A 115,343-nucleotide genomic window follows, 5' to 3' on the forward strand; every position below is an offset into this window, starting at 1 on the left:
CAGAACTAGCGGTGGAAATCCGGCAAATAGAAGCTTCTGGAACAGTGTCTGATTTGACTCATCAGCTTGCCGCAGAGCAGGAGCATGCGAAGCACCTTGCAAAAAAATGGGCGGCCATTCAGCTTGTCCGCACCGTCATACGAGAAAAATTGAATGAGCATAAAGAAACAAGGCTGCCTGCATTGCTTCAAACAGCCTCTAGTTTTATTCAACCGTTAACAAATGATCGTTATGAAGCGATTTTATTTTCACCTGAAGATGACTTGCTCATGGTGAAAAGAATGGATGGACGAATATTCCGTCCTGAGGAGCTTTCACAGGCAACGTGTGAACAGATCTATCTGGCGATTCGTTTTGCACTTGCTTTGTCTCATCAGCAAGATTGTCAGCTTCCGTTTATGATGGATGACAGCTTTGTTCATTTCGATCACGTTCGTCTAGGCAGAGTGCTGGAGATGATGGACGAGCTCACACGCTTTGAAACACAGCTGTTTTATTTCACCTGTCATGAGCATATGAAGCAAGCAGCAGAAGATGGACAGGTTACGAGTTTAGTTGTTGAATGATTGACAAATAATGACTTATGTTATACTTATATGAGCAGAAACATGGAAGGAGCTTTTATTGAATGGCTAAAGGGATCATGACCTATGATGTCGGCGAACAAGTTGACCTGCATTTATTAATTAAATCATCTACTAAAGGGATTGCGAGTAATGGCAAACCATTTTTAACGTTAATTCTTCAAGATCAAAGTGGAGATATTGAGGCGAAACTATGGGATGCGAAGCAGAATGATGAACAAACCTATGCCGCACAAACCATTGTGAAGGTAGTAGGCGATATTCATCATTATCGCGGGAGGAATCAGCTGAAACTTAGGAATATACGCCCTGTTGCTGAAAATGAGCAAATTCGAATCGATGATTTTCTCGAAACAGCTCCTATTCCAAAACATGATATGATGGATACGATTATGCAATATATCTTTGATATGAAAAACCCTAATATACAGCGTGTCACAAGACATTTGCTGAAAAAATATGGACAGGAATTCGCTGACTATCCAGCAGCGACAAAAAACCATCACGAATTTGTCTCTGGTCTTGCTTATCACGTGGTGTCTATGCTGCATTTGGCTAAATCAATTGTGGATCTATATCCATCACTAGATCGAGATCTTTTATATTCAGGCATCATTCTTCATGATTTAGGAAAAGTCAAAGAGCTTTCAGGCCCAGTCTCAACCACCTATACGGTGGAAGGCAATTTAATTGGTCATATTTCGATTATGGTGACAGAAATTGCGAAAGCTGCTGAAGAGCTTGGCATTGATTCAGAAGAAATTCTGATTCTACAGCACTTAGTACTAAGTCATCACGGCAAAGGAGAGTGGGGCAGCCCGAAACCACCAATGGTGAAGGAAGCCGAAATTCTCCACTATATTGATAATTTAGATGCGAAGATGAATATGATGGATCGTGCGCTTGAGCATGTGAAGCCAGGAGAATATACAGAACGTATTTTTGCGCTAGAGAATCGTTCATTTTATAAACCAACCTTTCACGAATAACCATGTCAAAACGTCCGCTTATGCGGGCGTTTTTTTCATAACTTGTCTTCTTCTCGCATAAGCATGTAACACAAAGGAAGAGAGCTGTTCTGAAAAAAAGGAGGCGATGAAAAAATGTTGTTTTTTCCATGGTGGGTGTATGCATGTATCATTGGCATTATTTTCTGTGCGTATAAATTAATGACAACGGCCAAAGAGGAGCAAGAGATTGATCAATCCTTTATTGAAAAGGAAGGAGAAATTTTTATCGAGCGAATGGAGCAAGAAAGAGAGCGCAGACGACAGGGGCAGCAAATGAAAAGATCCCAAGATACGGCGGCACAAGAAGATCACTCGATTGCTTAATCAGGTGATATAAAAATCCCTCTGCCCGATCACGGCAGAGGGGTTTTTTGTGATTATTGGTTTTGTTGTGGTTGTTGATTTTGTGCGGGTTGTTGAGACTTTTCTTTGAATGTGTTTTCAAGTTCTTTATCTTTTACTTTCACATCGGCATCTTTCACCAATTTGTTTAAGATCGTTTGGATTTCATTTGTGTCTGCTTGTTTTTGATTAAGTAGTTCTTTTTTCAAGTCTGCTTTCATGTCATCGTATTTACCGCGTTCTTCGGTCTTTTTAATGATATGGTAGCCGAATTGTGATTTCACTGGTTTGCTGATTTCATTCACTTTTAGTTTGAATGCAGCTTTACTGAAGTTCTCGTCCATTTGACCTTCTTTTGCGAACCAGCCTACATCGCCGCCTTGTGCAGCTGAAGCGGTATCAGTTGAATATTCAGACACAACAGCATCCCATTTTTCACCTTTATCTAATTTCTTTTCCACTTCGTCAGCTGTTTTCTTATCAGCTACTAAAATGTGGCTTGCGCGGATTTTCCCTTTTAGGTCATCGTAATACGCTTTTACTTCTTTATCAGTGATTTTGATGTTAGCTTTGGCAGCCTTTTGAGTCAGCAGCTCATATTTCACTTGATCTTTGATGTAATCTTTTCCGAATTCATCTTGAAGTTGTTTTAAACGATCTTCACCAAGTGTCTTTTTATATTCTTCCATTTTCTTATCAATTTCTTTATCAGATACTTTGTATTTGTCAGCAAGAACCTTTTGTTGAACAAGTAGATTTAAAGCATCTCCACCTGCTTGTTTCTTAAGAGTCGTATAAAGCTCTTCTTTTGTGACATCTCCTGATTTTGTTGTTGCGATGACATCTTTATCACCGCTACTGCATGCGCCAAGAGTTAAAACACTAACTGCTGTTACAGCTGCTAAAGCCATTTTTTTCATTCAAAAAACACTCCTAATCTTTCCAATTTATTTATCATTGCTTGTATCATAACATATTGTGACACGCTGTAAAAAGAAATGCAAATGGGAGGGCATTCGTCTAGTCAAAAATTTGCGCGCTACATACACATATAGTGATCACAAAAAGGAGGCTGAATTATATGGGAGCAGGATATTCTAATGGGTTTGCTTTATTGGTCGTGCTATTCATTTTGCTGATCATCGTTGGTGCAGCATATCTTTATTAATTAAATCGCTGTGACAGAAAGGAGCCGTCCTGCCATGCGTGCGGGCGGTTCTTTTTTCAAACGATGACAGGTGCCTAAACGTTTTCAATTTTATAGCATACACTGAGCTTAGAACAGAGGAAGAACTGGCAGGAGGTGTTTTTTACATGGGAGGAGAAGTCTTCGCTGGCGGTTTTGCACTAGTCGTCGTGTTATTCATCTTATTGATCATTATCGGTGCATCTTGGATTTGCTAATTAATGAATATACACAAAAAGCTGCCCTCAAACTGGCAGCTTTTGCTTTGATCTTAAATAGATATGGTAATTTCAACAAATGATGAGATCAGTAAGATCAGTATCGATACATTGATAAAGCGAAACACCTTATCTTGCCGTTCTTCAGGAATCTCTCTGACAAGGCATAATGTATTAGTAAGCCTGTTTATTGAATACACAATAAACGCGGCAAAGACGATGAAGTAAAATAAAACTATCGGAGATCCCCCCTCTCTATGCTATTCCCATACTACATTACCAAATTTTTTATGAAAAAGATAGAAGTTGGCTTTAAAAACCTCATGATGAGGATGTTTGGTCAACTAAAATATCAAACTCGTCTTGGGCTTGATCGATGATGCAGGATTTAGGTGCTTTGAGCAGTTTCCATGCAAATAAAAAGTCAGGCAAACAATAGCCTGCATGAATACTTGCGATGATGATAAAATAGTGTGCATACATTGGAAACGCCACACCTAACACAAAGTAAACCGGTGAAATCACACAAAATGGACTGAGAAGTGAATAAAGCATGATGTTCTTTGGTACACGCTGCCAGCAATTGCGTTTAAATAGCGTCATTTTTTTCTTGTTTTTCATCACTGGGATCAAGTGAACCACACGGTGGACAAGCAATGTCACAAGTAAAAGCATCGCAAAAAGCGGTGCGTTGTGACTGCTTAGTCTCGTTTCAGGATGAGTCAGTTGAAAACATAAAAAAGCCGTAATGAAAAAAAGTATAGCAAGACTTATGGCTGAAATCAGCAGTCTTGTATAACCATAATCCTTTTCAAGATTAATGGTTTTCCAACAATTCATTTTTCATCCTTCCAATCTTAAAAAACTAATTGAATATCTCAAGATAATTTACTCTTCCTGAGGATAAAAATCAATGGTTTTCATGAAAAAAAATAAAATGTTGTGTTCACATGGAATAAAGAGAGGAAACTTTGGATTTTTCAAGAAAAAAAGACAGAAGAGGGAGGTTCGTCTCTTTCGTCAATGAGTAATTTCGGCTAGAATAGAAAGACTAAGAGAAAGAGGGAACGTACATGAGTATTGAGGAACGAATGAGCCAGCTCGAATATTATATGGAACTTTTGCTGACGGCGACCGATATGAGCCGTTATCCATATTATGCATTATTGATCAGGCAGCGGGTATCGAAAGAAGAGGCGCAGGAAATTGAGCGTATTTGTGCTGAGCTTTCAGAGGAAATGGACAAGCAAAAAGCACAAGGCTACGTCATGTTTGACGATATGCTTGCGCTTTTTGCAGGACAGCTAATTGAAAAGCTGGATGTGCATGAGACGATATTTGCATTGCATGATCAAGGGCTGTTTCAGCCGTTAATGAATGAATTTATAAAGATCATTAAACAATTTGATTTGCTTTAGCCGCTTTTTCTGCTGCATCAGCTGAGTCTTCAAGTTCCTCAGACTTTTTCGTGACTTTTCCTCGCTCATTCAAAAAGTCCTTCTCAATGTTTGAAAACGATTTCTCAAAAATCTCCATGAAGTCCTCACCATAGATGTTTCGAATAATACTCATCATTTCTAAAATCTCAGGGAACTTTCCGTAAATGTCATGAAGCGGCTGTGCGCCTTTGACAATACCAGTTCTTGCCGGGTCATAATCTTCGAGTAGTTTATGGAATGTCTCTTCGCCTTTTGGCGTTAGCTCAATATACGTATTGCGTTTATCGTTTAACTTTTTAGAAAATTTTAAAAATCCTCGTTCCTCGAGTTTCTTGGAGAAGTTAAACGCGGTTGATACGTGCATGACGCCAAACTTTGCAATTTCTGATATTGAAGCTCCTTTTAATTGATACGCAATCCACAAAATATGATGTTCATTGATATTTAGGTTATACGGTTTGATCCACTGCTGCCAGTCCTTTTCAATGGATTTCCAAAGAGCTTTGCTCAATTGGGCCATTCTTTGACTGAATAAAAGTGCTTCTTTTACATCGAAAGGCTGTTCCGAATGATTCATCCATTTCACCTACTTCTCTTTTTCTTGTAATTCTATTATGCCAATAAAATAAAGATTAATAAAGCTGAAAATTCAAGAATTTTTAAAACTCATGAAAAACATTGACAAAATAACCTTTTTTCAACAAAAAAAGTGCGGGATACGCACCCCGCACACTTTTGTAAACGAATATTTTTTCTTGAGTATATTAGTTTTGTAAGGTTTTCTCCAGTTGCTTGAGCTTTTCCTCAATTTCCTGAATTTCCTTTTGCAAATCCTGCTGATGAGGCTTGATTTCTTCACGCCATTGCTGAATCGATGTTTGTAATTCAGTTCCGACTTCTTTAATGACCTCTGCGCTTTCTTTTGCTGTTTCAACAATTTGCTCTTTTAAAGCTTGTCCATCTCTTTTTAATCTTGTCAGCGTATCTTCGAATTTGTCATAGCCGTCTTTCATCTTTCCGCGCACATCTCTGCCAGAAGAGGGAGTCGTCAGGAGCACTGCCGCACCTCCGAGGAGACCGCCTACAACTAATCCTGTTAATAAAGAACGTCCACTAGCCATTCAAATCACCTCTAGTCAAATTTTACACATTCGCATGTTCTCTCTGAGCTGACGATCAGCTTCATTGAACTTCCATACATAGCTTGCTTTATTTTAGCATACTTTTGAAGAAAAGGGAGGGGAGAAGGTTGTCTGTCTTTCTGTTCGTTTTTACGTGTATCGGTGTCGTTTTTACAGGTGGTTCTATTCATTATGCAAGACAGCTGGGGTATGCAGGGTCTTATCCGCCAAAACATGTATTAAAGCAAAAAGCACTTGTGTGTGCGGCAGGTGCAGGAATTTCGCTCCTCATTTTGCTGCTGACCCTTTTTCTTTTATAAAAGTATGAAAAAAACCTCTTCATCTATTATGAAGAGGTTCGATTATTTGTTAAGCAACTTCTATCATTCTTGCACGTCTGAGAATGGACTGAGCAATTGGGAAGACAAATACCATGGCAATGGTATTAATCACGGCTGCTGGCAGGACGACGCCTACAAGAAGTGCCGGTAATGCAGCTGGCAGTCCAGTGATCAGTAATGCGGCAGATAGGAAAATCACGCCGGATACGATGGTTCCAATCGCAGTTAACACAGCGGTTAGCACTACTTTGTTCTTTATCTTCATGCAAGATAAGAAAAGGGCTAAGAAGATAAAGGCTGTTACTGGTTTATCAATCATATTCGGAATTTGTCCGCCTGGGAAACCTGTTGTTAATGCAGAAATGGCGCCTGTTACGAGGGCAATAACCACTACATGCTGTACCTTTGGGAAAAGGATGATGCTTAAAAACATCATAACCAGCATCATATCAGGTTTCATTCCGAAAAAGATGGGCGGGAAAATCGTATGCAAAACAGCTCCCATTGCTGCAAGCAATGACATAATGACTAATTCTTTTGTTTTCATTTCTATGCTCTCCTCTGCTAAGCTCTTAGAACTCTCCAATAATATGGCTCATCATTTATTGCAAGAGTCATCACTTTATATTTCTCGTTATTATAACAAATTTATTTCTCTATAGAAAAGCTTTTTTACTCATTTTCTTGCTGGAACTTTTTCATAAAGTCCGCAAGCTTTTGGCAGTCTTCAATCGATACCGCATTGTAAATAGATGCTCTGCATCCACCGACAGAACGGTGGCCGGCAAGTCCAACCATTTGTTCCTGCTTTGCTTTCTCTACAAAGGAAGCAGTGAGCGCATCATCACGAAGGGTAAATGTGACATTCATATGCGAACGGCTGTCAGTGCGTGCGTGTCCTTTGTAAAAACCGCCGCTTTGATCAATTGTGTCATAGAGAATGCCTGCTTTTTGTTCATTGCGTTTTTCCGCTGCTTCTACGCCGCCAGCCTGTTTAACATGCTCAAGGACAAGAGACAGCATATAAATCGCAAAAGTCGGTGGTGTGTGATAAAGAGAGCCAGCTTTTGCGTGTGTTGAATATTTTAATATTTTCGGTGTGCTGCTTTTCTCTTTTTCTAATAAACGTTTGCGCGCGATCACAATCGTGATACCAGAAGGCCCTAAGTTTTTTTGTGCCCCAGCATAAATGAGATCAAATTGAGAAACATCGATTTTTTTGCTGAGAATATCACTAGACATATCCGCAATGAGTGGTAATGATGTACCAGGGAACGTTTTCCACTGAGTGCCGAAGATCGTATTGTTTGATGTGATGTGTAAGTAAGCGCCATCTGTTAAACCGGAGGCATCTACTTCTGGAATATACGAGTAGTTGTCGTCTTCACTTGAAGCAAACACAGATGTTTCACCAAACCCTTTTGCTTCTGATAATGCTTTTTCTGACCAAGCGCCTGTTTGAATGAAATGAGCCGTTTCGTCTTCATGTAAGAAGTTCATAGGAATCATCGCAAATTGAAGGCTAGCTCCGCCCTGTAAAAAGAGGACTTCGTAATCTTCAGGAATGTCCATCAGTTCCACCAACAGTGCTTTTGCTTTATTGTGGACTTCTTCATATTCACCGCTGCGATGAGACAGCTCCATCACAGACATTCCAGTTTGTTTAAAATCAACAAGTTCTTCCTGTGCCTTTTCAAGCACTTCTAGCGGCAGTGCCGCCGGACCAGCATTAAAATTCGTCGTTCGCTTCATCACAATCTCTCCCTATTTCTCGCGTTAATGGATCAAAAGATAAAACCATCCTATCACAAATTTGAAGCAATTGGACAAAAAATTTGAATCGTTTTAAATATCTTACTATTAAGAAATGAAGGGGATAAAAAGGGGTGGAAATGAGAAAAACCTCATCTATTAAGATGAGGTAAGGCGCGTGTGGATGGCAGAAGAAATCTCTTTTAAATCCTCTGACGTGTATTGATCTTGATGTGATTTCCATACGGCACCAAAGCCATCGCCTTTGCCGTAGCGCGGAATGATATGCATATGGTAATGGAACACAGATTGTCCGGCTTTTTCGCCGTTGTTGTTTAAAAGGTTTAATCCAATGGGTTCAAATTCCTGTTTGATGGCTCTTGCAATTTTCGGAATCGCTTGGAAGTAGTGATTAGACACTTCTGGTGTCATTTCGTAGATGTTTTCTTTATGTATTTTTGGGATTACAAGGGTATGCCCTTTTGTTACTTGGCTAATATCTAGAAAAGCCAATACATGCTCGTCTTCATATACTTTTGCACATGGAATGTCTCCATCAATGATCTTGCAAAAAATACAATCGCTCACGTCATGTCACTCCTCATTCATTTTCCTTCATCGTATCACAAAAATGAGCAAAAAAGAAAACAGGACAAGCGAACTCCTTTGGTCGCTCATCCTGCTCCTGCAGAAGAAATGCTGATGCTTTCATTCGATATGCCTTTTGAATTCTCTATTTACTGAAATAAAGAATTCATATGCCTGCTATTTCTGCCGTAAACACCTCATTTGACGTTTTGGTTTGTCGTATACATATTGTATAGGACACAAAAATCAAGAATCAGTGAAGCAAAACAGAAGCTAAGGTTTTTAGATGAAAAACCAACTTGTCATGCGGTTCTTTGCCTTTAACAAACACCTCATTTACTTATTGGTCATCAAGTTCATTTCTTCTACATACATTATGATGACCAAGATGCCTATTTTTTATTCTTGACTTGTCTATAGGTAAACATTTCAAATTACCTTTCGTTTTTGTTACTATAAAGGAAAAACGAAAGAAAGGAACGAATTCATGTCCCTTCTCACTGTAAAAGATGTAACGGGTGGATATACGAAGAATCCCGTTCTAAAAAATATCTCATTTGAATTAGAAAGAAATCAAATCGTCGGTCTCATCGGCTTAAACGGGGCGGGGAAAAGCACAACCATTCGCCATATCATCGGACTCATGAAACCGCATAAAGGTGTTATTGAATTGAATGGACGAACCCTTCAAGATGATCAAGAGGCGTATCGTTCGCAATTTACGTTTATTCCAGAAACACCTGTATTATATGAAGAATTAACTTTAAAAGAGCATTTAGAGCTGACAGCGATGGCTTACGGACTGTCAAAGGAACAATTAGATGAGCGTCTGCCGTCATTGCTGAAAGAATTTCGAATGGAGAAACGTTTGAAGTGGTTCCCTGCTCATTTTTCAAAAGGAATGAAGCAGAAAGTCATGATTATGTGTGCGTTTCTTGTTGAACCGGAACTGTATATCATCGATGAACCGTTCTTAGGGCTTGATCCTCTTGCGATTAATGCACTGCTTGAACGGATGAATGCTGCAAAGAAAAACGGCGCTAGTGTCCTGATGTCAACGCATATCTTGGCGACAGCTGAACGCTATTGTGATTCCTTTATTATTTTGCACGAAGGGGAAATTAGAGCGAAAGGAACACTGACAGAGCTGAGAGAACAGTTCAATATGAGAGATGCGACACTCGATGATCTTTATTTGGAATTAACAAAGGAAGAAAGCTATGAGTAAAACGACGCAAAGCATTTGGAAATCCCGGTTAGCGGAACACATACAAGATACAAGAAAATATTTAAAATACATGTTCAATGATCATCTTGTCATTGTGCTCATTTTTTTCCTTGCAGGCGGAGCGAGCTGGTATAGTAACTGGCTCAAACAAATTCCAGCTCATTTTCCTTCCTACTGGGTCATGGCAGTTGTTTTCTCATTGGTGCTGACAAGCTCTTACGTGCGGACGTTAATCAAAGAAGCAGATCTCGTGTTTTTGCTTCCTTTGGAAGGGAAGATGGAGCCTTATTTAAAACAAGCTTTTAACTTTAGCTTCATTTCTCAGCTGTTTCCTCTCATTGCCGTATCTATTGTTGCACTTCCGCTTTATTCGGCGGTGTCTTCAGGCGGCATCAAGATGTATGTGCTTATATTGGCGCAAATGATTTTGATTAAGGGTCTGAATACAGCGATTCAATGGAGAATGACGTATTTTCAAGGAAAACAGATGAGATGGCTTGATGCAGTCCTTCGTTTTCTATTGAATATGATTTTAATCTATACCGTTTTACAGGCATCTTATGCAATCGCAATCGTTTTTTATCTCATCTATGGTGTCTATCTCGTTTACTTAACCAATGCAGTCAAAAAGCAGCCTTTTCAATGGGAATTGCATATTTCTGACGAATTAAAACGAAAACAGCGTTTTTATCGTTTGGCCAATTTATTTACAGATGTGCCTCATTTAAAGAAACAGGTGAAAAGAAGAGCTTATATGGACTGGCTTTTACAGTTTGTTCCGTATGACCAGCGTAAAACTTTTTCTTATATGTATGTGAGGGCGTTTGTACGCTCAAATGACTATTTTGGTCTCGTTTTTAGATTAACGGCCGTGTTTGTCCTGATTATTTTGTATACAGGTGCAGCAGGCTGGGTGGGCGCGCTGCTTGTCTTGTTCACCGTGTTCATCACAGGTGTCCAGCTTGTGCCGTTAACGAAGCACTTTGCCCATCTTTCATTACAGGCACTTTATCCTGTTGCTCAGCAAGAAAAGGATCGGAGCTTTTTTGTTCTCGTCCGTAACGTGCTCATCATCCAATCGATATTGCTGAGCTGTTCAGTACTACCGGCAGGAGGATGGCAGGGAAGTGGACTTGCCCTTCTGATTTCACTGGCATTTGTGCTTGTCCTCTTCAAGCCTTACGTACTCAGTCGATTAAAAAAGATGCGATAAGCAGAGATATGTTTCTGAAAGCGGGCGTATGATGACATCAAGGAGGGGACCGGATGAATGCAGCTGAACGGGAGTTATATGAAGAAGCCATTCTTTTTCAAACGCGTTTTTTAAGAAAACCTTCAAAGATCGAACGGTTTTCAAAAGGAGTTCAGCAGCAGGTGAACCGCCGAATCCCTGCCAGGTTTCATCAAGTCATCACAAGTGCGGTCAAAACAATGGTTGAATCCACCGTATCAGGATCTCACTTCACTTCATTTTCAGTCATTGATGAGCAATTATCCATCATTGAGCGAAATGAACTGGCAAAGGAGAAAGTGAAGTACTATCAAAAAGCAGCTACGATCGAAGGAATTGGAACAGGTGCAGGTGGTATTTTGCTCGGTATGGCAGACTTTCCGCTGTTGCTTAGCATCAAGATGAAATGTCTTTATGAACTGGCATGTATTTATGGCTTTGATTTGTCTCAAAAAGAGGAAAGACTCTTTTTGCTCTGTATATTTCAACTCGCCTTTTCTGGTAGTACACATCGTCAAAAAATGATGAGCATCATTGATGATTGGGAAACGAGCCGTGAGAAAATGGATTGGTACAGCTTTCAGCAGGAGTATCGAGATTACATTGACCTAGTGAAGCTGTTTCAATTAATGCCGATTGTCGGAGCCGCTGTTGGCGGTGTGGCAAATCATCATCTGACAGGACAGCTCGGAGATGTCGCTCGTCATGTGTTTCACTTACGGGTGTTGAAAGAAATGAAATAGAAAAGCCGCTGTTTGCCAGCGGCTTTTTTTATTCATCGTAGGAAAGGACAGCACGGGCGAGTACCTTTGCTGCGATAGGCATTGCTTTTTCGTTGATATCAAACTTCGGGTGGTGATGGGGATACGCGTCTTCGCTGTTTTCAGGCATAGCGCCTGTGTAAAAGAAGGTACCAGGGACATGCTGAAGGTAGTAAGCAAAATCTTCTCCGCCCATTTGGGTTTCCGCTTCTTTTACTTCTGTGACACCATCTGTTTGTTTTGCGATGTCAGCAATATATTCAGTTGGCTTTGGATGATTTTTGACAGCAGGATATCCTCTCACATATTCATATGTGTAGCCGGCATCATGCATGTCGCACACCCCTTTTACGACCTGTTCAATTTCTCGTTCGATGGTGTGTCGTGCACTTTCTTCAAAGGACCGTGCAGTACCAGTCAAAACTGCAGAATCTGCAATGACGTTAAAAGCATTCTCTGCTACAAAACCTCCAACAGATACAACAGCAGAATCAACTGGATTGACTTTACGGGCAACGACTTGCTGCAAGTTTGTGACGATTTGTGAACCGATAAGTACAGCATCTTTCGTTAAGTGAGGCTGGGCGCCGTGTCCGCCTTTCCCCTGAACTCGGATAGAGAAGCGGTCGGCAGCTGCCATAAAGTTTCCGCTTTTATAAAGAACCGTGCCACAAGGCTCTGGAGACCAAAGATGCGTCCCGAATATGACATCGACATCGTCTAAGCAGCCATCTTCGATCATTGGTTTTGCACCGCCTGGCGCATATTCTTCCGCATGCTGATGAATGAGGACGATTTTCCCTTTTAATTGATCACGGTGCTCATTCAAAATTTTCGCTAAGACAAGTAGTGTCGCTGTGTGTCCATCGTGCCCGCAGGCATGCATCACACCGGGCTTTGTCGATTTGTAAGGCACTTCCTTTTCATCATGGATAGGAAGTGCATCGAAATCAGCCCTGAGGGCAATCGTCGGCCCCGAAGAAGCTCCTTCGATAAAGGCGAGTACACCATGGCCGCCCACCTGTGTACGTGTTGGTATATGTAATCTGTCATAGTAGCTGGCGATGAAAGCGGCTGTTTCTTCTTCCTGGAAAGAAAGTTCAGGATTCATGTGGAGATGGCGTCTAATTTCAACCATTTCCTCATAATGTTCATCAAGACGTTCATTGATGCTTTTTTGTAAAGTGGATATTGTCATTGATTTGAAAACCTCCTTCATGCTCTTTTACTGATTGTATGGTAATTGTTAGAATCTTTCAACAGAAGAGAATGTCGTATGCGCATCAAAAGGTCATTTTACATAAAAGTCGAAGGTGCTATGAAGCGGAGAAAGGGAGGAATTGTATTGGGGAGCTGTCCAAATTGTTCAAAAGCGTTTTCTTTCGTTGAAAAGTTTCATTTATCACATACGAAAATGATGATGTGTCCAAGCTGTCGGCATCAAATCAAAGAAACCTTTGTATCAAAAATGATTTTTTTCATGATCTGTTTGATTCCGCTATTGGTGATGCTCATTCAATTGAAAGGGGCTTCACCTATGCTGAAGTGGCCGATCTTATTAGGATGGATCCTATTGAATTTCTATGTACTTCAGCCGATCATTCATCGGTACGAGCTGACATCACGACGATAAAATGAAGAGCCCAGCGATTGGGCTTTTTTTCATAAAAAAAGGAAGTGCTGAAAGCAGCACTTCCTTAATTGTCTGTAACGGCATGATAGGATGTGAGATAAGCAGGACGAGAGAAGATGGAGCCAGTATCATCGTTTGGCTGAAAGAATGCTTCTGATTCTTGAAAGTCTTCAAATAAGTCCTCTGATTCCCAGAGTGTCATAATCAAATACACTTCTTCATCTTTTTTCGGTCTTAAAACACGAAGAGCCTGGAAGCCCCGCTGATGTTCTGAAATGTTCGTCTTCTTCTGAAAAGTAGATTCAAACAGTGCTCTGCTTTCAAGCTTCACAGGGATATGATTCAAGGTGACGAAGCCAGGTTGGACTAGCTCACCTTTCGCATAAATCACATCATAGGCATGAGGGGCTTTAAAAACAGTCTCGCCCTCCGTCTCATGGAAAAGAGCTGCTTGTTCTTTTCCGACCATATAAAGCAGATTTTCCTGATCGTGTTTCTTTGCGATTTTATGCAAGAAATCTGCTGTTCCATAGGTTATATAGACATTCATCTAAACCGCCTCCCGCTTGATAGTATAACAAAAGAATGATATATAATTCTTTGGTAGTCAATCCATAAAACATATTATGAAGCAATACATCCCATACTATCCGTATAAAGGAATGAGGTGACCTAATTTGAAGAAAAAGAAGATAATCATTCCATTAGTCATTGCAGGAAGTACAATCGTACTCTCATTTATTGGCTATCTGACCATTTTATTTTTAGGACATTATGTCATAGATGAAAAGAAGCTTGTATTTCACGCTTCATCCCAAATCATTGATCGGAATGGAAAAGAACTCACAAGTATGTATTCAGAAAACCGGGACCCTGTGTCAATAAAGGATGTACCTGATAAAGTAGCAAAAGCCTTTGTGTCTGTCGAGGACAAGCGGTTTTATGAGCATCATGGAATTGATGCGCAGTCAATTTCAAGGGCGGTTTATCGAGATATATTAGCAGGTGGAAAGGTAGAGGGCGGCAGTACAATTACTCAGCAGCTCGCAAAAAATATTTTTCTCACAAATGACAAAACCTTTCTGCGAAAAACAAAAGAAGTCATCATTGCAATTAATTTAGAAAGAGATTATTCAAAGGATAAGCTGCTCGAAATGTATTTGAATCAGCTTTACTTCGGTCATGGCGTCTACGGTATCCAAGCAGCAGCCAATTATTACTTTAGTAAAGATGTGAAAGATTTAACGGTCAGCGAAGGGGCTACACTCGCTGCGATGCCAAAGGCGCCGTCTACTTACTCGCCTGTTTTACACCCTGATAAAAATAAACAAAGACGGGACACGATTCTTAACTTAATGAATGAGCAAGGATATTTATCATCAACAGAAACAGTAGAAGCAAAAGGGAGAACACTAGGCATTCATTTAAAAAAGAAATCAGAAACGCCTTGGGTCGATAGCTATGTCGATCTTATCATTAAGGAAGCAGAATCAGAGTATGCCATTTCACATGAACAATTGCTTCAAGGTGGTTATACCATAACAGTTCCGATTGATATGAATCTGCAAAAGGTCACCTACGATGCGATGAAAAACAACCGTTATTTCCCGGGAAAAAGCGGTTCTCCTGAAAGCAGTGCCATCTTTATTGATAATGAGTCAGGCGGAGTAAAAGCAGCAATTGGAGGACGAGAATATCAAGCGAGGGGCTATAACAGGGTGACCGCTGTTAGACAGCCTGGATCTGTTTTCAAGCCGATCGCGGTATATGGACCTGCGCTACAGGAGAAAAAATTTCGACCTTATTCCCTGCTTGAAGACGAAGAAAAAAGCTATGACGGTTATTCACCAAAGAATTACGATGGACAGTATGAAGGCAAGGTCACGATGGTGGAGGCCCTCATGAAAAGTAAGAATACAGCAGCGGTGTGGACATTAAGCCAGCTTGGTATTGATACTTCGAAAACATATCTCGAGAAAATGGGAATCAATATTTCGGATCAAGGACTTGCGATAGCCCTTGGCGGTTTAGAAAAAGGGGTTTCTCCACTTCAAATCGCGGGAGCTTTCCACACATTTGCAAACGAAGGCGTATATCAAAAGCCTTTCTTCATTCAGAAAATCACCAATGATGAAGGAGAAACGGTAGAGAAAAATCGTAGTAAGCCAGAACGAGTGTTTAGCGTGCAGAATGCTTGGAATATGACAAGAATGCTGCAGCAAGTCGTCAAAGGCGGAACAGCCCAGAGCGGTTCATATGCTGGAGATTTAGCAGGTAAAACAGGCACGACCACATATTCAGGTGTGAAGGGTGCAACAAAAGATGCTTGGTTTGCCGGCTATACGCCAAGTACAACGGGTGCGATTTGGATGGGGTATGACAAAGCCGATAACAGTCACTATTTAACTGGCGGAAGTCAATACCCAGTGCAGCTGTTTAAGGATATTTTAACGGCAGCCCAAATAACGAATGAAACGTTTAAAAAACCAGAGGGGATTAAAGAACTTCAAGCACCAATTCATTTAGAAGGACTTTCTGGATTTGAAGCCCGCTATGTGTTTAAAATCAAAGGATTGTTTACATTAGAGCTGTCTTGGGACAAGCAGGAGGATAAACGCGTTGAATACCGTATTTATGAAAAGAGGAATGGAAACGAGACGCTGATCGATTCAGTGACAGGCGTAGGCAGCTACACAATGCCGTATGCCAATGTGTTTTCAGATGCGGAGTATAAGGTGGTTCCATATAATACCCAAACGCAAGAAGAAGGAGAAGGCAGTCCATATGTCAAGCCAGAGGCTTTTGGACGTTAATATTCGGCGATTTTTTGAACAATGAGCCGGTTTAGTATACCGTGCCTTGAAAAAGCGGTATAGTAAAAGCAGTGTTTGAGCCTTATACAAAGAGAGTGTAAGGCGAAAGGTGGAATGAAAGGTAATGGGAAAAACGAAGGCTTTTAATGACACGTTCTTAAAGGCGTGCAAAGGGGAAAAAACAGACCATGTACCAGTTTGGTATATGAGGCAGGCAGGACGCTCACAGCCTGAATATCGTGCCCTTAAAGAAAAGTACGGGCTATTTGAAATTACGCATCAGCCAGAGCTATGTGCTTATGTAACACGACTTCCTGTAGAACAATATGGTGTAGATGCCGCGATTTTATATAAAGATATTATGACCCCGCTACCAGCTATTGGAGTGGACGTTGAAATTAAAAATGGCATTGGACCTGTCATTGATTCACCGATTCGGACAAAAGCAGATATCGAACGTCTTGGGGAACTTCATCCTGAAGAAGACCTGCCATATGTGCTTGACACCATTCAGCTTTTAACGAAGGAGCAGCTGAATGTACCGCTCATCGGTTTTGCTGGTGCACCATTTACGATGGCTAGCTATATGATTGAAGGCGGTCCATCTAAAAACTATCATAAAACAAAAGCGCTCATGTACAGTGAGCCTGAGACATGGATGCTGCTCATGAACAAATTAGCTGATATGACGATCACGTACATACGCGCGCAGGTAAAAGCAGGGGTCAGTGCGTTTCAAATCTTCGACTCATGGGTGGGCGCTTTAAATGCAGCAGACTACCGGACATTCATTAAACCTGTCATGCAGCGAATTTTCACAGAGTTGAAGAGTGAAAATGTACCAATGATCATGTACGGAGTTGGTGCAAGCCATCTCGTGAAAGATTGGCATGACCTGCCGCTAGACGTCGTTGGACTTGATTGGCGTATGAGTGTAGACGAAGCGCGAAAAGAAGGGCTCACAAAAACGTTACAAGGAAATCTTGATCCAACGATCTTACTTTCTCCTTGGGAAGTCATTGAAGAAAGAGCAAAAGACATATTAGATCAAGGGATGAAATCAGATCACTTCATCTTTAACCTAGGTCATGGGGTATTTCCAGATGTTTCACCAGATACGTTAAAGAAGCTGACCGATTTTATTCACGACTATTCAGCTACACATAAAAAATCATCCATCTAAACTATTTCAATTGATCTGAAGGAGTGTTGGTTGTGGAGAAAAAGAAAATGGGGCTTCTTGTCATGGCATATGGCACCCCATATAAAGAAGAAGACATTGAGCGTTATTATACACATATTCGTAGAGGCAGAAAGCCGGAGCCGGAAATGCTGCAAGATTTAAAGGATCGCTACAAGGCAATCGGCGGTATTTCTCCTTTATCAAAAATTACAGAGCAGCAGGCACATGGTTTGTGTGATCACTTGAATGACATTCAAGACGACATTGAATTTCATGTGTACATTGGCTTAAAACATATCGAGCCTTTCATAGAGGATGCAGTTGCTGACATGCACAAGGACGGCATGACAGAAGCTGTGAGTATCGTTTTAGCGCCGCATTTCTCTACCTTTAGTGTGAAATCATATAACAAACGTGCACAAGATGAGGCAGACAAGCTTGGCAATCTACAGATTACGTCTGTTGAAAGCTGGTACGATGAGCCGAAGTTTGTGGACTATTGGGTGAAGCAAGTGAAGGATACGTATGCATCAATGAGTCAAGAGGAAAGAGATTCCGCGGTACTTATTGTGTCTGCACACAGCCTTCCTGAAAAAATTATTGCAGCAGGAGATCCATATCCTGATCAGCTCGCACAATCTGCCAAAATGATTGCAGAAGGTGCGGGAATTGAACACTATGAAATTGGCTGGCAAAGTGAAGGCAATACGCCGGATCCATGGCTTGGACCAGACGTACAAGACTTAACGCGGGACTTATTTGAACAAAAAGGCTATCAAACATTCGTGTATGTGCCTGTTGGTTTTGTCGCTGATCATCTTGAAGTGTTATACGACAACGATTATGAATGTAAAGTCGTCACAGATGAAATTGGTGCAGCCTACTATCGTCCAGAAATGCCAAATGCGAAACCAGCATTTATTGATGCTCTGGCAACAGTCGTATTAAAGAAGCTTGACGAAAGCAAGTAATCATATAAAAGAAGGCGATCCTATGCATGACAATCAAAAACACCTTGTCATCATTGGCGGTGGCATCACTGGTTTAGCCGCCGCCTTCTATTTGGAAAAGGAAGTCGAAGAAAAAGGTCTTCCGATTCAAATATCACTTATTGAAGCGAGCCCTAGGCTAGGTGGAAAAATACAAACATTATATAAAGACGGCTACATCATTGAACGTGGACCTGATTCATTTTTAGAAAGAAAGGTCAGTGGGCCGCAGCTTGCAAAGGATGTCGGTCTGTCCGATCAGCTCGTCAATAATGAAACTGGGCAAGCGTATGTACTGGTCAATGAAAAGCTTCACCCGATGCCAAAAGGTGCTGTTATGGGCATTCCAACTCAAATCAGCCCATTTATTACAACTGGTCTTTTTTCAGTTGCGGGAAAAGCAAGAGCGGCGATGGATTTCGTGTTGCCAAAAAGCAAGCAGACCGAAGATCAGTCGCTTGGTGAATTTTTTAGAAGACGTGTGGGTGATGAGGTCGTTGAGAATTTAATTGAACCGCTTCTATCAGGCATTTATGCAGGGGATATTGACCGCCTGAGCTTAATGTCCACCTTCCCGCAATTTTATCAAACAGAACAGCAGCATCGCAGTTTGATTCTTGGGATGAAAAAATCACAGCAGCATGCGAAAGCGCAGCAGGTGACTGCGAAAAAACAAGGACAGTTCCAAACGATCAATCAAGGGTTGCAGTCGCTTGTGGAAGCAGTAGAAAGTAAGCTCAAGCTGACAAAGGTGTATAAAGGGACAAAAGTAAAACAGATTGAAAAAACGGATGGAGGCTATGGTGTGCAATTAGACAGCGGTCAAACGCTTTTTGCCGATTCAGCCATTGTCACGACGCCGCATCAATCGATTTATTCCATGTTTCCTAAAGAAGCAGGGCTAGAGTATTTGCATGACATGACCTCTACTTCTGTTGCAACAGTAGCACTCGGTTTTAAAGAAGAGGATGTTCATAATGAATATGACGGCACTGGTTTTGTTATCTCAAGAAACAGTGATTTCTCTATTACGGCCTGTACGTGGACAAACAAAAAGTGGCCGCATACCGCTCCGAAAGGAAAAACGCTATTGCGTGCGTATGTCGGAAAAGCTGGTGACGAATCGATTGTCGAGCAGTCAGACAGTCAAATCGTCAGCATCGTGCTAGAAGATTTAAAGAAAATCATGGATATTAAAGCAGATCCAGAATTGACGACAGTGACTCGCTGGAAGACAAGTATGCCGCAATATCACGTCGGTCATCAGAAAGCTATTTCGAACATGCGAGAAACGTTTAAGCAATCATATCCTGGTGTTTATATCACAGGTGCTGCTTTTGAAGGTGTTGGAATCCCTGATTGTATTGATCAAGGAAAAGCCGCCATCTCAGAGGCTGTATCGTATCTATTTTCATAAAAAACAACTCCCTTTTCTGTCATGGAAAGGGAGTTTTTCATGTTCGAATCATTCAAAAAGAGTTGGGAATCATAAATGTGAACAAAGTTGTTGCATCTGGGGAAAAGGATATGGTATATTACTTTCTGTACTTAATGACCAAAACGTTCAAATAGTCATTTCGGGAGTGAGATCATGAGTGTTGATAGGAGACAAATGATTTTAGATGGTGCGACGAAAGCATTTACTCAATTCGGGTATAAAGCGACCACAATGGACCTTGTGGCAAAGCTTGCCAACGTCGGAAAAGGAACCATTTATACATTTTTCAAAAACAAAGAAGAGTTGTTTGATGAAATTTTCACATCCCTTTTACTAGAGATGAGGAAAATTGCGGATGAGGCAATTGATGAGAAGAATAGTTTCTCTGAAAACCTTCACTTAGCACTCTTTGCAATTTTAGAATTTCGAAAAAACCACCAGCTCACAATTAAGATTTTTCAGGAAAATGCAGAGCTTGGCACGTCAGCGGTCAAGGAAATGATCGAAAAAATGGAGCAGATGATCATTCGCTATATCAAAATGAAAGTGCAAGAAGCGATGGATAAAGGCGACATTAAGCCTTGTGATCCTGAATTGACTGCATTTGTGATGGTGAAACTATATATTGCACTGATTTTTGATTGGGAAAAGCGATACGAGCCTTTAACAAAAGAAGAGGTAGCCGAATCGCTGGAGCTTTATGTCTTAAAAGGACTATCTGCAACAACATAATTTTTTTGAGTTCAAATGACCAAATTTTATATTTAGTCATTCATCTATGGGAGGAAAACAGCAATGAATTTAATTCGGAATCAATGGAAGGACATTGTAACGAGCAAAAAACTACTGATCCCGATTTTAGCTGTCTTATTTATTCCGCTGATTTACAGTGGTGTATTTTTAAAAGCATACTGGGACCCTTATGGTACAGTTGATCAATTGCCTGTAGCGGTTGTCAACTTGGATGAAGGCAGTCATTATGACGGGAAAACCCTTCAAGTCGGCGATGATTTAGTAAAGGAATTAAAGAAAAACGATAATTTCAAATGGAACTTTGTCGATAGTCATGAAAAGGCTATAAAAGGATTAAATAACGAGGACTATTACCTCGTGGTGGAAATACCAAAGAATTTCTCGAAAAATGCAAGTACAGTGCTAGATAAACATCCGAAAAAATCGAATCTGAAATATTATACGAATCCAGGCGCCAACTATGCGGCGTCACAAATTGCGAATAATGCCATTATCAAATTAAAAGATTCGGTTTCAAAAGAAGTCACAAAAAATTACGCCGAGGTCATCTTTGATAACTTCAAAACGATTGCAAAAGGATTAGATCAAGCAAGCGATGGCGCGAAGAAAATTGATGACGGAACAAAAAGCGCAAAAGATGGCAGTACGAAATTAAAAGACAACTTAGCCAAATTGGCTGAAGGTACGTTAACCTATAGCGAAGGTGTTCATCAGTTCGCAGGGAAAATGGGTGAACTGAACACAGGCATACAGTCTCTAGACAGTGGGCTTGGTCAGCTCCTAACAGGCTATCAAACCATTGATCAGAAATTTGGAGAGCTTGGTACAGGAATTGATACATTAACCGAAGGATTAAACACAAGCCGAGAAGGACATCAGCAGCTCGCTTCTAAAATGCCGCAATTCACAGCAGGCATTGAGCAGCTAAACAACAAAGCCCAATCCTTTTCGGAAAAAATTGCAGCAGTAGAAAAAGTCTTGTCGTCACCAGAATTAGCGAATTTAGAGAAGATGGCGCCTAAACTCGATCAGGTGAAAGAAGACGCAAAAACGTTCAGTACAAAACTTGCTTCATTAAAAGAAGCACTATCAAATCGAGATGCTAAAGTAAAAAGCATTATCCAAAACAGCTCTATGACAGATGAAGAGAAAAAGGCGGCAATGGATCAGCTGAACAGTCTGCCTAAAATCGAACTGCCTGATCTGTCTGGACTCGAACAAAGCTTAGCGGCCTTGCAGGAACTGCCTGATGCAAGTGAGGTTCAACAAGCAGTTGCATCTGCAAAAGCGCAGCTGCAGCAAATCAAACAGCTGCCAGAGAAAACAGAACAGCTGTACACATCTACAGTTGCGATACAAAATGCGATCGACCAAATGACGTCTGGTACGAATAAATTGTATCAAGGTGCACTGAAGCTTCAAACAGGTCAAGGCCAATTACAAGATGGCCTGCAAACAGCAAATGGAAAGCTTGATACAGCGAAAAGCGGTGCGGATAAGCTTGCGAATGGATCAAGCCAGCTGAGCGCAGCGTTAAATAAGCTGGAAAGTGGTTCAACAAATATCCAAAGCAATACATCTAAGCTTGCCGAAGGCTCAAAATCGCTTGATAAAGGATTGGGAGATTTAAAAAGCGGTACAGGTAAGCTGTCCAATAAATTGAAAAGCGCTGCAGATGATACAGGTGAAATTGATGCGGGGCAAGACAATTACAATATGATTGCTAGCCCAGTTAAAACAGAAAATGATACAGCGAAGAAGATTGATAATTATGGAACAGGGCTCACGCCTTATATTTTATCCATGGGACTCTTTGTTGGGGCTCTAATGCTCACCGTCGTATTCCCAATGAAAGACCCTGCTGGCCGCCCTAGAAATGCGTTTGAATGGTTTGTCAGCAAATATAGCGTGCTTCTACTTGTGGGTATCCTTCAAGCAGTCATTGCAAGTACGATGCTCATCTTTGGGCTTGGTCTTGAGGTGGAAAGCCTCTGGCGCTTCTATCTCTTTGCGATCGTCGTCAGTCTGACATTCTTAGCGATTATTCAGCTGCTAGCAACAACAATGGGGAACCCAGGACGCTTCATTGCCGTCATTATCTTAGTTCTTCAGCTCGCAGCAAGTGCTGGTACATTCCCGCTTGAGCTTGTGCCGAAGTTCTTCCAAGTCATTCATAGTCTGCTTCCAATGACGTATACAATCAATGGATTTAGAACGATCATTGCAAGCGGTGATGACAGCTATTTATGGCACCAAGCAGCGATTCTCGGTACAGTTGCGATCATCATGATGGCGGCAACAACTGCATACTTTGCTTGGAACGTAAGAAAAATGAAACAAGACGAAGCTTAATCAATGAATCCTTTCTCTTGATAGAGGAAGGATTTTTGATTTGAAATTAGACATCTTGAACCCGAAGCGATATATTTTAATGGAAGGAATTGCTTTCACACAAAGGAGGAAATGCCGAATGACTACTGAAGTAAACGAAACCGTTCAGCTAATTCAAAAGCTCGTATCGATCCCAAGTCCGTCAGGGAATACAGAAAAGGTGATCGGCTTTGTTGAACGCTTTTTACAAGATGTAAATATTGAGACAAAACGAAATCGTAAGGGCGGCTTAATTGCTACTATTAAAGGAACTGATGACAAGGAACACCGCATGCTGACAGCACATGTCGATACGCTCGGTGCAATGGTAAAGGAAATTAAATCAAATGGACGGCTTCGTCTTGCACTCATTGGAGGCTTTCAATATAACTCAATTGAAGGCGAATATTGTGAAATTGAAACAGCAACAGGTCATACATACACAGGTACTATTCTTATGCATCAAACGTCCGTTCATGTCTATGCGGATGCTGGAAAAGCAAAACGAAACCAAGAAAATATGGAGATTCGTCTCGATGAAAAGGTGAAAAATGCAGACGATGTCAAAGCACTTGGGATTCAAGTAGGGGACTTTATCTCATTTGATCCTAGAGTGGAAGTGACGTCATCAGGTTTTATTAAATCAAGACACCTTGATGACAAGGCAAGTGTAGCGCTTTTGCTACGACTCATCCACCGCATTCAAAAGGAAAATATCACACTGCCGCATACGACGCACTTCTTAATTTCCAATAATGAAGAGATTGGCTACGGCGGTAACTCCAATATTCCAGAAGAAACGGTGGAATATCTTGCTGTCGATATGGGAGCGATCGGCGATGGTCAATCAACAGATGAATACAGCGTGTCTATTTGTGTGAAGGACTCAAGCGGTCCTTATCATTATGGATTACGCAAGCATTTAGCTGCATTAGCAGAAGAGAACAACATAGATTACCGTTTAGATATTTACCCTTATTACGGCTCTGATGCATCAGCAGCGATTCGAGCAGGGCATGATATCATTCATGGACTGATTGGTCCAGGGATCGATTCCTCGCATGCTTTTGAACGAACGCATGAAGATTCCCTTGTCCATACAGCGAATCTTCTTTATCACTACGTGCAATCATCCTTAATCACAGTATAAAAAAAGAACCCCATTTATCGGGGTTCTTTTTCATTAGCTTGAAAGCTGTGTCGGTTCAGGTACATCTTGTCCAGTCATCACGCGATGTCCTTTTTCAGGGTCATATTGCCCTTCCCATTTAGACATCACAACAGCTGCAAGTGCATTTCCTGTTAAGTTAACAACTGTTCGCGCCATATCCATGATACGATCCACACCTGCAATAAATGCAAGACCTTCAGCAGGAACACCAATCGTTCCTAATGTGGCGAGTAATACAACAAAGGACGTACCAGGAACGGCAGCCATTCCTTTAGATGTCACCATCAGCACAAGAACAAGTGTGAGCTGCTGGACGATCGTGAGGTCAATGCCGTATACCTGTGCAAGGAAAAGCGCAGCAATCGCTTGATACAAGACGGAGCCGTCCAGGTTAAACGTATAACCGATTGGGATAACAAAAGAAACAATTCCCTTCGGACATCCAATGCGCTCCATTTTATCCATGACTCTTGGTAAAACTGTTTCAGAGCTTGATGTACTAAAGGCAAGAAGCATTTCGTCTTTCATGTAAGCAAGAAATCTGAAAATATTGACGCCAATCATCTTTCCAATAATTCCGAATACAACGATAAGGAAGAGAGCGAGCGCAAAATAAACAAGACCTACAAGCTTACCTAATGAAATAAGAGATTCAAGACCAAATTTTGATACAGTCACGCCAATGAGTGCGAAGACACCAAATGGTGCAGCTTTCATCACAACATTGACGACATGGAACATGGCGTGTGATACACCTTCAAAGAAGGCGAGCACTGGTTTGCCGCGTTCACCAATGGCAGAAACGCCAAGAGCAAATAGCACAGTGAAGAAAATAATCGCAAGCAAATCACCTTCCGCCAATGATTGGAAGAAGTTCGTTGGAACGATATGAAGGAACGTATCAGCAACTGATTTGCTGCTTTGCTCTTTTTCCGTTTCAACATACTGGCTAATATCTTGTTTTTCCGTATTTCCAAAGTCAACGCCTGCACCAGGTTGAACAAAGTTAGCAAGCACAAGACCAAGGATAATCGCAAATGTTGTGATAATTTCAAAATAAAGAATGGTTCTAAAACCAAGCTTCCCTACCTTTTTACCATCACCGGCACCTGCAACTCCTAAAATTAAGCTAGATACGACAATTGGTATAACAATCATCTTAATGAGTCTTAAGAAGAAGTCTCCAATTGGTTTTAAATAAGTCTCAACGCCTGGGTTACCGAAAAAGATTGCCCCAACAACGACACCGAGAATAAGACCGATTAGGATTTGTGTCGCTAATCCAAATTTTAATTTTTTCATAGATTTCCTCCCTAGCATATTCATTAAAGGAATATTCCCATCATATTAAGTTTTAATATATGAAATAAAGTATAACTAAAATTAAAGAGGTTCGTCCACGATTAAATTATATTAAGAAAATACAAAATTGTTTGAAAAAATGAACATTTAGAACCTCCTTTATTGATTCAAGTCAATAAAAAGTGCCTTCGGAACTAAAACTCATCAGATGAAAATACTAAAAAACCCTTTTAGGACAAGGGTTTTACCTTTTTACCTATTTTTCAGAAAAAATAAAAAGCACTTTTGACTCCAACTGACGACGGAGGAAAAAAGTGCTTTTTAATTCAATTTATTACCTTATTTAAGATAACTTACTTGTGAGCATTCCTCACATTCATTACCGTAACACTCGTGTTGTTCCATTAAATCATTTCCACATTTTGTGCATTTTTTTGAAGGCAAATTTCTAAAAAATTCTGTGATTTTTCCTAGCATTTGTCATCCTCCAATACGTTTTGTTGCTATTATTGTATTATAACAGATTAATAATTGTCAATCTGTTTTGTAACAATAGGCAAGAAGAATGCTTTTTTTATGAAAAATGGGTATATTGTAAGAAGGGGATTTTTAGAAAAGGAGGGAAAAATGACGATGAAATTAACTGTCATTGGATGCTACGGAGGATTCCCGGCCGCTGGTGAAGCGACGTCAGGGTATCTTTTTGAATCAGATGGCTTTCGTCTACTTGTAGACTGCGGAAGCGGTGTTCTTTCCAAACTGCAGCAATACATAGATATAGAAGAACTAGATGCTGTTCTCCTTTCTCATTATCACCACGATCATATTGCAGATATCGGACCACTCCAATATGCGAAGCTAGTGGGATATCATTTAGGAAAAAGCAGCGGTCCGCTTCCGATCTATGGACATACAGGTAATCAAGAAGCATTTGGGCGGCTTGCGGATGATGTACATACTAAGGCAAAGGCTTATCAGCCAGAAGAGGGTATTCAAATTGGTCCATTTCAAATTGATTTTTTGAAAACGGTTCATCCGGCAGAATGCTATGCGATGAGAATTCAGGCGGGGGATGCTGTGGTGGTGTATACAGCAGACTCAAGTTATCAGGAGGCATTTATCCCATTTAGCAAGGATGCAGATCTACTGATTGCTGAAAGCAATTTTTACGCTGGACAGGATGGATCGAGTGCAGGACATATGAATAGTACAGAGGTGGGCAAGCTTGCAAAGGAAGCAAATGTTGGAGAATTGATCATCACCCACCTGCCCCATTTTGGTCGTCATAAAGACCTAGTCAATGAAGCACAGGCGTTATATACTGGCAATATACAGCTTGCCCATTCAGGGCTTAGATGGAACAAGGAAGGAAGATAGAGATGCTGTTTATCGATAACGAACAACATTATGATCCAATGATTAATTTGGCAATTGAAGAATATTGCTTAAAATATTTAGACCCAGAAGAAACGTACTTGCTGTTCTATATTAACCAGCCGTCGATTATTATAGGAAAGAACCAAAATACAATAGAAGAAATCAACACGAAGTATGTGGAAGACAACGGCATCAAAGTTGTCCGCCGCCTGTCCGGTGGTGGCGCAGTTTACCATGACAAAGGAAACTTAAACTTCAGCTTTATCACAAAAGACGATGGGGACAGCTTCCATAATTTTAAAAAGTTTACGGAGCCAGTCATCCAAGCGCTTGAAAAGCTAGGCGTCAAAGCTGAATTAAGTGGCAGAAATGACATCATGGCAGAAGGTCGAAAAATTTCTGGAAATGCCCAGTTCGCAACACGAGGACGTATTTTCAGCCATGGCACGCTGCTATTTGATTCAGAAATTGAACATGTTGTTTCGGCTTTAAATGTGAAAAAAGAAAAGATTGAATCAAAAGGCATTAAATCCATTAGGAGCAGGGTTGCCAATATTAGTGAATTAATGGATCAAAAGATGACAACAGAAGAATTTAGAAAAATTCTGTTAAGCTACATTTTCGATACGAATGGGGATGTTCCTCAATATCAGTTGACTGAGAAGGATTGGGAAAAGATTCACGAGATTTCCCGGGATCGATATCAAAAATGGGAATGGAACTACGGCCGTTCACCGAAATTTAATTTACAGCATTCTAAAAGATTCTCAGCAGGCTCCATTGATCTTCGATTAGAAGTGAAAAAAGGGATGATCCAGGACTGCAAGATCTTTGGTGATTTCTTCGGTGTAGGGGATATTGCTGATATTGAAAAAAGACTCATTGGGCAACAATATGATCGCAAAACGATCAGCGACGTATTAGAAGATATGGACATGCGCCACTACTTCGGCAATGTATCAAAAGAGGATTTTCTTGATTTGATTTATTAAGAGGGACAAGCACGGCTAGAGATAGCGGTGCTTTTTTGATTGAAAGAATTGAAAGCGATTTACATTTGATCTTGTGGATTTTTTCGATTGTCTATTATAATAGAAAGGAGGAATGTTTGGCCATAAAATGAATGGTTATTCATTCATTGATGACATGTAAGGGGTGGGAGAATGGATTTGATCAAAAATCTAGAGCAGACGGCGATGACGAAAGGAGAAGATATCGCACTGATCTTTGAAGGAAATCAGTGGACCTATCGAGAGCTCATGACAAGTATCGAGCGCTTTGCAGATGGATTAGTGGGCGAAGGATTTCAAGCCGGGGATCATATCGCGCTTATTTTAGGAAATTCACCGCATTTTGTCATTTCTTTTTTTGGTGCTTTAAAAGCCGGGCTTGTCGTAGTACCAATCAATCCAACATACACGCCTAGTGAAATTGGCTATATGCTGATTACAGGTGATGTAAAAGGCATTGTTGCCCCTGAACAACTGCTACCAGTGTACGAGCAAGTGTATGAACAGCTTCCGTCTATTGAACGGGTGATTATTTGTGCAGAAATTGAATCTGCGTGCAGATCAAGTTTTAAGGAAGTATCAGATCAACTTGTCTTCTTTGGAAAGCTTGTGTCTGGTCATTCGAAAGAGAACGTGCATCCATCTATTCATCAGGACGATACGGCAGTTATTTTATTTACATCTGGCACGACAGGAAAACCAAAGGGTGCGATGCTGACTCATTTCAACCTGTATTCAAATGCCAGAGACGTTGCTGAGTACCTATCCATTGATGAAAAGGACAAGGTGATCGCCGCATTGCCGATGTTCCACGTATTTTGTTTAACGGTTTGTATGAATGCACCATTGATTCATGGCGCGACCATCTATGTCCTGCCGCATTTCAGCCCATCAGAGCTTTTGCGTATGATGGAAAAAGAGAAGCCAACGTTATTTGTTGGTGTTCCAACTATGTATAACTATTTGTACCGCCAGGAAGGGCATGAGAAAGCAATGTCCTCTGTGAGGATTTGTATATCAGGCGGTGCCTCAATGCCTGTTGCTTTACTTCACGGTTTTGAGAAAAAATTTGGTGTCACGGTGCTGGAGGGTTACGGATTATCAGAGGCTTCCCCAGTAACTGCATTCAATCCTCTTGATGGAAAAAGAAAACCCGGTTCAGTCGGGACCGACATTATGAATGTGAAGAATAAGATTGTGAATGAACTGGGAGAAGAAGTCGGTCCAAATGAAGTCGGAGAGCTCATAGCAAAAGGACCCAACATTATGAAAGGCTATTATCAAATGCCAGAAGATACTGAAGCTGCACTAAGAGACGGATGGCTGTACACCGGTGATTTAGCAAGAAGAGATGAAGAAGGATACATTTATATTGTCGATCGGAAAAAGGATATGATTCTTGTTGGCGGTTATAATGTGTATCCAAGAGAAGTAGAAGAAGTGCTTTATCAACATGAAGCTGTAGCAGAAGCCGTTGTCATCGGTGTGCCAGATCCGAACACCGGAGAGGCTGTCGTCTGTTACATTTCCCCCAAGAAACATGCTCACATCGATCAAGAAGACATCATCACACATTGTTCACGCTTTTTAGCGAAATATAAGCAGCCCCAAACGATCCATTTCATAGATGATATTCCAAAGAACACAACAGGTAAAATTTTAAGAAGAGCACTAAAGGAAAAGTATCAAGCAGAGGAAAGTAAATAAGAAAAGGGGGTCTCTTATGAAGAGACTCCCTTAGTGTGCTAAGGTTCTATCACGCTGATAAGAAGACAAAGGGATAAAATAAAATTTCAGCCCTTTAGAATGGCTTCTTTTAACTGTTTCTGAAAAGAATTAGACTGTTTTTGATTCAGCTCATAATAAGTCCCATCTACTAAAAAAACGACCTGTGAACGGTTTGTCCAAAGCTGAAAGGTGGTGCCGTTTGTTCGGCCGTACATCACCTTGGCGATATAATTTGGTTTCTTTAAATTTTTCTTGAGATGATTGCTTGTTTGTTTGCCTTTGTTTAATTCTTCTATTAAGTCTTCTGCTGTGTCCTTATCATCTATTTCATAAGAAGTGGACTCGTTTTCAGATGAAAGGAGCAATTTTTCAGCTCGATTCTCATCAAAGATTTCGCTCGTCCGGCTGAATACATAAAAGAAGGTAATAAGTAAAAGTCCAAAGATCACAACTCCTGCAAGGATTTTCTTCATTTCGATCCTCCAACTCTCTATTTTATATGTAGCATCTCCGATTTTCGAGTAGCATAATCATTTTTTTCGTGAAAGCTTTTTCAGATAGGGCATGCTATGATGGAGCCACATGAGACAGGTTCTAAACAAAATAATGGATGATTAGAATAGAGAGAGGGATGGAAAGGAGGCTGACCTGTGCGAGTACGTAAATGGGTAGCTCTTGCAACGGTAGCATACATATTGTACGGTCTTTTTATTTATTCTTATTTGTTTCTATTTGGGGATGCAGCGGTTCCTGATAGTGTAAAAGGAACAAGTGCAGATCCGCATACCTTTATGACAAGCCATGAGCTTGTCATCAGCGAGAATTTCTCGAGATTACGTAACTTGCTATTTTTCATGACAATTCCATTAGATTGGTATGTCTTTTTTCTTCTGCTCATTTCAGGGTTTTCACGAAAATTAGAAGAATGGAGCCTGGCAGCAGCTCGTTTCACATTTTTAAGTAAACTTGTATATGTGTTTGTGCTATCGCTTTTGACAATGCTGATCTCACTTCCCATTAAGTGGATTGGTTATCAGCTGTCTTTGCACTACGGAGTATCTGCTCAAAGTACGGCAAGCTGGTTGAAAGATCAAATTCTAGATTTCTGGATTCAATATCCGCTTCTTGCTCTATGTGCAATTGTATTCTTTTGGCTTATTCAAAAAAGAAGAAAGCGCTGGTGGCTGTATGCCTGGTGTTTGACAGTTCCATTCACGCTATTTCTCTTCTTTATACAGCCGGTCGTCATTGATCCGTTATATAACAATTTTTATCCACTAAAGGATCAAGCTCTTGAGAACAAGATCTTAACACTTGCAGACAAAGCTCATATCCCGGCAGGTCATGTATATGAGGTCAATATGTCTGAGAAAACGAACACGATGAATGCTTATGTCACAGGAATTGGTGAAAATAAGCGTATTGTGTTATGGGATACGACACTGCAAAAGCTGAAAGATCGCGAAATTTTATTTATCATGGCACATGAAATGGGACATTACGTCATGAAGCATGTCTATATAGGATTAGCAGGATATCTAGTACTGTCACTTGCGGGATTTTTTGCGATCGACCGTCTCTATTTTTATTTCTATCGTAAAGGAGCAGTTCTATTTCGGCTGAGGGAGCCGCGCGACATCGCTGCTCTTCCGATTCTTCTCATGATTGTATCGATGCTGTCATTTGCAGCATCACCTTTTACAAATGCAGTTTCAAGACATCAAGAACGTGCAGCTGATGAGTATGCGCTAAACCTGACAAAAGACGGAAAGGCAGGGGTGACGTCTTTTCAAAAGCTTGCAAAATCAGGGCTGTCTCAGGTGAATCCGCCACTTTTAGTGAAGGTCTTCCGCTACGGGCACCCAACTATGATGGAGAGAATCATGGAAATGGAAAAAGCAGCGGAAAAAGAGGAAACGTCGAGGAAGCAATAAATAAAAAAATCCGGCTGTATTAGCCGGATTTTATTTATTGTTTAGTTAGAAGCCGCTTGAACGTTGATTAACCCTTTTCCGTAATAGAAGGAGTTACCAAGCGGTGTTGCTGTGTTTTCTAAGCGCTGGCGAACCTGAGAAGTTGATAGATTCGGGTACTTAGAAAGGATAAGCGCTGCTGCTCCTGCTACATGAGGAGACGCCATAGACGTTCCAGTATAAGATGTGTATCCACTGCTTGGTACTGTACTTAAAATAGAAGTACCAGGTGCAGAAACATCTAATTCAGGACCTGCGCTAGAAGACGAATTTCTGACATTGTTGCTGTTTACATTGGCAACGGCAATGGTAGAATCATATTTTGCTGGATAGCCAACTGTACTAGTAGAACCAGTGGAACCTGAGTTACCTGCAGCCGCCACAACAACGACTCCGCGGTTATTCGCTGTATCAACGGCATTTTTAAGCGCTGTTGAACCATTTGGTCCGCCTAAGCTCATGTTGATGACATCCATATTATTGGCTACTGCCCATTCAATACCGCTAATGATCCAGCTATATTGTCCGTCGCCATAGCGGTCTAATACTTTAACAGCATATAGGGAAGCACTTGGAGCGACCCCAAGAACACCAATTGTGTTATCAAGGGCAGCAATGGTTCCGGCTACGTGAGTTCCATGTGATTGAAAGTCTTGGGTGGCATTTGGCTCTGAAGGGACGAAGCTGGCACCGCCTGCAACATTTAAGTCAGGGTGTGCAGCGTGGATGCCCGTATCAAGGACAGCTACTTTGACATTAGCCCCTTTATAACCTTGAGCGTGTACAGCTGGAGCTTTGATTTGAGGGATTCCATAAGGGACGGTTTGTGCATATGCTTCTGCTTTGTGGTCTTCTTCTACGTAAGCAATGCTAGGGTCATGTTCAAGTTTTTTTGCGGCTTGTTCGGACATCTTTACTTGTGCGGCATTAATGAGACGATATTGCTTTTCTAGTTTTCCACCATTTTGAGTGACGGCTTGTTTCTTAGAGCTGTTTGTAGTGGCAGAGGCTTTAAAGCCAACAATATAGCTCTTTTCACTATCTGACTTTGAGACCGTCTCGGCATTTGCCATGGAGCCTCCAAACCCTGCTGAAAACAGAAGAGGGACAGCCAATAAAACACTTGTCATCACATTTTTCTTTTTCACGCACAATCCACATCCCTTTTTTCTTATTTCAGAATAATCATCCGTAGTCTATAAGAATGATCCGTTTGACTATTCTGTATATTCAGTTTAAGGGAAGTAGGCAAATAAGAGTAGACCCGAATTTTTGTGAAAGTCCTAGCGAAAATTGGGGAATTAAGTCACTTGGAAATGATGGTAAAATATGTTTATACTACTATTTCAGCGGCTATCTATTAAAAAGGAAATGTGCTTTTTTTCTTATGATCCATTTTCGGAGAAATATTCGATACCCGAAAAGCCTTAAAATAGGTAGAAACGTCTAGCATCTATTTCGAATTTCGATATAAAAAAATACTATTTTATCATTGTTTTTGTCATTTAAAAAGAACCTGTTTACATAACAGGTTCTTTAAGTAGGAGAGGATTGAGTTAAATGGCTGACCACGTTGTAATCAAGCACCTTCCATTTACCATCTTTCCATTCCACATAATTTAAGCAAGCATTGACGAGCCTCGTGTTCTCAAGACCAAGATGTTCATCCGCTAAGGTGGTGAGTAAAGCATGGATGGCAGCGCCGTGTGCCACGATCAGGACTTGTTGATTCGGATAGGCTGCTCTAACTTTCTCAATGCCTTCTACCATTCGATCTTGAATCGCTTCAAGCGGCTCCATATTTGGATACTGTTTATCTGGAAAAAGCTTTTGGCGCTCCTCAAATGACATGCCTTCAGCATCGCCATAATCACGCTCAATGAAATCATCCATGATGACAAGAGGCGCATCTATATGTTTTAAAATCAAGTGTGCTGTTTCTTTTGCCCTTGTGAGTGGACTGGAAATGACAACATCCCAATGGGCATCCTTCAAATAAAGACCCGTTTGTTCAGCCTGCCATTTACCAGTATCATTTAAAGGGATATCTGTTCGTCCTTGAATTCGTTTCGCTGCATTCCAATCTGTTTCCCCGTGCCTGACTAGGCAAATTGTTGTCAATCAAATCCCGCCTTTTCTATCTTTTCTTCTATTATACTAAAGCAGAAGAAAAAAGACTGGATTAGCGATTTGTGAGACTTGTTAAGGATTCGACTGAGCTGGCAACTTGAGAAACCGTTTGTTTGACTTCCTTCAATTCGTTCAGGAAGGTTTGAAGGTCTATTTCAATTTTTCCATTTTGATTTTTGCTTAAGTTCATGCTGCTGACGATATCATCGAAGAGCGAATTGATTTGAGTCATTTTTTCTTTACTATCTGTCACGAGTAAATTCACGTCCCCAATGTGCTGAGACACAATGGAGATTTGTGAATTGGTATTGTTGACGAGTTCAGATACGGTTGAAACCGTTTTCTTTGTGTCCTCTGATAATTTACGAACCTCGTTTGCGACGACAGCAAAGCCTTTTCCGTGTTCGCCTGCTCGTGCAGATTCGATGGAAGCATTTAAAGATAACAAGTTCGTCTGCTCTGCAATGCCTGTGACAATCCCAAAGATTTGTTCAATCTGTTTGGCGATTTCTTCTAAACGCTTAATTTCTGTTTCAATCTTTGTCATGCTGCCATCAATTTGGTTCATTTGTGTTTGTTGAATCTCTAATTCTTTTTTACCGCCAATCGATTTTTCCTCGACCTGTGCTGAAATTTGCGTGCCAGCTTGCGACATGTCTGCCATCTCATCAGATTTTGATACAAGCTTGTCCACGGCATTTGTTGTGTTTGAGAAGAGAGAAGCAAGTGAATTTGATGTTTCTGTGATTTTTGTATGGAGCTCCTGCTGCTGCTGTTCTGCTTCATCACGAATTTTAGAATATTCATTTTGGAATGTATCAAGGACAAGCTGCTGCTCTAAATTTAAGATTTTTGTCGTCGCTTTGACTGCTGTCTGATATTCTTTGAAATCTTGGATATGCTGAGCAAATAAATCCATAATTGATAGCAGAAGGTCCTGGAATGCAGCCATATACCACTTAGGCTGGAGGCCAATCCGTAAATGAACTTGCGCAATTTTAATTCGTTTTGCCACATAGGCTTCATCAACCACACCTGCAAACATTTCACTAATATGAATGCGGAGTGTTTTTTTCAAACGGTCGACAGAACTATTATCTTGAATGATATGCATCAAGGAAGATTCGACTTCTAAATTTTTATAAAATTTATCAACGATACGTGCAATATCCTCCTGAACAATTGGATTGAGCTGTTTTAAAATAAATAGGTCATGCTGCGTCAGATCTATCATTTTAATTTGTTTCGCGATATCCGTATTGTCAGAAAAGTTGATACGTTTTATCCCATCATCCTGCTGTGTGAAAAAAGCAGTGTTTTTTCTTTTCGTCTCTTTTTTAAATAACAATGTTTTTGTCCCCCTATAATCATCACAAATTATCAGACTTTATATTATCTATCGGATAATATTGGATTTTTTAAAGGGGATCAGTAAAATTTTACTGTTCTTTATAAGACCTTTTTAGTGGTTTCTTTGCTGGGCCTTCTACTACCTCTCCAGTAATGGAGAAACGTGAACCGTGACACGGGCAATCCCAAGTGCGGTCGCTATTATTCCAAGCGACTTCACAGCCTAGGTGAGTACACGTTGTATCGACAAGAAAGATATTCCCATCCTCTGATTTAAAGGCGCCGCATTTTTTATGCTCATACGATACAATGCCGCCTTCACCTGGCTTTAAATCATCAATGGTTTGATCGGTTCGTTTTAATTTACCACTGATCAGCTTGGCAGCGACATTGCTGTTTTCTTTAACGAAATCTTTGACGAAAGAATCAGAAACAGGTCTTGATGGCGTAAAAATGGATTCGTATGGATTCGATTTTCCTTCAATCAAATCACCGATAAGAGTAGCTGCCGCGTGGCTTGTCGTCATGCCCCATTTTCTAAAACCGGTCGCAACGAAGATATTTTGATGGTGCTTGGTTAGGCGGCCAATGTAAGGGATTTGATCCATTGTGACCATATCGTGTGTCGACCAGCGATACAGCACCTCTTCAATTCCAAGGGTAGCGTCTCCAAACCTTTCTAGTCCTTCATAGTGAGCAGATTCATCCCCGCCTTGTCCAGTTTTATGACCTTCTCCTCCGATGAGAACGACTTCCTCACCATGCCATTCTGTCGTTCTTAAAGAATGAGCAGGCTGGTCGATCCCTAAGTACATTCCATCTGGGAGCGGCTTCGTTGTTTTGGCTGCTACCACATAAGATTGCTCTGGGTGAATGCGCGTGAAATAAAGTCCCTTTCCATCATAAAAAGGAAAGTGCGAACAGGATATGATATAGCGGCCTGTCAGGTGATGGTCGTCTTTTGTGACGACAGCAGGGCGGTTTCCTTCTTTTACGTCAACAGCAGTTGTCTGTTCATAAATACGTACACCACGCTCTAGGAGCTGGTCAATGAGTGCATTGAGATAATGAAGGGGATGGAACTGTGCCTGCTGCGTCATTGCTAGGGCAGCCTTGATGTCAGCATCAAAAGGAAGCGCTGTTTTCCATCCCCGATCAATCCCAAGCTGTTTGTAGGCATCTAATTCCTTTTTTAATTTTTTTACACCGCTTTCTTCCTTTGTATAAAGGTACGCATCCTTGACTTCTAGCTGACAATCGATGTCGTACTTTTGGACGCGAGCTTGAATTAGCTCTTTTGCTTTCTCATTTGCTTCTACATACAAACGGGCTTTGGGCATACCAATTTGCTGGATCAGCTCATGGTAGTAAACATCGTGCTGTGAGGTAATCTTAGCTGTCGTATGTCCGGTCGTACCTTGCAGCAGTTGATCAGCATCAATGATGATGACATCCAGCCCGCGTTCTGTCATTTCAAACGCGGTAGCGATACCGGTAATACCACCGCCAACAATGATGACATCTGCTGTGAGATCCTCATCTACTGTAGGAAAAAAATGCTTTTGACTATCCGCTATCCATAACGATTTTGCCTGTTCCAATCCTTTATGTTCTTGCTCCATACTGTCGCCTCCAGTTAGTGACTTGTTGTGTATAATTTTTCCACAATGAAGAAAATCATACATTTGAAAGGAAACTAGTCTGGCATACATAAAAAAATAGCCAACACATAAAAATAAACAAGATAAAAGGAAGGAGTGGTCAGACGTGTCAACAAAGCAGCCGAAGAAAACATTGCCGCCTCAGCATCAAAGTGAGCGTCCAGGTCTTGAATATAAAATGAATCCAAGGCCTGTTTTTGATCGAGAGATGCCGGATAAAAAATTAGCAGGGAAAACAGCCATTGTGACAGGTGGGGACAGCGGGATCGGAAGAGCAGTCTCGGTCTTATTTGCGAAGGAAGGCGCCAATGTCGCCATTGTTTACTTGAGTGAGCACCGTGATGCAGAGGAAACGAAGGACTATATTGAAAAGGCGGGAGGCCGCGCCATTTTAATTGCAGGTGATTTAGGAGATGAGTCGTTTTCAAACGAGGTTGTCAAAAAAACGAAGGATGCATTCGGTTCCATTGATATTTTGGTGAACAACGCCGGGGAACAGCATCCGCAAAAAAGCATTGAACAGATTACCTCACATCAGCTTCTTCGAACATTTCAAACGAATATTTTTGCCATGTTTTACTTAACAAAAGCGGTACTTCCTCATTTAAAAAAAGGAAGCAGTATCATTAATACCGCATCTGTCACAGCCTATAAAGGTCATGAAACCTTAATTGACTATTCATCTACAAAAGGGGCAGTCGTGACATTTACGAGATCATTATCTTTATCGCTCATTAAGCAAGGGATTAGAGTAAACGGGGTAGCTCCGGGACCCATTTGGACACCGCTCATTCCATCGACCTTTACGGAAAAGGAAGTCTCTGAATTTGGCGGAGATGTTCCAATGGAGCGTCCTGGTGAGCCAGTAGAGCTTGCGCCGAGCTATTTATTTTTAGCGAGCGAAGACTCCTCTTATATAAATGGACAAATCCTGCATGTCAATGGCGGAACCATTTTAAATGGATAAACAAAAAACTTGCGGTAAAGAGACGAGTTGCTGCCCTCTTTGCCGCAAGTAAAATCATCATGATTAATGTAAGCAGTGTTCTGCATATTGAGCTGACAGGTCGTTGAATCGTTTTTCATCACGCTGATCCAGTGCCTTATCAATCTCTTCTCTAAGGAAGGTTAAGCGCTGTTTATAAAGCGCCTCATCTAAAACCATTTGAATATAGATGTCTAAAATCGTCACGCCGTTTTCTTCGGTTTTTTGGGTGTTGCGGGACTTCATGAGCTCAGCATACGTTTTTTTCTCTTTCATAAAGAATCCCCCCGATGCCTTTTTTATAGTATATGGATTGGCGAAGAAAAAATCAACAAGAATTTATAATTTTTAGACAATTTATTTTTGAGCGAAATCGACACCTCTTGTCCAATCGACACGATGTGATATATCTTAAAAAAGGCTTTTCGATAGATCGAATGGACTAAATAATACGATAAAAAAATGATTTTTAATAAATTTTGAAAAAATCCTGTCGTTTCTTATATGTTGGTGATAGATTAATAGTATCTAAAATAACCAAAAATTAACACAGGAGGAAATGAAGTGTCAGGAATTAGTGAAACACCTTTAGATTCATACGTCATTAATCAAACAACAATGGCGATCCTTCCGGTTGAAGAAGGAAAAAGAGTATATTCAAAAGTCATAGAAAGAGAGACAAGCTTTTACGTTGAATTAAAACCTCTGCAAATTATTGAACGCAGCTGCCGATTCTTCGGCTCAAGCTATGCAGGCAGAAAAGCGGGAACATATGAAGTAACAGGAATATCCCACAAGCCTCCCATTGTGATTGACTCATCCAATCATCTGTATTTCTTCCCAACCTATTCATCCAACCGTCCTCAGTGCGGCTGGATCTCCCACAAATACATTCATACCTTCCAGGAATCATCCCTCGGAGACACGGTGGTCATCTTTACAAATGAGCAAACCGTCAAACTCGATGTCTCATATAAGTCATTTGAGAGTCAGGTGCACAGAACAGCGTATCTCCGAACGAAATTTCAAGATCGCCTTGATGGTGGTCTTCCTAAAAAACAAGAATTTATGCTGTATCCAAAGGAACAACAGCTCAACCTTGTATACGATTTTATATTAAGGGAGCTTCGGAACAGATATTAACTAAAACCAGCGGCAGCCCAGCCGCTGGACTCCTTATGTTTAGCATATCGTCTTACTTTCTCGAAGAAAAAAACATTGATAATTATATAACAAATTATATAACAAATTATATAACAAATTATATAATTTAAGTACAACGTATAAAATTTTATATAATGAGCGACAGAAAAGGGGATATGATGATGACTTATGATGAACTAGATACACCGGCGCTATTAATTGATAAACAGGTGATGATGGAGAATCTAGCTGCTATGCAGCAATATGCGGACCGTCAGCAAGTCAAACTGCGTCCTCATACGAAAACACATAAAACACCTAGTCTTGCGAAGGTGCAGGAGGAGATGGGCGCATCTGGCTTAACTGTAGCGAAAGTAGGGGAAGCAGAAGTGATGGCGGCGCATGGGCTAACAGATATCTTTATCGCCAATCAAATTGTAGGTGAGACAAAGCTGAAGCGAATTCGAAAGCTGGCAGAGTCGATACACATTTCATTTGGAATAGATTGTGTAGAGCATGTGCATCAAATTGAAGATGTCTTTCGTGGAGCAGAGAAAAAAGCGGAGGTTTTAATTGAGATAGAGGTTGGAGAAGAGAGGTCTGGTGTCATTGAAGAGAGTGATTTCCGTCAAATCTTGCAGGCGATAAAAACATGTGAGTTCGTTCATTTAAAAGGGATTTTTTCTCATGATGGTCATACATACAAGGCGGAAAGTAAAGCGCATTGTCAGACATTATATGAAGACGCTGTGAATCGAACGCTTCGATTTGCACAGATTGCAAAAGAATCAGGCATGCTGCTAGAGGTAGTGAGCATAGGTTCAACACCACCGTTCTTATTTCAATTTGATATTCCAAAGGGAGTGACCGAAATCCGCCCAGGCACATACATCTTCATGGATGCCTCTCAGTCCAATGTGATCGGCACTTTTTCACATTGTGCAGCAGCCGTCCTGACGACAGTCATTAGTAAGCCAACAAATACTCGTGTCATTACAGATGTTGGAGCCAAAGGGCTCACGGCTCAAACCCGTACAAAAGGGCTGACGAAAACAAAGGGACTAGGCAAGGTAAAAGACTTTGATGATGTATTTGTTTCCAGTGTATTTGATGAGCATGCCATCATTTATCACGAAGGCTTCCGTCAGACTGTCCAGATCGGTGAGAAGGTGCAAATCATTCCAAATCATATTTGTCCCGCTGTCAATCTTCATGAAAAAGCCTATCTCATCCAAGATGGTGAAGTAGTCGAAGAGCTTGACATTGCTTGTAAAGGTAAACTTCAATAAATCAACAGGACAAGGCGACTTCGTTGGGGCATCATTATGATGACACGACAACATCCACCATGCACATGAATTTGTTGAAACCAAATCCATATATCCAGTCGTCTATTGAGTGTGTATCGGTAGACTGTCCACCAAATGACAGAGAAATGTGGATCCTTAGACGTATTTTCAAGCAATTATTCATAAATCACAGAAGTGACACGAGCCGTCTGTTACAATAAAAGAAATCATTTCTTGCAAAGTGTTCGTATGTGGTAAAGGCTCCTCCTATTTTGACCGATATGAACGAATGGGAATAAGAAATGGAGGCTCTGTATGAAAAAACAATCGCAATTGCTGCTGCTATTCACCTTGATAGTGACCTTACTAGCAGCCTGTCAGCAAGCAGGTCAATCGCCTTCAAAACAAGACACAAAAGAAGCTGCGTATGAACAATGGGTTCAGCGTTATATGGATGAGTTAAATGAAGCTTATGAAAACATGACCGACCAATTTATTTCAGATGGACAGGGAAAGATCCAAGTAAATAAAAAATTGAAAAAGGCGACGAAAGCCTTTGATCGTGTGATTCAAAAGGGGCTTGCTCATCAAGAAATTCCAGCCGCTTATCAAAAGGCAGATGAACAATTAAAGACAGGTCTTCATTCATTTGAAAAAGGAATTGGTCAGGTGGAGCAGCTATTAAAGCGCCCAGATCAAGAAAAGCTGTTTATTTCCGCTACTCATCATCTACAAGATGGATTGCAGAGGGCAGCTGCATTTATTGAAGAAGTCGGCCGCATTCAGCAATCAACGTAAAAAGCTTGGAAGGCGGACTTCCAGGCTTTTTTTACATATAAAGTATTTGCTTTAAGCGGCGCACACCTTCTTGAATCATGTTTTCGTCCGTACAGGCGAAGCCTAGCAGTAATCCCTTTCGATTGCTCTCAAAACAATAAGGACTTAATGGATAAATGCCAATGCCTGCTGCTTTTGCTGCCTCAATACTGCCTTTTTCGTCAAAGTCTGGCGCTCCTTCTAAAAAGACATGAAGACCCGTATCTGTTCCATAAATATGAAAGTGCTTGTCAAATTGTTGTGTTAAAAGGGCATCCATCATGGCAGCCTGTCTTTTTTTATATAGCTGTCTCATTCGCCTGACATATCGCGTGAATTCTCCTTCTCTGAAAAAAGAGGCGAGTGTGATCTGTTCCATAATGGGCAGCTGTCTTTGAATGAGTGATTGCAAGGAAGCGATTTCTTTTATGACCGCTTTGGAGCCGATAATGGCAGCAAGGCGGATGCCGGGTGCCAGCACTTTGGAGAAGCTTAAGATATAAATCACATGGCCTGATGCTTCTGAAAATAAGGAAGGAAGCGGTCCGCCATGATAACGATAATCTCCATCAAAATCATCTTCCAGTATATAAGACTGATGACTGACAGCAAATTTTAGCAGTTGCTGCCTTCTGCTCACACTCATACATACACCGGTTGGACGCTGATGGGAGGGCGTCACCGCAATCAGCTTTGTTCTTCGTGGTAATGTATTCACCATAATTCCTTCGTCATCGACGGGCGCGGGATAAATGTTCATTTCACGATGCATAAAGGAAAGCCTTGCTCCAGGAAAGCCTGGATCTTCAACAGCTACTGTATCGCCTTTTTTAAGCAATACCTGTGAAATCAAATCAATGGCTTGCTGCGTGCCACCTGTTAACACGATTTGATCCTCCTCTACATCAATGCCGCGTTCTACAGATAAGTATTGGCGTATTTCTGAACGTACTTCCCATAGGCCATGCGGGGAGGAATAGCCCCAATCTTTCATCTCTAATCGCTGTAATGCTTTTGTGAGCGAGCGTTTCCATATGTTTTGGAAATGTTCATCGATGGCTGGTTCCTGATGACGAAAATCAATATCAAGCTTCTCATGAAATTGATTGGCCGACAGCCAGTGGTTCATTTGTTTCTCCGCCTCTTGAAAGTGTGGTCTTACCAGAAGAGGAAAAGGCGGCTCACCTTGATGGGGAGCGGAGGCCGCATAGTGGTCACTCGAAATGACCTTCGTACCGCCTCTTCTAGATGTGCTGACATATCCTCTTGCCAGCAGTTCATCATAAGCAAGCTGTATAGTTGATCTTGATACATTGAGCTCCTGTGCTAATACGCGTGTCGGTGTTAACTGATCATGAGGATGCAGTTTTTTGGAATGAATTTGTTGAATGATCCCAGTCACGATTTGCTGCCAGAGCGGTGTAGTACTTGAGCGGTCTAAATAAATATACATCGGACACCTTCTCTCATTGTCACATATAACATGATGATGACACGGAAATATGGAGTGGTCAATAGCATCATTTTTGGATATAGAAAGTAAGCCAAAAGGTGTGTACACTGTTCTCATATGCTTATGACTAGAGGAGAGAGTGAAATGATCCCTGCAGCTAAAGAAGAAACCGCACACCTATCCATCATTCCATTTATATTCGTTTTATTTGGTCTTTTTATGATTACAACCGCAGTGAATCTGCAGGTGCCCCTTTATACGTTGTATGCCGAACAAGCAGGGTACGGAAAGGCGGCGACAGCCCTTGTATTTGCTGCATATGTCTTCGGACTGATTCCAGTTTTACTTTTTCTTGGCGGGATATCTGACCGGGCTGGACGCAAACCGGTTTTATTGGTCGCACTTAGTTTTTCGTTATGTGCTACCTTATTGATGATCGTACATCCTACCATTCAGATGCTCTTTTTGGCGCGGCTGCTGCAAGGGGTGGGGCTTGGCCTGAGTGTTGGCACATGCACTGCTTATTTGATTGCTTTATATCCAGAAAAATCAAGCTGGATTCCAACTTTTATTGCGTTATGCAGTTCGGTTGGCTTTGGGGGCGGTGCTCTTTTTACGGCACTTCTTTCTTTTCAGTATGTGACGCTTGCGCCGCTTAGTTATTGGATTGTGATGGGCTTTTTAATCCTAACGATCGTGGGTGTCTTTTTTTTCGTTCCGCCTGTACAAGGAGATGCAGATAAACCGATGATGAACATGCCAACATTTCCAAAAGGAACAATGCCAGCGAATGCAGCGATTGCTGTCGCGTGGTCAGTGTGCGGCCTTGTGATTTCGGTTTTGCCAGCACAGCTTAAATTGAATGGATATGAATTATGGTTAGGACCGGCACTGTTTTTGATTAATATGGCAGGTGTCCTGATGCAGCCTTTTGTTCGCAAAATGAATAGCACAGCAGCGCTCCTTGCCGGATTTATCTGTCTTCCATGTGGATACGGTCTCTTGCTATTTGGAGCAAATAGTGGATCCATCATTCTTGTGCTTGCCGGAACGATGCTTGCGGGTACTGCCTGCTATGGATTTACTTATTTAGGCGGTCTTCAGCTTATTGTCGAGCGGGGAAAAAAGGAGGCAGCTAGAGCCGTTGCCGGGTTTTATTTGTTTGCCTATTTAGGTCTGGGTCTTCCAAGTGTTTTTGTCGGGCTCTTCGCTGATCTGTTCGGAACTCAGATGGTGTTAACCGTCTTTTTCTTGGTCGTTTTGGCAGCTTGTCTCATCCTTTTGATGTCAAGTGTCAGACAGAAACAAAAGTGAGGAGTCTTGCTTTCTCTTTTGTCTTCCATTCGTTTAAAATAAAGGCATGAGAGGGGAAGATGACATGAAAAAAGTGCAGCTGGACGGCGCGTCGTGCAGGTCGCAAGAAGAGCTTCATGACCAACTAAAAAAAGTTTTACACCTTCCTGACTACTACGGGAAAAATCTCGATGCCCTATGGGACTGTTTGACAGGAGAAGTAAATCTGCCAGTAGAGCTGACATGGGTGAATTTTGACACGAGCAAGGACGCTCTTGGCGAGTATGCAGAAAGCGTAAAGCAGTTATTTCAAGAAGCAGAAGAGGAATTGAAGGGACAATTTCAAGTGAGTTTTCAATAATGGTGAAAAAGCAGCCGACATTAGAGGCTGCTTTTTTCTGAATTTTCTCCTGCGATGATATGGATGTAGACAATGCTAATTATACGGAATCATTTAAAAAGAACACTACCGGCAGATTAAAAGATTGAGTTATCTGAGTTTTAAATTTTTTTAATTGTGGATTCATAAAAATATGTTGCGTGCAGGAAACTTTCGTTAAAATATGTTATAGTGGAACCTACATTGATAGACTAAGATAGAGTGAGGGTTCGGAAAGGATGAAGGAGAAAACAAGATCAAAAAGAAGGCTGAGACCTTGGGTGAAAGTCGTGCTGTTTATCATGGCATTTGTCATGGTGATGGCAATATCTGTGACAGGATATGCTTACTATAAAATTTCAAAAGCGTCGAATAAGGCGCAAGTGTCATTAGAAAGAGGAGACACCTCGCAAAAGCGTGTGAAAGCTTTTGATCCAGGAAAGGACAGCTTCTCGGTCCTGCTGCTTGGAATTGACAGCCGTCCAGGTGAAACGGTAGACGAAGCAAGAAGTGATGCGGTCTTACTGGCGGCTGTGAACCGAACAGAGAAAACCATCAAGCTCCTCAGTATTCCTCGTGATTCTTATGTAGATATTCCGGGAAGAGGATATGATAAAATCGCCCACGCCCATGCGTTTGGGAGTGCAGATTTGTCAGTCAAAACGGTCGAAAACCTGTTGAACATTCCTGTAGACTATGTGATTTCAGGGAACTTTAAGGCGTTTCAAGACATTGTAGATGAGCTAAACGGAATTGACGTAACGATTGAAGATGAAGGTATCGCAAAACAAATGGAAAAGGATTCAAAAGGGAAAGTTCATGTGCAAACAGGAACACATACGTTAAATGGTGAAGAAGCATTAGCCTTTGTGAGAACAAGAAAGGCAGACAGTGACCTTATGCGCGGGAAGCGCCAAATGGAAGCACTTCAAGCCATCTTTGAAAAATCTAAATCCATTTCTTCGATCCCATCCTATGACAACATCATTGATACACTTGGTGACAATGTTTCAACCAATCTGTCCATGAAGCAGTTTATCGGTCTTTTCCCGTTATTGAGCTCATTGACATCAGTAGATACCATTCAGCTAAAGGGCCATGATTATCAGCCTGGGAATGTGTATTACTTTGAGTTAGATGGCGCTGGATTAGAAGAAGTGAGAACAGAGCTGAGAGAACAGCTTGAATTATCATAAATAAGAAGGAGCCTGCCGCTGTGGCAGGCTTTTTGCTTTGAATGGGGAAGCGCGACAATGAAGCCAATTCAATTCGCTTGATGAAGAAAATACCGAGTCAGTAGTTCCTCTACCCGGTGACGTATACGTGGATTAAAGTATTTATGTTTTTCTTCATAGCCATCCATGATAAATAGATACGTTGTAAATCCTTCATCGTGTTCGATTTGCTGTACCTTCATTTTTTCTTTACGTAAATGCTGCTTTAGTTCATAAAGTGCTTTCTGGGCTTCCTTTAAGGCGGAGGTCACAAGCTGAATGTATGGTTCATTTAGTTTAAATGTTTGATGTTGTTTTAAGTGAGTCAAATCACGATTGAGGATGGAGACGACCATTGGAAGAAAGATGGCCTGTTCCATCATCTGAAGCTGTATTCTTGATAGTCTCGTCATGTCCAAGCCTGCTTTCTTTCTTGATAGAACACATGTTCTTATTTATTATACCGAATGAGTCAAATAATCTCAAGGGGGGGGATTCATTTGTATATTTTTATGTTTTCCATGTAAAATGAAAAGTAGACAAACCTTGAAGGAGTCAAACAAGTTGACATCATTTCTTTCCCTATTTACTCACGAAAATATCACATCATTTTTTGAGAGCTACAAGGCCTTTGGACCGATTGTGGCCATATTGCTCCCTTTAATAGAAGCATTTCTTCCGTTTTTACCACTCGTTGCGTTTGCTGTAGCGAATGCAAATGCATTCGGCCTTTGGGAAGGATTTTTATTGACCTGGATTGGTGCAAGTGCAGGGTCTATTCTTGTCTTTTTACTGATCAGAAAATTTGGACAGATGAGAATGCTCAACTTTATCAGCAGGCATCCTTCCATTAAAAAATTGATGCTTTGGGTGGAGAAGCGGGGATTTGGTCCATTATTTATTTTACTTTGCTTTCCTTTCACACCCTCTGCTGCCGTCAATGTTGTAGCAGGTTTATCAAGAATTAGCTTTTGGCAATTCTCATTAGCTACTTTATCTGGTAAGTGTGTCATGCTTTTTATCATTAGTTTTATTGGTTATGACCTCTCTGCTTTAGTTAAGAATCCGTTAAGAAGTATTTTTGCGGTTCTAGTTATTGCAGTATTATGGTATGTTGGAAAGAGAGTAGAAAATAGGTTAAACATTCGAATGAGTAAACGTGAGGACAAAGGAGGCTCTTAATGAAAAAGAAGCCATTGCTATGGTTGATGATTATTACAGGCATCGTCTTATTGTTCCAAGTCAAGAATTTCATGTTTGTCACATATAAAGTAGAAGGGGTTAGTATGGACCCAACTTTTACAGATGGAACAGAATTATTAATCAATAAGTTCTCGCCAAAACTCACGAAAATTAGCCGGTTTGATTATGTATTATTTCACGGACCTAAAAATCAAATCTTGATCAAGCGGGTCATTGGACTCCCAGGAGAAACGATCAAGTATGAAGATGATCAGTTATTTGTCGATGGTGAAAAAAAGAAGGAACCTTATTTAAAAAAGCAGAAACAACATAAAATGGGGAACGTTCTGACAGGGGATTTTCAGCTGAAAGCCATCACAGGAGACGATAAAATCAAAAACAATCATTACTTTGTGGTCGGAGATAACCGAATACATAGCTTCGACAGCCGGCATTTTGGCACCATTTCAAAGGATCAAGTTGTCGGTGTTAAAAGAAATACCAGCGAATAAAAAAAGGCGCTCTGCACATGCAAAGCGTCTCTTTTTATTTTGCGGCTTTATAATCAGGCTGCCTTTTTGCCCATACGTGATGTAAGAAGCGGAAAAACGGTGGCAGCATTGCAATGACGAGAATAATTCTGACGACTTGTACAGCCACAACAAAGGTAGAATCCTCGTGCAGTGTGACTGCTGTTGTTGCCATCTCTGCAATACCGCCAGGCGAAAAAGCAAGAATGGCTGTAATGACAGAAATACCTGTGATCTCAGCGATGGCAATAGAGCTGAGGACAGTCGCAGCAATTAGCCCAGCTGAGCTGACGACAGCCACAATGAGAGTGTTTTTTAGCCCGACAAACATTTCTTTATTCATTTTTGAACCGATGGTTGCACCTAGAAATACTTGAGACGCAATGTTCGCTTGTGCCGGCCAATAAGGAATCAAATCATAACCTATGAGTGCGCCCGCACCAACTTGAAGAGCTGCGACGCCTAGCATGCTGCCGATCAGCCAAGGAGCAGGGAAATGAAGACGAACTGCTAGGCGTGACATGAGCCAGGCACCTAAAATAAGCGCAGCGGTCCAAGAGATGTTTGAAAGGGTGAAAACACCCGAAGAAAAAGCGCTCCCTTGCGTAACTACAGCCACATCCGCTTGGTTTTTTGTATTTAAATAAAACACTGTAAATGGGATAGTGAGTACAACCATTAATACACGTATCGTTTGCACGAGACTCACAACAGCTGTATTGGCTCCCACCTCTTGGGCAATGCCCGGCATAGCGGATAAACCGCCGGGGGCAGTTCCGACAAAGCTTGTCAGCATATCTGTTTTGCTCAGCTTCCATAAGACAAAGCCTGAGAGCATCGCCAGTAGAATAGAAAAGACGAGCATGAAACTCACAGGGAGCCAATTTTCAGCGAAAATGTGAAGGACCTTCATATTCATTTTCTGTCCGAGTTCGATTCCGAGAATGAATTGACCAAGGAGCAGCCATCTGCTGTGAATACGTAAGGTGCTAGTTCCTTTACGCTGAAACAGGGTGGGGCGGCGCATAGCAATAAAAGCTGCGGTGATTAATGTACCTACCATCCAGCCAATGGACATACCTGTTAAAGACAAAAGAAATCCACCTAAACCGCTTATCGCAATGAGAATGAGATCGGTTCGAAGGCTGTTTCCTTGTTTCATCACATGTAAACCTTCTTCCTATATGTTTGTTCAGTAAGTGAAATGTTGTTAACTTCACTATAATACAAAAGTCTCTATAAATAAAATACGAATTTTTTCACTATTTTCATAAGATTATCTTATCACTAAATGATTAGTACATTTTTATAAAGAAAGATATCATTTTTACCAAAAACAAAGTCTATATACAACGATTTTCCCCTATTTATGTTATCGGTTGACTATCATTTTCAATTACACTACAATGCTTAGTGTGAGGTGATAACATGAAAATTCCTTCTTTTAAATATAATGAAAAGGGATTGAATCGTTTTTTTGGTCCTTTAGAGGGAAGAATTATGGAGATCCTTTATGAGGGTGAGGATATGCCGATTAAAGAGGTGCAGCAAAAGCTGTCAGATGAGAAGCCGATTAATTTCAACACCGTGATGACTGTGCTGAACCGCTTAACCGAAAAAGGAATTGTGGAGAAAAAAACAAAAGGGCGCTCATCTATTTATAATCCTATTTTAACAAAAGAAGAATTTCTAAATGAGCAAACAAAATGGATTACACAAGGATTGATGGATGATTTCGGTCCACTGGCAGTGAATCATATGGTGGATGCGATTGAAAGTGCTGATCCTGAATTACTCAAAGTACTAGAAGCACGGCTAGCATCTAAAAAAGAGGAGCAGCAAAATGAATAAAATGAAGTCGAGTCTGCTGTTTTCAGGCGGTATATTGATTGGTTTAGCCATTTTTTATCAGATGGGGTATTACGTGCTTTCAAGCTTTTTTGGCTGGAATCAAGCATATAACCTGATCCATGTATGCCAGTCTGTGCTCGAATTCTATGGATTCACTCCTTTAAAATACTTTCTGGATGCCTTAGTCCTCTACACATTGGGTTTTGCGATTTTTTATATGACGAAACAAATCAAAAAGTACATTCAATTCAAGCAAAATCTGATGCTTGCAGTCGATCACCAGTCGACCGAATCTTTATCTGAGAAATATGCTAATGACATCATCGTGTTTCATTGTCATGAACCGCTTGCTTTTGCAATGGGGATGCTTCACCCAAAGGTTTATTTATCAACAGCTCTCATGGACATGCTGGATGAAGAAGAGATTGACGCTGTAGTTCATCACGAATTGCATCACAAATACAGCTATGATCCTTTAAAGGCTTTCATGTTCTCAATGCTCACAAAAGTCATTTGGTACATTCCAGTGTTAAAGCATATGAGACAAAGCTACTCTGTTTTTCGTGAAGTGATTGCAGATGACTATGCCATTCAGAAGACAGGTACTGAGCTTGGAGTAGGGCAGGCCCTTTTGAAGCTGATTAAAAAGAGAACCCAGTTTCAAAAACAAACAAAGTTTGCGGTGTCCTTTGGGGATCGGGCATTGAATTTAAGAATACAAAAAATTTTAAATCCAACTTACAATATTCCTTTTAATGTACCAATGATTCCAATCGTCACTTCAGCCATTCTGATGGTGGTCTTAATGATTATGCTCAACCTTAATTACTAATTTTTTTACTTATTAACATTACATTGTGTAGTGTAAAAACAGGAGGAAATCACTATATGAAAACAAATCAAGAAATAGGAACACTTTTTGTACGCGTTATTTTAGGTATTATTTTCTTTTTACATGGGCTTCAGGCATATCAAGGAGGGCTGGGAGGCACAGCAGCATTCTTCGGACAAATCGGTGTACCTGAATTTATGGCATATATTGTAAAGACAATTGAGCTAGTCGGTGGTATTGCCTTGATTTTAGGTCTAGGAACACGTATTTTCGCAGCATTATTTGTACCAATTATGGCTGTAGCGATTATCACTGTTGGTTTTTCTAAAGGATTTGTTGGTGGCTATGAATTTGAACTTTCGCTGCTCGTCATGGCGCTTTATTTGACTCTTAGCGGCAGTAAGCTGTTGTCAATTGATGGAATACTCAAGCATCAGCAGCAAAGCAATGAAGCAAAATTTCATTAAAAGATCATGAAAAAACTCCTTCTGCTATTTTGGGCAGAGGAGTTTTTTAATGGTCAAATTCTCATTTTCTTGTTTGAAAATAAGGAAGGGATGTGAGGCTTTGCTACATTTAGCGCTTTCTTTAATAGATTGAATGAACGAAAAATCGATTTCATTTTTTGACGGAACATACGATCTCCTATTAAAATAGGACTATCTATGATATATGGTGCGTTAAAAGATATAAAAACCATACAGCATGCTGCTGCTCATCTTGAGCGATACGTTTCATTAGCTCTTTTGTTCCTTGATCCCGGACATAGTCTGATACGCTTAAGTAAAAATCGACCGTTTTTTGTTCATCTTTAAAGGCAAACATAAGTCCTTCTCTGAATTGGTCTGGACAAGGTTCTGTTACGCTTGGTTTGTGGTTTTTACCTGTTAAAGAATAATATAGCTTTGAAAATAGTTGATAGTGTCTGACTTCATCCTGGCGTATTTCTTGAATGATCTTCTTTGCTTCAGGATTTTTTGCCTTTTGGGCAAGTTTTTCGTAGCATTGGATCGCAGAATACTCACCATTGATCGCCTTCTCAAGGTCTGAAATGATTCTTGTGTTTTGGCGCATGTCATAAGGCGAGTAGTCGTAGTAACCGTAATACATGATATTGCCAGCCTCCTTTTAGTTCATGATGGTTTATGATATGAAAAGAGTGAGGAAAGGTGCCTATGTCTTTTTTCAGAAAGGAGAATGGGAACGTGATCGGAAAATAGCTATTTACCTTTATTTTCGCTAGAATATGAGTACATAAGAAAGGTGTTGTGGAACGTGGAGATTCAGTTTTTAGCAGGCAGATCGGGGAGTGGAAAAACGACTGCAATCTTAGAGGAAATCAAAGAACAGCTTCGGCTTGATCCGTTGGGTCCGCCAATCATTTTTTTAGTCCCGGATCAAATGACATTTTTAATGGAATATGAGCTTGCGAAAACGTCTGAAGCTGGTGGAATGATCAGAGCTAAAGTATTTAGTTTCACTCGTCTTGCTTGGTCGATTTTACAGCAGACTGGTGGAGCGAATCGGCAATTTGTGACAAGCACAGGAATTCAAATGCTTTTAAGAAAAGTGATTGAAGAGCAGAAAGACAAGTTTAAAGTATTCAAAAAAGCGAGTGATAAGCCGGGGTTTGTGGAGCAAATCGAAAAAACGATGGCTGAATTCAAAAGATACTGTATGCTGCCGGAGGATATTGAGAAAATTTCAGCGTCTAGCATGCATTCAGAGTATACAGAAGAAAGACGGGCAGCCGAAAAATTGCATGATCTCCATGTTCTTTATCAGCAGATGGAGGAGCATTTACAAGATGAATATGTGCACTCAGAAGACTATTTGACTCTTCTTTCCCAGCAAATTCCTTCAGCTGAAGAAATAAAAGGAGCACACATCTATATAGATGGTTTTTATCAATTTACACCGCAGCAGCTTCTTGTCATTGAACAGCTCTTGCTGTATGCAGCAAAAATAACTGCGGCTTTCACAGTAGATCGATCCTATCATGATAGGCAGCCAAATGAACTTGATTTATTTCGTATGACAGGTAAAACGTATTTCCAGCTCTATCAGCTTGCTAAAGAGTGCGAAGCTGACATTTCTGAAAACATTTTTGAAAGAAATCATCGGCACCTTTATACACCAGATCTTGCTTATTTAGAACACCAATATGAGCAGCGGCCCGTTCAGCCATATCAGGAAAACACCCCTCATCTCACAGTGTCTAAAAGTGCAAATAAACGAGCTGAAATTGAGGGAGTAGCGAGAGATATCCTTGATTTAGTGAGAGAAAAAGGACTCAGACTGCGAGATATCTCGATTGTAGGGCGGCATATAGATGACTATAAAGATACGTTAAAAGAGGTTTTTCGAGATTACGATATTCCTTTTTTTATTGATGGAAATGAATCGATGCAGTATCATCCGCTCATTGAATTAATTCGTTCGAGCTTGGATGTCATAAAAGGAAATTGGCGGTATGAAGCGGTATTTCGCTGCGTGAAAACAGAGTTCTTATTTCCGCTTGAAATCACTAAGAACAAAGCGAGAGAGCAGGCAGATCAGCTTGAAAACTATTGCATTGCTTATGGTGTAAAAGGAGAGCGCTGGACAAACGGTTCCCGGTTTCATTACAGGCGTTTCCAATCATTAGATGAGGATTTCGGACAAACAGATCAAGAAATTGAAATGGAACAAATGCTAAATGACGTCAAAGAATGGATCGCGTCCCCGCTTTACCAGTTGCAGAAAAGGCTCAAAAAAGCGCAAAAGGTAAGGGACATGGTAGAGGCTGTCTATGTCTTTTTAGAAGAGATACAAGTACCAGATAAGCTTGAAAAAGCGAGGCTTGAGGCTGAAGAAGCAGGTCGATTAGCTGAAGCAATGCAGCACGGGCAAGTATGGGATGCGGTGATTCAATTAATGGATGAATTTGTTGACATGCTAGGTGACGAAGAGCTCTCATTTCCCTTATTCCAACAGATGATAGATACAGGGTTAGCTTCTCTAAAATTCGCTTTGATTCCGCCTTCACTCGACCAAGTATTTATTGGAAGTATGGATTTATCCAGAATGTATCAAGTGAAGTGTACGTTTATCATTGGTGTAAATGATGGCGTTATTCCTGCACGTCCCTCTGATGAGAGTGTATTGTCTGAGGATGACCGAGAATGGTTAAAACGAGCAGGAGCAGAGCTGGCAGAGACAGGAAAGGAACGGCTGCTAGATGAGCAATTTTTAATTTACCAAGCGTTATCAAGTCCATCCCATCATTTATATCTATCCTATGCGGCTTCTGATGCAGAAGGACGTTCTCTATTGCCTTCGACACTCATCAAGTATTGCCAAGAGCTTATGCCAAATCATCAGCAGGCTCTTTATGTGTTAGATCCAGAACAGCTGGAAGACGATGAGCAATTAAAATTTGTAGCGAATGAGCATGTTTCGTTGTCGTATACCATCTCACAGCTGCAGCAATGGCTCAATCAATATCCCATCAGCGGTGTATGGTGGAGTGTCTATAACTACTTAATGACATCTCCTCATCGGGATGTATCAAAAAACATCATGTCAAGCTTGTTCTTTACAAATCGAGCGAAGCCATTAAAGCCTAATGTCACAAAAGAGCTTTACGGTGACCATATTCAGGGCAGTGTTTCAAGAATGGAGAAGTTCAATGCGTGTGCATTCTCTCACTTTGCTTCCCACGGTTTAAAACTAAAGGATCGACAATTTTACAAATTGGAAGCACCCGATATCGGCCAATTGTTTCACTCGGCTTTGAAGCATATTTCAGATACGCTAGTTGAACAAAAAAAGGATTGGAAAAACCTAACGAAGGAAGATTGTGTCACCTATTCAAGACATGCAATCGAACAGCTTGCTCCGCGTCTTCAAAAGGAGATTCTATTAAGCTCTAATCGGCATGCTTATATTAAAGAAAAGCTTCAGAAAATCTTGATTCGAGTCTCTTCTATATTAAGTGAACATGCCAAATTGAGTGGATTTTCTCCGGTAGGGCTTGAGTTAGGTTTTGGAGGTCAAGGGCCTTTGCCGCCGTTTACTTTTCAATTAAAGAATGGCTGCACGATGGAGCTTGTCGGAAGGATTGACAGGGTAGATAAGGCAGAAGGTTCAAAAGGGCTGCTTTTAAGAATCGTCGATTACAAATCCAGTGAGAAAGGTCTTGATCTAGCAGAAGTATACTATGGTCTTGCCTTGCAAATGCTCACATACTTAGACCTAACCATTACGTATTCGAAAGAGTGGCTCGGCGTAGAAGCAACGCCTGCTGGCATTTTATATTTCCATATTCATGATCCGCTCATTCAAGCACCGATTCCACTTGCAGAGGATGAAATTGAGCAGGAAATCTTCAAGAAATTTAAAATGAAGGGTTTATTGCTTGAAGATGTGGAAGCAGTAAAGCTAATGGATCAAACGCTTGATTCAGGTAGATCGCAAGTCATTCAAGCCGGTTTGAAAAAGGATGGGTCTTTCCGTTCTGATTCGGCAGTTTTAAGTGAGGATCATTTCCATATACTCACACAACACGTTCGGCGCACATTTGAAGAAGCAGGCGAAAGAATTACAAATGGAGAGGTCGCAATTAATCCATATAAATTAAAGGATCAAACACCTTGCCGCTTTTGTTCATTCAAGTCTATTTGCCAATTCGATGAATCAATAGAAGATAATGATTTTAGGGTGCTCACCTCTGAAAAGGATGATGTTGTGATAGAACGGATCAAAAAAGAAGGGGATCAGTATGCAAATACCAAAACCGAATAACAGTACGTGGACGGATGACCAGTGGGAAGCCATCGTTTCAGAAGGACAAGATATCTTGGTTGCGGCGGCGGCAGGGTCAGGTAAAACAGCTGTTTTGGTTGAACGCCTGATTCGAAAAATGACCCGGCCTGAACATCCAGTTGATGTGGATCGTCTGCTCGTTGTGACTTTCACAAATGCTTCTGCGGCAGAGATGAAGCATCGGATCACAGAAGCACTTGAAAAAGAATTAGCCAAAAACCCTGGGTCTCTTCATATGAGAAGGCAGCTGTCCCTCATGAATCGAGCTAATATTTCAACCTTGCACTCCTTTTGCTTGCAGGTTTTGCGCACCTTTTACTATGAAATTGATCTTGATCCAGGCTTTCGTTTGGCTGACCAAACAGAAGGAGAACTATTAGGAGATGAAGTGTTAGACGAACTGTTTGAGGATGAATATAAGGCTGGAAAGCCATCATTCTTTGAATTGGTTGATCGTTACACATCTGACCGTCACGACTTAGATTTGCAATGGCTCGTGAAGAGAATTTATGAGTTTTCGAGATCTCATCCTTCTCCGGAGCAATGGATGCGGGCATTTCTTTCACTTTATGATGTAGATGCTCAAACAAAAGTAGAAGAATTACCGTTTTATCCATATATCAAAGAAGATCTTTCTCTCGTTCTCCGGAGCTGCCAGGAGCTGCTTGAACGAGCTCTTTCGCTATCAAAAGAGCCAGGCGGGCCAGCACCGAGAGCAGAGAATTTTATAGATGATTTAGAGCAAGTCAATGAATTAATCCGTCATCAAGATGATTTTGAGAAGCTTTATGAGCTTTTGCCGAACGTTAATTTTAAAAGGCTCAAAACGTGCAAAGGGGACGAATATGACCCTGCTCTCTTAGAAAAATCCACTGATGCACGTAATCAAGCAAAAAAACAATTAGAAAAACTAAAAGATGAATACTTCATGCGCAGTCCTGCCCAGCATTTAAAAAGCTTAGCTGAAATGAAGCCAGTTGTGGAGACGCTTGTAGAGCTTGTGATCCAATTTGGTGAGCGTTTCGAAAGAGCGAAGCAGGAAAAGTCAATTGTCGACTTTTCGGATTTAGAGCACTATTGCTTACGCATTTTAGCGGAGCAGGATGCAGAAGGACATTTGATCGAAACAGAAGCTGCCAAATACTATCAACAGCAGTTTGAAGAAGTGCTCGTTGATGAATATCAGGATACAAACCTTGTACAAGAAACGATTTTAAAGCTTGTATCTATGGGGAAACATTCTGCAGAGGGCAATCTGTTTATGGTTGGTGATGTAAAGCAGTCTATTTATCGTTTTAGACTGGCAGAGCCTATGCTCTTTTTAAACAAATATAAACACTTTCAACCAGACGGCAAAGAAACAGGGAAGAGAATCGATTTAAATAAAAACTTCCGCAGCCGTTCAGATGTTTTAGATAGTACGAACTTTTTGTTCAAGCAGCTGATGGGGGAAACAGTGGGAGAAATTGAATATGATGAACAAGCTGAATTAAAGCTTGGAGCGAGTTATCCAGAAAGCAAAGATACAACGACAGAAATGCTTCTTGTCCACTTAGATCAGCAGGAAGCAGAAACCGGCGAAGAGCGAGAAGAGCTCGAGACCGTCCAATTTGAAGCGAGAATCATTGCTGAAAAAATAAAAGAATTAGTGGAGCAGCCATTCCAAGTGTACGATGCAAAGCAGCAAATGACCCGTAATTTGCAGTATCGTGACATTGTCATTTTGCTTCGGTCTATGCCTTGGGCTCCACAAATGATGGAGGAATTAAAGAAGCAGGGAATCCCTGTATATGCGAATCTTTCCTCTGGTTATTTTGAAGCAACAGAGGTGTCTGTCATTCTTTCATTGTTAAAAGTCATCGATAATCCATATCAGGATATCCCGCTTGCTGCTGTTTTAAGATCACCTATTGTTCATTTAGACGAAAATGAATTGGCTCTGATTCGAACGAGTGATAAAAAAGGCACGTATTATGATGCTGTAAAGGCATTCATGAGTGTGACGCATTCTGATCACCCTACATGCAAAAAACTAGAGCGATTTTTCCAATTACTGCGCAAGTGGCGTGATTTTTCTATCAATCATTCGGTGGCAGAATTAATTTGGGAAGTCTACCGTGATACGCAGTATCTTGATTATGTTGGCGGAATGTCTGGAGGTAAGCAGCGACAGGCAAATCTTCGTGCCCTTTATGACCGGGCTAAGCAATACGAAAAAGCTGCCTTTAGAGGGCTATTCCGATTCCTTCGTTTTATTGAAAGAATGCAGGAGCGTGGGGATGATCTTGGTGCAGCAAAAACGTTCAGTGAAACAGAGGACGTTGTGCGCATGATGACGATCCACAGCAGTAAAGGATTAGAATTTCCAGTCGTCTTTACCGCAGGGCTCGGCAGAAACTTTAATATGATGGACTTAAACCAGCCCTATTTACTTGATAAAGAACTAGGCTTTGGAAGCAAGTACATCCATCCTGAGCTGAGAATTAGTTATGCGACATTACCGCTTGTGGCGATGAAAAAAAAGATGAGAAAAGAGTTGTTATCTGAAGAATTAAGGGTCCTATATGTAGCGCTCACAAGGGCTAAAGAAAAATTATTTCTAGTCGGCTCTGTCAAAAATCAGGTGAAAGCATTAAGCAAATGGCAAAATGCCGCAACCGGAGAAGAGTGGCTGCTCCCTGATTTTGAACGGTATCAATCGAAAACATACTTAGATTTCATTGGCCCTGCCCTTATCCGTCATCAAGCGATGTCATCTGTTTTAGAAGAAACAGGAGATATTGTTCTTTCGCATCCGTCTACATTCACTATCTCATTTACGCAAGCTTCTGATCTTTTAAAGGAAGATATGTCACTTGAAAAAAAGGAGCAAGACGAGATTGTACAAGCATTGATCGATGGTCTACCTGTTGAAGGATATGGTGATGCTGATGAGAAGGTGGCAGAGAGACTCTCATGGAAATATCCGTATCTAGCGGCCTCGCAAGTCGGCACAAAGCAGTCTGTTTCCGAGATAAAAAGAATGAAAGAAATACAGGATGAGTACAGTGTTCCTTCTTCTATTCGAAAAGCTCGTGCAACATTGTATGACCGGCCAGCTTTCATGAAGAAGAAAACACTCACTGCCGCAGAACAAGGCACCGCAATGCATACAGTGATGCAGCATATCCCGCTCCCTTCTGAGGAGCCCTATGATGAATCACGTATAGGACACCTGCTCGAATCCTTACAGCAGCGAGACTTGCTAACAGATGAGCAGATCCAATCAATTAATCAAGAAGGAATTGCTTCTTTCTTCTCTACTTCAATTGGTCAAAAACTGCTAAAAGCGGACTGGGTAAAACGAGAGGTGTCATTTAGTATGGTGTTACCTGTTAAAGAGGTATACAGTCATATTGATACTGAGGGAGAGCCTGTTCTGATTCAGGGGATGATTGACTGTTTATTTGAAACAGGTGGAAAGCTATATTTACTAGATTATAAAACTGATAGAGTACAAGGCAGATATACAGTTGACGCTGCTGAACCGATCTTGAAAAAGCGTTATGAAACCCAAATAGCCTTATATGCAAAAGCTGTAGAGCGTTTGACAAACAGAACATTAGAGGAGAAAATTCTCTATTTCTTCGATGGAAATTTAGAAATTTCTTTATAAATGGTTCGGAATGAGAGGTGAATCACATGAGGATTCTGCATACAGCGGATTGGCATTTAGGGAAAACCCTTGAAGGTCGAAGCCGGCTTGATGAGCAAGCACAGTTTTTAGATGAACTGTATCAAATCGTGAAAGACGAACACATTGATGTCATTGTGATGGCCGGTGATGCCTTTGATACTGTGAATCCGCCTGCTAGAGCAGAGCAGCTTTTTTATGAAAGTCTATCTGCCTTATCTGATAAAGGAAAACGCCAGGTAGTGGTCATTTCAGGCAACCACGATAATCCGGATCGTTTATCAGCCGCATCACCTTTAACAAATGATCAAGGGATTCATTTAATTGGATATCCGACAAATGACATCATCCGTGTCGATGTTCCTTCTGCGGATGAACGTTTATCCATTGCAGCACTCGCTTATCCGTCTGAGGCGAGACTAAATGAGGTGCTAGCTGAAACATTTGAAGAGAAATTGCTTCGTGATCATTACAATTTAAAGATTCAACAAGCGTTTCAACATTTAAGTAATCAATTTCAACCGGATACGGTCAATATGGCAACAAGCCACATTTATGTGGCAGGGGGGAGTCAAACAGATTCAGAAAGACCGATTGAAGTAGGCGGCGCATATACTGTTGCGGCTGAAAGCCTGCCAGAATCCGCTTGCTATGTTGCACTTGGTCATTTGCACAGGCCGCAAACGATCAAACGTGCCAAAACGATTGCTCGTTATTCTGGATCACCTCTTGCTTATAGCTTTTCTGAATCAGGTTACGCCAAATCAGTCACAATTGTAGAGGCAAAACCGAATGAAAAAGCGAGCTGGAAAGAAGTGTTTCTATCAAGCGGAAAACCACTTATGAAATGGAAGGCGACTGAGGGACTGAGTCAAGTGTACGAGTGGCTGGATGAAAAACGGGATCTTCAGGCATGGATTGATCTAGAGATTCATTTAACAGATCAGCTCTCTATTGAAGAGATTCATCAGCTCCGAAAGCAGCATAGTGGGTTTGTTCACATTCGTCCAAAGTTCAAAGAACTACAGCAAATAGAAGAGCAAAAGCAAGTGGAAAAACTCTCAATCGAAGAGAGGTTCGTGAAGTTTTATGAGCGCCAGACATGTGGCGGTCTGCCTGATGAAAAAACAGTCAAACTGTTTTTAGAGCTAGCCAATGATATGCAAGAGGAGGAAGCGACTTGAAGCCGATTACGCTGACCATTAAAGGACTTCATAGCTTCAGAGAAGAACAAATAATTGACTTTAGCTCATTATGTGATGCGGGTGTGTTTGGCATATTTGGACCGACAGGAAGTGGAAAGTCGTCCATATTAGACGCCATGACACTGGCACTCTATGGCAAAGTGGAGCGTGCGTTAAATAATACACATGGTATTTTGAACCAAGCGGAAGAAAAGCTGTCGGTTTCCTTTACATTTGCTTTGCAAAAGGAACACCACATTTCTTATAAAGTTGAACGTGCTTTCAAACGAGCGGATGAAATGAAAGTCAGAACGACATTATGCCGCCTAATTGAAATCGGTGATACGCAGACAGTTCTCGCAGATAAAGCGAGTGAGGTGAATCGTAAAGTAGAAGAACTACTCGGATTAACCATTGATGACTTTACCCGTGCGGTTGTCTTACCTCAAGGGAAGTTTGCAGAATTTCTCTCCCTCAAAGGGGCAGACAGACGTCAAATGCTTCAGCGGTTATTTAACTTGGAGAAATATGGAGATCAACTCGTCAAGCAATTGCGTGCAAAGGCTCAAAAGCATTATGGGCAAAAAAATGAACTGCTAGCTGAACTGAATGGTTTAGGAGAAGCTGGTCCAGAGGCGCTGGCAAAAGCAAAGGAAGCAGCTGAGCAGGCAAAGGCTATTTTTCATGAGAAAAAACAAGCGCGGGACGAAGCGTTCACTGCTTTTACAAAGGCGCAAGCGATCTGGCAGTATCAAAAGGAACAAGAAGCTTACGAGACTGAACAAAACAAGCTGAATTTACTGGCACCATCAATAGAAGAGAAAAAGACGAAGCTCCATATCGCAGAGCAGGCAGAGACGCTAAAGCCCTATGCGGATGCATTGACAAAGGCTGAAAAACAGCTTTCTCAAGCATCGAAAGAGAAAGAGGAAGCAGAAAAGCAGCTGCTGCATCAACGAACGATCTATGATCAAATGGCGCGGGAGTATGAGCAAGCCCGGCAAAAGAAAATAGAGACAGAGCCAGACCTTCTCCAAAAGAAAGAACAGCTGATTCAGCTAAAAGAAATTGAACGTAAAAAAGAGGCAGCTTTTCAGGAAAAGACGAGCATAGAGCGCCAAAAAAATGAAAAAGCGCAGCAGCTCCTCCAAAAGAAGAAAGAAGCGGAGAATCTCCAATCTCTATTAGAGCGTGCACTAACGAAACAAACACAGCTGAAAAATGAGCTGGAGCAGTTACAAGTTTCAGTGAAAGAACGCAAAAGTGTACAGGATGCTTTACGTTTAAGTGAAAATGTTGAAAGAATAAACCTTAGTATTCAAAAGGAAAAGCAAAAGCTGGAGGAGCTCAACAAGCGAGCCTCACAGACTTCAGAAGCATATGAAAAGCTTCAAAAGCAGCAAAACGACCATTATGAAAAAATAGGCCAATCGTTTCAAGCAATTGAACACCTCTATTTTTATGTATGTGAACTCGAACGAGCTCTGACAGAATGGAGTCAAAAAGAACAACAACAGAAACTCGAAAAATTAAAGCAGCGTGATGCGGTAAGGGCGGCAGAATTAAGAAAAGAATTAGCGGCAGAGCTAGTAGATGGTGAGCCATGTCCGGTTTGTGGGTCGATTCATCATGATCCAAAGGCTTTGCAATCCAATGACCATGAAGAAACCGTGGCACAAGTCGATGAAGTCATTCAACGGATGGACAAAGAGCTCAAGCAGGCAGAGGATTATGGGAGAGACATGTATGCCGCAAAGCAGCTTCTCGAAACGCATGCCAATCAATTAGTGAAGCAATTCGCTTTCTTATCTCAGAAAGCCCCTGGAGCGGAAGTCGCTGCAGCAGTAGAAACGGTACAAAATTCGCAGTCTTTGCAGGGTCTGGTGCAAGAATGGAAAGGCATAAAACAGGATACTCAAGAAGTTGAACATAAACGAGCTCGTTTAATGGATGAAACGCATGATCAAGTAGCAGAGATGAGCAAGATAAAAGAGCAAATGACTTTTGAACAGCAGCGCATCGAAGAATTAGAGGTGCTGATCAAAGAGTTTGATGCTGAGCTTTCAGAGCAAACGACTCAATTTGAACAGACCTTCCCGCATCTTACATTGAATCAAGTACAAGAAATGCAAAAGCAAATCGATGAAAAGGACCAACAAGCGGAAGGCTATAAAGAACGTATTGAGAAAAGCATTACGTTTTTGGAAGAAAAACAGCTAGCAAAAGAGCAGCTGCAGACAGTGATATACAATGTCGAGAAAGAACTTGATAAACTAGCGCATCAGTTAGAAAGTCAGCAGCAGCTTATCCAACAATATGAAACAGATTTAGGCCGATATCCATTAAAAGCTGCCTCTATTTCTGATGAACTTATAGAGGTTGAACACACCCTTTCTCTTCTTAATGAGAAAGAGCAGCAATCGTACAAGCAATTGCAGTACGCGCAGCAGTTGTTTAGTGAAGCGCAAAGTCATTTTTCAAGCAGTGAGCGTCAGCTTCAAGAGGCGAACAGGCGAAAACAAGAAGCAGACGCAGCATGGGAAAAAGAAGCAGCATCTTCTCCTTTTCATATGCCGCAGGAAATTGAGTCTGTTTCAATGGAACAGCCAGTACGTCAATCGGTCAAACAGGAAATTGAGGAGTTTGAGGATAAAAGAAAGGAATGTGCCGCAAACTTAAAGCGAATTTCTGAATTACTGAAAGAAGAGTCACTGGATGAAAAGCAGTGGACGGACATTCAGCACAGAAAAGCTGCAGCTGAAAAAGCATTGGAAGAAGCGACAGCAATGAGTGGGTCCGCACATGAACACCTGCGTGTGATTGAAGAGAATCATCAGCGCTTTGCAAGTATTCACGAACGATTGGAAGCACTGCAGGAAGAAATTGATCGCCTTGATAAACTGCAAACTGTTTTTAAAGGGAATACGTTTGTTGAATTTTTAGCAGAAGAACAGCTGGAAAGTGTCAGTCGTGATGCATCCGCCCGCTTAGGTATGTTGACGAGACAAAGATATGCGATTGAGGTCGACTCAGAAGGCGGCTTTGTTATGCGTGATGATGCAAATGGAGGTGTCAGGCGTCCTGTGTCCAGCTTGTCCGGCGGGGAAACTTTCTTGACATCGCTGGCGCTGGCGCTTGCTCTTTCTGCACAAATTCAGCTGAGAGGTGAATTCCCGCTGCAATTCTTTTTCCTTGATGAAGGATTCGGTACGCTCGATCAAGACTTGCTTGATACGGTCATTACCGCATTAGAGAAGCTACAGTCTCACAATTTAGCAGTTGGTGTTATTAGCCACGTGGAAGAATTGAAAATGAGACTACCGAAGAAACTGATTGTCCATCCAGCAGATCCAAGCGGGAAAGGGACAACGGTCTCAATGGAATTAATGTAAATGTTGAGGTGATAACAGGGTGGCAAAGCAAACCATTGGATTATGTGAGCTGTGCGGAAGACAACATGTCCTGCTTACAGAACACCACTTAACACCAAGAGAAGAAGGTGGGGCATTTTTACCGACTGCCTTCCTGTGTATCCCCTGCCATAAACAAGTGCATGCTCTCTTTACAAACCAGGAGCTTGCCGCACGCTTGAATACACTTGATGCACTAAGGCAGGATGAAAAGCTTGCATCGTACATCAAATGGATTCGAAAACAGCCGGCAAGCAAGCTGGTTAAAACAAAAAAATCGAGACAACGCAGAAAAAAATAAGCATAAAAAGCGCTCCTCTCAATGAAATGCCTTTAGAGGAGCTGCTTTATGCATTGCCTACCATATTCTGATCATTTAAGTCAGGATCCACATAGTTGGTGGCGCTAATGCCATTATTTAATATCAAGAAATCTCCGGTATTCCCCGCTCCAGAGCCTAAAGCAGATTTTGATGAACTCTTAGGCGACAGATAGAATGAATCACCGACGTTTACGACGCCTCCAGAAATAGAGTTAATGTAAATGGGTCCGACAATTGCTGGCATAATCGACATCCTTTATTCGAAGTCATATCACCATCATATGCGTAGGTAGGTCCACTTGTGAGTTTGGCGGACTTTCGTCGTTGCTAAATAACTCTCGAATATGCTTCACTCTTGCAACGCCATTCATTCCACATGTAGAGCCAATTTGAAACACAGAAGAGGAAGACACCCCTTCTACATGTATTGAAGAAACTTTAATCACAGGCTTCTCGTGATAAAAAGCTGTTCTGACAGATCGTTCCGGCAGCATCAATGGAATCGGCTCAAAATATACTTCAAATTCTTTCGCATTTAAGTTTTCTGCTTCATAGCCATAAAACAAACTAAGCGTCCGTTGAACAGCTAACACCTTGACCTTCGGGCATAGCTCCTGTGTATCACCAATTTGAACGACACTCGAAATCCCGACAGAATTCACCTTCGAGAACTTCACTTGAGATGTGCGCTTAATCATTATCGAGGTGCCAGAGGAACAAACGGGCCAATGATCAAAGATTCTGGCGGTGTATCAAAAATGGAGGATAATTGTACATGATCTGTGTCCCCGATGATAAATAGGGAAGAGGACGAAACCCCAACTACTTTAATGCTTCCGGTCTCGATGTTGCGGTTGACGACTGTGAAATTCATCCGTTTTCCTCTCCTTTCGTTTCATTTGGAATATGGGCTAAGAAGTGCTCAATCGCTCGTTTAACATCATGCTTCACATATTCAGCAATTTGCTCTGAACGCTGCAGCGGAGTCATATCTTCCCGGTGCGGGAGCTGTCCTGCATAGTATTTGATTCTGCTGTCAATTTGTTTTCGGATGTCCTCAATGATGTGGTGTTTGTTGCTTTCATCCAGGGACCCTTCATATCGCTGTTCTAGCTCTTCAAGAAGTTCTGGCGCTTCTTCATTTAAGAATGCGTCGACAAGCTGGCGTGTTTGATTGAAAAATTGATCAGCCGTTTCTTGCTGCATCATTCCAATGCCCGGGGTTGTTGTTTGGCCCACTTCAAAGTTTTGAACACTGTTTGGATCAGATGGATTGAGGCCGATATTCAGCGTACCTTCCAGCCGCTCGATTTTCAGTTGATCAAATTGATAATCAATCCGTTCAATCGTCGTTGTCGGTTTATCCTTGATCATTTGCATTTCCTGCTGAAGTTCGTTAAGCCTTTTTTCAAGCATCATGATTTGTTGTGTTTGTTTTTGAATGATGCCATATACTTGTGAAGCGTTGCTTTGATAGTCATACATTGACATACACCTCCGGGGATTGCAGATGAACTTAAGTTGTTGGTGACTGAAGCGGTACAAAAGGTGCTGTGCTTGCGCCTTGGGATTCTTCAATTCCTTGTGTGCCTGCTGCGGCAGGTGCTGCTTCTACGTAGCTGCCCGTGTTATACAGATTAGAAAGAGCTTTAATTGAACCAGCGCTCCCAATTTGCAGCACAGAGGAGTTACTGACAGACTCTACACGCAAATAATTAATTTGTATCGCTTGATTAATATAGAAGTTCAACGGATTCTCACTCCTTACAAGTTACCAACAAGCGGTTGATCAATGACATCACTGTCGTACGTATTTGTCACACTTTTATAGTTGCTAATGCGCAATTGATCACCAGTGTTAAAACTGCCTGCGCCAGCAAACGTTTTAACCTGACTATTTGGAGAAATGGTGATGCAGTCTCCAACATGAACGACTCCGCTCGTTCCGACGGCATTTACTTTAAAGGCTCCAACAATAGCCGGCATAGCGGTGCACATCCTTTATAAAAATAAGGCACTTTGTTTTTGGGCGTTTCACCATAGCTTATGATGGGTCTTTTAATGTGTGATTGTCTTTTTGAAAGCTTTTGATGAGAGGAATGAGGTGTATGGTTTACCCTTGTTTAGAGCATTCATTCGAGGTGTATTTGATGCCTTTATTTAAGAGTGTGTCAAGCTCTTGACTGCACCTGATGGTTTCTTCGGCATTCATCCCGAATTTTTTTGCGGTCTCAATTAAATGTAATCTTTTTTGTTCAATTTCATAATTGATCATAACGGACGCCAACTCTCACATTTTTTATCAAATAGAAGGATATGGTTAGTATACCCTATTTTTCTATAAAAAAAGTTGTTTCGTCAATATGAGTAATAAAGTGACAAAATTCGAAAGCGTCCTTACGTGCCATCTCTCTCTTTTCTTATTTCATTCTGTAAATAACGTCGTCTTTTGTTGATATACTGCCGGATGACCTCTCGTTCTGATTGTAGGATGTCTTTTCGGTCTCTCGTATAAGGATCATCTCCAATTCGGTTCTCAATAGAAGCATGCCATTTCTCAATGATTGGACAAAGCCGGTCTTCTAAAAAATGTGTATCGAGTACATGCTGAAAAAGCGTGTAATAGGCTCTCTTAAACGAAGGGATATCTAGTAATCTAGCAGTTAAAGTATTAAAGCCGCTTACTGGAATATAATCAAAAGCCATTTCTTCTCCATGAATGTCACGGCCCCATGTCGCATCATAATCCCAAGGAAGTACTTGGAATCTGCCTTGTTCATTCACATAAAGAGCGTAGTTATGGACAAAGCCGTCAAAGTTTTGTGTGCACACGACACCAATGAGCCAGCGGAAATACTGGGTCACATCTAGGTATTGCTCAATCTTTTCTGCAAATATGTCATCTTTCGCTGTGTTGAGAAAATAAATAAATTCGCTCAGCTGCTGGTCATGTTCAGAAGTCCCCGTTTTTTTCTCGTACCCGAGGAGAAGGTGTTTTTTTGGCTTTTTATCAAACGAACTTAAAAGGGAGAAGTTGGCGTCGTCATCGACTGCATAATAAATGCCGCCTCCTGAAAGCTGCCTTTTCTGAAAAAAGTGCTCATCGACGGATTCTATTTTTAAATAAATGCCTTCTTTTCTTCCGTTTATAGTGAGAAACACATGAGACGCAGCCGGGCTTAGCACACCTATCTGCTCGAAGAAATAAAAGGACAGCCTGTTTCGGATAAACGAAGGGTCATTGTACTCCGCATTTAAATGAAAGATGGATTCGCCTTGTCTTTGCTTTGGCTTACGATATTCAATTTGATAGGACTTTTTTTTCAGCTTTCTAATGTGAGACCCGCGGTATGAAGCGTAAATATGTGATTTGATCTGGCCGGTTTTCAAAATGGCTTCAACAGGTTCGTCGTTCCATATGTCTTTTCTTAATTCAATCAGGTCCTTTGGATGAATCCAAATATCCATTTGCTTTAAAGGTTCTGTAGTCATGCGTTCATCATCCTCCTATGCTCTTCTTTACGATATGAAAATGAAGGAATGTCCTGTACCCGTTTGTTAGGTATTCATGGAGTTTTAAAAGAAAGGGGCATCCGCCAAGAACACTTGTCTACCCAGTCTCGTAATATAAAGCAGAGAAGATAAACAGCTTGATCTGTTTGTTTTGTCAAAGTATAGACTGGAAGGGGAATCGTTCGTGAGCACATTTGATCATTCACATATTGAACATGCAGTGGATTCACTTCGAAGTGAAGGACGTGATCATCACTTAGATCGTGAGCCAGAATCGAGACGATCGCATAAGTCAGCTCGTTCTCGTCATTCAAATCGCGGTCATTGGTTCTTTGGCGGTGGTGGACGCCGTAAATCATGTCGCAGTAAAAAAAGCTACAGAAGCTATCGCTCAAAGAAAAGCTATCGTTCAAAGAAAAGCATGAAGAGTAAAAAATCATGTAAAAGCAAAAAATCTTACAGAAGCAAAAAGAGCGAACCGAAAAAGTCACATCGCAGTAAACACAGATCCCATCATAAGAAAAGCTGCCGCAAGTCATGTCGCAGTAAACACAGATCCCATCATAAGAAGAGCTGCCGCAAGTCACATCGCAGCAAACACAGATCCCATCATAAGAAGAGCTGCCGCAAGTCACATCGCAGCAAACACAGATCCCATCATAAGAAAAGCTGCCGTAAGTCACATCGCAGCCATCGATCGAAACGTTCTCATCATCATAGACGCAGTCACTCTAGTCAAAGAGGTGGAAAGAAAAAGCATCATTCCCAAAATAGAGGAAATGTTGATCGCAAATGGGACCAAGGGAACATGTGGGAGTATCGCCGCTACCGCTAAACATCAGATCATCTTTTTTGAAACCCTTTTTAAAAGAGAGTATGATAAAAAAGGGTTTTTTTTATTTCATAGAGAAATAAAATGAGACATCATCACTTAGCGAAATGAAGATTGTGAGGGGAAGACATGAAGTTTTTTACAGGTGAGATACATAGCAGGATGTTTATTGGGGTGGTCATTGATGATGAATGGGTCATGGACGTCAAAAAGGCAGAAGTCAAATTATTTGAGCTTGAGACACTGCCAAACTCTTTAGCTGAATGTATTCATATGGGGGACAAGTTTGTTGAGCATGTCAAACAGCTCCTTGACTGGGCTGAGAAAAAAGAAGAGGATCGCGGTTCTTATGTATATCCGCTGTCGGACGTGAAACTCCATGCGCCGATTCCAAAGCCAGCTAAAAACATCATGTGTGTTGGAAAGAATTATCAAGATCATGTCATGGAGATGGGAAGTGCAGCGGATATTCCTAAAGATGTGATGATCTTTACAAAGGCACCTACTTCAGTCGTTGGACATGAAGCGGATATCCACCTTCATGAAGATGTGACGAGTGAACTGGATTATGAAGGGGAGCTTGCGATCGTGATGGGCAAATCAGGGAAGAATATTGCACCTGAAGAGGTCCGCGATTATCTATTTGGTTACACCATTTTAAATGACGTAACGGCAAGAGATTTACAGAAAAAACACAAACAATTTTTCATAGGTAAAAGCTTAGATACAACCTGCCCGATAGGACCTTATATTGTGCATAAGTCAATGATCGAGGATCATGGCGCGCTCCATGTGGAAACAAAGATAAATGGAGAGGTTCGTCAGTCTGCCAGTACGGAATTGATGATCTTCGCCATCGAGGATATTGTCTCCACTCTTTCAAAAGGGATGACACTAGAAGCGGGTGACATCATTGCAACGGGAACACCTTCTGGGGTTGGCAAAGGCTTTGAACCGCCTAAATTTTTAGTTTCAGGGGATCGAATCGACATCACCATTGAACCGATTGGGACGCTATCAAATCGCGTCAAATAAAGAGTGAGATGACACAGGATTGTCGCTTTGTGTTCGACTTATTTCGTGGTACGATGAGAAGGTAATTGTTCTGATAAAGGGGGAAATAACAGATGGGAACGCATTTACATATTACAGCATGGGTGCTAGGAATTATTTTATTCTTCGTGGCCTTTGCTCTAGCAGGTAAAAACGACAAAGGTGCTAAAATTGTGCACATGATTGTCAGACTATTGTACTTGATCATTATCGCCACAGGCGTAGAGCTGTATGTTCGCACAGGAATGAAGATTCCAGGTTTCGGTGGCGAGTATATCGGTAAAATGATTTTCGGTATCCTTGTGATCGGCTTCATGGAAATGGTTCTTGTACGCAAGAAAAAAGGAAAATCGGTGACTGGTGTATTGATTGGTTTTATCGTACTCGCGATTGTGACCATTCTTCTCGGTTTACGTCTGCCGATTGGTTTTCATATCTTTTAACATAAAAAGGACATTGCTTATACGAAGCAGTGTCCTTTTTATATGCCTTCAAATTGCGAAACTGACCGGTGACCGTCAGAAGTGGTCCATTCAAAACGAATTTGACCTGCGGCGGAGTCGTGGTGACATTGAAGGGCAAGTGATTGTGTATCTGTCGAAAACTGAAAGAAAGAAACTCGTTGAAAAGAATGAAAGGAAGAGAAAACACAATCGTAGACAGAAAAGCCAAGCTGCTCTACCTGTGCAATGATTTCATAAAAGACGTTTTCAGGAACGAACATCAGGAGGTCAAGCCATCCTTTGGCAAGTGATGCTGTATATTGAATCACTTCACCGCCTCGTACTTCTAACAGCTGTCCACTTTCATGAAGGATCATGGAGCCGAGCAGTTCCCCTTTTGTCCACCTGTCATTATCCTTCAAACAGATCATCGTGCTTTGAAGACTTTCTGGTAGCATGATTTCTCCTTCTTCATCTTCAATCAGACAATGCCCGTTTTCAATGAGTAAATACCCGCTACACCATCTTCGGCTGCAACGTTCAAGCTGCTTCATTCGTTTTTCCATTTGCAAAAGCTCCTTTCCTCTTTCTTTTCTTACCAAATCATGCTTGTCCTATACGCCAGAGAAAAAAAGGACAAATCAACTATCAAGGAGACGATGCATAAACTAAGAAAGGCTGAATGAGAACACTTGAGGAAAAACGGATGGGAGCTGATGATGATGTGTGGAATAACAGGCTGGGCAGACTTTAAAAAGCAGCTCATCCAACAGGATCATGTAATCAATCAAATGACAGATACATTATCTAAAAGAGGGCCAGACGATACAAATACGTGGAAAAGTGAGCACGTTCTATTTGGACATAAAAGGTTAGCGGTTGTAGATGTAGAAGGCGGAAAGCAGCCGATGACATATACACATCAAAACCATGCTTATACCGTTGTATACAATGGAGAGCTCTATAACACAGAGGATATAAGAAAAGAATTGTTAAAAAGAGGCCACCGCTTTCTTGGGCATTCTGATACAGAGGTACTTCTTCACGCCTACACAGAATGGAAGGAAGAGTGTGTGACCCATTTTAATGGTATTTTTGCATTTGTGATTTGGGATAGTGAGCGTGAATTATTATTTGCAGGGAGAGACCGGCTCGGCGTCAAGCCATTTTTCTATACAGAACGTCATCATTCCTTTTTATTTGGTTCAGAAATCAAAGCGCTTCTTGCTCACCCTGATATGAAAGCAAAAGTCGATCATGAGGGATTATCGGAGATCTTTGGCTTAGGACCGTCTAGAACACCAGGGCAAGGAGTGTTTAAAGGGGTAAAAGAGCTAAGACCTGCTCATGCCTTGACCTTTTCAAAAGGCGGACTGCGTGTGTGGAGATACTGGAATGTCGAAAGCAAGGCGCATACGGACTCACTTGATGACACCGCACAGCACGTCAAGGATCTCTTTACAGATGCCGTCACAAGGCAGCTCGTCTCTGATGTGCCTGTATGTACATTTTTATCGGGTGGCGTCGATTCGAGTGCCATTACTGCCATTGCCGCTAAGCACTTTGAGAAAATAGGGAAAGCACCGCTTCATACGTATTCTGTTGACTACGAAGGGAATGATCAATTCTTTGAAGCAAGTCAATTCCAGCCGAATGCGGACGGTCCATGGATTGACCGCATGACCAAGGCGTTTCAAACGAATCATCACAGCTGCATCATTGGACAACAGGAGCTGGCTGCTTATTTAAAGGAAGCGGTTGAGGTCCGAGACTTACCGGGTATGGCAGATATTGATTCTTCCTTGCTTTGGTTCTGTCGAGAAATTAAAAAGGACTTTGTTGTGGGTTTGTCAGGTGAATGTGCGGATGAAATTTTTGGAGGTTATCCTTGGTTCCATACCGCAAATGAAACGAATGGTTTTCCTTGGATGAGATCGACGGAAGCTAGAACGCAGCTCTTACAAGACTCGTGGCAAAAGAAGCTGTCACTAAAAGAATATGCACAAAGCAAATATGAAGAAACCGTGGCGGAAACGCCTCTTTTAGATGGAGAAACTGGAGTAGATAAAGCCCGGAGAGAACTTTTTTACTTAAATATGGTTTGGTTTATGACAACGCTGCTAGATCGAAAAGACCGAATGAGTATGGGGGCGAGTCTTGAGGTACGTGTGCCATTTGCGGACCATCGTCTTGTCGAATATGTGTGGAATATTCCTTGGGAAATGAAAATGCATGGAAATCGTGAAAAAGGGGTTTTAAGGAAAGCATTAGAGGGAATTTTACCGAATGAAGTGCTTTATCGCAAGAAGAGTCCTTATCCGAAAACACATCATCCAGCTTATACCCAGGCTGTGAAAGAGATGTTAACAGATTGCCTTGCGCAAAAAGATTCTGTTCTTCACGAATTTCTAGATCCGAATCAATTAAAGCAGCTCATTGAAACGGAAGGAGCTTCCTTTCAAGTCCCTTGGTATGGCCAGCTTATGAAGGGCCCGCAATTAATCGCTCATCTGGCGCAAATTCATCATTGGTTTGAGACGTATCGAATTGATATAGAAGCGTAATAAAGGGTCGGCTTTCTTACATTTGTTGAAGGGAAGCCGGCTTTTTTTGATACATAATATGAGGCGAATAGAGCACATCGAAAGTTGATCTAATCTTTCTAATTTGTATAATTAACTTAAAGTGAATTAATTTGGAGGAAAAAGGATAATGAAAATCATTGTGATCGGAGCAGGACCAGGGGGACTTGCGGCAGCTATGATGCTTCAAAGCAAAGGACATGATGTTCATGTTTACGAAAAACAGCCCTTTGTTGGCGGACGTAACTCTAAGTTTCAACTGGGTGATTTCACGTTTGATACGGGTCCTACCTTTCTCAGCATGATTCATATTGCAGAGGAGCTGTTCGCCTTTGCTGGTAAAAATCTGTATGACTATATTGATGTGATTGAGTTAAAAGAAATGTATAGATTGATTTTTCAAGACGATCAGCTAGATATGATACGAGATCGTGATGAAATGTATAGACGGTTAGAAGCCTTTGCACCTGGAGAGGGCGAAGGGTATAGACGATTTATGAACGATACGAAGCGCAAAATGGATCGGCTGACACCTATTTTACAAAGTAAAATGGATCGTTTTCATCATTATTTGCGTCCAAAGGTGCTCAAAGCACTTCCGCAGCTTTCATTGAATAAGAGTTTATATGATGTGCTGTCAGATTATTTCTCAAACGAATCAGTGAAATATGCCTTTACATTTCAATCAAAGTATTTAGGCATGTCACCGTGGGAGTGCCCTGGTGCTTTCTCCATTCTATCATTTATGGAGCATGACACAGGTGTGTTCCATCCGAAGGGCGGGGTCAATCAGCTGTCAGAAGCGATGGCAAAAGTGGCGATTGAAGCTGGAGCAACGATTCATCTGTCATCTGGCGTCGAAAAACTGCTGACAGAAGGCAGGGAAGTAAAAGGCATTCGCTTAGAATCTGGGGAAGAAATACAGGCAGATGAAGTTGTCGTAAATGGAGACTTTGCACATGTGATGACAAAACTTGTAGAGCCAGGACTTTTAAAGAAATATAGCGAGAAAAAATTAAAAAAGAAAAAATTCTCATGCTCCACCTTTATGCTTTATTTAGGATTAGATACCATGTATGAGGAGCCGCATCATACCATCGTTTTTTCTGATGATTATGCTCAATTCGTCAAAGGCATTACGAAAACATTTGAGCTGCCAGATGATCCATCTATTTATATTCAAAATGCTAGCGTCACAGATGACTCACTTGCGCCAAAAGGAAAGTCCGCCCTTTATGTGCTGGCACCCGTTGCCAACAATCAAAGCGATATTGACTGGGAAGCACATCAAGATGAATTCAGAGAACTTGTGCTGGATACACTGGAGCGAAAAACCGGTTTTAAGAATGTAAGGCAGCATATAGAAGTCGAGCGGATGATCACACCGAAGCAATGGGAGGAAGACCTTTACGTATACGAAGGAGCCACATTTAACCTTGGTCACCAGCTGACGCAGATGATGGTTCTTAGGCCGCACAATGAATTTGATGAATTGGATCATTGCTGGCTTGTAGGAGGAGGAACGCACCCAGGAAGCGGACTGCCGACCATTTTAGAATCAGCACGTATCACGACAAATGCGATTCTTTCAAAGGAGAAAAATACGCACAAAACATTGCCGCAAGAAGAAAAGGGGAGCGCCTCATGAAAAAACATATATTGATTGCAGGTGGCGGTATTGGTGGGATGATCTCAGCACTTTATTTAAAAAAAGCGGGACATGATGTCACGCTTGTCGAAAAAAACGAGCGACTTGGCGGAAGACTTGCTTTTGTACGTGAGAAAGGATATAAAGTAGATGAAGGTCCGACCATTGTCCTACTTCCAGATATGTTAAAAGGTATTTTACATGAGGTAGGAATTGACGAAGCATCTCTTGATCTTTTGCAGCTTGATCCGCTGTATACGATTCAATTTCAAGATGGAACCTCCTACACGAAGTACTCTGATGCACTTCGTCAGCTAGAGGAAATCAGACGTGTATTTCCAAAGGAAGATCAAGGATTTCTAAGGTTTATGGAAGAAATGACAGACCGGTTTCAAGAAGGACAGCAAGCCTTTCTAGAGAAATCATTTCATGAAAAGCGTACATTTTTTACAAAAGCAAACATGAAGATTTTAATGAAATTAAAGGCGTATCGCACGGTTCAAAGTGCCCTGAAAAAGTATTTCTCAGACGAACGCCTGCGAGATGCATATGCACTTCAAACCCTCTATGTCGGAGGAAATCCATATGAAGCATCTGCTATATATTCGCTTGTTTCATATAGTGAGCACGCACATGGAATCTACTATTTAAAAGGCGGCTATGCGAGTTTAGTAGATATATTGGAAGGGCAGCTCATGAAAATGGGTGTGCATGTGAGAAAAAATGTCGAAGTCACGGAGCTAGAGTTTGATGGGAAGCGCGTGGTTAAAGCAAAAGTCAGTGACGCCCATATAGCAGCTGATGCCTTTGTCATCAACGGAGATTATCCAGCTGCGTTAAAACAGCTTGGTTTAGACGAACAAGATCGGCGAAAATACGTGCCGTCCTCTGGCTGTGTAATGGTGTATCTCGGGTTAAACAAAATGTACCATGATGCGCCTGTGCATCAATTTTTTATGGGCGAACACTTTGATCAGCATATGAAAGAGGTTTTTCAAACGAAGACGATCCCTCAAGATCCGTCGTTTTATACATTTAATCCATCGATCATTGATCCATCTCTTGCCCCGGAAGGCTGTAGTGTTTTATATATGCTGATTCCCGTTCCCTCAGGAGATCATATCAACTGGGAAGAGGAGACAGATTTTGTAGAGCAAATGGTGGATCGTCTCGAGAAAAGAGGCTTTCCAAGATTGCGAGAGTCGATTGTCTGGAAAAAAATCAGAACACCAAATGATTCCTTGCGAGAAGGATTGTTTGAAGGTGGCAGCTTTGGACTTGCGCCTAACTTATTTCAATCAGGTGTGTTCCGCCCGCAAGTGAAGGCAACTGAGACCGATAATCTTTATGCGGTAGGTGCTTCCATCCATCCTGGTGGCGGAGTGCCGATCGTGATGCAAAGTGCGAAGCTAATGACATCTGTGCTGTTAAAAGATTTGAATGACAGAAAGGAAGTGAAACTAAGTGGTTGATGTACAAACAGCATTGAAATTGTGTGAGGAGACCATTCAAACCCATTCCAACACGTTTTACCGTGCCTTTTCCATGCTGCCTAAAAAGAAACGACAGGCCGTCTGGGCTGTGTATTCCTTTTGCCGGAAAGCAGATGATATTGTAGATGAGTCCCCCTCGCCAAAAGAGGAGCTTGCCTCCTTTCGAGAGACGTTTGATCGATTTTTACAAGGTGAGGTAGATCGGAATGATCCGATGTGGGTGGCGCTAGCACATACATTTCAAGAGTTTCGTATGGATGAAGCCCCGTTCCGTGACTTGCTCCAAGGTCAGGAGATGGATTTAGAGCAGCACCGATATGAAACGTTAGATGAACTGCTCATTTATTCCTACCATGTTGCTAGTACCGTTGGACTTATGCTGCTTCCTATTATTGCACCGCGTAAAAAAGAACAGCTAAAAGAAGCAGCGATTTCATTAGGGATTGCCATGCAGCTGACCAATATTCTTCGTGACATTGGCGAGGATAAGGCTGAAAGAGACCGCATTTATTTGCCAAAGCAAGTCATGGATCAATTCGGATATACAGAGCAAGAATTGCAAGAAGGCATTATCAATCAAGCATTTCAGCACGTATGGGAGTACATTGCCTTTGAGGCAGAGGCATACTACGAGGAGTTTTTTGACCATCTTCATGAATTCCCGCTCTATTCACGTATACCAGTGAAAGCAGCTGCTCACTTTTATAAAGCCATTTTAGATAAAACAAGAGAAAATGAATACCGCGTGTTTACACAGCGATCATTTATTTCGAACCAAGAAAAAGAACTTATTTTAGAAGATATTACGTAAAAAAGGACTGCACCCGCAGTCCTTTTTATGTGGAAGAAAAGCGATGCTCTGTCCAAACTCTTGAACGCCACCGCCTATACATAAAGATGCCTCTTACCCATTCATCCACGATAAAAGAAATCCAAATCCCAATGAGGCCCATTTCAAGCTGAATGCCTAACAAGTAAGCGATCGGAAGCCCGATGCCCCACATTGAAATCATCGCCATATACACTGGAAACTTCGCGTCGCCAGCAGCCCGCAAGGAATTAATAATGACCATATTAAAAGAACGGCCCGGTTCCAAAATAATGGTCAAAAGGAGGAGGGTGGCGGCGGTTTGAATGATCTCGCTGTTGCTAGTAAAGAAAGCAAGCAAATGCGTCGATGATAAAGATAAAGCAGTGGAAGAAAGAAGGGAGATGCCAATGGCCCAGTATAAGCTTTTTATGCATCTGTGATAGGCAGCATCGAATTCCTTCGCCCCAATATGGCGCCCAATTAAAATTTGTGTCCCTTGGCTAATGGATGCACCAAATAGCATAATGAACATCATGACATTTTGAGTATAAACCTTTGCAGCTAATGCCTGCGTCCCCATGAATGTAATAAACAGTGTAATGATCATTTGAGAGCCGTTATAAGAAAGCTGCTCTCCAGCAGAAGGAATGCCGATTTTCAGCAACTTTTTTAAATATGTCCGCTGGATGTGAAACATCTTCTTCAGTGAAAAGCGTAATCCAATTCGGCGCCGTACAATGAGGATCATGGCCATTAATCCGATCAATCGAGCGAGTGAGGTCGAAAAAGCGACCCCCATGACACCTAATACAGGGAAACCAAACGGACCAAAAATCACCAAATAGTTACCGGCAACGTTTAACAAGTTCATTCCGATAGTGACATACATCGTATCTCTTGTATATCCGTAGCTTTTTAAAATAGCACTATACGTCATAATGAGCGCTTGAATAAAAGAAAGCAGCCCGACAATTTGTAAAAATATAGTCGCATCCGGCATGAGCTCACTTGATAGGCCCATCAGGTGTAAAATGGGAACAGCTAATACAAACATGAGAAGACTAATGACAAAGCTAATCAGGAAATTGGTTCCTAGTGAGACATAGGCGACTTGAGTCGCTTCCTGCTTGCGGCTCGCTCCTAAAAGCTGCGCAATCACAATCGTCGTTCCAGTTGTAATGAAGCTGAACATGACAATCAATAAATTCAGGAGCTGATTGCTTACACCAACTGCTGCAACACTATTATCGGAATATTGGCTGAGCATGAGGGTATCCGCGCTTCCCATCAGCATATATAAAGAGATTTCAATAAAAATAGGCCAAGTTAATGCAAATAATGAAGGGTGGTTTTTCTTCCCCCTAGCTTGAATCTTTTGAATTGGTAGTGATTGAGGTTTCATCAATCAACCTCCTTTCGTATAAATCCGATTTATAGTGTACCTTGCATCGACTATAATAAGAAGAGATGAAACCGAAACTTATTGGAGAAATCCGACTTCATAAGGGGATGAATATGAATCGATTTATTACATTTACTGTACCGCCGTTCCCGGTTTATATCGCTTCAGGCAAAGGCGTATTTCATCAAGGAGAAAGACATATTTCTAGAACCTTCACCGTGTTTGATCTTCTTTATGTCACAAGAGGGCAGCTATGGATCACAGAGGACAGAAAGGCTCATCACGTAAAAGAAGGAGAATATATCATTCTCTCACCTGGCTTGTCGCATGGCGGACACCTGCCATGCGAAGAAGATACGCACTATGAGTGGCTGCATTTCTCAATTGATCCATATGAGCTGACGAATCGGCCGAGAGAACACTGGTTTGATATGAAACAAAATCAAGCCACCTTTGAAAAGCCGGCAACATATGAATTTAGCCTGCCCCGTAAAGGAAAAGTGAAAGGAAGAAATGTATTAGAAAAGCACCTTGCACAGATGCGGGCCCTAAATGATGACGCGTCTGAACTGCCGCTGAAAAAACAGCTTCAGTTTGAAGAACTGCTCATTCATTTACAAAAAGAAGCATTTCATATTCCAAGTGCAAAGGAGAATGTCGCCTCAGAAGTGGTTCATTATCTTGAGCGTCACTTTATGAAGAAACTGCAAATGGAGGAGCTTGCAGAGAAGCTGCACTATCACCCTGATTACATGACAAGGTGTATGCAGACGGTGTATGGACTCACGCCAAACCAATATATCAATCGTCTCAAGGTCGAAAAAGCCAAAAGCATGCTTGCCTCAACGAATGATAAAATCGCAGCGATTGCTGATCACGTAGGCATTGATGATCCTACTTATTTTTCTAAGCTGTTTCGGCAAAACGAAGGCATGACGCCTATCGAGTACCGTCATCTTGCAAAAAGAACGACAAAGTAAAGGAACGTGAACAGATGAAAAGGGAAAAACAAAAGCTTGTGAACATACGACCATTAAACGAAGCTGATTTAGAGTTGGTATGGCATTTAAGATTCAAAGCACCAGACCAGTCCTATCGAGAGTGGAACGCCCCATATTTTCATGAACACGAAATCCCGCATGCTGCTTTTAAAAAACGATACTTACAGGATACATCCATTCCGCCAAAGCTATATGGTATTGAAATAGACGGCGAAATCAAAGGCACCGTGTCATATTATTGGGAGAATGAACGTACACGGTGGCTTGAATGCGGCATTCTCATTTATGATTCGCGCTTTTGGAGCGGTGGCGTTGGGACAAAGGCATTAAGTCTATGGACTGATAAGTTATTTACACACATTGATATTCCTCGAATTGGTCTTACTACATGGTCGGGAAATGAACGGATGATGCGGTGCGCAGAGAAATGCGGGTTTATCCTTGAGGGAAGACTGCGAAAGGTCCGTTACTACCAAGGAGAGTATTATGATTCGATGCGTTACGGGATGCTGAGAGAGGAATGGCAAAGCCTTCTGCAACATTCAACTGAATAATTCCTTTTCTTTTTAGTACAAAAGTAACGTATGATTGAATAAACTAAAAAAGAAGGGTGACGAATGAGTTGCGCTGGATTACCGGATGGTTTGTGTCGATTATAGTGTCCGTTTACCTATTTGTAGATGCGCCTAAACATGGGAAGAATAAATGGCTGTGGGCGATTTTAGGCCTTTTATTCGGGCTCTTTACATTTGGAATATACCTGATCAAAACAGGAAGAAAAGGATTGGGCTGGACGGTTCTGATCGTGTCCATTATCATTTATTCTATTTTCATTCTAGTCTATGTCTTTTACTTCTTATTGCTGATGATCGGATACTCAAACGCATAATAGAAAGCACACGTGTACATAAGGAGGAGTTTGAACGTGAGACTTACAGGGTTATTCGTTTCACTTGCTGTTTCCATTTATTTATGGTTTGATGCGCCAAAGCATGATAAAGACAAATGGCTGTGGGCCATTTTAGGTGTCTTATTTAGTACGATCGTTCTCGGTATTTATTTGATCAAGACAGAGAGGAAGGGACTTGGCTGGACCATTCTTATTTTAACGATTTTGTTTTACCTCATGCTGCTCGTCTCTGTTTTGATCGGTATCATTCTTTTTTATCAGGTGGGTCCTTCATGATGAAGGGCTTTTTTCTTTTACCTTTTGCGCTGGCACACCTGCAATAACAATTTTCTCCTCGTGAAAGGAACGGTTTACCACAGCATTTGCTCCGATGGAAATATGATCTGCAATATAGATATCCCCAAACAGCTTAGCACCTGGGCCAATCCATACATGATCCCCAATGGTTGGTACATCTTTTTCATGATGATTCTGACCAATATTCACCCCTTGATGAATATCACAAAATGCCCCAATTTTTGCATGTTTGTTCACAATTAAGAGACCCGTATGATTGATTCTAAGACCGGGACCGAAGACACCAATCGGAATATCAAAGCCAAGCTGCATGCCTTTCTTTTTATGTAAATAGCGATAGAACCATTTGCGAAGTTCAGCACCGCTATTAGAATAGTATTCATATTTTCGTAAAATCCTTTGATATTTCCATATATCATCCCCAAACCACTTAGGTCGTTTGCGCTTAATGGCTAATGCTTTCTTGTCCTGAGCTAAGTAGTGGTGGAGATCATGCTTTGTTAAAATCATCAGATCCCTCTCCATTCCCTTTTGTTTCAGAGAAATTATACCATTATAACCATTTATATCAATATAGAATGACGTTTCTTTTTTTCCTTTTCTACATCACTTTCATCCACTTTCCCATATAAAATAAGTGCTTTGTCATGAATAAAACAAAAGAACCAGGAAGAATGATTTGTAATTTTTTTCTACATTATTTCGTCTCACGCGTTTATTCTCCCTATAGCAGTAGAGGTTTGTCAAAATGACACGAAATTACTCGTTAAATAGAGAATATAGCATTCATATGCTTTTAGAATCATCTTTTTGAATACAATTGACTTTCATATCTCACATCCTCTAGGCTAGTAAATGAAAATGATAATCTTTATCAATTGGAGGAGTGTTTTATTATGTCCATCAAAACCGTTTCTAAAAATCAGCAATTTTTAGAGCAGCAAAGTCAAAGAGAATCGAATGCAAGGTCTTATCCGAGACGGTTCCCATTAGCCATGCAAAAAGCCGAGGGTATGATCGTGACAGATGCGGATGGCAGAGAGTTTTATGACTGCCTGGCAGGCGCAGGAACACTTGCACTTGGTCACAATCATCCAGTTGTTATAGATGCAATTGAACGTATGCTTCATGAAAAAAGACCGTTGCATACGCTGGACATAACCTCAGAAATTAAAGAAGAATTTGTGAATGAAATTTTTTCTCACTTGCCAGAAGAGTTTGCAAAAAGAGCCAAAATTCAATTTTGTGGACCAACTGGTGGTGACGCCATAGAAGCAGCAATTAAATTAGTCAAAACAGCGACAGGGAATCGAAGCATTCTATCTTTCCATGGTGCGTATCACGGTGCGACACATGCCACGATGTCATTAAGCGGGAATTTATCTCCAAAGGAAAGAGTACAAGGGTTAATACCTGATGTTCATTTTATGCCTTACCCATATGAATATCGCTGCCCATTTGGAATTGGTGGGAAGAATTCGCACCGCATTTCAAGTTCGTATATTGAGCGCGTATTAAATGATCCTGAAAGTGGTATTCTTCCGCCAGCAGGTATGATCTTTGAAGCAGTGCAGGGCGAGGGGGGCTCCATTCCAGCATCGATTGAATGGATGAAAGAAATGAGAAGAATCACAAAAGAAAAAGGGATCCCACTCATTATTGATGAGGTTCAATCAGGCATCGGCCGAACAGGGAAGATGTTTGCCTTTGAACATGCAGGAATTGTACCTGACGTTATTGTGCTGTCAAAAGCCATTGGTGGAAGCCTGCCGCTTTCAGTTGTGATTTATGATCAAGATTTAGATCAATGGAATCCAGGTGCACACATCGGGACATTTAGAGGGAATCAAATGGCGATGGCTGCTGGAACTGCTACGCTTAAATTTATCAAAGAAACCAACCTGCTTGATCATGTAGAACAGTTAGGAGATCGTATGCAGGCGCATCTAAAAGACATCCAAAAACAAGTCCCTGCTCTCGGTGATGTTCGAGGGAGAGGCTTAATGATTGGCGTTGAAGTAGTCAATCCAAATGAGAAACAGGATGTGGACGGAAGCTATCCAGCGAATCCAGAGCTGGCCAGTCTTATTCAAAAGAATTGCTTCGACAAAGGCTTAATTGTGGAGACAGGAGGCCGTTTCGGAAGTGTTATTCGATTCTTGCCACCACTCATTATGACAGAAGAACAGCTTGAAAAAGTCATCGCTATTTTTAAAGAGGCCGTGTACGATGCAATCAACTAAGGCTTCAGTGGATTCATTATTTATCAATCAAAGCCAGCTTGGAAGAGAGTCCTTCCAAGCGGCTCTTCATACATCTATCGACAGCTTACTGGATCAATGGCAAAAAGACACAGGACCATACAGTGGAATATTGCCTGGGAAATTAGCGGATAGTGTCGAATCGCTATTCCGATTTCAACCGTCTGGTGAATCCATTGAATCCGTCTTTCAAGATATAAAAGAACATCTTTTGCCGCATTTGATTGATGTATCGCATCCTAAATGCTTGGCACATCTGCATTGTCCACCGCTTATTCCTGCACTTGCCGCAGAGGTGATGGTAAGTTCCTTTAACCAATCAATGGATTCCTTTGATCAAAGCGGTATTGCTTCTTTGGTTGAGGAAGAAATTCTCAAGTGGCTATGTGCGAAGTTTTCTTATGGCAGCCTAGCAGATGGGACATTTACAAGCGGTGGAACCCAATCTAACTACATGGGGCTGCTTCTAGCGAGAGATGCCTTTTGTGAAAACACATGGCAGTGGAATGTTCAGCAGAAAGGCTTACCAAGTGAATCTCACCGCATGAGAATCCTTTGCTCGAAGAATGCTCACTTCACTGTGAAAAAATCTGCATCCCAGTTAGGTTTAGGAGAGCAGGCAGTCGTACTAGTCGAGACAGATGAGCATCATCGAATGGACCTCAATGATTTGAAAAAGAAGCTGGCTGAGTTGAAGGAGCAGAACTTGCTGCCTTTTGCGGTAGTAGCCACTTGCGGGACAACGGATTTTGGCAGTATTGACCCAGTTCGAGAGGTATATGACCTCGTCAAGCCATACGGTCTTTGGATTCACGCAGATGCTGCCTACGGCGGAGCACTTGTATTAAGCGAAACCTACCGTAAGAAGTTAGACGGTATTGAGCTTGCTGATTCAATCACGATTGACTTTCACAAACAATTTTATCAGCCGATATCCTGCGGGGCATTTTTGCTAAAGGATAAAAGACATTTTGGTTTGATCAATTATCATGCCGATTATCTTAATCCAAAGGAAGACGAGCTCGATGGTATTCTACATCTCGTCAATAAATCTGTCCAAACGACGCGCCGGTTTGATGCTCTGAAATTACTTCTTTCTCTTCGTTTAATTGGAGAAGAAGGCTTTGGAGAGGTCATTGACCATACCATTCATTTTGCAAAGGATGTGGCCGCGCTTATTGAGAGAAATGATGACCTTGAAGTGATCAATCCTGAGCCAGAAATCAATGCAGTTGTGTTCCGATTTAAGGATGACGATCAAACAGATGACATCAATAAAATCATTCATCGGACATTATTCAAAACAGGAACTGCTGTCATTGCGAAAACAGTGGTGAATGGCCGAACATGCTTAAAATTCACTTTGTTAAATCCGAGAACGACAATCACACATATTGAGGAAATCCTTTCTGACGTCGTTGATATCGGGATCGCTCATATTCAATCCGGGAGGGTACTACGTTGAGTCAATATAAACAAATGGCTGAAAATGCAACCATGCAAAGCTTTTTAAACTGTTTTTTACGCGAAACAGGAATCGATCGATCTGCAAAAAAAGAGACGAGAGCAGATGGCTCACTTGTCTTCATCGCAAAACTAGCAAAGCAAGATCTAGAGCTTGTGATTCCGATCCGATATGTTTCATCTGTTGGCCGCCATCTCTTTGATTTTCCGATTCGCTTTCGCCCGCAAGGCAGTGAACAAGAGGGCGCAATCGTCGATTACACGACACTTGTTGCTTTATGTTCAAAGGAGCTTCTCATTGAATATGGCCGTACAGATGCAGAGGATGAATTCATGCTTCGCATCATTTTAAGCTGCCGAAATATTGAACGGTTCTTAAAGGAGCGAGAAAGTGATCGAGCCGCTCTTTCTGAAGCCGATTTTGAGTATATTGAGGCTGAGCAGTCACTTCTCCTTGGTCATTTAACGCATCCTACCCCAAAAAGCAGACAAGGAATGACAGAGGAGGAGGAAGCGATCTACTCTCCTGAGCTGAAAGGGGCTTTCCAGCTTCATTACTTTAAAGCGCATCATTCGATTGTGCTTCAGGATTCGTCAATTACACAGTCTGCGGCAAGCCTCATGCTAGAGGAGCTCTTGCGCCAGGTACCAGCAGAAAAAGAGAGACTGAATACGTTAGTAGAAAACGGAGAATATGTACTCATTCCGATTCACCCGCTTCAAGTGAAGGTGGTTATGGAGAAAGCGTTCGTGAACCGTTATATAGAGGAAGGGAAACTCACTTATTTAGGACCGATCGGTTCTGAATACACAGCGACTTCATCCTTCAGAACCGTCTATCAAAAGGATTCTGCTTACATGCTCAAATTCTCTGTTCCTGTGAAAATTACAAACTCCTTACGTGTCAATAAACAAAAGGAACTGGATCGCGGAGTAGAGATGTCGCGCATTTTAAAAACAGAATTAGGCGTTTCTCTATACGACAAATTCTCTGGATTCCGGGTCATTGAAGATCCTGCCTATTTATCTATTCAAGGAGAAGAGGCGGAATCTGGCTTTGAAGTAGTCATTCGTCAAAATCCATTTTTACATCGTGAAAAAGGGGCAAGCTTAATTGCTGGATTATGTCAGGATCATGCGTATGGTGGAAAATCGCGATTAGCAGGGATCATTCATGACCTTGCAGACGCAGAAGGCCGATCACCGGAGGCTGTGAGCCAAGATTGGTTTAAGCAATATTTAACCATTTCGTTAGAACCGATGCTCTGGCTGTTTGAAACGTATGGTCTTGCACTGGAAGCCCATCAGCAAAACGCTGTTGTGCAAATGAAGGGTGGTTACCCGAACACCTTCTATTATCGTGACAACCAAGGCTACTATTATAGTGAATCGAAAAAGGATAAACTCGCAAATCTTGTCCAAAACCTGAGCGTGAGAAGTGAAACGATTTGTGCAGATGAGGTAGCCGTTGAGAGACTGCGTTATTATTTCTTCTTTAATCATTTATTTGGTCTCATTAACGGCTTTGGTACAGAAGGTCTGGCGAAAGAAGAAGCCTTGCTCGCACTTGTGAGAGACACATTGCTCGCTCATGAGGAAACATACGGTGCATCTGAGCTGACAAACAGCCTTCTGCGCTCAAAAGAACTGCCTTCAAAAGCGAATTTGCTGACACGGTTTGAAGATATGGATGAACTGACAGGATCTCTGGAAACACAGTCTCGTTACACAGCTGTCTTGAATCCGCTCTTTTTACATAAGGAGGCGCTGATTGGATGAGGGATCGTATTAAGTTTATTCGCGCTGAATATGAAAGAGATGTCCGGCTTGTCCACAGGTGGATGCAAGAGGAGTATGTTCACCCATTTTGGCATTTGAATATTCCGTTCCCTGCTTTTGAAAAGCATTTTTATCAGGCGGTTCATGATCCGCATCAAACCCTTTATTTAGGCACAATTGATGGGACGCCAATGAGTTATTTTGAGGCATACAACGTCAAAGGTGATGTCATTGAATCTTACTATCAGCCTTCTCCGCATGATCAAGGAATCCATCTATTAATAGGGGAGCCGGATTATGTAGGAAAAGGTTTTGCGGCCCCGCTGCTTCAGGCCATGACAGCATTTCAATTTGAGCAGAATAAACGAACAGAAAAAGTTGTCGCTGAGCCGGATATTCGCAATGAAAAAATGATCCATGTATTTGAAAAATGCGGATTTGAACGTGTAAAACCAGTCAATTTACCCGATAAAACAGGTCTTTTAATGTTTTGTGATCGAGAAAGATTCGAAAGGATGTATAACCATGACGCGGTTCAACAAGCAAAATGATGTAGTGGATGTAATAGGGATCGGCATTGGCCCGTTTAACTTAGGACTTGCCGCATTATCTGAAGAGGTAAATGAAATTGACGCTTTGTTTTTTGAAAGAAGTGAAGCCTTTCATTGGCACCCAGGGATGCTCATTGAGGGGACGACACTGCAAGTTCCCTTTTTAGCGGACCTTGTCAGTATGGCAGATGTGAAAAGTAAATATAGCTTTCTTAACTATTTACAGGAACAAAATCGTTTGTATTCATTTTACTTTCTAGAAGATTTTCATATCCCGCGCAAGGAATATAGTCATTATTGCCGCTGGGTCGCAGACCAGTTAGACTCTTGCCGATTTGGCATGAACGTCGAATCTGTCTCATTGATCGAGAAAGCAGGAGAAAAGCGATATGAAGTGCATGTGCGTCATGTGAAAGACCAAACGGTAGAGGTGTTTGAAAGTAAGCATCTCGTCTTAGGGATTGGTACACAGCCGGCGATACCAGCATCGCTCCAGCCAGCTTTAGGAGAGAAAGTTTTTCATTCTGCTGACTATTTAAAACGAAAGAAAGAAGGCTGTTTCAAAGGGAAATCTGTGACAGTGATCGGCTCTGGTCAAAGTGCGGCAGAAGTGTTCTATGATATTTTATCAGATGATGAGGCGAAGGATATTCACTGGTTCACACGCTCTAAAGGATTTTTCCCAATGGAATATTCAAACCTTGGTCTTGAATATTTCTCTCCAGATTATATTGATTTCTTTTATGAGCTTCCGCAAACAAAAAAGGATGCGTTGTTAAAGCAGCAAGATTTGCTGTATAAGGGCATCAGCTCTGCAATGATCCGTGATATTTATCATTTGCTTTATGAACGTTCTGCCTGCGGAGAGCAGTTGAACACAGTGCTTCAAGCAATGACGGAGGTCAACTTGATTGAGGAAACAGCTCGCGGCTTGTCCCTTTCATGCACGCAATGGGTCAAAGAGGACACCTTTACCCACGAGACAGATATTGTCGTACTGGCGACGGGCTATCAATCGGTACTGCCCCCGTTTATCAATCCAATTTCTCATCACATTCAATGGGACGATCAAGGACGGTTCCAAGTCGAACGTGAATATCGCTTAAAAACGAATACAATGGGTGAAAATGATATTTTTGTCCAAAATGCAGAGCTTCATACACATGGGGTTGGCGCTCCAGATTTAGGACTTGGCGCTTACCGAAACAGTGTGATTATCAATGAACTTGCTCGTCAAACCGTGTATCCACTTTATCAAAAGCACGTCTTCCAGACATTTGGTACACATAAGAACGTCAACACATTTGAAGAAATCAAAGGTTAAGGAGGATGAAGCGATGAGTGTACAAGATGAATTGAAAAAAGCTGTGAATCCGGCTGCTTGGAAAAAGGCAAACCAGCGAATGGTGGCAAAAATGCTGTCTGAATACATGTATGAGGATATGCTTCATCCCGTGCAGCTAGATCATAAGGATGGCATTGCTCAGTATGAATTAATCATTCACGAACATAAGAAATATCGCTATCTTGCAAAACCTCGTTTGTTTGATAGTTTTGATACAATTGCTGAATCAATCGAGTGCTGTCAAGACGGAAAATGGTCAAAGGATGTCAGTGCCATTGTGTTTTTACTAGACATTCAGCCGCTCATTCCAATGTCTTCTGACACAACAGGACACCTTATAAAAGAGCTTCATCACACCCTGTTAGCAGATGTACATTTGCTGTCGAAAAAAGCACTTCGTGCGGATGAACTGACAGATACTGATTATGCATGGATTGAAGGAGAAATGACAGGCCATCCTTGGATTGTGTATAACAAAGGACGCATTGGGTTCAGTTATGATGACTACCTAGCCTATGCACCTGAAAGGCAAGAAAGTGTGCAGCTGTCTTGGATTGCTGTTCACCGGGACCTTGCGACATTCCATGCAGTCGATCATGAAAACTATGAGCAGGTAATTACCAAAGAGTTAGATGAAGTCACGATCCGTCAATTTCACCGCGTGCTAAAGGATGAAGGATTGATTGCAGCTGATTATTATTTGATGCCTGTTCATAAATGGCAGTGGACACATATGATTATTCAGCATTTCCCAGAAGATTTGGCGTTGCGCCGGATTGTGTATGTAGGAGAGGGACTGGATCAATATATCCCGCAGCAGTCGATCAGAACCTTTACGAACATCTCAAATAAAGGCAAGCATCATATTAAACTGCCAATGAGCATTTTAAATACACTCGTGTACCGAGGACTTCCGTCAGAACGGACAGTCATTGCCCCTCGCATTACAGCGCATATTAAAGGGATCGCGGATCAAGATTCATTTTTATCTGATGTCTGCCGCGTGATATTACCTGGTGAGAATGCAAGTATTAATGTCGATCATCCTTACTATAGCAAACTGCCTGGTGCGCCGTATCAATATCTTGAAATGCTCGGTGTGATTTTTAGAGAAAGCATTTACTCGTACTTAGATGAAGGAGAGACCCCTGTTACACTTGCGGCACTCACCTATGAGGATCATGAAGGTGAGCCATATGTGAAACAGCTGATTGAAAAATCAGGTCTCTCAGCTAAAGAGTGGATGGCGAAATTTTTCCATGTGGTCATGCCGCCGCTGCTGCATTTTATGTATCAATACGGCACCGTCTTTTCACCGCACGGACAAAATACGATTCTTGTGTTAAAAGATCATCAGCCTCATCGTTTGGCGATCAAAGATTTCGTCGATGATGTGAATATTAGTGATCAGCCGCTGCCTGAATTGGCTTCTCTAGGAGACGATTTAAAAGAAGTGCTGCGGAGTGAGCCGCCGGAAGGCTTAGTGCAGTTTATCTTTACAGGATTGTTTATTTGTAACCTGCGTTACGTATCAAATGTGTTAGACAATCATCAGCTGTTAGATGAAGCGACACTTTGGCGCTTGCTTGCCGAAGAAATTCAGCAGTATCAAAAGCAATTCCCACAGCTGAAGGATCGTTTTGAACTATTTGATCTCTTCCAGCCGAAGCTGACAAAGCTGTGCTTAAATCGTAATCGAATGATTGATTATGGGTATGGAGATGGAGATGACCGCCCGCATGCATCAGAGCATGGAAAGGTCACAAATGCTCTCGCGCATGTGCTTTCGTCCGCCTGTGAGAAGTAATAGAAAAGCTGTAGACATCAAGTGTCTACAGCTCAGCGTGTAGACAAACCCTCGCATTCTTTGTCAGTCCTGTGCGCTGGTGCTCACGAATTGCAAATTCGCTCCGCGCCAGTGCTCGGCCTTCCTAGACTTCAAAGGTTTTCAATCACGCTGAAAAGAAGACAAAGGGCTAAAATAAAGATCATTTTAGCCCTTTGTCAACAATCTGAAGCTGTAGACATCAAGTGTCTACAGCTTTTTATATTTTACGAAAATGCTTGAGAGGCAAGGAAATAAAGAAGGGCGGGATCGTTCAGCTTTTCTTTTCCGCGAATCATCATAAAATGAGCTTTGTTTGTTTTCGTAAAACCTGCTTCAACAAGTGATTCATGGAGGCGCTCAGCTGTTTCCTCCTGCATATCTAAACGAATCGGACCCGAATAAGACGAAATGAGCGAACGAATCAGCGAGAGAGCTGTAAGTTCATCATTTGCTGTAAGCGGACCAATCATTAAATTGGCAGGTGTTTCAACGCCAAACGCAAAGCCAGTTGTGTCGTGATGTTCATTTTGTGCAATGATACGCCGTGCTGCTCGGTTCATCCGGTTTTTTATAAAGCTTGATCGATTTGTGCCTGCGCCTTTTTCATCTAGTGCTTCAATACACGGAAGGTGCGATTCATCGGCAGGAGACAGGTGGATGTCATCTGACACACGAAGCGCTTCTGGGTTTGGGTTTTGCGCTTTGTAAGTCGTAATGTAACCAGCCGTGTGAAACCCGATTTTTTCGTAAACTGGCCGCCCTTGGACAGTAGCGGTTAAAACGACAGGAATGCTTTGATCACATTGATCTAGCAGGGTGTCAATCATTTTCCTTGCAAGACCTAAGCCGCGATGTGTCTCAGATACAATGACAGCACCAATTGACGCCATTCGATCATATTGGAAAAGTCCTGCACATGAGATGACTTGTCCATCCGCTGTTGAAAAACCTGTGAAATATCCATTTGTTAAAAGAGATGTGAGCTCTTCCGCATTGTAATCAGGCCAGTCTACCTCTTGAGACAATGCGATAAGATCTGGTATGTCATCGAGTGTTAATGCTCGTTGAACAACGTTTGTCATGACGCGCAACTCCTTCTTAGCTGAATTCATCTATGTGTATCGTACCATAAGAAGGTATAGTGTAAAAATTGAAGTTTATCTAATTTTCCCAGCAAAAAAGAACCTCCAGTTTCGGAGGTTCTGCATTAATGAACATTAAAATATCGAGCTTCAGGATGAGAAACGACGATCGCTGAAACAGATGCTTCAGGTTCCATCATAAATCCTTCTGTTAGATGGATGCCGATTTTTTCAGGCTGAAGCAGCTTGAACAGTTTTTCTTGGTCTTCAAGATTTGGACAGGCGGGATAACCAAAGGAATAGCGCTGCCCTTGATATTTCGCTTGAAATCGTTTTTCCATTGTGAAATCGACTGGGTCAGGAAAGCCCCATTTGTCACGAATCACTTGGTGGGTTCTTTCGGCTAATCCTTCTGCAAGCTCAAGCGCAAGAGCTTGAACTGCATGCATTTTTAAATAATCTCCTTCTTGCTTAAAGTGCTGCGCGACTTCACGTATACGCGCTCCGGCTGTGACGGCAAATAAGGCAATATAATCTTTCTCCCTTTCACCGCTTCCCCGCACATAATCAGAAATGGAGCGGTACGGAAGCTTCTCCTGTCTTGGAAATTGGAATGTTTCAATGATACCGTCAGGCGCTTCGGGATCATAAATATGCAGATCATTTCCGTTTGAACTAGCAGGATAAAATTGATAAACAAATGCAGGGGCAAACCAGTTTTTCTCTCTGCCTTCGTTTAGAAGGTCTGTGACAAGCTGCTTTAATTCCAATGCTTTTGGATGCTGCTGCGCTAACAATGTTTTGACCTTTCCTTTTAACCCAAGGTGGTGGCCAATGAGCATTTGTTCATTTACATAAGGCATAATATGATGCAGGTCGATGTCCCTTACATAATGACGTGCCGTATTTTCTGGCGTGAAAATAGGTGCATCAGGGAGTGCCGCACGTTTTTCTAGTAATTCAATGACAGCTTGTGGCTGCTTTGTTTCTTTCTTTTTGAAAGGTGCCACAGGCTCTTCGTCGGGCTTAATTTGAAACTGAAGAGGATTTGCTTTTAACTCATTGGCTAAAGATAAGCCGTCCATCGCATCTTTTGCGTAAAGAACCGGTCCGTCATAATGAGGCGAAATCTTCATTTTCGTAAATTTTCGAGAAAGTGCAGCGCCACCGACCAAAATGGGCACGGAAATATTCGCCTTTTGTAAATCCTGAGCGGTGAGTACCATTTGCTGTGCTGATTTCACAAGTAATCCTGATAACCCAATCATATCTGGCTTTTCCTTTTGCACAGCTTCGATCAATGTTTGTGGTGTCACCTTGATCCCGAGATCGACCACTTGAAAGCCGTTATTACTCAAAATGATGTCGACAAGGTTTTTTCCAATATCATGGACATCTCCTTTTACAGTGGCAAGTAGAATCTTACCTTTTCCGTTTGCATGCTGCTTTTCCATATATTGCTCGAGATACGATACAGATGCCTTCATGACCTCTGCCGATTGAAGCACTTCCGCCACAATCAGTTCGTTTTGATTGAAAAGACGTCCAACCTCAGCCATTCCCTGCATTAACGGACCATTGATGATATGAAGTGGTGATTCAAATTGCTCTAGAGCAAGGGATAAATCATCGATAAGTCCTTCTTTTGTTCCTTCGACGACGTAGAGTGCTAGCCTTTCATCAAGTGATAAGGAGACCTTTGGTTTTTTCTCCGTTTTCTTTTTGCCTCGGTAAAATTGGGTGAATTCAGCAAGGGTTTGATCATTTGTTTCATAGAGCAGTGTTTCAGCCAGCTTAATTTCTTCCTTTGGAATGGAAGCGAAGCGTTCAAGCTTTTCTGTATTCACGATGGCGTAATCAAGTCCTGCTTGGACGCAGTGATACAAGTAGACGGCATTCAAAATTTCTCTCCCAAGAGGCGGGAGTCCAAAAGACACGTTGCTGATGCCTAAAATCGTCAAGCACTCAGGCAGGTTTTCCTTGATCATTTTGATGCCTTTGATCGTTTCTTCGGCAGCGCCAATATACTGCTCGTCTCCAGTGCCTACTGGAAAGACAAGTGGATCAAAAATGATGTCACTTGCGGGAATGCCATATTTCTTCGTTAATAGATCATGAGAGCGTACGGCAATCTCCAGCTTTCGTTCTGCTGTTACAGCCATCCCTGTTTCATCGATCGTGCCGACAACAAGTGCACCGCCGTATAGCTTCACAAGTGGAAGAATTTCTTCGAAGCGTTCTTCGCCATCCTCAAGGTTAATGGAATTGATGATGGCTTTCCCTTGGGAATATGTGAGCGCTTTTTCGATCACGTGTTTATCCGTTGAATCTATGACAAAAGGGGCTTTGACTTTTTTCATAGCCTCTTGTAAAAAGCCTTCCATGTCAGCCGCCTCCTCGCGATCTGGATCAGCGAGACACACATCAATCACGTGAGCGCCGTTTTTTACCTGTGCACGAGCAATTTCTGATGCTTCTTCAAACTTTTGTTCCGCAATGAGTCGTTTGAATTTGCGTGAACCAATCACGTTGGTTCGTTCTCCTACAAAAAGAGGACGCATTGACTCCTCATATATCAGAGGCTCAATTCCTGAGACGGTATGCTGAGACGATTCATGCGCAATGTGACGCGGCTGAATCGTTCGTACTTCATCTGACAATGCCTGTATATGTGCAGGTGTTGTTCCGCAGCAGCCGCCAACAATATTTAACCAGCCTTCCTTGGCAAAGGCGGAAATTTTTTTAGCAAGTGAAGCAGGGGATTCATGATATTGACCTTCTTCATCTGGTAGACCAGCATTTGGATAGCAGCTAACCGCTGACTTGGCGATGGAGGAGAGCGTGCGGATATGGTCTGTCATGAATTCAGGACCCGTCGCACAGTTCAGGCCGACACTCATTGGTTTCATATGCTCAAGAGAGATATAAAAGGCTTCAATATCCTGACCAGCGAGGGTAGTGCCCATCGGTTCAATCGTACCCGATACCATTAGAGGCAACTCAATACCTGTCTGCTGGAAGGCTTCCTGAATGCCTTTGAAACCAGCTTTTACATTCAGCATGTCTTGACTTGTTTCTAAAAGAAGGGCATCACATTTGCCATCAATCAGGGCGCGGGCCTGCTCTTCATAGTTTCTGACGAGCTCATCGAAGGTTGTGCCGCCTGTCACAGATAATGTTTTCGTAGTGGGACCCATCGCACCTACAACAAATCGGGGCTGCTCCGGCGTGGAGAAACGGTCAGCTTCGTCCTTTGCCAGCTGGGCAGCCCGTATATTGAGTTCATAGGCAAGGTGGCCAAGCCCGTATTCGTCAAGGACGAGCTTTGTAGCCCCGAACGTATTCGTTTCAATGAGGTCGGCGCTTGCCTCAAGGTATTCTCTATGAATCGCGCGGATGATGTGAGGGGCTGTCACATTTAAATACTCGTTACAGCCCTCATACTCTTCTCCGCCAAAGTCTTCTGCTGTGAGATTGGCATTTTGAATCATGGTCCCCATTGCACCATCAAGGACGAGGATGCGTTTCTTAAGCTGTTCAGTGATAGTTGACATGGGTGTTTGACTCCTTTTCTTTCTGATGAATGTAGGTGGTTAGTTCTGCTGTTAAGTCTGATCGAAGGAAAGGGGTAATTAAATAAATGCCGTTAAACAATTCGCAGGCTGTATCTAATAAAGAGCGGGCAATCGCTAAGCCTTCTGCTCGCTGCTTCTCTTTATCCTCACCAGCCTTGGCCATAATGTCACGAATGGAATCAGATAATTTGATGCCTGGAATTTCATGATGAATAAACTCCGCATTTCGGCTGCTTGTTAACGGCATAACGCCAATATAAATCGGCTTATCTAAATGACGGCTCTCCTCATGAATTTTCACAAGCTGTTCCTCAGAATAAACAGGCTGTGAAATAAAATAATCAGCACCGTATTCGATTTTTTTCTCAAGACGTTTGACCGCTTTATCAATGTGACGAACATTTGGATTAAACGCGCCAGCTACTGAAAAATTGGTCTTTTTGCCAAGCGGCTTCCCTGAGAAAGAAAGGCCTTCGTTAAACTGCTTAATCAGCCGAATCAAATCAAAGGAGGTTAAATCATAAACCGACGTTGCACCTGGAAAATCTCCAATCTTAGAAGGGTCGCCTGTAATGGCTAAAATATCAGTTAAACCAAGGGTGTCGAGACCCATCAAATGGGACTGAAGCCCAATCAAATTACGATCACGGCACGTGATATGGACGAGTGAACGCATATCAAGCTGCTGTTTCAATAATGCCCCGCAAGCCACATTGCTAATGCGCGGGGTCGCAAGAGAATTATCGGCTAATGTCAAGGCATCAATGCCTGCATTCTTTAACTCATTTGCCGCGACGAGGAATTTTTCGAAGTTCAGCTTCTTCGGCGGATCAAGCTCTACAATAATCGTCCGTTTTTTCGTAGCGAGCTCATCAAGACCTGGTTCAGTCCGCTGATCTTGAATCGAAATGATTTCTTCTTTTAATACTTTCACTTCTTTTTCAGTGATCGGGGCTAAATCCTTGACCGCTTCAGCCATTGCGTGAATATGCTGAGGCGTTGTTCCGCAGCAGCCGCCGATAATACGTGCGCCTTGATTTCTAAATTCAAGTGCACTTTTTCGAAAATAATCGTTATCTGTATCATAGACGAGTCTGCCTTCTTCAAGAGAGGGAAGACTGCTGTTGGGATAGACTGATAAATGGGAATTTTCTAAAATTGGAACGCCTTCGAGTGCCTGAATCATATGATAAGGGCCAAGCCGGCAGTTGATGCCAACGACGTCTGCGCCAAGAGAGGACAATTCAGATAAACCATCCTTGAGCGGTGTTCCATCCTGCAACACACCTTGTTCATGCATGGAGACGTTCATGACAATCGGGAGAGTCGTTTCTTTTCGTGCAATTTGGAGAACGGCCTTCGCTTCTTCCATGTCATAATACGTTTCTAGCAATAATCCATCGGGCTGCTCATTTAATAGAATGTACAGCTGCTCTCTAAAGCTTCGTTTAATTTCTTCAATTGTATAGGCATTTTTGTTAAACGTTCGAATGCCGCCGATCGTTCCAAGGACATAAGCAGAGCCGGCGGCTGTTTTTGCGATTTGTACCGCCTTTGTATTGATGCGCTTTGTTTCTTCCTCTAAGCCGTAGCGGGATAGTTTAATATAATTTGCGCCGTACGTATTTGTTTGAATGATGTCCGCACCAGCCTGCACATATGCTTCGTGCACGCGCCTTACTTCATCTTCTTTCGATAAATTTAATTCTTCAAAGCAGCGGTCAATGCCGTAAGAGTATAAAAGTGTTCCCATTGCACCGTCAGCAATCAGTACGCGGTTTTGTAAGTCTTGTAATAGGCCCATTGGTTTCCTCCTTATTTTTATGTAACAAAAAAAGCCTTCTGATAAGAAGAAGACTTTTTGGCTGTATCGTAATTCTTCTTCTTATCTTCCAAGCAGTTGCTTGCTGGATTTAGCACCTTGGTCATAGAAAATATATTTCTACTACACCGGTTGCTGAGGCTTCACAGGGCCAGTCCCTCTGCCTCTCTTGATAAGAAAGCGATATGAACATGTCAATAAATTGAACTTCCATCCACTGTATCGAAAAAATCGGAAATAATCAATGGAAAATTTGAAATTTATCGAAAATTTATAAATTGAACGTCAATCGGTAAATCTGCCTTGCGCATAAGAGAAATAACCTCTTGTAAATCATCTTTATTTTTTCCTGTTACACGCACTTGGTCATCTTGAAACTGTGACTTCACTTTGATGCCGGATTGCTTAATGAGTGCATTGATCTTTTTGGCGTTGTCTTGATCAATTCCGCTGATCAGCTTCGCGCGCTGGCGTACGGTTCCGCCAAGGGCATGCTCGGTTTTTCCGTAGTCGATGTTTTTAGTTGGAACATTTCGTTTGATCAGCTTTGACACAAGTACATCTTTTAGCTGCTCCAGCTTAAAATCATCATCAGAGATGAGCACGAGCTCCTCTTTTTCAAGAGAAATATCACTTTTACTTCCTTTAAAATCATAACGGTTTTTAATTTCCTTCAGCGCTGCTTGAACGGCGTTTTGCACCTCAGGCAGTTCAACCTTTGATACAATGTCAAATGAGCTTTCTTTTGCCATAACACATGACCTCCATGGATAGATATTGCGTCTATTTTATCATGCAACGTGGAGAAGAAGAAACTTTATCAAAGAGATGAGTCAAAGAGTTCTGCCAGCAGCGGTATAAATCGCGTTCGGTTTGACCACTTTAGCTAACAGAACTAGAGATGTTCATGTGAGGAGAAGTATAGTAGAATAAAGTGAATCAAAAGATGAACGAACGCTCTTTTATGAGCAGATAGGAAGGAAGAGAACATGAGACCAGGTGAGCAACTGACCTTGCAAATAGAGAACGAGATGGAATACGGCTACTTTTTGACAGATGGTGAAGATTCGGTCCTCTTGCACCGCAGTGAAATGACAGAAGATATTGGTGACCAAGATGAAGTAGAGGTCTACTTATACGTAGATCATGAAGAAAGACTAGCTGCGACGATGAAAATACCGACAATCAATGCGCATACATATGGCTGGGTAGAAGTCGTAGACGTCCTAGAAGACATGGGCGCATTTGTGGATGTCGGGCTTTCAAAGGATGCACTTGTTGCAACAGAACATCTACCGCCTTTTGAGGAAGCATGGCCGAAAAAAGGAGACAAACTTTACTGTATGCTGAAAGTCACAAGCTACGGCAGAATGTTCGCAAAGCCAGCCACTGAAGATGTGATCAGTGAATTGTTTACAGAGGCACCTGAAACCTTAATGAACAAAGAAATCACTGGTACGATTTATCGCTTAATTGCGACAGGCTCGTTTATGCTGACAGATACAGGCGTGCGAGGGTTTATCCACCGCACGGAACGAAAGGAAGAACCAAGATTAGGATCGACCGTGACAGGACGCGTCATTGCAGTGAAAGAGGATGGGACCGTGAACGTTTCTCTGCTTCCTAGAAAACAGGAAGCGTTATCTGTCGATGCAGAAGAAATTTTAACCTATATGAGAACGAGAAATGGTGCCATGCCTTATGGAGACAAAAGTGATCCAGAAGACATCCGTGAACGATTCCAAATGAGCAAGGCAGCCTTTAAACGAGCATTAGGTCATTTGATGAAAAACGGCCTAGTCTACCAAAAAGAGGGCTGGACATATGAGAAAAAATGAGCAGCGTGAAAGAGAACCCTAACCTCATGGGTTTTCATATCACACTGAAATGAAGAAAAAGGGATAAAATCATCATGGTTTTATCCCTTTTTTTATATTTGTGATAAATAATGGTTTTTTTTAGTGAAAAAAGTCATGAAAAAAGCTGAAAAACCTTCACTTAATCATTGAAACAACGCCTCTCAAATCCGATAAGAAAGGAGTAAGGATGACAAAAGGAGTGTGTGTTTGGATGAAAGTGAAAATTTCATTGCTTCTGTTGGTAGCCGTGCTTATGGTGCTCGCCGCATGCAGCAATCAACAAGGGGAACCACCAGCATCAAATGCGAAGCATATTGGCGTTATGCTCACAGATGATGGTCTTGGTGATCAATCATTTAACGATTCATCGTTTAAAGGATTAGAAAAAGCACGTGATGACCTAGGTATTGAATTTGATTATAGAGAAATTGCAGAAACCGATACATATGAAAAAGGACTGACCGAGCTTGTAAAATCTGGCAATGATCTCGTCATCGGGGTAGGCTTTAGTATGCAAGAAGACTTAGAAAAAGTCGCAAAGAAATATCCGAAGAAGCACTTTTTGCTCATCGATGCCGTATCTGAGCTGAAAAATGTGACCTCCGTGACGTTTAAAGAAGAGCAAGGCAGCTATTTAGCGGGCGCACTTGCTGCAATGACAACGAAAAGTGATGTCATTGGATTTGTTGGCGGTGTCGATGCGGAGTTGATCCATCGTTTTGAAAAAGGGTTCCAAAAAGGCGCCAAATCAGTGAATCCGAACATCAAGATCTTATCCACCTATGCTAATACGTTTAGTGATGCGGACAAAGGCAGTAAAATAGCCAAAGGCATGATCAAAAAGAAAGCAGACGTTTTATATGCCGCAGCTGGCTATACAGGTGTCGGTGTATTAAAAGAAGCGCAAGCGCAGGGCAAATATGCCATTGGTGTAGATAGTGATCAGTACTACACCGCTGAAAAAGCGGTGATTTCGTCCATGGTAAAAAAAGTCGATGAAGTGGTCTATCAATTCAGCGAACAGCTTGTCAAGAGCAATCAAATCAAAAATGGGCATGTTATCTACGACTTAAACAATGACGGAATCGATATGGCAAGAATTCGGGTGCTCAAAGATGCTGAAACATTGACCAAAAAAGTAAATGAACTGAAGCAGCAATTGCTAAAAGATGAGGGGGACGCATCATGAGCTTGCGCATCAAAATTTTACTCAACTCACTCGTCTCACTTCTTTTAGCAGTTGGCGTCATCGCCTTTATCATTGTCAGTATGACAAAGATCCAATCATCAAATGAAACAGAAGTTCAAGCCTTATTAAATGTTCAAAAAACGAAGGCAAGCTTTGAAAGCGTCGAACAAACCATGACCAATTATTCAATGACTCTTTCTGATGAACAGCTAGAGGTTGTTCAAACCGGTATTTCTACAGCAAAAAAACAGCTGCAAACGTTAAACAAACACGCAGGAAATATAAATAAAGATGAATTAACAAGGTTAAATGCAAAATATGACACGTGGACTAAGGAAGCAAATAATGCCATTGGTGAAAAAAACGCATCGGATGCAAGACGGGTCGCTGCAAGAATTGATGGTGTTTTAAACGACATCCATACAATGAATAAAAGAGCAGAAGAAGCATATAAACAAAATCTAGAGAATACAGCGGATAATGTGCAATGGATCATCACAAGTGCACTCGTCGCAGCTCTCACACTGATTGTCATTGCTGTCTTTTTAAATATTGGATTAACAAGATCCATCGTGACACCGATTAAATCACTTTCCTACCGAGCGAAGCAGATCGCAGAAGGCAACCTTGCTGTCGAGCGAATGGACATTCAGCGTAAGGATGAAATCGGCGGCTTGAATGAATCCTTTAATCAAATGACAGATCAACTGATTAGTTTGATTAAAGAAATCAGTAATGTCTCAAGTCAAGTAGAGACATTCTCGATCCAATTAGATGATGAAAACAAAAAGCTGATGGAATCTGCAAATCAAGTATCTGTCTCGACAGACGAAATGGCAAATGGGTCACAGGCCATTTCAGAGGATCTCCAGCATGGCGTTAGCTTGATTGAAAAGATGGATCAGCATGGACGTAAAAATTCCGAACGTTCACAAACAGTCATCCAAAGTACAGGGGATGCGATAGAAGCAGTGGAAAGTGGAAAGCACACGTTAACAGAAACCAAAACGGCGATTGAAAAAAATACACATGCCACAAGGCAAATCGAGCAGTCGGCAGGAGAATTCACGCAATATGCTAGCGGGATCTCGGCTATGGCCAAAACAGTTTCTGACATTGCGGATCAGACAAACTTACTTTCGCTAAATGCAGCGATTGAAGCGGCAAGAGCAGGTGAGGCTGGAAAAGGCTTTGCCGTTGTAGCAGATGAAATTCGTAAGCTAGCCGACGAATCATCTAACGCTACAAGACAAATCTTTGATATGGTCAGTCATATTGAAAGAGGCATTCAATCCATTAGTCAAACTGTTAAAGAAGGAGTCAAGCTTTCACTTCAACAGCAGGATGCGATGGACAAAACCTCACACTCCTTTGAAGATATAGAAACAAAAGCGCAGCACATTAAACGAGAAATGGCGGTCTTAAATGACCAAATTGTTCAATCAACAGAGCTTGGCGGACAAGTACTCAACTCGATTGAAAATATTAGTGCGGTTGTAGAAGAAACAGCAGCTGGCAGTGAAGAAATTTCTGCCTCGGCCAATGAACAGCTGCAATCTTTCCATCAAATGAACAAACAGGTAGAAGAACTGATGAGTATGACGGCAAGGTTAAATGAAACCGTCCACCGTTTTAAACTTTCATAAGTCATAAGAAAAGCACCCTTCCCGTGATGTGTCAGGGAAGGGTGCTTTTTATGATGGTTTGCCTGTAAAGAAGATGGCAAGCGTACCTGGGCCTGAATGGGACCCAACAGCTGCGCCGACAATCTGAATATCAATTTCTTTTGGATGAAATTCGGCTTCAATCAATTGTCTCATGTCTTCTGCAAGTGCAGGATCATCACCATGACTAATGCCAACAGTTTGATTTGACCAATCCGTTCCACGTTCTTTCATCAATTCAATAATGCGTTTCAACAGCTTTTTACGTCCGCGGATTTTCTCAAGGGGGATGAGCTTTCCATCCTCGACGTGTAAAATGGGCTTAATACTCAATAAACCGCCAACAAATGCGGACGCTTTACTAATTCTTCCGCCTCTTGCTAAATACGATAAATCGTCTACAGTAAAAATATGTTGTAAAGATTCGCAAAAATGCTTTACAGACGTTTCAATTTCTTGTATTGTATTTCCGTCAATGGCAAGTGATTGAGCGTGTTTGACAGCAAGCCCATAGCCGAGTGAAGCACATTTAGAATCAATGATTCGTAAATCAAAATCAGGGTATTCTTCCTTCACTTCGTTTGCCATCATCACAGCGGTTTGATATGTACCAGAAAGCTCTGATGAAAAGGCAACATAGATTGCAGATGTATGGGTTTGTGCGAGAGAAACAAAGGCTTCTTTGATTCGGTTTGGTGAAGCTTGTGACGTTTTTGGGCTAGCACCTTGTCTCATCGCATCAAATACTTGTTTTGGTTCAATGGTGACCAAATCTTCAAATTCCTGCTCGCCAAGCAATACACGGAGCGGAATAACCGTCATGTTATGTTCATCATAATAAGAAAGAGGCAGATCAGCAGCACTGTCTGCTATGATATGAACAGTCATCAAAATCCCTTCTTTCTAAAAAAATCAGCCATATTTTACAACTTTTTAGCCTAACTATATCACAGAAATCAACTTTTCGTGTTCAAATTCTAAATTTTAGGGAAAACCATAGAGAGAATGGTAAGTGGAGGAATGACAATATGTTCATCGGAGAAGCAAAAAAACTCATTGTCGTCGTCATTGGTGCACTGCTCAATGCGATTGGACTAAATTTATTCTTAATTCCAGCTGATGTATACGCGAGTGGGTTTACAGGGGTAGCCCAGCTGTTATCTAGCTTAATGGATCAATATGCGCCATTTTATGTATCCACAGGGATTCTATTATTTATTTTAAATATTCCAGTCGGCATTTTAGGGTGGATGAAAGTGGGCCGTTCCTTTACGTTTTACAGCATCATCAGTGTGGCCCTGACGACCATTTTCCTCGGCATCTTACCAGAAACGAGTGTTTCACATGATATTTTACTAAATGCTGTGTTTGGCGGCGTGATATCAGCAGTAGGGATTGGGATCACGCTCAAATTTGGGGCATCGACAGGCGGACTCGACATCATAGCCATGATCTTAGCGAAGTGGAAGGATAAACCAGTCGGCACGTATTTCTTCATTTTAAATGGTATCATCATTTTTACAGCAGGATTATTACAAGGTTGGGAGAAAGCATTATATACCCTTGTCACATTGTATGTGACCACAAGGGTCATTGATGCCATCCATACAAGACATGAGAAGCTGACCGCGATGATTGTGACGAAGAAGGCTGATGAAATCAAGGAAGCCATTTATGGAAAAATGGTCAGAGGTATTACGACTGTACCTGCAAAGGGAGCTTTTACCAATGAGCCAAAAGAAATGATGGTGATCGTCATTACAAGGTATGAGCTGTATGAACTTGAACAAATTATTAAAGAAGTCGATCCAAAAGCCTTTACAAATATTGTGCAAACAACTAATATTCTTGGATTTTTCAGACGAGATTAAAAGGTGGGTAGCGAATGAAAAAAGGGTTGGTGCTTCTTCTCGTTGTATTGATTTTAACCGCTTGTGGACAACAAAAAAAGGATGAACCAGACAAGGAGGTATCCGGTCAAATGGGAGAAAAAACGGTTGTACTCACAGTAGACCCCGTCCAGAAAGGTTCTTCGGTTCAATTTAACATGTCACTGAAAAATGAATCAGATCGAGATATTGAATTTACCTTTAACACAAGCCAGAAATTCGAGCTCAGTGTGTATGACGAAAACGGAAATGAACAATACCGCTATTCAAAAGACCGTATGTTCACTCAGGCTATCCAATCCTTTGTGCTAAAGAAAGGCGAAGCCTATGATTTTCAAGATACGTGGTCAAATGGTGTCAAGCCGGGAACGTATGAAGCGGTCGTCACATTTAAAGGAAAAGCAGAAGGGCTGAAGCAAATCACGGAAAAGAAAACATTCCAAGTGAAATAATTGCTTTCAGCTTCATGAGAATCAGAAAAAGCTGTCCAATGTTGGACAGCTTTTTTATGTTAGAGATCATCGAGCAAGTCTTGGAAGGTATGCAGCTGGTTTCTTTCTGCATCTGTCGAATTGGCAAATGCAGATGATACGGCATTTTTGGCTCGTTTGACCGCCTGTTGACGCTCTAACCCAGATGAAAATGAAGAAGTAAGGGCTTCTTCAGTAAATGATTTGGCTTGATCAAAAAGTTCGTTTCTCACAATGAACCTCCAGAAGCATCAGTCTTCATGTTTTCTCTGCCAGACGCTTCTTCAAGCGTAGAACGATAAGGAAAACGTGCGTCATGCAGACTGATTGAATCTTTACCTTGTTGTATAAAGCGTTTCGATTTGCTTCTTTTACCCATTCGGAATCCGCCCCTTTACACAAGCTGACAGGACAACCTGTCTAAAGGTAGTATGCCCGCTTCCATCTGCTATGTATGAATGGAAAAATTAAAGCGAGAAGTAATTCGTTAGAAACTTTGCAATTCCATCTTGTTCGTTTGTATCAGTGACTTCATTTGAAACACGTTTCACGGCATCGATTCCGTTGCCCATAGCCACACCGCATCCAGCAAATTCAAGCATTTCTAAATCATTGTCTTCATCTCCGAATGCCACAATCCGCTCCTGTGGAACGCCGTAATAATCACTGATCTTTTGCAGTCCAACAGCCTTGTTCATGCCTGTTTTAATGATCTCAATCACGTGCCACGGGGCAGCCCATCGCCTATGATCAATCACTTCTGCATGAACATCTGATAAATAGCTTCGAATGGCTCCGACGTCCTCTTCTTTTGCGTGAATTAACACGCTCGTCACATTCTCTCCGAGGTTGTCCCGAAGGTCTCCAACAGTAACTTTATTTGCATTCATATTAAATATATCAATGAGCTTCTCATCATGATAATGGAAATACAAATCGTCTAACACTTCAGCAAGCACATTGTGTACTTTATACTCCTCACTAATGTCTACAAGCTGTTTAACGACTTGAAGATCAAGTGACGTATGAAATCTTCCCCATTTTTCATCAAGAGGATGATGGACAAACGCTCCATTAAAATTCACAATGGGTGAATCAAGCTGTAATTGCTGATAATAAGGAGAGCTGGAACGAAATGGCCGTCCGGTTGAAATACAGACATGATGCCCGCTGTCTTTCACTTTTTGAATGACGTCAAGTGTGTGTGTAGAGATGGTTTTATCATCTTTTAATAACGTGCCATCCAGGTCAAGTGCGATTAGATAAGGTTGAGTCTCCATAAAATCTCCTTTGATCTGTAAGTGATAGGAGGCAATTCTTGCGGCGCCTCTATCTATAGTGTATCTTTATCACATCTTTGTTGTCTACATGTTAAAATAAACAAAGACGGGAATGATAAAGGAGGATTCATAGGCTGTGATCACCATTGATGAGCAAATTGCGCGCGATATTCCATTTTTACATATCGTAAAAGCTGAAAATAAAAACAAACCGCTGCCGCTTGTATTTTTTATACACGGATTTACAAGTGCACGCGAGCACAACTTACACTTCGCCTTTCATTTGGCGGAAAAAGGCATGAGAGTGATTTTGCCTGACTGTGCTTATCATGGTGTAAGATCAGAAAACCTCAGCTTAGAGGAACTGGCGTCAAGGTTCTGGGAAATTGTCCTGAACGAAATACGTGAAATCGATATACTCAAAACATATTTTCAAGAAAAACAATTGATTGAAGCCGATCTGATCGGTGTTGCAGGTACTTCCATGGGCGGCATCACGACCTTTGGTGCACTCGCCAAGCATGATTGGATTAAAGCGGCAGTTAGCTTGATGGGCAGTCCGAAATATACGACATTCCTACAAGCACAAATCATGAACATGCGGAACAAAGGGTTGATGAAAGACATTACAGACGAAGAGGTTCATCAGCAATTAGACGTGCTGCGTCCTTATGATTTAACGCTGCAAACAGATCGATTAAACAAAAGACCGCTGTTATTCTGGCATGCAGAAAATGATCCAGTTGTCCCTTACCGGCATGCAAAAGCTCTTTATGACGAGTTAGCAGCAACCCAATATAAAGAAGATCCGCACCTGATTCGTTTTATTACAGATGGACAAGCTGGCCATAAGGTCTCAAGACAAGCAATGTTTGAAACGGTTGACTGGTTTGTGACACATCTGAAAAGCACAAACGTTTAGTCAAAAGAAAAAGTACGTTATACTAATGGAAAAGGAGTGGATATCATGGATGAAGCATTGAAAGAAAATATTTTAGGCGCCCTAGAACAGGTGATTGACCCTGAGCTGAATGTCGACATCGTCAACCTTGGACTTGTCTATGATGTCGATCTTGATGAGAATGGAAAAGCGGATATCACGATGACCTTAACATCAATGGGGTGTCCTCTTGCACCAGTAATCGTGGATGAAGTGAAAAAAGCATTAAGTGATCTTCCAGAAGTGAAAGAAACAGAAGTTCACATCGTATGGAATCCGCCTTGGACACGAGACAAAATGTCAAGATACGCAAAAATTGCGCTCGGTATTCAATAAGCACAAATGAAAATGCCTGGTATGAGTTGAACTCATGCCAGGTTTTTTTATGAAAAAATAAGGTGGAGGAAGAGAATGGATTGATATAATGGGTGTAATATGACAGATCGGAGTACCTCATAATGAAACGAAAATGGTTATGGATTGTTCTTTTAATGGGATACGCTGCTGCATTTTTTACATCAATCACCATCCGCGAGGAGCAAGCACACAAAAAACAAGATCTTGAGGCGTTTACAGATGTCAGTCATCTCATGCCCATTAAAATAAAAAAAGTCGTTCAAGGTAAAGAAATAGATACTTTAAAAGAAGTAGTAGAAGAAGCGAAAGTAAAAAACCTGCCGATATCCATTGCCGGCAAACAGCATAGCATGGGCGGCCATACGTATTATGAAAATGGCATCGTGCTCGATATGACAGAATTCCGCCAAATTTTAGCATTTGATAAAAAAAAGAAAACCATCTGTGTCCAAAGCGGCGCTACATGGGATGATATACAAAGATATGTCAACCCATATGGTCTTGCAGTGAAGGTCATGCAATCACAGAATATCTTTACGATTGGCGGTTCCCTCAGTGCAAACGCACATGGACGTGACATTCGCTACGGATCACTCATTGACACCGTTCGTTCTTTCAGGCTGCTTAAGGCAGATGGGGAGATCGTTACAGTGAAGCCGGGCGATGATTTGTTTACTGCCGTGATTGGCGGATATGGTTTGTTCGGCGTCATTTTAGATGTTGAGCTTTCGTTAACGAGAGATGAATTATACAAAATGGAGACAACCTCTCTAGATTATCGCGAATACAGTGATTATTTTCAAAAACATGTCAAACAAAATAAACAAGTACGCATGCATCTTGCCAGAATTTCAACAGCGAAAACAAACTTTTTGAAAGAGATGTATGTGACGAATTATTCCCTCACTTCACAACAAGAGATCGAATCATATCAAGAGCTGAAAGAGGATCAACTCGTTATGCCACTAAAATTTATGCTCGGTCTTTCAAGAAGGTTTGATATGGGGAAAGATCTGCTATGGAATTTGCAAAAGAAGTATTTCAAAAGTCAAAATGATCAGCTGATCACAAGAAATAATGTGATGCGCTCAGATTCTGCTTTTTTAGACTATGAAAATGAGTCAGACACAGATGTACTGCAGGAATATTTCGTCCCAGTCGACCGCTTTCGTGCGTATATCGATGACATGAGAAGCTATTTACAACAGGAAGAATTGAATTTAATGAACATCACAATACGCTACGTACAAAAAAATGAAAAAGCGGATCTCTCATATGCGAAAGAAGATATGTTTGCCCTTGTTCTTTTAGTGAATTATGGTTTTAAGAAAGAAGAGAAGGCAGAAGCAGAGCGGATCATCCGGCAAATGACAGATATCACGCTACGGCACCATGGAAGCTATTACTTACCGTACATGCCTTATCAAACGAAGGTACAAATGAAACAGGCGTATCCTAAAACGGATGTGTTCTTCCAAAAGAAAAAGCAAGCAGATCCGGACGGCAGGTTTATCAATTACTTTTATGAAAGGTACAATACACAATGAATGCAAAAGCAATGAAATGGTTCGTCTACTCACAAAGTCTGCTGTTTTTCGCCAGCAGTTTGATTTTCCCTTTTTACATTCTTTTTATTAAAAATGTTGGATCAAGCTACTCTCAGTTTGGTCTTGCCTATGGCCTGTTTGGTTTAAGCGGAGCGTTTATTCATTTACTTTTAGGGAAACTGCCCGAAACCACCGATAGGCGGCTCTTTTTGATTATTCATTCGTTCGGTATGGCATTTCTTTTGCTGCTATTTCCGCATATAACAGAAGTCGCGCAAGTGTATATGATTCAGCTGGCACTTGGTGCACTAGGCGGCTTTCAAAAGCACGGGGAAAAACTCATCGTTACGGAACTGACAACAGAGAATAAAAGAATGAAGGAGGTCGGCCGCTATCATTTTTGGACAGCTCTTTTTTCATCGATAGCAATTATGCTTGGCGGCCTGTTTGCAGATTTCTTCACCGTTTACTTCATTTTTTATGCAAGCTCTATCATATATTTATGCGTGCTCTCATGATCATCTTGATGAAATATGAAAGATAAATCCGCATATCTCACGTAGATATGTGGATTTTTTTATGAAAAAAAATGAAAAGAAATATTAAATATACAATTGAATTAATTTTTATACATGTTATAATGTTAAATAATTTCACAAAGATCAAGAGGGTGTATTGACGTTGAAAATAGGTATTATAGGTGCTACGGGATACGGTGGTGCGGAATTAGTTCGTATCTTCAAGCAACATCCACACGTGGATGAATGTATATTGTATTCATCGAGTGGTGATGGGCAATTATACAGTCAATCTTATCCGCATCTAACAACGATTACTGATCAAACATTAAAAGCCATTGATCCTGCTGCCATTGTGCGAGAAACAGATGCTGTGTTTTTAGCGACACCAGCAGGCGTATCAAGTGAACTCACACCGAAGCTCATGAACCAAGGAGTGCCTATCATTGATTTATCAGGTGATTTGCGCATTCAAGACGGTGCAACCTATGAAGCTTGGTATAAACGAAGGGCAGCTGATCAAGCATCTGTTCAACAAGCTGTGTACGGGTTATCTGAATTGAATCGTGAAACGATTGAGCAGGCTGAAGTTATTGCAAATCCAGGGTGCTTCCCTACCGCAGTTCTTCTCGGTTTAGCACCGCTGATGAAACAGAATCTAATCGATGAATCTATGATCATCATAGATGCAAAAACAGGAGTGTCCGGTGCAGGACGATCTGCCTCACTTGGAACGCATTTTTCAGAGCTAAACGACAACTTCAAAATTTATAAGGTAAATGAACATCAACATACACCTGAAATAGAGCAAATATTAAGAGAATGGAATCCGCACACGGCGAATATCACATTTTCAACGCACCTTGTCCCGATGACAAGGGGGATTATGGCGACGATGTATACCCAGCTGAAATCAGATATCACAAAAGAGGAATTGATGAAGCATATGAAAGGCTTTTATGAAGATTCCTATTTTGTCAGAGTGAGAGATCACGGGGTGTATCCGCAAACAAGGGAAGTATACGGCAGTAATTTCTGTGACGTTGGCTTTCATTTAGATGAACGTACAGGCAGACTCACGATTGTGTCTGTGATCGACAATCTCATGAAGGGTGCAGCCGGCCAAGCGGTTCAAAACTTCAACATCATCAAAGGCTTAGATGAAGAGGCGGGCCTCACAATGACACCTCTCTATCCATAAGAACAGGGGAGACAACAAACATGATCGAATTGAATGAAAAAAGCATTGTTAAAATAGACGGTGACGTATCATCACCAAAAGGCTTTGAAGCAAAGGGGATTCATATTGGATTACGTTATTCAAAAAAAGACCTCGGACTGATCGTCAGTGAAGTGCCGGCAGCGAGTGCAGCGGTATACACACAAAGTCACTTTCAAGCTGCGCCTCTACAAGTCACTCAGAAAAGCTTAAAAAAGACAGGGCAATTAAAAGGGGTCATTGTCAATAGTGCTATCGCCAATGCATGTACCGGTGAGCAAGGTTTAAAGGACGCATACGAAATGCAGGCAGCCTGCGCAGATATGTTAGGGGTAGAACCTGATTACATTGCTGTTTCTTCTACTGGTGTCATTGGAGAGTGTCTGGATATGGATAAAATTAAAAAAGGCATCACTCAGCTGAAAGAAGCAAAAGCAGGAAATGGTCATTTTGAAGAGGCAATCTTAACGACAGATACAGTCATTAAAAACACAACATACACCCTGACGATAAACGGCAAAGAGATTCTCATTTCAGGTGCAGCGAAGGGCTCAGGTATGATTCATCCAAATATGGCAACAATGCTTGGCTTCGTGACAACGGATGCAAATGTCGAACAAGACGCTCTGCAAAATGCACTGCGTGATATTACCGATGTGACCTTTAATCAAATTACTGTCGACGGAGAAACATCGACAAACGATATGGTACTCGTGATGGCAAATGGCATGGCAGAAAATGATGTGCTAAATGAAGAGCATCCAGAATGGCCATTGTTCAAAGAAGGATTAAAGCTAGCTTGTGAGGATCTTGCCAAAGAGATTGCTAGAGACGGAGAAGGTGCAACGAAATTAATTGAAGCGCAAGTCGCTGGCGCTAAAAATCATTTAGAAGCCGGCATCATAGCGAAGAAAATCGTCGGTTCAAGTCTAGTGAAAACAGCCGTATACGGCACCGACGCCAACTGGGGGCGTATCATTGGAGCGATTGGCCATAGCGCAGCGTCCGTCACACCACAAGAGGTAGAAGTGTATTTAGGTGGACAATGTCTGTTTAAACATAATGAACCGCAGCCATTCTCAGAAGAGGAAGCAAAAGCGTATTTAGAGCAGGATGAGATCACGATTTTGATTCAAATGAATGAGGGGAATGGTCAGGCAGCGGCATGGGGCTGTGACCTTACCTATGATTATGTGAAAATTAACGCGAGCTATCGCACATAATGAAGGAGATAGACATGGATAAAACGATCGTATTCAAGTGTGGAGGCAGTGTCATTCGAGAACTTTCAGATACCTTTTACGAAAATGTCCGCTCACTTCAAGCTGCTGGGTTTAAGCTGGCTATCGTCCATGGCGGAGGCCCTGAAATCACTAGCATGCTGCAAAAATTAGAAGTGAAAACAGAATTTGTTGACGGGCAGCGCAAAACAACGAAGCCGGTATTAGAGGTAGCCGAAATGGTCCTCTCGGGAACGGTCAATAAATACTTTGTGTCAGAGCTCGCAAAGCATGATATCTCATCTGTCGGCGTGTCTGGGAAAGATGGTCAGATGCTTGTCGCTGATTTTCTTAATCAAGACGTGTACGGGTACGTTGGTGAAATCAAAGAAGTGCATCCAGAGATGGCAGAAGCATTAATGGAAAAACAATTTATTCCTGTGATTGCACCACTGTCTATGACAGAGGAATGCCAAACGTTAAACGTAAACGCTGATTTAGCAGCATCAGCTGTCGCAGGAGCGATGAAAGCTGATAAGCTCATGTTTGTTACAGATGTGGAAGGCATTTTAAAAAATGGCGAGCTATTAGATGTCGTCACCGAACAAGAAGCTCTCACGCTCATTGATGAAGGCATTATTTCCGGGGGAATGATTCCAAAAGTGCAATCCGCTTTGAGTGCTTTATCAAGAGATGTGGATGAAGTCATGATCGTCAATGGCAAAGGCAGTATCTTTACAGGGGAAACCTTTAAAGGAACAAGAATTGTGAAGGAAAAGGAGGCGGTCCTGTGAGTCATCTCTTTCAAACTTATGGACGGTGGAATGTTGAAATTAAAGAGGCAGCAGGTTCTTGGGCATTCGATACAAATGGGAAAAAATATTTAGACTTTATACAAGGCATTGCGGTCACAAATCTCGGTCATAATCACCCAAAGGTCAATCAAGCCATCAAGAAGCAGCTTGATCACGTCTGGCATGTATCGAATCTATTTGAAAATGGGCTGCAGGAAAAAGCAGCAGAAAAGCTGGCTGCAAACAGTTCAGGGGATCTCGTGTTTTTCTGTAATAGCGGAGCTGAGGCAAATGAAGGTGCAATCAAATTAGCGCGTAAAGCAACAGGGAAAACAAATATTGTGACTTTTTTGCACTCTTTTCATGGGCGCACGTATGCTGGTATGGCTGCTACAGGTCAAGATAAAATCAAAACGGGCTTTGGCCCTATGCTGGAAGGCTTTCATTATGTACCGTTTAATGACCCAGACGCTATTGCTGCATGTGAAGTCGATGATGTGGCAGCGGTGATGCTTGAGGTTGTGCAAGGAGAAGGTGGCGTAAATCCAGCGACAACAGAATTTCTAGAAGCTGTTCAAGCGTTTTGCCAAAAGCATGAAGCACTTCTGATCGTAGATGAGATTCAAACGGGTATTGGACGTACAGGAACAGCATTTGCATACGAACAGACGGGACTTGATCCTGATATTATCTCTTCTGCTAAAGGATTAGGAAATGGCTTCCCAGTCGGTGCAGTCATCGGGAAAAAGGCTTTAGGAGACGCATTCTCACCAGGTTCACATGGAACAACTTTTGGTGGCAACATGCTTGCCATGGCTGCTGTGAATGCAACACTCGATGTCATTTTCAAAGATGAGTTTCTGACAGAAGTCAAAGAAAAAGGCGCTTATCTGCTAGAAAAACTACAAGATCTGAAACAACTGAATATCGTAAAAGAAGTACGCGGAAAAGGATTGATGGCAGGGGTTGAATGTCATCAGCCAGTCGGAGATTATATCACAGCTCTGAGAGAACAGGGGTTGCTAGTACTTCCAGCTGGTCCGAATGTGATTCGGTTATTGCCTCCGCTGAATGTAGAAAAAGCAGAAATAGATCAAGCAATAGAAGCGATGACTCATGTTTTAGCAAATGAAACAGTGACGGTATAAATTTTTTTGCATCTAAACGCATAAAAATGCATCTATATTACTAATTATTCAATTTGGGGTGACACAAGCATGAAAGGTTATTTAAATTTAGAAGATGGAGCCTCTTTTGAAGGAGATCTGACAGGAGAAGCTGGCATGACAGGTGAAGTGGTTTTCTTTACAGGGATGACAGGTTACCAAGAGGTGCTCACAGACCCTTCCTATAAGGGACAAATCATTGTTTTCACATATCCACTCATCGGAAATTATGGCATTAATCATGAAGACTTTGAGAGCAAAAAACCACAAGTGAAAGCTGTCGTTGTGTATGAAGCAGCGGATCATTTCTCTCACCATCTTGCAGCGGTTAGCTTAAAAGATTATTTACAGAAGTGGAACATTCCGCTTCTGACTCATACCGATACACGTGCAGTCGTGCAAAACATCCGGGCAAATGGGACGATGAACGCTGTGATCAGTGTAGACGAAAACGAAACACCGCCGGCCATGAAACAAGACAATGTGATCGCACAGGTGACAGAGGATGAAATCTACACTCAAGGCAGCGGCGAGGAACATGTAGCGCTTATTGATTTTGGCTTTAAAAAATCAATAGCAGATTCGCTTGAAGCGCGCGGCTGTAAAGTAACCGTCATTCCGTACAAACAGCTGGAAAAGGTGTTTGAAATGAAGCCAGATGCGGTCCTGCTATCGAATGGACCTGGAGATCCCAAAACAATGAAGCCATATTTAAAAACCATTCATGACATCATGATGACCTTCCCGACACTTGGAATCTGCTTAGGTCATCAATTAATCGCTCTTGCACTTGGCGGGGATACGTATAAGCTTCCATTTGGCCACCGCGGGGCGAATCACCCTGTACAAGATACAGAATCCAAACGTGTTTTCATGACAAGTCAGAATCACAGCTATGTGGTGAATGAAAAAAGCATGAATGACAAAGAAGTGGACGTGAAATTCCTTCATGTTAATGATGGATCTGTCGAAGGATTCATTCATAAAGAGAAGCTCATTATGTCAGTTCAATTTCATCCAGAAGCACACCCAGGTCCTGCTGAAAGTGAATGGGTATTCGATGATTTTATTGAGAAAGTGAAACAAGCAAGGAGAGAAGTTGCACATGCCTAAAGATCAAAGCATACAAACCATTCTAGTCATCGGGTCTGGTCCAATCATCATTGGTCAGGCAGCTGAATTTGATTACTCAGGAACACAAGGATGTATGGCCCTAAAAGAAGAGGGCTACAAAGTGATTTTAGTGAATAACAATCCAGCAACCATTATGACAGACGAATCATTTGCTGATGAAATCTATTTTGAACCGCTTTCAGTTGATTCAGTGACAAGAATCATCGAAAAGGAAAAACCAGATGGTCTTTTAGCCAACCTTGGCGGACAGACCGCTTTAAACCTTGCTGTCGAGCTCGAAAAAGCCGGTGTGCTGAAAAAGCACGGGGTAACCCTGCTCGGAACGTCAGTTGAAACAATTGAAAACGGTGAAGATCGAGAGAAATTCCGTGCTCTCATGAAGCAGTTGAACGAACCTGTGCCAGATAGTGAAATTGTGGATAATGCAAAGGATGCCCTTCAATTTGCAAAAGAAGTAGGCTTCCCAGTCATTCTAAGACCAGCATACACACTTGGCGGTAAGGGCGGCGGAATTGCTTTAACAGAAGAAGCGTTTAAACCGCTCATTGAAGGAGCCCTTTTAGCGAGCCCGATTCATCAGTGTTTAGTTGAAAAAAGCATTGCGGGCTTTAAAGAAGTCGAATATGAGGTCATGAGAGACCGTCAAAATACGTGTATTACGGTTTGTAATATGGAAAATATCGATCCAGTTGGTGTGCATACAGGAGATTCGATTGTCGTTGCACCTTCGCAAACATTAACAGACCAGGATTATCAAATGCTTCGTTCAGCAAGCCTGAAAATCATTTCAGCACTCGATGTAGTCGGGGGATGCAACATCCAATTCGCCCTTGATCCACTCAGTAAAGAATACTTTGTCATTGAGGTGAATCCGCGGGTTAGTCGTTCATCTGCTCTTGCCTCAAAAGCAACGGGCTATCCGATTGCTAAAATGGCAGCAAAGCTTGCGGTAGGCTATACACTAGACGAACTGAAAAACCCGCTCACAGGCACAACTTATGCTAGTTTTGAGCCGGCACTCGATTATGTCGTCGTGAAATTCCCGCGCTGGCCGTTTGATAAATTTAAACAGGCAGATCGGCAATTAGGTACAAAAATGAAGGCGACTGGCGAAGTCATGGCGATTGACCGTAATTTAGAGTCAGCCATCCAAAAAGCGGTCGCCTCTCTTGAAATCAAAACAAAGGGTTTCCACCTGCCAGAATTGAAAGATCAATCGACTGAACAACTATTTGAGCTTGTCAAAACACCAGACGATCGACGTTTCTTTGCTGTCATGGAACTTCTTTCAAGACAGGAAACGGTTGAAGCGATCCATCAAGCGACGAAAATCGATCTATTCTTCTTACATGTATTCAACAATATGATCACGCTCGAACAGGAATTGAAGAACCATGAAGGAACGCTCTCCAAAGACATCTTGAAAAAGGTAAAGGAAAAGGGCTTTCTTGATGAAACGATTGCTCTTCTAACAGGCAATAGTGAAGAGGCTATTAGACAGCTTCGTCAAGAATATGGCATTACGGCTTCATTTAAGATTGTCGACACATGTGCAGCGGAATTTGATGCAAAAACGAACTACTTCTATTCCACATACTTTGGCAAAAGTGATGGAGAGCATCAAGAGAAAACAAAACAGCGTGCACTCATCATTGGCTCTGGTCCAATTCGAATTGGGCAAGGAGTCGAGTTTGACTATAGTGCGGTGCATGGCGTTCTTACCCTGCAAAAGCTTGGCTTTGAAACGATCATGATGAACAACAATCCAGAGACGGTCAGTACGGATTATGAAATCGCAGATCGTTTATATTTTGAGCCCATTACATTAGAGCACATCTTAAACGTTGTGGAAGCAGAGCAAATTGATTTCGTCATCGTTCAATTTGGCGGACAGACTGCCATCAATGTAGCAGAAGGCTTAGAAAAAGCGGGCATTACGTTGTTAGGTACATCCTTTGACACGCTAGATGCGCTGGAAGATCGTGATCTGTTCTATCAGCTTCTTGATGAACTGAACCTACCTCATGCAAAAGGAAATACAGCTCATTCAAAAGAAGAAGCGCTCACGCATGCTAACAGCATCGGTTACCCTGTGTTAATTCGCCCATCGTATGTCATTGGCGGAATGGGAATGATTGTTGTCCAGTCAGAAGCGCATTTGACGTCACTACTTGATCAGCCAGATCATTTGCCGTATCCAATTTTAATTGATGAGTATGTCACTGGAAAAGAAGTTGAAGTGGATCTGATTTCTGACGGAAAAACGACCTTCATCCCAACGATCGTGGAGCATATTGAGAAAGCAGGCGTCCATTCAGGTGACAGCTTTGCCATCTTACCAAGTGTCTCCATCAGCGAGGACATCAAACAGCAGGTGCATATTGCGTCCGAACAAATAGCGAAGAAATTAGCGTTTAAGGGCATTATGAATATCCAATTTGTGATCAAAGGGGATCAGGCGCTTGTACTAGAGGTGAATCCGCGGGCGAGCCGGACCGTTCCAGTTGTCAGCAAGGTGATGGGCATTGACATGATTCCACTTGCGACTCAATTACTAGCTGGTGCAACGCTTGAAGAACTGAACCCAGTAACGAAAAACAAAGGGGGAACAGCGGTCAAATTCCCAGTCTTCTCATCACATGCCATTCAAGATATTGACTTAAAGCTGACACCTGAAATGAAAGCGACAGGAGAAGGAATGTGTGTAGGCAAAAACGCCGAAAGCGCCTTGAAAAAAGTGTTTGCGTCGATCTGGCATCAGAAAGGTAGCCTCTTTATAAAAGGCAGTGAACAATTGGTAGATGAAGCAAAACATGCAGGCTTTGACGTCTGGACGGACAGCTTTGACACTTGGCTGCAAAACGAAGATAAATCCCTTCATATCCATTTAGGCGAAGATGAAGAGGCAAAAGAGCAACGCGTAAAAGCACTCACACACGGCGTCCAAGTTCTAACAGAATATGAAACAGTTCAAGCATTCCTGCAAGGAAAAAATGGAGATGTATCACCAGTATCGCTCCAAGAATTATACAAAAAGGAAGTGACGGCATGAGTCAAGTTGACGTGCAACCGACATTATACGGAAAAGACTTTTTATCATTAAAAGATTTCTCAATCAATGACATTGCTTATTTAATTGAAAAAGCGGAAGAAATGAAACAAAACCCATACCAAGATTTATTCAAAGGGAAAACGTTAGCGATGATCTTTGAAAAATCGTCAACTAGAACCCGCGTGTCGTTTGAAGCGGGAATGACGCAGCTTGGGGGACATGCGCTCTTCCTCAGCTCAAATGATTTGCAAATCGGCAGAGGAGAAACGATCAGTGATACAGCGCAGGTGCTGTCTGGCTATGTAGACG

General features: G+C 41.7%; 111 protein-coding genes and 1 riboswitch (2 of these 112 running past the window's edge). Of the genes, 70 read left to right on the forward strand and 41 right to left on the reverse strand.

Annotated elements, in window-relative coordinates; all coding sequences use genetic code 11:
• From MHH54_RS05030 to MHH54_RS05040, 3 genes are all read left to right on the forward strand, one after another.
• On the forward strand, positions 1–566 hold the final stretch of the coding sequence (locus MHH54_RS05030; RefSeq protein ID WP_342500761.1) for an AAA family ATPase. 2,224 nt of this gene lie to the left of the window's left edge; 566 of the gene's 2,790 nt are visible here — the last part of the coding sequence; its start codon lies beyond the left edge, outside the window; it ends in the stop codon at positions 564–566.
• A gap of 62 nt (positions 567–628) precedes the next feature.
• Entirely contained in the window at positions 629–1,573 is a 945-nt protein-coding gene (yhaM, locus tag MHH54_RS05035) for a 3'-5' exoribonuclease YhaM (RefSeq protein WP_003211952.1), read from the forward strand.
• Positions 1,574–1,687: 114 nt separating this feature from the next.
• Positions 1,688–1,918 (forward strand): sporulation YhaL family protein, encoded by a 231-nt coding sequence (locus MHH54_RS05040; RefSeq protein ID WP_003211592.1) that lies wholly within the window; start codon positions 1,688–1,690, stop codon positions 1,916–1,918.
• A gap of 53 nt (positions 1,919–1,971) precedes the next feature.
• On the opposite strand, the gene MHH54_RS05045 is transcribed toward MHH54_RS05040, so the two are convergent.
• Positions 1,972–2,856 carry a peptidylprolyl isomerase gene (locus tag MHH54_RS05045; RefSeq protein ID WP_003211354.1) on the reverse strand — a complete coding sequence of 295 codons (885 nt, stop codon included), beginning with the start codon at positions 2,854–2,856 and terminating at the stop codon, positions 1,972–1,974.
• 161 nt (positions 2,857–3,017) lie between these two features.
• Here MHH54_RS05045 and MHH54_RS05050 point away from each other — a divergent pair, with 161 nt between their 5' ends.
• Positions 3,018–3,104, forward strand: coding sequence for a YjcZ family sporulation protein (locus MHH54_RS05050; protein WP_008361129.1), 87 nt, complete (start codon positions 3,018–3,020; stop codon positions 3,102–3,104).
• A gap of 146 nt (positions 3,105–3,250) precedes the next feature.
• Positions 3,251–3,340: a YjcZ family sporulation protein gene (locus MHH54_RS05055; RefSeq protein WP_017360317.1), complete on the forward strand. Its 90-nt coding sequence runs from the start codon at positions 3,251–3,253 to the stop codon at positions 3,338–3,340.
• Between the two features lie 53 nt (positions 3,341–3,393).
• Here the strand turns inward: MHH54_RS05055 and MHH54_RS05060 are convergent, their stop codons facing one another.
• Both MHH54_RS05060 and MHH54_RS05065 read right to left on the reverse strand, forming a co-directional pair.
• Positions 3,394–3,579 carry a hypothetical protein gene (locus tag MHH54_RS05060; protein ID WP_072368131.1) on the reverse strand — a complete coding sequence of 62 codons (186 nt, stop codon included), beginning with the start codon at positions 3,577–3,579 and terminating at the stop codon, positions 3,394–3,396.
• Positions 3,580–3,661: 82 nt separating this feature from the next.
• Entirely contained in the window at positions 3,662–4,180 is a 519-nt protein-coding gene (locus tag MHH54_RS05065; RefSeq protein WP_003210901.1) for a DUF3267 domain-containing protein, read from the reverse strand.
• A gap of 233 nt (positions 4,181–4,413) precedes the next feature.
• Here MHH54_RS05065 and MHH54_RS05070 point away from each other — a divergent pair, with 233 nt between their 5' ends.
• Complete coding sequence (locus MHH54_RS05070) at positions 4,414–4,758, forward strand: YhaI family protein (RefSeq protein WP_106048908.1); 345 nt, start codon at positions 4,414–4,416, stop codon at positions 4,756–4,758.
• Here MHH54_RS05070 and MHH54_RS05075 read toward each other — a convergent pair.
• Entirely contained in the window at positions 4,736–5,356 is a 621-nt protein-coding gene (locus tag MHH54_RS05075) for an HTH-type transcriptional regulator Hpr (protein WP_342500762.1), read from the reverse strand. The genes MHH54_RS05070 and MHH54_RS05075 overlap by 23 nt on opposite strands.
• Before the next feature lie 187 nt (positions 5,357–5,543).
• Positions 5,544–5,900, reverse strand: a complete 357-nt coding sequence (locus MHH54_RS05080) for a YtxH domain-containing protein (protein ID WP_003211935.1) — start codon at positions 5,898–5,900, stop codon at positions 5,544–5,546.
• 128 nt (positions 5,901–6,028) lie between these two features.
• Here MHH54_RS05080 and MHH54_RS05085 point away from each other — a divergent pair, with 128 nt between their 5' ends.
• On the forward strand, positions 6,029–6,220 hold the full coding sequence (locus MHH54_RS05085; protein WP_003211362.1) for a hypothetical protein: 192 nt from the start codon (positions 6,029–6,031) through the stop codon (positions 6,218–6,220).
• A gap of 49 nt (positions 6,221–6,269) precedes the next feature.
• On the opposite strand, the gene MHH54_RS05090 is transcribed toward MHH54_RS05085, so the two are convergent.
• The 3 genes from MHH54_RS05090 to MHH54_RS05100 all read right to left on the reverse strand — a co-directional run bounded on the left by MHH54_RS05090 (position 6,270) and on the right by MHH54_RS05100 (position 8,581).
• The gene (locus MHH54_RS05090) at positions 6,270–6,788 is read right to left on the reverse strand and encodes a tryptophan transporter (RefSeq protein ID WP_003212065.1); all 519 of its coding nucleotides are present in this window, start codon (positions 6,786–6,788) and stop codon (positions 6,270–6,272) included.
• A gap of 125 nt (positions 6,789–6,913) precedes the next feature.
• Positions 6,914–7,993, reverse strand: a complete 1,080-nt coding sequence (gene serC, locus MHH54_RS05095; protein WP_044140686.1) for a 3-phosphoserine/phosphohydroxythreonine transaminase — start codon at positions 7,991–7,993, stop codon at positions 6,914–6,916.
• A gap of 159 nt (positions 7,994–8,152) precedes the next feature.
• Positions 8,153–8,581, reverse strand: coding sequence for an HIT family protein (locus MHH54_RS05100; RefSeq protein WP_003212458.1), 429 nt, complete (start codon positions 8,579–8,581; stop codon positions 8,153–8,155).
• Between the two features lie 487 nt (positions 8,582–9,068).
• Here MHH54_RS05100 and MHH54_RS05105 point away from each other — a divergent pair, with 487 nt between their 5' ends.
• From MHH54_RS05105 to MHH54_RS05115, 3 genes are read left to right on the forward strand one after another with little or no spacing between them, the layout of a single operon-like run.
• Entirely contained in the window at positions 9,069–9,809 is a 741-nt protein-coding gene (locus tag MHH54_RS05105; RefSeq protein ID WP_003212171.1) for an ABC transporter ATP-binding protein, read from the forward strand.
• Positions 9,802–11,022 (forward strand): ABC transporter permease, encoded by a 1,221-nt coding sequence (locus MHH54_RS05110; protein WP_106029917.1) that lies wholly within the window; start codon positions 9,802–9,804, stop codon positions 11,020–11,022. The genes MHH54_RS05105 and MHH54_RS05110 overlap by 8 nt, the downstream gene beginning before the upstream one ends.
• A gap of 53 nt (positions 11,023–11,075) precedes the next feature.
• Positions 11,076–11,783, forward strand: a complete 708-nt coding sequence (locus MHH54_RS05115) for an EcsC family protein (protein ID WP_095117778.1) — start codon at positions 11,076–11,078, stop codon at positions 11,781–11,783.
• A 28-nt stretch (positions 11,784–11,811) separates the two neighbouring features.
• On the opposite strand, the gene MHH54_RS05120 is transcribed toward MHH54_RS05115, so the two are convergent.
• Positions 11,812–12,999 (reverse strand): M20 family metallopeptidase, encoded by a 1,188-nt coding sequence (locus tag MHH54_RS05120; RefSeq protein ID WP_106029918.1) that lies wholly within the window; start codon positions 12,997–12,999, stop codon positions 11,812–11,814.
• Positions 13,000–13,498: 499 nt separating this feature from the next.
• Positions 13,499–13,984, reverse strand: a complete 486-nt coding sequence (locus tag MHH54_RS05125; RefSeq protein ID WP_003211655.1) for an antibiotic biosynthesis monooxygenase — start codon at positions 13,982–13,984, stop codon at positions 13,499–13,501.
• A gap of 127 nt (positions 13,985–14,111) precedes the next feature.
• Between MHH54_RS05125 and MHH54_RS05130 the strand changes: the two genes are divergently transcribed.
• The 7 genes from MHH54_RS05130 to MHH54_RS05160 all read left to right on the forward strand — a co-directional run bounded on the left by MHH54_RS05130 (position 14,112) and on the right by MHH54_RS05160 (position 24,130).
• Positions 14,112–16,247, forward strand: a complete 2,136-nt coding sequence (locus tag MHH54_RS05130; protein WP_106029919.1) for a PBP1A family penicillin-binding protein — start codon at positions 14,112–14,114, stop codon at positions 16,245–16,247.
• Positions 16,248–16,371: 124 nt separating this feature from the next.
• Positions 16,372–17,430: a uroporphyrinogen decarboxylase gene (gene hemE / locus MHH54_RS05135; protein ID WP_003211982.1), complete on the forward strand. Its 1,059-nt coding sequence runs from the start codon at positions 16,372–16,374 to the stop codon at positions 17,428–17,430.
• Positions 17,431–17,462: 32 nt separating this feature from the next.
• Positions 17,463–18,401: a ferrochelatase gene (gene hemH, locus MHH54_RS05140; RefSeq protein ID WP_003211288.1), complete on the forward strand. Its 939-nt coding sequence runs from the start codon at positions 17,463–17,465 to the stop codon at positions 18,399–18,401.
• Between the two features lie 22 nt (positions 18,402–18,423).
• Complete coding sequence (gene hemY, locus MHH54_RS05145; RefSeq protein WP_342500763.1) at positions 18,424–19,836, forward strand: protoporphyrinogen oxidase; 1,413 nt, start codon at positions 18,424–18,426, stop codon at positions 19,834–19,836.
• Between the two features lie 174 nt (positions 19,837–20,010).
• On the forward strand, positions 20,011–20,589 hold the full coding sequence (locus MHH54_RS05150; RefSeq protein WP_034620016.1) for a TetR/AcrR family transcriptional regulator: 579 nt from the start codon (positions 20,011–20,013) through the stop codon (positions 20,587–20,589).
• Between the two features lie 63 nt (positions 20,590–20,652).
• Complete coding sequence (locus MHH54_RS05155) at positions 20,653–22,962, forward strand: YhgE/Pip domain-containing protein (protein ID WP_106035913.1); 2,310 nt, start codon at positions 20,653–20,655, stop codon at positions 22,960–22,962.
• A 118-nt stretch (positions 22,963–23,080) separates the two neighbouring features.
• Positions 23,081–24,130: a M42 family metallopeptidase gene (locus tag MHH54_RS05160; RefSeq protein ID WP_003212389.1), complete on the forward strand. Its 1,050-nt coding sequence runs from the start codon at positions 23,081–23,083 to the stop codon at positions 24,128–24,130.
• 33 nt (positions 24,131–24,163) lie between these two features.
• On the opposite strand, the gene MHH54_RS05165 is transcribed toward MHH54_RS05160, so the two are convergent.
• Both MHH54_RS05165 and yhfH read right to left on the reverse strand, forming a co-directional pair.
• A complete protein-coding gene (locus tag MHH54_RS05165) occupies positions 24,164–25,453 on the reverse strand; it encodes a cation:dicarboxylase symporter family transporter (RefSeq protein WP_003211494.1) in 1,290 nt (429 codons plus the stop codon).
• 339 nt (positions 25,454–25,792) lie between these two features.
• Positions 25,793–25,930, reverse strand: coding sequence for a protein YhfH (gene yhfH, locus MHH54_RS05170; RefSeq protein WP_008359029.1), 138 nt, complete (start codon positions 25,928–25,930; stop codon positions 25,793–25,795).
• A 156-nt stretch (positions 25,931–26,086) separates the two neighbouring features.
• On the opposite strand from yhfH, the gene MHH54_RS05175 reads away from it, so the two are divergent.
• From MHH54_RS05175 to MHH54_RS05185, 3 genes are all read left to right on the forward strand, one after another.
• Positions 26,087–26,830, forward strand: a complete 744-nt coding sequence (locus MHH54_RS05175) for an MBL fold metallo-hydrolase (RefSeq protein ID WP_034620060.1) — start codon at positions 26,087–26,089, stop codon at positions 26,828–26,830.
• A 2-nt stretch (positions 26,831–26,832) separates the two neighbouring features.
• Positions 26,833–27,822 carry a lipoate--protein ligase gene (locus MHH54_RS05180; protein ID WP_137054826.1) on the forward strand — a complete coding sequence of 330 codons (990 nt, stop codon included), beginning with the start codon at positions 26,833–26,835 and terminating at the stop codon, positions 27,820–27,822.
• A gap of 171 nt (positions 27,823–27,993) precedes the next feature.
• The gene (locus MHH54_RS05185) at positions 27,994–29,547 is read left to right on the forward strand and encodes a fatty acid--CoA ligase family protein (protein WP_342500764.1); all 1,554 of its coding nucleotides are present in this window, start codon (positions 27,994–27,996) and stop codon (positions 29,545–29,547) included.
• 86 nt (positions 29,548–29,633) lie between these two features.
• Here MHH54_RS05185 and MHH54_RS05190 read toward each other — a convergent pair whose 3' ends face one another.
• On the reverse strand, positions 29,634–30,041 hold the full coding sequence (locus MHH54_RS05190) for a sporulation protein (RefSeq protein ID WP_342500765.1): 408 nt from the start codon (positions 30,039–30,041) through the stop codon (positions 29,634–29,636).
• A 177-nt stretch (positions 30,042–30,218) separates the two neighbouring features.
• On the opposite strand from MHH54_RS05190, the gene MHH54_RS05195 reads away from it, so the two are divergent.
• Positions 30,219–31,502 carry a M48 family metallopeptidase gene (locus tag MHH54_RS05195; RefSeq protein ID WP_342500766.1) on the forward strand — a complete coding sequence of 428 codons (1,284 nt, stop codon included), beginning with the start codon at positions 30,219–30,221 and terminating at the stop codon, positions 31,500–31,502.
• A 41-nt stretch (positions 31,503–31,543) separates the two neighbouring features.
• On the opposite strand, the gene MHH54_RS05200 is transcribed toward MHH54_RS05195, so the two are convergent.
• The 4 genes from MHH54_RS05200 to MHH54_RS05215 form a co-directional block, all read right to left on the reverse strand.
• Positions 31,544–32,689: a S8 family peptidase gene (locus tag MHH54_RS05200; RefSeq protein WP_034620013.1), complete on the reverse strand. Its 1,146-nt coding sequence runs from the start codon at positions 32,687–32,689 to the stop codon at positions 31,544–31,546.
• 388 nt (positions 32,690–33,077) lie between these two features.
• Entirely contained in the window at positions 33,078–33,662 is a 585-nt protein-coding gene (locus tag MHH54_RS05205; protein ID WP_003212274.1) for a histidine phosphatase family protein, read from the reverse strand.
• Between the two features lie 61 nt (positions 33,663–33,723).
• Complete coding sequence (locus tag MHH54_RS05210; RefSeq protein WP_003211980.1) at positions 33,724–35,019, reverse strand: globin-coupled sensor protein; 1,296 nt, start codon at positions 35,017–35,019, stop codon at positions 33,724–33,726.
• Positions 35,020–35,110: 91 nt separating this feature from the next.
• Complete coding sequence (locus MHH54_RS05215; protein WP_342500767.1) at positions 35,111–36,643, reverse strand: FAD-dependent oxidoreductase; 1,533 nt, start codon at positions 36,641–36,643, stop codon at positions 35,111–35,113.
• A 145-nt stretch (positions 36,644–36,788) separates the two neighbouring features.
• Here MHH54_RS05215 and MHH54_RS05220 point away from each other — a divergent pair, with 145 nt between their 5' ends.
• Positions 36,789–37,649: an SDR family oxidoreductase gene (locus MHH54_RS05220; RefSeq protein WP_044140706.1), complete on the forward strand. Its 861-nt coding sequence runs from the start codon at positions 36,789–36,791 to the stop codon at positions 37,647–37,649.
• 63 nt (positions 37,650–37,712) lie between these two features.
• Here the strand turns inward: MHH54_RS05220 and MHH54_RS05225 are convergent, their stop codons facing one another.
• On the reverse strand, positions 37,713–37,943 hold the full coding sequence (locus tag MHH54_RS05225) for an IDEAL domain-containing protein (protein ID WP_003210924.1): 231 nt from the start codon (positions 37,941–37,943) through the stop codon (positions 37,713–37,715).
• Between the two features lie 288 nt (positions 37,944–38,231).
• Here MHH54_RS05225 and MHH54_RS05230 point away from each other — a divergent pair, with 288 nt between their 5' ends.
• The 3 genes from MHH54_RS05230 (at position 38,232) to MHH54_RS05240 (ending at position 40,897) form a co-directional block, all read left to right on the forward strand.
• Entirely contained in the window at positions 38,232–38,810 is a 579-nt protein-coding gene (locus tag MHH54_RS05230; protein WP_003212419.1) for a competence protein ComK, read from the forward strand.
• A gap of 182 nt (positions 38,811–38,992) precedes the next feature.
• Positions 38,993–40,099, forward strand: a complete 1,107-nt coding sequence (locus MHH54_RS05235; protein ID WP_034620012.1) for a D-TA family PLP-dependent enzyme — start codon at positions 38,993–38,995, stop codon at positions 40,097–40,099.
• A 315-nt stretch (positions 40,100–40,414) separates the two neighbouring features.
• Positions 40,415–40,897 carry a hypothetical protein gene (locus tag MHH54_RS05240; RefSeq protein WP_003211388.1) on the forward strand — a complete coding sequence of 161 codons (483 nt, stop codon included), beginning with the start codon at positions 40,415–40,417 and terminating at the stop codon, positions 40,895–40,897.
• A 31-nt stretch (positions 40,898–40,928) separates the two neighbouring features.
• Here MHH54_RS05240 and MHH54_RS05245 read toward each other — a convergent pair whose 3' ends face one another.
• Entirely contained in the window at positions 40,929–42,368 is a 1,440-nt protein-coding gene (locus MHH54_RS05245; RefSeq protein ID WP_342500768.1) for a PLP-dependent aminotransferase family protein, read from the reverse strand.
• 144 nt (positions 42,369–42,512) lie between these two features.
• Here MHH54_RS05245 and MHH54_RS05250 point away from each other — a divergent pair, with 144 nt between their 5' ends.
• The 3 genes from MHH54_RS05250 to MHH54_RS05260 all read left to right on the forward strand — a co-directional run bounded on the left by MHH54_RS05250 (position 42,513) and on the right by MHH54_RS05260 (position 45,236).
• A complete protein-coding gene (locus tag MHH54_RS05250; protein WP_342500769.1) occupies positions 42,513–43,682 on the forward strand; it encodes an MFS transporter in 1,170 nt (389 codons plus the stop codon).
• 64 nt (positions 43,683–43,746) lie between these two features.
• A complete protein-coding gene (locus MHH54_RS05255; protein ID WP_106032325.1) occupies positions 43,747–44,022 on the forward strand; it encodes a barstar family protein in 276 nt (91 codons plus the stop codon).
• Positions 44,023–44,279: 257 nt separating this feature from the next.
• The gene (locus MHH54_RS05260) at positions 44,280–45,236 is read left to right on the forward strand and encodes an LCP family protein (RefSeq protein ID WP_003212446.1); all 957 of its coding nucleotides are present in this window, start codon (positions 44,280–44,282) and stop codon (positions 45,234–45,236) included.
• 68 nt (positions 45,237–45,304) lie between these two features.
• Here the strand turns inward: MHH54_RS05260 and MHH54_RS05265 are convergent, their stop codons facing one another.
• The gene (locus MHH54_RS05265) at positions 45,305–45,667 is read right to left on the reverse strand and encodes a hypothetical protein (RefSeq protein ID WP_003210969.1); all 363 of its coding nucleotides are present in this window, start codon (positions 45,665–45,667) and stop codon (positions 45,305–45,307) included.
• A 115-nt stretch (positions 45,668–45,782) separates the two neighbouring features.
• On the opposite strand from MHH54_RS05265, the gene MHH54_RS05270 reads away from it, so the two are divergent.
• Complete coding sequence (locus tag MHH54_RS05270; RefSeq protein WP_050782661.1) at positions 45,783–46,436, forward strand: TVP38/TMEM64 family protein; 654 nt, start codon at positions 45,783–45,785, stop codon at positions 46,434–46,436.
• Positions 46,436–46,948, forward strand: coding sequence for a signal peptidase I (gene lepB / locus MHH54_RS05275; RefSeq protein WP_003212294.1), 513 nt, complete (start codon positions 46,436–46,438; stop codon positions 46,946–46,948). The genes MHH54_RS05270 and lepB overlap by 1 nt, the downstream gene beginning before the upstream one ends.
• A gap of 34 nt (positions 46,949–46,982) precedes the next feature.
• Here the strand turns inward: lepB and MHH54_RS05280 are convergent, their stop codons facing one another.
• Entirely contained in the window at positions 46,983–48,128 is a 1,146-nt protein-coding gene (locus MHH54_RS05280; RefSeq protein ID WP_003211629.1) for an AbrB family transcriptional regulator, read from the reverse strand.
• 266 nt (positions 48,129–48,394) lie between these two features.
• Between MHH54_RS05280 and MHH54_RS05285 the strand changes: the two genes are divergently transcribed.
• From MHH54_RS05285 to MHH54_RS05295, 3 genes are read left to right on the forward strand one after another with little or no spacing between them, the layout of a single operon-like run.
• Complete coding sequence (locus tag MHH54_RS05285; RefSeq protein WP_003210872.1) at positions 48,395–48,817, forward strand: BlaI/MecI/CopY family transcriptional regulator; 423 nt, start codon at positions 48,395–48,397, stop codon at positions 48,815–48,817.
• Complete coding sequence (locus MHH54_RS05290; protein WP_050945367.1) at positions 48,810–49,649, forward strand: M56 family metallopeptidase; 840 nt, start codon at positions 48,810–48,812, stop codon at positions 49,647–49,649. The genes MHH54_RS05285 and MHH54_RS05290 overlap by 8 nt, the downstream gene beginning before the upstream one ends.
• Positions 49,650–49,705: 56 nt before the next feature.
• Positions 49,706–50,116: a DoxX family protein gene (locus MHH54_RS05295; RefSeq protein ID WP_003211332.1), complete on the forward strand. Its 411-nt coding sequence runs from the start codon at positions 49,706–49,708 to the stop codon at positions 50,114–50,116.
• Positions 50,117–50,312: 196 nt separating this feature from the next.
• Here the strand turns inward: MHH54_RS05295 and MHH54_RS05300 are convergent, their stop codons facing one another.
• Positions 50,313–50,759, reverse strand: a complete 447-nt coding sequence (locus MHH54_RS05300; RefSeq protein WP_226804977.1) for a ferritin-like domain-containing protein — start codon at positions 50,757–50,759, stop codon at positions 50,313–50,315.
• A 165-nt stretch (positions 50,760–50,924) separates the two neighbouring features.
• Between MHH54_RS05300 and addB the strand changes: the two genes are divergently transcribed.
• From addB to MHH54_RS05325, 5 genes are read left to right on the forward strand one after another with little or no spacing between them, the layout of a single operon-like run.
• Positions 50,925–54,434, forward strand: coding sequence for a helicase-exonuclease AddAB subunit AddB (addB, locus tag MHH54_RS05305; protein ID WP_342500770.1), 3,510 nt, complete (start codon positions 50,925–50,927; stop codon positions 54,432–54,434).
• Complete coding sequence (gene addA / locus MHH54_RS05310) at positions 54,412–58,110, forward strand: helicase-exonuclease AddAB subunit AddA (RefSeq protein WP_342500771.1); 3,699 nt, start codon at positions 54,412–54,414, stop codon at positions 58,108–58,110. Before addB ends, addA begins: the two co-directional genes overlap by 23 nt.
• A 26-nt stretch (positions 58,111–58,136) precedes the next feature.
• On the forward strand, positions 58,137–59,312 hold the full coding sequence (sbcD, locus tag MHH54_RS05315; RefSeq protein WP_342500772.1) for an exonuclease subunit SbcD: 1,176 nt from the start codon (positions 58,137–58,139) through the stop codon (positions 59,310–59,312).
• Positions 59,309–62,704 carry an SMC family ATPase gene (locus MHH54_RS05320; RefSeq protein WP_342500773.1) on the forward strand — a complete coding sequence of 1,132 codons (3,396 nt, stop codon included), beginning with the start codon at positions 59,309–59,311 and terminating at the stop codon, positions 62,702–62,704. Before sbcD ends, MHH54_RS05320 begins: the two co-directional genes overlap by 4 nt.
• A 19-nt stretch (positions 62,705–62,723) precedes the next feature.
• On the forward strand, positions 62,724–63,023 hold the full coding sequence (locus MHH54_RS05325) for a hypothetical protein (protein ID WP_003212100.1): 300 nt from the start codon (positions 62,724–62,726) through the stop codon (positions 63,021–63,023).
• 46 nt (positions 63,024–63,069) lie between these two features.
• On the opposite strand, the gene MHH54_RS05330 is transcribed toward MHH54_RS05325, so the two are convergent.
• From MHH54_RS05330 to MHH54_RS05365, 8 genes are all read right to left on the reverse strand, one after another.
• On the reverse strand, positions 63,070–63,288 hold the full coding sequence (locus MHH54_RS05330; protein ID WP_003211468.1) for a spore germination protein: 219 nt from the start codon (positions 63,286–63,288) through the stop codon (positions 63,070–63,072).
• Between the two features lie 22 nt (positions 63,289–63,310).
• Positions 63,311–63,742 carry a spore germination protein GerPE gene (locus MHH54_RS05335; RefSeq protein WP_003212401.1) on the reverse strand — a complete coding sequence of 144 codons (432 nt, stop codon included), beginning with the start codon at positions 63,740–63,742 and terminating at the stop codon, positions 63,311–63,313.
• On the reverse strand, positions 63,742–63,918 hold the full coding sequence (locus MHH54_RS05340; RefSeq protein ID WP_003210893.1) for a germination protein GerPD: 177 nt from the start codon (positions 63,916–63,918) through the stop codon (positions 63,742–63,744). Before MHH54_RS05340 ends, MHH54_RS05335 begins: the two co-directional genes overlap by 1 nt.
• Complete coding sequence (locus MHH54_RS05345; RefSeq protein ID WP_003211179.1) at positions 63,915–64,529, reverse strand: spore germination protein GerPC; 615 nt, start codon at positions 64,527–64,529, stop codon at positions 63,915–63,917. The genes MHH54_RS05340 and MHH54_RS05345 overlap by 4 nt, the downstream gene beginning before the upstream one ends.
• A gap of 31 nt (positions 64,530–64,560) precedes the next feature.
• Positions 64,561–64,794, reverse strand: coding sequence for a spore germination protein GerPB (locus tag MHH54_RS05350; protein WP_003210877.1), 234 nt, complete (start codon positions 64,792–64,794; stop codon positions 64,561–64,563).
• Between the two features lie 14 nt (positions 64,795–64,808).
• Complete coding sequence (locus MHH54_RS05355) at positions 64,809–65,030, reverse strand: spore germination protein (protein ID WP_003211745.1); 222 nt, start codon at positions 65,028–65,030, stop codon at positions 64,809–64,811.
• A 127-nt stretch (positions 65,031–65,157) separates the two neighbouring features.
• A complete protein-coding gene (locus MHH54_RS05360; RefSeq protein WP_003211466.1) occupies positions 65,158–65,319 on the reverse strand; it encodes an aspartyl-phosphate phosphatase Spo0E family protein in 162 nt (53 codons plus the stop codon).
• Between the two features lie 122 nt (positions 65,320–65,441).
• Positions 65,442–66,536, reverse strand: a complete 1,095-nt coding sequence (locus MHH54_RS05365; protein ID WP_003211155.1) for a CotH kinase family protein — start codon at positions 66,534–66,536, stop codon at positions 65,442–65,444.
• 982 nt (positions 66,537–67,518) lie between these two features.
• On the opposite strand from MHH54_RS05365, the gene MHH54_RS05370 reads away from it, so the two are divergent.
• The gene (locus MHH54_RS05370) at positions 67,519–68,424 is read left to right on the forward strand and encodes a fumarylacetoacetate hydrolase family protein (RefSeq protein ID WP_003211777.1); all 906 of its coding nucleotides are present in this window, start codon (positions 67,519–67,521) and stop codon (positions 68,422–68,424) included.
• A gap of 92 nt (positions 68,425–68,516) precedes the next feature.
• On the forward strand, positions 68,517–68,885 hold the full coding sequence (locus MHH54_RS05375; RefSeq protein WP_003212021.1) for a YisL family protein: 369 nt from the start codon (positions 68,517–68,519) through the stop codon (positions 68,883–68,885).
• Between the two features lie 38 nt (positions 68,886–68,923).
• On the opposite strand, the gene MHH54_RS05380 is transcribed toward MHH54_RS05375, so the two are convergent.
• Positions 68,924–69,451 carry a DUF2777 family protein gene (locus MHH54_RS05380; protein ID WP_034620010.1) on the reverse strand — a complete coding sequence of 176 codons (528 nt, stop codon included), beginning with the start codon at positions 69,449–69,451 and terminating at the stop codon, positions 68,924–68,926.
• Between the two features lie 156 nt (positions 69,452–69,607).
• Here MHH54_RS05380 and asnB point away from each other — a divergent pair, with 156 nt between their 5' ends.
• From asnB to MHH54_RS05400, 4 genes are all read left to right on the forward strand, one after another.
• Positions 69,608–71,449 carry an asparagine synthase (glutamine-hydrolyzing) gene (gene asnB, locus MHH54_RS05385; protein ID WP_034620009.1) on the forward strand — a complete coding sequence of 614 codons (1,842 nt, stop codon included), beginning with the start codon at positions 69,608–69,610 and terminating at the stop codon, positions 71,447–71,449.
• Between the two features lie 148 nt (positions 71,450–71,597).
• On the forward strand, positions 71,598–73,115 hold the full coding sequence (crtI, locus tag MHH54_RS05390) for a phytoene desaturase family protein (RefSeq protein ID WP_003210886.1): 1,518 nt from the start codon (positions 71,598–71,600) through the stop codon (positions 73,113–73,115).
• Entirely contained in the window at positions 73,112–74,587 is a 1,476-nt protein-coding gene (crtI, locus tag MHH54_RS05395; protein WP_226804994.1) for a phytoene desaturase family protein, read from the forward strand. The genes crtI (MHH54_RS05390) and crtI (MHH54_RS05395) overlap by 4 nt, the downstream gene beginning before the upstream one ends.
• Complete coding sequence (locus MHH54_RS05400; protein ID WP_226804995.1) at positions 74,580–75,419, forward strand: phytoene/squalene synthase family protein; 840 nt, start codon at positions 74,580–74,582, stop codon at positions 75,417–75,419. Before crtI (MHH54_RS05395) ends, MHH54_RS05400 begins: the two co-directional genes overlap by 8 nt.
• A gap of 25 nt (positions 75,420–75,444) precedes the next feature.
• Here MHH54_RS05400 and MHH54_RS05405 read toward each other — a convergent pair whose 3' ends face one another.
• The gene (locus MHH54_RS05405; protein ID WP_342500774.1) at positions 75,445–76,821 is read right to left on the reverse strand and encodes an MATE family efflux transporter; all 1,377 of its coding nucleotides are present in this window, start codon (positions 76,819–76,821) and stop codon (positions 75,445–75,447) included.
• Between the two features lie 113 nt (positions 76,822–76,934).
• On the opposite strand from MHH54_RS05405, the gene MHH54_RS05410 reads away from it, so the two are divergent.
• From MHH54_RS05410 to MHH54_RS05425, 4 genes are all read left to right on the forward strand, one after another.
• Positions 76,935–77,801 (forward strand): AraC family transcriptional regulator, encoded by an 867-nt coding sequence (locus MHH54_RS05410; RefSeq protein ID WP_003210875.1) that lies wholly within the window; start codon positions 76,935–76,937, stop codon positions 77,799–77,801.
• Positions 77,802–77,815: 14 nt separating this feature from the next.
• Positions 77,816–78,376, forward strand: coding sequence for a GNAT family protein (locus MHH54_RS05415; RefSeq protein WP_226804996.1), 561 nt, complete (start codon positions 77,816–77,818; stop codon positions 78,374–78,376).
• Positions 78,377–78,444: 68 nt separating this feature from the next.
• Complete coding sequence (locus tag MHH54_RS05420) at positions 78,445–78,711, forward strand: hypothetical protein (protein ID WP_226804997.1); 267 nt, start codon at positions 78,445–78,447, stop codon at positions 78,709–78,711.
• Between the two features lie 30 nt (positions 78,712–78,741).
• The gene (locus MHH54_RS05425; RefSeq protein ID WP_034620008.1) at positions 78,742–79,008 is read left to right on the forward strand and encodes a hypothetical protein; all 267 of its coding nucleotides are present in this window, start codon (positions 78,742–78,744) and stop codon (positions 79,006–79,008) included.
• Here the strand turns inward: MHH54_RS05425 and MHH54_RS05430 are convergent.
• Entirely contained in the window at positions 79,003–79,539 is a 537-nt protein-coding gene (locus tag MHH54_RS05430; protein ID WP_034620007.1) for a serine acetyltransferase, read from the reverse strand. The genes MHH54_RS05425 and MHH54_RS05430 overlap by 6 nt on opposite strands.
• 386 nt (positions 79,540–79,925) lie before the next feature.
• On the opposite strand from MHH54_RS05430, the gene MHH54_RS05435 reads away from it, so the two are divergent.
• From MHH54_RS05435 to MHH54_RS05460, 6 genes are read left to right on the forward strand one after another with little or no spacing between them, the layout of a single operon-like run.
• Positions 79,926–81,272, forward strand: a complete 1,347-nt coding sequence (locus MHH54_RS05435; protein WP_003212062.1) for an aspartate aminotransferase family protein — start codon at positions 79,926–79,928, stop codon at positions 81,270–81,272.
• On the forward strand, positions 81,259–82,755 hold the full coding sequence (locus MHH54_RS05440) for an aspartate aminotransferase family protein (RefSeq protein ID WP_226804998.1): 1,497 nt from the start codon (positions 81,259–81,261) through the stop codon (positions 82,753–82,755). The genes MHH54_RS05435 and MHH54_RS05440 overlap by 14 nt, the downstream gene beginning before the upstream one ends.
• Positions 82,752–84,533 carry an IucA/IucC family protein gene (locus MHH54_RS05445; protein WP_106029947.1) on the forward strand — a complete coding sequence of 594 codons (1,782 nt, stop codon included), beginning with the start codon at positions 82,752–82,754 and terminating at the stop codon, positions 84,531–84,533. Before MHH54_RS05440 ends, MHH54_RS05445 begins: the two co-directional genes overlap by 4 nt.
• Positions 84,530–85,084 (forward strand): GNAT family N-acetyltransferase, encoded by a 555-nt coding sequence (locus tag MHH54_RS05450; RefSeq protein WP_095117780.1) that lies wholly within the window; start codon positions 84,530–84,532, stop codon positions 85,082–85,084. The genes MHH54_RS05445 and MHH54_RS05450 overlap by 4 nt, the downstream gene beginning before the upstream one ends.
• Entirely contained in the window at positions 85,059–86,408 is a 1,350-nt protein-coding gene (locus tag MHH54_RS05455; RefSeq protein WP_003211191.1) for a lysine N(6)-hydroxylase/L-ornithine N(5)-oxygenase family protein, read from the forward strand. The genes MHH54_RS05450 and MHH54_RS05455 overlap by 26 nt, the downstream gene beginning before the upstream one ends.
• A 13-nt stretch (positions 86,409–86,421) precedes the next feature.
• The gene (locus tag MHH54_RS05460; RefSeq protein WP_226804999.1) at positions 86,422–88,236 is read left to right on the forward strand and encodes an IucA/IucC family siderophore biosynthesis protein; all 1,815 of its coding nucleotides are present in this window, start codon (positions 86,422–86,424) and stop codon (positions 88,234–88,236) included.
• A 245-nt stretch (positions 88,237–88,481) separates the two neighbouring features.
• On the opposite strand, the gene MHH54_RS05465 is transcribed toward MHH54_RS05460, so the two are convergent.
• The 4 genes from MHH54_RS05465 to MHH54_RS05480 form a co-directional block, all read right to left on the reverse strand.
• Positions 88,482–89,339 carry a GNAT family N-acetyltransferase gene (locus MHH54_RS05465; RefSeq protein WP_003210882.1) on the reverse strand — a complete coding sequence of 286 codons (858 nt, stop codon included), beginning with the start codon at positions 89,337–89,339 and terminating at the stop codon, positions 88,482–88,484.
• Positions 89,340–89,464: 125 nt separating this feature from the next.
• Entirely contained in the window at positions 89,465–92,893 is a 3,429-nt protein-coding gene (gene metH / locus MHH54_RS05470) for a methionine synthase (protein ID WP_106032337.1), read from the reverse strand.
• On the reverse strand, positions 92,877–94,718 hold the full coding sequence (locus MHH54_RS05475; RefSeq protein ID WP_003211896.1) for a bifunctional homocysteine S-methyltransferase/methylenetetrahydrofolate reductase: 1,842 nt from the start codon (positions 94,716–94,718) through the stop codon (positions 92,877–92,879). The genes metH and MHH54_RS05475 overlap by 17 nt, the downstream gene beginning before the upstream one ends.
• 78 nt (positions 94,719–94,796) lie before the next feature.
• A riboswitch (SAM riboswitch) is annotated at positions 94,797–94,915 on the reverse strand.
• An 81-nt stretch (positions 94,916–94,996) separates the two neighbouring features.
• Complete coding sequence (locus MHH54_RS05480; protein WP_003211707.1) at positions 94,997–95,488, reverse strand: YajQ family cyclic di-GMP-binding protein; 492 nt, start codon at positions 95,486–95,488, stop codon at positions 94,997–94,999.
• Between the two features lie 237 nt (positions 95,489–95,725).
• On the opposite strand from MHH54_RS05480, the gene MHH54_RS05485 reads away from it, so the two are divergent.
• From MHH54_RS05485 to MHH54_RS05495, 3 genes are all read left to right on the forward strand, one after another.
• The gene (locus tag MHH54_RS05485; protein WP_003212403.1) at positions 95,726–96,574 is read left to right on the forward strand and encodes a S1 RNA-binding domain-containing protein; all 849 of its coding nucleotides are present in this window, start codon (positions 95,726–95,728) and stop codon (positions 96,572–96,574) included.
• Positions 96,575–96,806: 232 nt separating this feature from the next.
• Positions 96,807–97,784 (forward strand): BMP family ABC transporter substrate-binding protein, encoded by a 978-nt coding sequence (locus MHH54_RS05490; protein WP_106035946.1) that lies wholly within the window; start codon positions 96,807–96,809, stop codon positions 97,782–97,784.
• On the forward strand, positions 97,781–99,430 hold the full coding sequence (locus tag MHH54_RS05495; protein ID WP_050945323.1) for a methyl-accepting chemotaxis protein: 1,650 nt from the start codon (positions 97,781–97,783) through the stop codon (positions 99,428–99,430). The genes MHH54_RS05490 and MHH54_RS05495 overlap by 4 nt, the downstream gene beginning before the upstream one ends.
• 48 nt (positions 99,431–99,478) lie before the next feature.
• On the opposite strand, the gene MHH54_RS05500 is transcribed toward MHH54_RS05495, so the two are convergent.
• On the reverse strand, positions 99,479–100,336 hold the full coding sequence (locus MHH54_RS05500; protein ID WP_003211090.1) for a DegV family protein: 858 nt from the start codon (positions 100,334–100,336) through the stop codon (positions 99,479–99,481).
• A 140-nt stretch (positions 100,337–100,476) separates the two neighbouring features.
• On the opposite strand from MHH54_RS05500, the gene MHH54_RS05505 reads away from it, so the two are divergent.
• On the forward strand, positions 100,477–101,319 hold the full coding sequence (locus MHH54_RS05505; protein ID WP_003211320.1) for a YitT family protein: 843 nt from the start codon (positions 100,477–100,479) through the stop codon (positions 101,317–101,319).
• 14 nt (positions 101,320–101,333) lie between these two features.
• Complete coding sequence (locus MHH54_RS05510) at positions 101,334–101,789, forward strand: BsuPI-related putative proteinase inhibitor (RefSeq protein ID WP_058014326.1); 456 nt, start codon at positions 101,334–101,336, stop codon at positions 101,787–101,789.
• 59 nt (positions 101,790–101,848) lie between these two features.
• On the opposite strand, the gene MHH54_RS05515 is transcribed toward MHH54_RS05510, so the two are convergent.
• The 3 genes from MHH54_RS05515 to MHH54_RS05525 form a co-directional block, all read right to left on the reverse strand.
• A complete protein-coding gene (locus MHH54_RS05515) occupies positions 101,849–102,040 on the reverse strand; it encodes a DUF3813 domain-containing protein (protein ID WP_024425070.1) in 192 nt (63 codons plus the stop codon).
• Entirely contained in the window at positions 102,037–102,186 is a 150-nt protein-coding gene (locus MHH54_RS05520) for a hypothetical protein (protein ID WP_003211909.1), read from the reverse strand. The genes MHH54_RS05515 and MHH54_RS05520 overlap by 4 nt, the downstream gene beginning before the upstream one ends.
• Before the next feature lie 88 nt (positions 102,187–102,274).
• On the reverse strand, positions 102,275–103,087 hold the full coding sequence (locus tag MHH54_RS05525; protein ID WP_003211732.1) for a Cof-type HAD-IIB family hydrolase: 813 nt from the start codon (positions 103,085–103,087) through the stop codon (positions 102,275–102,277).
• A 136-nt stretch (positions 103,088–103,223) separates the two neighbouring features.
• On the opposite strand from MHH54_RS05525, the gene MHH54_RS05530 reads away from it, so the two are divergent.
• The 11 genes from MHH54_RS05530 to argF all read left to right on the forward strand — a co-directional run.
• On the forward strand, positions 103,224–104,009 hold the full coding sequence (locus MHH54_RS05530; RefSeq protein ID WP_226805002.1) for a prolyl oligopeptidase family serine peptidase: 786 nt from the start codon (positions 103,224–103,226) through the stop codon (positions 104,007–104,009).
• Positions 104,010–104,054: 45 nt separating this feature from the next.
• The gene (locus MHH54_RS05535; RefSeq protein WP_003211530.1) at positions 104,055–104,363 is read left to right on the forward strand and encodes a metal-sulfur cluster assembly factor; all 309 of its coding nucleotides are present in this window, start codon (positions 104,055–104,057) and stop codon (positions 104,361–104,363) included.
• 122 nt (positions 104,364–104,485) lie between these two features.
• Positions 104,486–105,931, forward strand: coding sequence for an FAD-binding oxidoreductase (locus MHH54_RS05540; protein ID WP_226805004.1), 1,446 nt, complete (start codon positions 104,486–104,488; stop codon positions 105,929–105,931).
• Positions 105,928–106,449, forward strand: coding sequence for an MFS transporter (locus MHH54_RS05545; RefSeq protein WP_342500775.1), 522 nt, complete (start codon positions 105,928–105,930; stop codon positions 106,447–106,449). The genes MHH54_RS05540 and MHH54_RS05545 overlap by 4 nt, the downstream gene beginning before the upstream one ends.
• Positions 106,450–106,612: 163 nt before the next feature.
• On the forward strand, positions 106,613–107,650 hold the full coding sequence (argC, locus tag MHH54_RS05550) for an N-acetyl-gamma-glutamyl-phosphate reductase (protein WP_342500776.1): 1,038 nt from the start codon (positions 106,613–106,615) through the stop codon (positions 107,648–107,650).
• A gap of 20 nt (positions 107,651–107,670) precedes the next feature.
• Positions 107,671–108,891 carry a bifunctional ornithine acetyltransferase/N-acetylglutamate synthase gene (gene argJ, locus MHH54_RS05555; protein WP_003211940.1) on the forward strand — a complete coding sequence of 407 codons (1,221 nt, stop codon included), beginning with the start codon at positions 107,671–107,673 and terminating at the stop codon, positions 108,889–108,891.
• A 14-nt stretch (positions 108,892–108,905) separates the two neighbouring features.
• The gene (argB, locus tag MHH54_RS05560; RefSeq protein ID WP_003212449.1) at positions 108,906–109,682 is read left to right on the forward strand and encodes an acetylglutamate kinase; all 777 of its coding nucleotides are present in this window, start codon (positions 108,906–108,908) and stop codon (positions 109,680–109,682) included.
• Positions 109,679–110,830, forward strand: a complete 1,152-nt coding sequence (locus tag MHH54_RS05565) for an acetylornithine transaminase (protein ID WP_003211045.1) — start codon at positions 109,679–109,681, stop codon at positions 110,828–110,830. The genes argB and MHH54_RS05565 overlap by 4 nt, the downstream gene beginning before the upstream one ends.
• 69 nt (positions 110,831–110,899) lie before the next feature.
• Entirely contained in the window at positions 110,900–111,961 is a 1,062-nt protein-coding gene (locus tag MHH54_RS05570; RefSeq protein ID WP_003211597.1) for a carbamoyl phosphate synthase small subunit, read from the forward strand.
• The gene (locus MHH54_RS05575) at positions 111,954–115,034 is read left to right on the forward strand and encodes a carbamoyl phosphate synthase large subunit (RefSeq protein ID WP_226805007.1); all 3,081 of its coding nucleotides are present in this window, start codon (positions 111,954–111,956) and stop codon (positions 115,032–115,034) included. The genes MHH54_RS05570 and MHH54_RS05575 overlap by 8 nt, the downstream gene beginning before the upstream one ends.
• Positions 115,031–115,343: the 5' end (the start) of an ornithine carbamoyltransferase gene (gene argF, locus MHH54_RS05580; protein ID WP_003211887.1), read on the forward strand. It continues 638 nt past the right edge of the window; only the first 313 of its 951 coding nucleotides appear in the window; its start codon is at positions 115,031–115,033; the stop codon falls past the right edge of the window. Before MHH54_RS05575 ends, argF begins: the two co-directional genes overlap by 4 nt.

The sequence above is a fragment of the Bacillus sp. FSL K6-4563 genome, assembly GCF_038630405.1.
GTDB classification, from domain to species: Bacteria; Bacillota; Bacilli; order Bacillales; family Bacillaceae; genus Bacillus; species Bacillus pumilus.

Excerpts from the sequence above, each read along its gene's own strand:
- MHH54_RS05540 (WP_226805004.1), top strand. The coding sequence starts at position 104,486 with ATGAAACGAAAATGGTTATGGATTGTTCTTTTAATGGGATACGCTGCT.
- serC (WP_044140686.1), bottom strand. The coding sequence starts at position 7,993 with ATGAAGCGAACGACGAATTTTAATGCTGGTCCGGCGGCACTGCCGCTA.
- MHH54_RS05045 (WP_003211354.1), bottom strand. The coding sequence starts at position 2,856 with ATGAAAAAAATGGCTTTAGCAGCTGTAACAGCAGTTAGTGTTTTAACT.
- MHH54_RS05435 (WP_003212062.1), top strand. The coding sequence starts at position 79,926 with ATGTCCATCAAAACCGTTTCTAAAAATCAGCAATTTTTAGAGCAGCAA.
- MHH54_RS05345 (WP_003211179.1), bottom strand. The coding sequence starts at position 64,529 with ATGTATGACTATCAAAGCAACGCTTCACAAGTATATGGCATCATTCAA.
- hemE (WP_003211982.1), top strand. The coding sequence starts at position 16,372 with ATGGGAAAAACGAAGGCTTTTAATGACACGTTCTTAAAGGCGTGCAAA.
- MHH54_RS05150 (WP_034620016.1), top strand. The coding sequence starts at position 20,011 with ATGAGTGTTGATAGGAGACAAATGATTTTAGATGGTGCGACGAAAGCA.
- MHH54_RS05505 (WP_003211320.1), top strand. The coding sequence starts at position 100,477 with ATGTTCATCGGAGAAGCAAAAAAACTCATTGTCGTCGTCATTGGTGCA.
- MHH54_RS05250 (WP_342500769.1), top strand. The coding sequence starts at position 42,513 with ATGATCCCTGCAGCTAAAGAAGAAACCGCACACCTATCCATCATTCCA.
- MHH54_RS05270 (WP_050782661.1), top strand. The coding sequence starts at position 45,783 with ATGAAAAGTAGACAAACCTTGAAGGAGTCAAACAAGTTGACATCATTT.
- lepB (WP_003212294.1), top strand. The coding sequence starts at position 46,436 with ATGAAAAAGAAGCCATTGCTATGGTTGATGATTATTACAGGCATCGTC.
- MHH54_RS05410 (WP_003210875.1), top strand. The coding sequence starts at position 76,935 with ATGAATCGATTTATTACATTTACTGTACCGCCGTTCCCGGTTTATATC.
- MHH54_RS05485 (WP_003212403.1), top strand. The coding sequence starts at position 95,726 with ATGAGACCAGGTGAGCAACTGACCTTGCAAATAGAGAACGAGATGGAA.
- MHH54_RS05080 (WP_003211935.1), bottom strand. The coding sequence starts at position 5,900 with ATGGCTAGTGGACGTTCTTTATTAACAGGATTAGTTGTAGGCGGTCTC.
- MHH54_RS05440 (WP_226804998.1), top strand. The coding sequence starts at position 81,259 with ATGCAATCAACTAAGGCTTCAGTGGATTCATTATTTATCAATCAAAGC.
- MHH54_RS05190 (WP_342500765.1), bottom strand. The coding sequence starts at position 30,041 with ATGAAGAAAATCCTTGCAGGAGTTGTGATCTTTGGACTTTTACTTATT.
- MHH54_RS05340 (WP_003210893.1), bottom strand. The coding sequence starts at position 63,918 with ATGAATTTCACAGTCGTCAACCGCAACATCGAGACCGGAAGCATTAAA.
- MHH54_RS05040 (WP_003211592.1), top strand. The coding sequence starts at position 1,688 with ATGTTGTTTTTTCCATGGTGGGTGTATGCATGTATCATTGGCATTATT.
- asnB (WP_034620009.1), top strand. The coding sequence starts at position 69,608 with ATGTGTGGAATAACAGGCTGGGCAGACTTTAAAAAGCAGCTCATCCAA.
- MHH54_RS05215 (WP_342500767.1), bottom strand. The coding sequence starts at position 36,643 with ATGGAGCAAGAACATAAAGGATTGGAACAGGCAAAATCGTTATGGATA.
- MHH54_RS05430 (WP_034620007.1), bottom strand. The coding sequence starts at position 79,539 with ATGATTTTAACAAAGCATGATCTCCACCACTACTTAGCTCAGGACAAG.
- MHH54_RS05185 (WP_342500764.1), top strand. The coding sequence starts at position 27,994 with ATGGATTTGATCAAAAATCTAGAGCAGACGGCGATGACGAAAGGAGAA.
- yhaM (WP_003211952.1), top strand. The coding sequence starts at position 629 with ATGGCTAAAGGGATCATGACCTATGATGTCGGCGAACAAGTTGACCTG.
- metH (WP_106032337.1), bottom strand. The coding sequence starts at position 92,893 with ATGTCAACTATCACTGAACAGCTTAAGAAACGCATCCTCGTCCTTGAT.
- MHH54_RS05415 (WP_226804996.1), top strand. The coding sequence starts at position 77,816 with ATGAAAAGGGAAAAACAAAAGCTTGTGAACATACGACCATTAAACGAA.
- MHH54_RS05175 (WP_034620060.1), top strand. The coding sequence starts at position 26,087 with ATGAAATTAACTGTCATTGGATGCTACGGAGGATTCCCGGCCGCTGGT.
- MHH54_RS05355 (WP_003211745.1), bottom strand. The coding sequence starts at position 65,030 with ATGCCGGCTATTGTTGGAGCCTTTAAAGTAAATGCCGTCGGAACGAGC.
- MHH54_RS05365 (WP_003211155.1), bottom strand. The coding sequence starts at position 66,536 with ATGACTACAGAACCTTTAAAGCAAATGGATATTTGGATTCATCCAAAG.
- MHH54_RS05450 (WP_095117780.1), top strand. The coding sequence starts at position 84,530 with ATGAGGGATCGTATTAAGTTTATTCGCGCTGAATATGAAAGAGATGTC.
- MHH54_RS05075 (WP_342500762.1), bottom strand. The coding sequence starts at position 5,356 with ATGAATCATTCGGAACAGCCTTTCGATGTAAAAGAAGCACTTTTATTC.
- MHH54_RS05405 (WP_342500774.1), bottom strand. The coding sequence starts at position 76,821 with ATGAAACCTCAATCACTACCAATTCAAAAGATTCAAGCTAGGGGGAAG.
- crtI (WP_226804994.1), top strand. The coding sequence starts at position 73,112 with ATGAAAAAACATATATTGATTGCAGGTGGCGGTATTGGTGGGATGATC.
- yhfH (WP_008359029.1), bottom strand. The coding sequence starts at position 25,930 with ATGCTAGGAAAAATCACAGAATTTTTTAGAAATTTGCCTTCAAAAAAA.
- MHH54_RS05520 (WP_003211909.1), bottom strand. The coding sequence starts at position 102,186 with ATGGGTAAAAGAAGCAAATCGAAACGCTTTATACAACAAGGTAAAGAT.
- MHH54_RS05525 (WP_003211732.1), bottom strand. The coding sequence starts at position 103,087 with ATGGAGACTCAACCTTATCTAATCGCACTTGACCTGGATGGCACGTTA.
- MHH54_RS05245 (WP_342500768.1), bottom strand. The coding sequence starts at position 42,368 with ATGTATATTTATTTAGACCGCTCAAGTACTACACCGCTCTGGCAGCAA.
- MHH54_RS05495 (WP_050945323.1), top strand. The coding sequence starts at position 97,781 with ATGAGCTTGCGCATCAAAATTTTACTCAACTCACTCGTCTCACTTCTT.
- MHH54_RS05110 (WP_106029917.1), top strand. The coding sequence starts at position 9,802 with ATGAGTAAAACGACGCAAAGCATTTGGAAATCCCGGTTAGCGGAACAC.
- MHH54_RS05180 (WP_137054826.1), top strand. The coding sequence starts at position 26,833 with ATGCTGTTTATCGATAACGAACAACATTATGATCCAATGATTAATTTG.
- MHH54_RS05460 (WP_226804999.1), top strand. The coding sequence starts at position 86,422 with ATGAGTGTACAAGATGAATTGAAAAAAGCTGTGAATCCGGCTGCTTGG.
- MHH54_RS05120 (WP_106029918.1), bottom strand. The coding sequence starts at position 12,999 with ATGACAATATCCACTTTACAAAAAAGCATCAATGAACGTCTTGATGAA.
- MHH54_RS05225 (WP_003210924.1), bottom strand. The coding sequence starts at position 37,943 with ATGAAAGAGAAAAAAACGTATGCTGAGCTCATGAAGTCCCGCAACACC.
- MHH54_RS05490 (WP_106035946.1), top strand. The coding sequence starts at position 96,807 with ATGAAAGTGAAAATTTCATTGCTTCTGTTGGTAGCCGTGCTTATGGTG.
- MHH54_RS05260 (WP_003212446.1), top strand. The coding sequence starts at position 44,280 with ATGAAGGAGAAAACAAGATCAAAAAGAAGGCTGAGACCTTGGGTGAAA.
- MHH54_RS05475 (WP_003211896.1), bottom strand. The coding sequence starts at position 94,718 with ATGGGCCTATTACAAGACTTACAAAACCGCGTACTGATTGCTGACGGT.
- argB (WP_003212449.1), top strand. The coding sequence starts at position 108,906 with ATGGATAAAACGATCGTATTCAAGTGTGGAGGCAGTGTCATTCGAGAA.
- MHH54_RS05455 (WP_003211191.1), top strand. The coding sequence starts at position 85,059 with ATGACGCGGTTCAACAAGCAAAATGATGTAGTGGATGTAATAGGGATC.
- MHH54_RS05255 (WP_106032325.1), top strand. The coding sequence starts at position 43,747 with ATGAAAAAAGTGCAGCTGGACGGCGCGTCGTGCAGGTCGCAAGAAGAG.
- MHH54_RS05370 (WP_003211777.1), top strand. The coding sequence starts at position 67,519 with ATGAAGTTTTTTACAGGTGAGATACATAGCAGGATGTTTATTGGGGTG.
- MHH54_RS05055 (WP_017360317.1), top strand. The coding sequence starts at position 3,251 with ATGGGAGGAGAAGTCTTCGCTGGCGGTTTTGCACTAGTCGTCGTGTTA.
- MHH54_RS05065 (WP_003210901.1), bottom strand. The coding sequence starts at position 4,180 with ATGAATTGTTGGAAAACCATTAATCTTGAAAAGGATTATGGTTATACA.
- MHH54_RS05300 (WP_226804977.1), bottom strand. The coding sequence starts at position 50,759 with ATGTATTACGGTTACTACGACTACTCGCCTTATGACATGCGCCAAAAC.
- MHH54_RS05125 (WP_003211655.1), bottom strand. The coding sequence starts at position 13,984 with ATGAATGTCTATATAACCTATGGAACAGCAGATTTCTTGCATAAAATC.
- MHH54_RS05285 (WP_003210872.1), top strand. The coding sequence starts at position 48,395 with ATGAAAATTCCTTCTTTTAAATATAATGAAAAGGGATTGAATCGTTTT.
- MHH54_RS05295 (WP_003211332.1), top strand. The coding sequence starts at position 49,706 with ATGAAAACAAATCAAGAAATAGGAACACTTTTTGTACGCGTTATTTTA.
- MHH54_RS05330 (WP_003211468.1), bottom strand. The coding sequence starts at position 63,288 with ATGCCAGCAATTGTCGGACCCATTTACATTAACTCTATTTCTGGAGGC.
- MHH54_RS05070 (WP_106048908.1), top strand. The coding sequence starts at position 4,414 with ATGAGTATTGAGGAACGAATGAGCCAGCTCGAATATTATATGGAACTT.
- MHH54_RS05240 (WP_003211388.1), top strand. The coding sequence starts at position 40,415 with ATGAAAAAACAATCGCAATTGCTGCTGCTATTCACCTTGATAGTGACC.
- MHH54_RS05360 (WP_003211466.1), bottom strand. The coding sequence starts at position 65,319 with ATGATCAATTATGAAATTGAACAAAAAAGATTACATTTAATTGAGACC.
- MHH54_RS05280 (WP_003211629.1), bottom strand. The coding sequence starts at position 48,128 with ATGAAACAAGGAAACAGCCTTCGAACCGATCTCATTCTCATTGCGATA.
- MHH54_RS05160 (WP_003212389.1), top strand. The coding sequence starts at position 23,081 with ATGACTACTGAAGTAAACGAAACCGTTCAGCTAATTCAAAAGCTCGTA.
- MHH54_RS05115 (WP_095117778.1), top strand. The coding sequence starts at position 11,076 with ATGAATGCAGCTGAACGGGAGTTATATGAAGAAGCCATTCTTTTTCAA.
- MHH54_RS05535 (WP_003211530.1), top strand. The coding sequence starts at position 104,055 with ATGGATGAAGCATTGAAAGAAAATATTTTAGGCGCCCTAGAACAGGTG.
- MHH54_RS05090 (WP_003212065.1), bottom strand. The coding sequence starts at position 6,788 with ATGAAAACAAAAGAATTAGTCATTATGTCATTGCTTGCAGCAATGGGA.
- crtI (WP_003210886.1), top strand. The coding sequence starts at position 71,598 with ATGAAAATCATTGTGATCGGAGCAGGACCAGGGGGACTTGCGGCAGCT.
- MHH54_RS05155 (WP_106035913.1), top strand. The coding sequence starts at position 20,653 with ATGAATTTAATTCGGAATCAATGGAAGGACATTGTAACGAGCAAAAAA.
- MHH54_RS05165 (WP_003211494.1), bottom strand. The coding sequence starts at position 25,453 with ATGAAAAAATTAAAATTTGGATTAGCGACACAAATCCTAATCGGTCTT.
- MHH54_RS05105 (WP_003212171.1), top strand. The coding sequence starts at position 9,069 with ATGTCCCTTCTCACTGTAAAAGATGTAACGGGTGGATATACGAAGAAT.
- MHH54_RS05545 (WP_342500775.1), top strand. The coding sequence starts at position 105,928 with ATGAATGCAAAAGCAATGAAATGGTTCGTCTACTCACAAAGTCTGCTG.
- MHH54_RS05235 (WP_034620012.1), top strand. The coding sequence starts at position 38,993 with ATGACTTATGATGAACTAGATACACCGGCGCTATTAATTGATAAACAG.
- MHH54_RS05510 (WP_058014326.1), top strand. The coding sequence starts at position 101,334 with ATGAAAAAAGGGTTGGTGCTTCTTCTCGTTGTATTGATTTTAACCGCT.
- MHH54_RS05290 (WP_050945367.1), top strand. The coding sequence starts at position 48,810 with ATGAATAAAATGAAGTCGAGTCTGCTGTTTTCAGGCGGTATATTGATT.
- argJ (WP_003211940.1), top strand. The coding sequence starts at position 107,671 with ATGATCGAATTGAATGAAAAAAGCATTGTTAAAATAGACGGTGACGTA.
- MHH54_RS05480 (WP_003211707.1), bottom strand. The coding sequence starts at position 95,488 with ATGGCAAAAGAAAGCTCATTTGACATTGTATCAAAGGTTGAACTGCCT.
- MHH54_RS05375 (WP_003212021.1), top strand. The coding sequence starts at position 68,517 with ATGGGAACGCATTTACATATTACAGCATGGGTGCTAGGAATTATTTTA.
- MHH54_RS05465 (WP_003210882.1), bottom strand. The coding sequence starts at position 89,339 with ATGACAAACGTTGTTCAACGAGCATTAACACTCGATGACATACCAGAT.
- hemY (WP_342500763.1), top strand. The coding sequence starts at position 18,424 with ATGCATGACAATCAAAAACACCTTGTCATCATTGGCGGTGGCATCACT.
- MHH54_RS05575 (WP_226805007.1), top strand. The coding sequence starts at position 111,954 with ATGCCTAAAGATCAAAGCATACAAACCATTCTAGTCATCGGGTCTGGT.
- MHH54_RS05335 (WP_003212401.1), bottom strand. The coding sequence starts at position 63,742 with ATGATTAAGCGCACATCTCAAGTGAAGTTCTCGAAGGTGAATTCTGTC.
- addA (WP_342500771.1), top strand. The coding sequence starts at position 54,412 with ATGCAAATACCAAAACCGAATAACAGTACGTGGACGGATGACCAGTGG.
- MHH54_RS05265 (WP_003210969.1), bottom strand. The coding sequence starts at position 45,667 with ATGACGAGACTATCAAGAATACAGCTTCAGATGATGGAACAGGCCATC.
- MHH54_RS05500 (WP_003211090.1), bottom strand. The coding sequence starts at position 100,336 with ATGACTGTTCATATCATAGCAGACAGTGCTGCTGATCTGCCTCTTTCT.
- MHH54_RS05570 (WP_003211597.1), top strand. The coding sequence starts at position 110,900 with ATGAAAGGTTATTTAAATTTAGAAGATGGAGCCTCTTTTGAAGGAGAT.
- MHH54_RS05380 (WP_034620010.1), bottom strand. The coding sequence starts at position 69,451 with ATGGAAAAACGAATGAAGCAGCTTGAACGTTGCAGCCGAAGATGGTGT.
- MHH54_RS05050 (WP_008361129.1), top strand. The coding sequence starts at position 3,018 with ATGGGAGCAGGATATTCTAATGGGTTTGCTTTATTGGTCGTGCTATTC.
- sbcD (WP_342500772.1), top strand. The coding sequence starts at position 58,137 with ATGAGGATTCTGCATACAGCGGATTGGCATTTAGGGAAAACCCTTGAA.